This is a genomic window from Brevinematales bacterium, assembly GCA_026415355.1.
Taxonomy (GTDB): domain Bacteria; phylum Spirochaetota; class Brevinematia; order DTOW01; family DTOW01; genus SKYB106.
The window spans coordinates 1-115,343 of record JAOAHF010000004.1 but is presented as its reverse complement, the minus strand read 5'-3'; the positions used below and the strand labels follow the sequence as shown (position 1 = coordinate 115,343).

The window sequence follows — 115,343 nt, the reverse complement described above, 5'->3', positions numbered from 1 at the left end:
TTGGTTTTTTTTGAAAACTCAAAAATGCTCTTGTCAGTAGTTAAGTTAAACTATATAATAATTGCACTAAATGTAATATTAGGTGTGTATTACCTCGCCTCATTATCAAAGAAAACTGAAAACGTGATAGAGAAAGAACGGATAAGGATAGCGATATGGATATTAGTTTTACCAGTTTTAGTATTGGGTATTGTGTTTTTAATACAAGGTATAAGTATATATACTTTACCTGTATCAATATTCTTTATTGTCTTCTTTGTACTTTCACCAGTTATGGCAACTGTGATAAACGATCACAACGTAAAGTACTCAAAGGAAAGGACTTTTTTCTCAATAATAATTGGAGTAGTAATAATAGTAGGTGTTTTCCTAATATCAAATGTTGCAGTTAATTTACCTCAGGATTCTGTATACATATTCGGTATATATGGGATACCTTCAATTCTATTTTTATCTCTGGTTGTATGGTATAGCATTGATAATAAGCTTCATTCTAGTATGAATGTGTTTTATTTTGATTTTGATACTGTAGAAAAAGATATCAAGAATTACTTTCTGAGGAAGTTAAGAAAAAGATTTAGTTTTATAGATAATGTTAAGATAATATTCCAATATCCAATTATATACGCAGAAGAAGGGTTTGAAAGCTATATGCCATACAGTGAAATATGGGATAGTATAACAGATAAAACGATAATAACCTTAAACGATGTTTTTTTTGATAGTAGATATTCAAAATTTGAGAGAGTTTTCAGTAATTTTGGAGTAAACTATATATTGGGTTTCCAAATAAGTAACAACAAGTGTATTGTGGGAATATCATCTAGGAGGGTATTAAAGGAATCTGACATTGAGCAAATAAAAGTAATAGCTGATTCCTTTATGGTTGATATACAGAGCCTCTCTCTCATAAACTCTATGAAGTTTGTAAGGGTTTTGGATTTTGAGTTTAATCTTTTAAGGAACTCTCAGATGAATATATTAAGATCTGGTAGAAGCTATACTATTGATACATCTGTGGGGAAGGTTAACTTAATGAACTATTGGGAACCCATGATAGAACTAGCAGGTGATATATATGGTGTCTATAATTCAGAAAAGTATTTTACATATTGGTTATCTGACATATGTGGTAAGGGTTTGTCAGCAGCAGCAATATCTTTTACTTGTTATACTCTTATAAGTGAAATAGTCAAGAACAACCTAACCATAAGTAAGTCCGCGGAAATAGTGAATGAAATATTAATAAATGAACCTTTGTTTAGTGTTGAAAACTTCTTCTTAACACTATCAGGTATAACGATAGATAAAAAAACTGGTGATGCAGAAATAGTAAGGTGTGGTAGCCCCCCATTATTGATGTTTGATGGTAAAGAAGTAATTGAAATATCTCCAAAAGGTGGTCTTATAGGTATTTTTGATGATTTTAAGTATGAGACTTACAAGCTAAAAGTGAGTAAAGGTATGGTATTTTTAATATTTTCGGATGGTCTTACAGATATAATGAATCCGTCAATTGAAGAAGGTGTTGAACAAATAGAGTACTTGAAGTCTATAATGCTTTCAAACCGAGATCCAAATTCAATATGGGATAAATTAATGAAGGATATATTCAATAATTCACTCTCAAAATCAATAATTGACGATATAACGTTCTCACTGATATATGTAAGTGATTAAACAATTATTTCGTCCTCAGGAGACCTAGAAACGATAATCTCACCTTGCTCTTCGAGTTTTCTTATGACACCTACAATTTTTTGTTGAGCTTCTTCGACATCTTTTAGTCTGACAGGACCCATATATTCCATGTCTTCTTTTAACATTTGAGATGCTCTCTTACTCATATTTCTAAATATTTTCTCTTGAACCTCGGGGTCTGTATGTTTAAGTGCTTTTGCTAGATCTTGCTGATCTATATGCCTAAGAACTTTTTGTATTGATCTATCATCTAAAAGAACTATATCTTCAAATACAAACATTCTCTTTTTAATTTCTTCTGCTAAGTCTGGGTTATCTTCCTCAAGAGCTTCAATTATATTCTTTTCTGTAGTTCTATCTGAATTATTGAGTATTTGGACTATAGCATCTATACCACCTGCCTGGGTGTAGTCTTCACTTGCTAAGGTTGATAGTTTTCTTTCTAGTATTCTTTCTACTTCTCTTAAGACGTCTGGAGTTGTTCTATCCATGAGTGCTATTCTTTTTGCTATATCTGGTTGTATTTCCTCAGGTAGTGCTGAAAGTATGGTTGCTGCTTTTTTAGGATCAAGATATGAAAGTATAAGTGCTATAACTTGTGGATGTTCGCCTTGTATGAAATTTACAAGATGTTGAGGATCTGCTCTTCTTACAAAATCGAATGGTTTCACTTGTAAGGAAGAAGTAAGCCTATTGATGATATCGATAGCTCTTTGAGTACCAAGTGCTCTTTCTAAAACCTCTCTAGCATAATCAACTCCACCTAGTGCTATGAATTCTTGTGCCATCATAAGTTCTTGAAATTCTGCCAGTACTTTTTCCCTCTCTTCAGGTTCGACTTTGTCTGTTCTTGCTATTTCAAATGTTAGCTCTTCTATTTCATCTTCTTTGAGGTGCTTAAATATTTCTGCTGATACCTCAGGTCCAACAGTGATTAAGAATATTGCAGCTTTCCTCCTACCTGTTAAAGCTTTTGATTGCTTCTTGTCTTTTTTCTGCTGGGATATTGCTTGTTGAACCTCTGATTTTTTATCCTTAGTAGATTTCTCAGCATCACCCATAAACTTACCTCTAATTATAGTATACATATCGCTGAAGTTATTGTCAAGAAAATCCTGCTACTACCTAGTAATCATAAGTAAATTGTTTTTGTTTAAGATTCGTTTAGTTGAAAAGTTAATAAGGTATCTAAAATATTACTTTTTGGATTTATATGAGTTTAGTGAGGATAGTATTAGTTTTAGTGTGTTTGATGTATTGTTTTAATGGATTTTGTGAAGTAGTTGCTTTTTTTAACAGCCCAGAGTTTGGTGAGAATCTAAAGAATATGATAGTATTGTACATAAATTTATCTCAGAGTAATATTTCGATGAGTGCTTACTCGTTTGATGATATGGATATTGCAAATGCGCTGATAAACGCAAGCCGACGAGGAGTTAAAATAAGAATAATGGTTGATAGTGATTACTGGAATGATATTGTTGGGTTACTTGATAGCCAACCAAATATAAATGTTTTCAATGATTTGAAATCAAAAGGTTATAAACAAAATTCCAGACAGCATCATAGTAAATTCATAGTTATTGATTATGATGTATCTACCTCGCCTGTGAAAAACACGGTAATTACGGGATCTTTTAACTTTACATTGTCTGCTAGTAAGTTGCAATATAATAATGTTGTTATAGTTTCAAATAACATAGATATAGCTAATGTGTACATACAAGAATTTAACGAGGAATGGGGGGGAAATGATTTTGAATTTAATCCAATTGCTAGTAGAATAGGTAGACAGAAAACAGATCCCCCACCATATTTTCATCAGTCAGGTGATATTGAGGTTTATTTTTCCTATTCTGATAGAAACAAAATAAAGGATAGAATTAAAAACCTTCTTCTCGAATCAACAAACATATATATTTGTGCTTATTCATCTTCCACTAATTCAGAGCTTTTTAATGTAATTTATGAAATGTTGGATAGTAAGAGTATATACGGCGTTTTTGATGGGGGTCATGCATTTCATCCATATTCTGCTTTTCTGTTTTTGTATTCTAAAAAGCCCGATAATTTTACTATCGATTACGAGTATAAAGTATTACATAACAAGTATATTATACTGAACTATACTGAAGATGCTCCGGAGAACGCTATAATTGTAACGGGATCATACAATATATCAAAGAATGCTGAAGAAAATAATGAAGAAAATGTGATAGTTATTAGAAATAATCCAGTGATAGCAAGAAAGTACTTTAGAGACTTCTTGTATCATTTCACAAGAAGTGGTAAAAATATCCAAGATATCTTGCTACCTTCATTTTTCAAGACAAATTTGACTGTTCCATTAAATTCAACGAATACGATTTATGGTAGAAACTTACATAAAGTTTTATCCCTTGTAGTATCAAATGATACTGGAGTAGCAACTTTATCAATAATATCAAACTTCACAAACGGAATTACTTTTGCTGTTCCTAATATATCGGGATCTTTTAATCTAGTTTCTATAATGCAAGGTAACATGAGCGAGATAACACCTACAAAACTATCTTTGTTTTCTCAAGATGAGCCTTTGTTAATAATAAATGATGGTAGTAAAGTGATAAAGGCAGATGAGCCAGTAAATGTAAGGTTATATACTTTTTTAACGCTACCTTACAGTAGCATAGATATAAAACTTGAGGGTAAGAGTTTTTCTGTACCACTTGTTAGAAACAAAGATCATTACAGTACAACTTTTTATTTGGATACGTTAATAAACAGGTTTTCTAACGATATGCCAATAATGTTTTGTTATAGTAATCTCTGTTTAACGAATTATATAGTACTACCTGCATTCTCGTATAAGCTAAGGAAGCCTGATAAGGTTTATAAGAATTCTTTTCACTCTATAAAATTTGATATATTATCGTCATTTGGTAGGAATTTGAAAATATCGGTTGATGGTAATGTTTCTACTACTGTACACTCTGATGGTACTGTTTCGTTTTTCACTGGTAATAAAAGTGAAATAAGATTATTCTTTACCATAGAAGATGAGTTAGGCAATTCGTATTCTGATGTTGTTGAGTTTACCGTGTATGAAATCAGTGATATATTTGTCTATCCAACTATAGTGTCAAAAGATGAAAAAATATTCGTTGAAGGCAATTTTGAGAAAATTCAAGTTCTGGATAAACATTATAATCTAGTTCCTTTTAGCATTGGAGAAGATTTGGACGGTAGAAGATATATTATTTTAATGCCTTATAAGGTACCTTCCCTAGCGTTTATTATTTTTTACAACCAGGGAAATAAAGTAATTAGAAAAGTTGTAGTAAAATGAAGGTTAAATTAGGTAATAGTTTTTAAAGTATATTTTGTCTGAGGTATAGCTTACTTATAAAAATTATTTTTATTATATTTATTAACTATGTCTACAGTTTATGTTGGAATGAGTGGAGGTATAGATAGTAGTATTTCTGCTCTAATTCTAAAAGAGAGAGGATATGACGTTAGGGGTGTAACGTTAGTACTTTCAGGAGTTGAGGGTGAAAGGAAGTGTTGTTCTATTGATGAGGTTAAGTATGCACAATATGTGTGCAAGTATTTAGGTATACCGCACGAAGTTATAGATGTTAAAGCACTTTTCAATGCGAAAATAATAAATCCTTTTATAAAAGAATATCTATTAGGTAGGACACCAAATGCGTGTGTAAACTGTAATTTATATTTTAAATTTGGGTATCTACTAGAGTATAGCATTTCGAAGGGAGCTGATTTTATAGCTACAGGACATTACGCAAAAGTTGAGAAAGTTGGCGAAGATTATATACTAAAGGAAGCAAGAGACAAGGTTAAAGATCAATCTTATTTTTTAGCGAGGCTTACAAAGTTTCAGTTATCTAAAACTATATTCCCGCTGGCAGATATGACGAAAGATGAAGTTAGAGAGATAGCGAAATTGTCTGGATTGCCTCTTAAACCTAACCAGAGAGAAAGTCAAGATTTGTGTTTTGTTCCTGGAGATGACATAACCGGTTTTTTGATTGAAAATGGTGTTAAAAAAGTTAAAGGTAATGTACTTAACGAGGAAGGTAAGGTTGTAGGATATCACGATGGGATTTTTTTCTATACCATAGGTCAACGAAGAGGACTTAAGTTACAACTTGGTAAGAGGTACTATGTTATTGATAAGGATCTTAAGCAAAATACTTTAACTGTTTCGGAGAATCCTTACTTTTCTGGGTTCATAGGATCAAATCTTAACTGGATTTGGAATAAACCTGTACAAGGTGGCAGGTTTGTAGTTAAAATACGGTATAGAAACAGTGGTGATTTTGGTATGGTTGATATTGAAGATGGTAAAATAAGGGTTATTTTTGACAAAAAACAGTTTGGAATAACTCCAGGACAGCTTGCTGTATTATATGATAACGATACAGTTGTTGGTAGTGCATTTATTGATACAATTATAAGGTAGTTTTAATCTTTGTCTTAATTATCTGAGAAAACTTTTCTTCATTTCTTAGGTTTTACTGAGAATGTAAGGTTTTTTAGTACAAGGTTTTTGTTGATTGAAAAAATTTATATTAATGTGATTGTTGGAGTTGTAATTTTGTTTAGTAGATGATAATTCTTATTTTCTTTTGAATATTTATTTTTTATTTGCCAAATGTTGATTTTTTTAATATTACGATTGATATAGTTAAAAACTTTAAACAAGAAGACGTTTCATAAATAATATTTCAGTGTATGGAGATAGTGGTTATTGATAGTAGATTGATTTACAAAGGTAAATCTTTTTCTTTGTATTCTGATAGAATAGAGTATAATGGTAAAGAAATGACTAAAGATGTGGTTATGTATCCAGAGGCGGTAGCAATTCTACCTATGATTGAAAAGCATAAGTTTGTCTTAATAAAGCAATACAGGTATCCTGTAAAAGAAGAATTATTAGAGGTTCCTGCAGGCAAAATGGAAGTTAATGAAAGTGTTGTTGAAGCTGCTGTTAGAGAATTAGAAGAGGAGACAGGCTATAGAGCTAGAAAGGTTAGAAAGATATATGAGTATTATCCAGCAGTTGGATATAGTTCAGAAAGAATACATGTTGTAGTTGCTGAAGATTTAATTGAAACAAGAAAAAATTTAGATGAAGACGAGTTTACAGAGGTTGTGATACTTGACTATGAGCAAATTATGAATATGATAAGAGATAATACTATAAAAGATGCAAAGACTATTTTATCTTTCACAATACTTGATAAACTAGGAGAAATTTTATGAGATTTGAGATAATAAATCCGTTCATTGATGCTTTTGTATCGGTTTGTAAGAAGTTGAATATTGAGATACATAAAGACAAAGTTAATCTTAAAACAGGTAAAAAGATAGAAAAGGATATTTCTTTTTTCTTTAAGATAAAGGGTGATTTTAAAGGTAATGTTATATATGAAATGGACGAGAGGCTTGCGATTGAAGTGGTTAAAAGAATATATCAGATTGATGAGATACCTAAAGATAAGGAGCTTATGTTATCAGGAGTTGGAGAGTTTGGAAATATAGTGAATTCACAACTTCTTGAAATAACCTATAAAAGAAAGCTCGATTATTCTATATCACATCCTATGTTTTATAAGTATAAGGGTAAAGTTATATCTTATTCTTCACCATGTGTTGAAGTATTGTTTATAACGCATTATGGTGAGGTAATACTAAGTGTAGTTTTTGACAAAGTACTGTCAGTTTAGATATTTTTGTTCCGATTATTTTTAGTATATGCTGATGAGGGTTTTTTTTGTATTACTACTTGGTTTTTTGTTAGAGGGAAGAATATATTCAAATACTTTGTCTCAAGCCATAGAGTTTATTTCTAAAAAGGATTACTCCAATGCCATAGAAGTTCTGACCAAACTACAGAAGACAAAAGATAATGAAAGAACCATAAACTACTATTTGTGTGAGGTGTATTTTGTAATGAAAGATTTTGAAAATTCTATAAGGTATGGAGAGGAAGTTATTAACGGTAAGAAAGATTTTTTCTATGCCAAATCTCTGTATAATGTTGTCTTCTCTTCTTATATTCTAAACGTATTAGACAAAGTTTACTTCTACGGTATAGAATACCTTGATAATGTTGGTGATTCTCATAATGCTGAAGAGATAATACTCACTATGGTGTTGAACTCCCTTCAGCTAAGTGGCAATAAAAACAAGTTTGTGGAGATTCTAAACAAGTATAAGAAAAAATATCCTACACTTTATTCTGCATTTTACCAAAGTATGGAGATACAAGGGAGTGATCGTTTGTTTCAAATTAGTAAAGAACAAGAAGTAGGTACAAATTTGAGAGAAACTGAAGTAGAAGATGAGATGGTAAAGCAGGAAAAAGTTAAGGAATATATTGAAACATTGAAATACATTATCTCATCTCTTGAGAAAATATCTCAAAAAAAGGATATGGAACTTCAGAAACTGAATGATATTATTGAGCTTCTTGAACTCAAAGAAGAAGCTTTGAAAATCAAAAAATATAGAGTTATGTTGGGTGAGTAGATGGGTTATTCTATAACTTTTTTTAGTATTTCTGATATTTGAGAGGGAGTAAAGCCTCTATAAGAAAGAAATCTGATGATTTTGGATACCACCTTTTGATTGTATCCGCTGTGGAGTTCACTTGAGTATTTTCTTTTTACTATTTCTACTGCTTTGTTTATGTTTGGTTCTATTTCTAAGTTACTACTTAATCCGCGTGACAGTAATTTCATTTTTATATAGTTAGGTCCAAACCCCTTAGATATCTTTGATCTTATTATGCTATCCTTTATAAATTCGTCATCAATATAGCCGTTTTGTTTGAGGTATTCTAAGACTTCGTTTATAACTTCTTTGTTGAGATTGAGTTTTTTTTCAAGATAATCTTGGATTTCTTTACTAGTTCTGGGTTTTATTGAGACATATCTCAATGTTTTTAATAATATATCTTTGTTCATTTTATGAATATTTCTCGATTATTAGTTTAACAAAATCTTTTGTAACTCCAACTGCTCTAGAAATATTATCTATATTCCATCCTTCTCTATGCATTCTCATAATTGTTGATATTTGTTCATCAGATATATTATTCTCTTTGATCTTAACGCCAGTTTTGTTTTCTATGTTTGATATATACTTTTTAGCAATTTCGATGGCATTGTTTAGTTTGTCTTCAAGTTTAAGAAGATCTTCTTTGACTTTTACTGCTTTGCTAAGTTCTGAGTTTACATGAGCTATTATTCCTTCTAAGCTCTGTATTTTACTGACTGCTCCTTCTATGTTGTGATTTGTAGTTATGATGTGATCTATCCTTGAGTTTATTGATGATAGTATTCCTTCAATTTCTTCTTTCTTTTTCATAGCTTCGGATAGTACTCTCGAAAGTTGGTTATACTTTTTCTCGAAGTCTGTAATACTATTTCTGAGGTGATTTATTTGAGTTAGCATGTTTTCTACTATTCCCTTCTTGGCATCTAAGCTTGACAGTATTTCAGCTATATTTTGTATATCTTTTTCGAAGGTTGTAATTCTATTTGAAACATCAAGTATGAGTTTTTCTTTATCTTTTATGAATTCGATGTTTGAGGAAATTCTGTTGGCAATTTCATTCAAAACAAGCAATTTGCTTTCTATATCTTTTACTAATCTAGAATTCTTTTCATAGTATGATAGGAATTTCTCTAAGTTTATCTTTTCCTTTCTTATATCATCTATATCTCTCATTACAGATGAGACTACTTTCCTATTTTCCTCAATTACTGACATCATAGTCTTTATATCGTTTATTTTAGAGTTAATAAGATCTATTCTTTCGTCAAGTTTGTTAAACTTTTTTATGTTATCTTCTATTTCACTTATTTTTTTGTCTAAATTTTGTATAGTACTGTGATATTTTTTAAATTGGTCCTCAATAAAATCTCTGAATTCTTGAGATCTTTTTTCTGCTTCTTTTGAAATAGTATGCAGATTTGATTTAGCATTTTCTAGTAAACTGTCTATGAGTTCTTTCTCGTTTGTATATAAGGTGTTAACTTCTGATTGTATTCTGTTTATTTTATTCATCATGTCTTTTTCGAAAGAATCAGCCTGAAATCTAATGATACTTAAGGTGTTTGATATTTCTTTCTCTACTTGTGATTTATAACTATCTATTCTTTCATGTATTGACTGTTTTTCTTTTTCAAATGTTTCTTTCATCGTGTTTATCCATTTGACTATATTATCTTGAGACTTATCTTCAAGATCGGATATTTTGTCTTGAAGAGACCTTGTTATGCTATTTAAATAATCTTCTACTCTGTTTTCAACATTTTCAACTTTATTTGATATTTCTTTTAGATATTCTTCCATCTGGTTATTAAATTGCTCTTTAAGTGAGAATGTGAGATTTGTCATATTGGTTTTAAATTCACCCATCAATTTTTCGAAGTCTTCTATTTTTGAAGATAAACTATCGTCATATTTTTTCATTGATTCTGAAATTCTCAAATTTGCGTTTTCTACCAATTTATCTATTTTCTCATTTGTTTCTTTGACAGTGTTAGATACTTTGTTTTCTAGGTTGTTTAAGTTAACTAATATGCTAGTCTCACTTTCTCTGTACTTTGATTGAAGTGCGTTTAAAATATCGCTGACTTTAGTACTTGTGTCTTTTACTATTTCAGATATTTTGTTATCTAGGGCTTCAAAACTGTTATTTATGTATGTTTCAGTTTCTTTGTATTTATTACCTAACGATGCTATGATCTCGTTGATTTTTTCAATCTGGGATTTTACAGTATTAGTTAACTGATTAATATTGTTATCGAAATTCTTCTTTGAAGATTCTATGAACTGATTGATGTCTGAAGAATAGGTATTTTTCAATGCTTCTTTGAAGGATTTATGGTCTTCTTCTAGTTTTTTGACTGTATCTTCAAACTTCTCTTTCAAAGCACTTAACCTAGATGTATATAATTCAATAAATCTATTTTCCATTTCTTTGTATTTTGATTTAAGATCGTTTTCAAAATTTCCGTAATCTTGAAGTATTTGTTTCTTTGTCTCACCTAAACTGGATAAATAGTTCTTTACAGTTTCTTTCATTGATGCATATTCTGACTGTAATTCATTTAAGAAATTATCAAACCTGTTCTTGAGATTGTATATATTTACCTCATAATCCTTGGCAGATTTCTTAATTATCTTCTCAATCTCTTCTGATATGTAATTATTCTTGTTATTTATATAATCGTTTAGCATTTTTGAGTATTCATCTTTTATTTTATCAAATCCTTTGATTGTATCGTTCTCTAGCTTTGATAGTATTTCTAGGAATTTTCTATCATAGTTGTTGATAGTTTCCTGGAATCTGTCTGTTTCGCGTTTGTATAGTTCATCTAATTCTTTCTTTACGTTCTCAAACTTATTCTCAACTGAAGAAAATATTTCAAGGACTTTTTGGTTAAATCTTTCTACGGTTTTTCTAATATCATCTTTTTCTTCATTAATCCTTTTATCAAATCCTTCAACAAGGTTGTTTATCGTTTCGGAAATTTTGTTGAGTTTATCGTTAACTAAGGTTATTTCATTTTGTCTTTCTGATATTTCATTTGAAATTTGAGCGATATTGTTGTTTGTGTCAGCTATCTTTTTATCGATATTTTCTATTTCTGTTCTTACTCTATTTAGCATTATGTCAGACGTATTATTGAAAGATAGCTTCAAGTTGTCAACATGTTCTGCCACGTTTGTTCTCATATCTTCTACAAATTTTTCATATACGCTGTTTAGGTTCTGGTTAAACTTTTCTTTTGCCTGATTTATTTCTTTTTCAATTCTATCTATGACAACTTTGATTCTCATATCAACATCTTGGGATAACTCATTTATTCGGTTCATTAAGTCATTTGATAGATTAACATATAGTTCTCTAAGCTCTTTGTCTTTTTCTTGGCTTTCTTTTAGTAATAATGAGATGTTTTCATTGAATTTCTTTATGTTTCCTTCAATAATTGATATTTCATCCTTTAGTAGACTCATTTTACCTTCGAGTGAAGATATTGTTTCAAACTTTTCTGAAAACTGTCTGTCAAGTTTATTTATGTCGTTTATAAATTCGCTTTTTATTGAATCTATTTGCAAGTCGAAATTTTTTATGTAATCGTTTATTTCTCTACTCATGCTGTTTCTTATGGATTCGAAGTTATCTTTAAACCTATTAAAAAGTTCTTCTTGTTTTATAGTGAATAGGTTTTCAAGTATTCTTAATTTTTCTGATATGTTGGCGTCAACTCTATTATTCACTTCCTTTATAAGAGATTGAACCTTATCTTCTATTCCAGAAGTTAGTACAGATTTAACTTTGTTAAATTCAGATATTATCATTTCCATGTAATAATCTTTTGTATTTTCAATTTCTTGTTTGATTTTAGAAAAATCTATGTCTAGTGTTTTAAGTCTATCGTTGAACTCCTTGAGAGAGTTGTCTATAAGATTGAGTGAATTTTGTAAGTTTGAAATTTCAACGTTTTTAGTTTTTATTGTTTCATTTAGTAGTTCTGAGAATTCTTTTAGGCTGCTAGATATATTATTAAACTTATCAGCAGCATTGTTTATTAGTGAACCAATTTCACTTATAGACTTGTTGGTTGTATCTTCCAGTTGTTTTACCCTTTTTGCTAAGTTGTCGATGTCAGAAAAGTTTTTATTCAATTTTTCCTCGGCATACTCTTTTATCTCGATATATTTTTGTTCAAGGTCTTTTGATATCTGAGTTTGGTAGTTGTTTGATATTTCAAGAATCTTGTTATTTATTGATTGTTTGACTTTATTGAAGTTAGAATCTATTTCGGCAAGAATATTGTCTAAATCTCTATCAATTTTTGCTTCTAGCGTATTAGTAAAGTTACTAACTTCTCTTACTCTGTCATTTAATTTATTTTCTATTGTTTTAACTTTATTTTCAAAATCTCCGTAAAAGTTGTTTAAAGATGATTCCAAGGAATCTAATTTACTCATGACTTTATCAACGTTCTTTTCTGATTCTAGAACCTGTATCTCGAGATTTTTCATTTCTTTGTCGATCTGAGATTTTGTTTCGTTAACTTTTGATAAAACGTTTTTAAATTCTTGTATTACTTTTGAAGATTCTTTTGACTCGTTTTTGAACTTTTGAAAATCTTCTTTTATGCTCTCTACGGATAAGATTATTTCTTTTATCTCTTTTTTGGTTTCATTTATTCTTTTTAGTGCTTCAGATATTTCGCTATCTCCTCCTCTTATTTCATTAATTTTTTCGTTTATGGTAAACACAAGGTTCTTACCAATGGTTAAATTTGACTCTAATCTGACTACCAGATCTTCTAGTGATTTTTCTTTCTCTCTCAAAAAAGATTCAAACTCGTTGATTTGCTTTTCTGTAAATTTCTTGAGTTTTTCAAAGTTTGAGAGATTTTTATCTCTACTTCTTATAATAAAAGAAGTCACGATTGCGGTTATAGCAGATACTAAAACATAGATTATTGTTTCAAACATTTTCCCCTCCCAAACATAAAGTAATTTTCAAAAATGTATAATCTTTCTTGCAATTACTTAAGTATAGTCTTGATTTGGTGCTACTATATAGAAATGTTATATTGTCATTCTTTATAATGCCATTATGAACAGTAGATGTAATGTTTGGATTTTCAGGTTGCTTATTTTAATTTTTATTGTATCATCTGTTTTCAGTTTTGTTTTTGCTCAAGAAACAAACACTAATGGAGGATTTCTTGACAGATTTTACAAACAAGAAGAGGAAGGTGGTCGAAGCTTTTGGTGGGTTATAGTTGATATTCTGAATATTTTGCTTACGCTTGCTATAGTTATAGCAATAGTTTATGTTTCTCTGAGATTTTTAAAGAAAGCGACAGGAAGCCCAGTTGATGATTTTGGAGTAATTGAAATAATGGCTTCTAAAGGTATTTCGCAAGGTGTTGCGATATACATAATAAGGATAGGTAAAGATTATTACGTTATGTCATCTGGAGAAAGGGGATTGAATTTGATTACTAAAATAGAAGATAAAGAGCTTGTAAACATCCTAAATTTAGAAAAAAGTAAGCAAGCAAGTAGTGTAAAGGAGGATTTTTTAGATACTATTGTCTCTCTATTTAAGAAGAAGAAGGAAGATACTAAGACTACTGATGATAGGATAAGCTTCATCAAGAATCAGAAAGATAGAATAAAAAATTGGGAATAAGGTATATGAAACTATCTGTTGTCATGCCTGTTTATAACGGAGAAAAGTTTATCGTTGAGAATACTAAGAAAGTAGAAGAAGTTCTATTATCCTACGTGTCAAGAGGTTTAGTAGATGACTACGAGATAGTTGTTGTTGATGATGGATCTCTTGATAATACTTTTGATTTGCTTCAGAAAAACTTTTCTGGTAATGAAAAAATTGTAATAGTTCAAAATTCGTTTAATCAGGGTAAGGGATTTGCTTTAAAAAACGGTTTCTTTAATTCTACTGGTGATGTTGTAGTTCTAATTGACTCTGACCTTGATATACCTCCAGATCAAATAGAAAATCTTATAGATGAATACAATAATGGTTTTGATGTTGTTATAACATCGAAATTTGAAAAAGGATCTCAGATTGAATATCCTATTTTGAGAAAAATAGTTAGTTTATTGTTCTATGGAATATCTAAAGTCTTATTTGGATTACCTTTCAGAGATACTCAAACAGGGCTTAAGCTATTCAGTAGACAAGTTCTTGAAATTTGTTTGAGTAGGATGGTTATTAAGAGATTTGCTTTTGATTTAGAACTCTTACTTATAGCGCACAGGTATAACTTTGCTATTAAATCAATACCTGTCAAAATAAACTATCATGGTTCTGGTTTTATAAGTCCAAGAGTTTTAATATCTAGTTTTATTGATACTATTGCTATATTCTACAGGCTCAAAATACTTCAATACTATGATAGACCAGTATTCATAGCAAAATCACATTTATACAACTTCTATTTCATGAAGGACAGAAGTACACTAGAAGGTATAAACTGTCAAGATAAGAAGATTAATGATTTAGCAGATAATGATTTTGTGATACTTAGAAAATACAATATAGGTAAAAAAGTAGATATTAGTATCTTAACTTCCATTATAAGTTCTTACAGGATTGAAATAATAAATGGTACTTATGTTGTCAAATCCAAACGCTTTAAAGATCATTTGAAAAGTCATATACTTAATTCAGTAATATTACAACCTATTTTTAATCTCAAATACAAGGTAGTTACACCTAAGATTATTCCCATTCCGCTATCAAACTTTTTATGTGTTAGTGGTAAAGTTTTTAAGTATCTTCTGGATATTGGTGTGGATTTCAATGATGAAAGAAATATTATACTTGGCATAAGGAGAAAATACAACTCAATTTTGTTAGTTTCAGATTGGAGTTACGAAGTAGAAATGTCTGAAAGGAGTTTACTTAGAGATTTTGTGGATAGAATAATTATTCTAGTAAAAACGGGTAACTTTTCTGGTGTATTATATAGAGGAATATTTTTATTGGTTTTATGGTTAGGATTGCTTGGAATATTTTTTAATGTTTGGTGGACTGCGATTCCATTTTTTGTTTTTTTTGGTTTTTATTTGCTCTTTAAAGTCATTTTGTCAGGTTTTGGATATATTTTTGTTTTCCCTGTATTTTTATTTTTTTCTCTTGTTTTGGCTGTATTTGGATTAGTATGGGGATTTGCTGGTATGTTTTATTCGAAATAGTTTTTGAATTATATGGTTATTAGCACTTAAAATAAGTAATCTATGAATTTTGATCAAATAGTTTCTCTTGATAAACAGTATATATTACCTTTCTATAACAGGTTTAATATTGGATTTAAGAAGGGGTATGGAAGTTATCTTTGGTCTTACGATAACAAGAAATACTTAGACTTCACGTCTGGAATAGGGGTTTTAAATTTCGGGCATACCAAAAAAGAGATAGTCGAAACTATTATAAAGCAATCAAAAAAGTTAATGTCAACTTCAAACCTTTACTACTCTGAAGAGAGAGTTAGACTTGCTAAGTCTTTAGTTGAAATAAGTTTTGATGGAGGTGTGTTTTTCTCAAATAGTGGTGCCGAGGCGAATGAGACAGCTATAAAAATTTCTAGATTTTATGGTAAAAAGATATCAAAAAGTAAGTACATTATCTTGTCTCTAACTGGTTCATTTCATGGTAGGACTCTAGGTGCTATTACAGCAACAGGACAGAGAAAGTATCAGAAAAATCTAGAACCTTTGCCTAGTGGGTTTGAGTATGTAGAGTATAACGATGTGAAAGATTTAGAAAGGAAATTCAATGAAGATGTGTGTGCTATAATGCTGGAAGCGATACAGGGTGAAGGTGGAGTTAGACCTTTAAGCAATGAATTTGTTGAAAAAGTTAAAGAGCTAAGTCAAAAGTATAATGCACTTATTATTTTTGATGAAGTTCAAACTGGTATAGGTAGGACAGGCAAATATTTTGGATATCAAAATTATGATATAGAGCCTGATATGATAACTCTTTCAAAAGCTTTGGGGGGAGGGATTCCTATCGGAGCAACTATTCTCAAAAGGAAATATTTCGAGGTATGTGAGGCAGGTATGCATGCATCGACTATGGGTGGTAATCAACTTGCTACTTCAGTAGCATATACTGTTGTGAAACTTCTCAAAGAAACGGATATTCTGAAATGTGTAGAAAAGATTAGTTTTGCTTTATTCAAGGAATTGAATGAATTTAAACAGAGATATGAATTTATAAAAGATGTGAGAGGAAAGGGATTTATGGTGGGAATTGAATTTGATGATAGAGTAAAAGTTATGGATGTAATAGGCTCTCTTATGAATGAGGGAGTCTTAACATTAAAGTCAGGAGAAAACACGTTGAGACTTCTTCCACCTTTGATAGTGAAGGATAAAGAAATAGAAACCTTTTTAAAAGCATTCAAAAAGGTTATAAGTTCTTATTAGCTTTGGATGGTTTGTGGTATTGCATTGGATTTTTAATCCAATCAACAACGTTTATCTGTAACTCAATGCCTGAATTTTTGCTGAACCTGTTAGTTGCCAAAATATTTAGGTTTGAGTAGTAAAATTTAGTTTCTATTTAGTAATTTATAGTAAATAGCTACTTATCTGCATAATATCTGAAGTCAATTTCTGGGAATATGTTATCGAGGTATTCGATATACTTTAGCCATTCTATATCGATGTGTCCCGATTGAACCATATCGTAGATCTTGTAGAGTCTATTGATATGATCTTTAGTTCTTTTTACTGCATATTCAACTGTAGTTCCTGTTCTCATTATAAAAGCCCAATCTGAAGATTGAGCTAGTAGTAATTCTCTTGCCATTTGATTTAGTGCTCTTTCTATTAGTTTATCTTGAGTATTTTTGAATTTATTTGCTAATTCTATCATTTTTTCGTCTGCCTTGTGTAGATGTCTGTATATCCAATCGTTTGGCCCTGATAGCCAGAATTCATTATATCCTTTGTAACCCCAGCTACACATAGGAGGTGTTGCTACTTGGTTTTTAGGATACTTTTGTAAGTACTCAACTGGTGTTATCATCTCTACTTGAGTATCCCAGTTTCTTGATTCCCAACATTTTTTTGCGACGGCGTATATAAATTGAGGTCCTTCGAACCACCAATGTCCGAATAGTTCTGCATCATACATTGAAACTATAAGAGGTTCTCTATCCATTATTGATGACAAATATTCTATTTGTTTTTGTCTGTTGAATATGAAGTTACTGGCATGTTCCCATACTCTTTCCATGGCCTTACCATAATCATAAGGCTCTTTCCTATCAAGGGGTACATCTGATCCAGTTATTCGGTGATACTTAATGCCTGTCATTAATCTTATTCCACTTTCGTGTATATACGGTCTTATGTAGTCGTAGTCTGCATCATATCCTAGATCTCTATAAAATTCTCTATACCAAGGATCTCCAGGATATCCTTCTTTAGCACTCCATACGGATTTGGAGGTTTCTAGATCTCTTCCGAAATATGCTATACCGTTTCTAGTGTACATCGGAGCAAATACTCCGTATTTTGGTCTCTTATCAGCGTATAGAATTCCGTGAGTATCGACAAAGAAAAACCTTATACCTGCTTCTTTTAGAATTTCTTCGAGTCCAGGATAGTAAGCACATTCTGCGTTCCATATACCTCTTGGAGATTTTCCAAATACTCTTTCATAGTCTCTTTTTGCTACAAGGTATTGAGCTCTAACAGCGTTTGGATAAATCTCCATAAGGGGAGCATATCCGTGAGTAGCACTGCAAGTTATTATTTCTAGCTTACCAAGATCTTGAAACATCTTGAATCCATTTAGTAGATTACGATTGTACTTGTAAAAGATGTTTAGGCAATCTCTAAAGTGCTGTAAATACATTTTCGCAGTTTCGTGAAACTCGGGTAGCCATCTTGTTCTGTGTACTTCTTTCTCGGCTAGTTCAACAAGTTTTTGAATGTGTCTTTCGTATCTCTCTTGTAGTAGAGAGTCTCCTAGCATATTTGCAAGTGGTGGTGTTATAGACATCGTTATTCTAAAGTCAATCCCTTCATTTAAAAGCCTTTCATAAACTTGTAAGAGCGGTATATATGTTTCTGACATTGCTTCAAAAAGCCACCTCTCTTCCATCGAATCTGTGTATTCAGGATGTCTAACGAAAGGTAAATGAGCATGTAAAACTAATATCCAGTAACCCTTGGCCATCTTTACCTCCTTTTCTACGAGTTTATCCTAAATGAATAAGTGAGTGTTTTCAATAGTTTCTAATATTCAACGAGATTTGAATTTAATTGATTGAATTTTGAGTGTGCTAGTAGAATATGTTGACTTTAGTAAGTCAATCTACTTATGTGTAGGTTGAACTTTTATAAAGGTTTGTATTATTAAACTGGCTAATAGGTATTTTAATTTCAGTTTTTCTCATTAGGTTGTTTAGAATAGAGCTCTATGTCGAAATTTGGGGATGAGAGTAAGATTGCATCAATTAAGTTTGTAGTTTTGCTAGGACTTGTAAGTTTATTTGCAGATGTAGTTTATGAAACTGCTAGAGGGATAATGGGGCCTTACTTAGGGTATCTTGGAGCTAATGCTTTTGCTGTTGGGATTATATTTGGATTTGGTGAATTTTTGGGATATGTTTTGAGAATAGTGGCAGGAGTTCTTGTTGATAGAAGTAGAAAGTATTGGACATTTGTTTTTCTCGGTTACTTTACTATTGTATCTATACCTCTATTGGCGATAGCAGATTATTGGGTTTTAGCTGGTATTTTGATAGTACTTGAAAGAATAGGTAAAGCAGTAAGAACCCCTTCAAGGGATACTTTGATATCAATTTACTCTAGAGGGATAGGTAAAGGATTATCGTTTGGAATACACGAAATGACAGATCAAATAGGAGCAGTTTTAGGTCCATTACTTTTTTATCTATTACTTACATTAGGATTAGGGTATAAAATTGGTTTCTTATTACTTTTTGTACCTTTTGTGGTGGTAATGGTATTATTAGTTGTTGCTAAAAACTTTGCTAGTAAAATAGACTCTAAGATTTCTGAGGATAAAAATGATATATTGAATAATAAAAGTAGTAGTGTTTATTTGTATTTAGGGTTCATACTATTTACGAGTTTGGGTTTTGTAGGCTTTCCTATAGTAAGTTTTCATTCGGTTAAGGTTGGATTAATATCAGATAATTTTGTGCCTCTGATTTACTCTTTTGTTATGATATTAGATGCTTTGGTTGCTATGCCTATAGGATTGTTATACGATAAAGTTGGAATTAAAGTGATGATAGTTATTCCAGTTTTGGTAATACTCACAGTAGTATTTGGGTTTTCTAATCATATTGTTTTATTGTTTATAGGTCTTGGCATTTGGGGTGTGGTTATGTCTGCTTATGAAACAATCATAAGGGCATATATAGGCGATAGTGTATCGATTTCAGATAGAGGGAAGTTTTATGGTATATTCAATACATTACTTGGTGTAGGTTTTGGTATTGGAAACTCTTTAGTTGGTTACCTTTACGAAGTTAATAAGGTTTTCGTAATTTTGTTTGTAGTTATTGTGGAGATTTTGGCACTTATAGTTGTCACGATACACATAGTACTTTCCTCCAGAAAATCAGCGTAATGTGAATTTTTCGTTGAATTGGTAACGAATTATTTGCTAAAATTTAAGTTAGTTAGAGATAATTTATTGAGTTGTATGAAAGAAGATTTAGATAGGTTGTATGAAAATATAAGATCTTTGGTTGATGGGGAACCTTTTTATTCAAGATTAGTGGAGAGGTTTGAAAAGAGTATATACAAAGCTTTTAGAGATAAAGAATATTCTAATGTAGATTCTGAAGTGCCTGGAGACATTAAGGTTGAAAAGAGACTGAAAGATCATTTGAATGATGTTAGCGAAGAAATTACAAAGATGATGAAGGAATTAGAATTAGAAGTTACTAGATGTACTAGATGTCCCCTATATAAAGGTAGAACTAAAGCAGTTCCAGGAGATGGGAATTATAATGCTAAACTAATGATAATTGGAGAAGCTCCTGGGTATGAAGAGGATATTCAAGGTAAACCATTTGTTGGTAGAGCAGGACAACTTTTGACTAAGTTACTTGAGGAAATAGGTATAAAGAGGTCAAATGTATATATAACTAATGTTGTTAAATGTAGGCCCCCTAATAATAGAATTCCAGCACAGGATGAAGTTTTGGCTTGTAGAGGTTATTTACGAAGGCAGTTTGAAATTATAAAACCCAAAGTTGTTTTAATATTGGGTAGTACTTCACTCAAGGCAGTTCTAGGTGAAGAGAAAATAACCAAAGTTAGAGGTGAGATATTTGATATTGATGGTATTATATTTTTACCTACTTTTCATCCTGCTGCAGTGTTGAGAGATGAGATGAATAAATTGCCTCTCATAAGAGAAGATTTCCAAAAACTTAAATCTATTATCTCAAAGATATCGTAGGTAAGAATAAAAGTTTTGTATCAGAATTTAATTAATTTTGAATATTGAGAATGTGATAGAAGCTAGACTATATAGAAAAATATCTCGTTGTCAATAACGTTTAGTAGTTGAAAACCGTAGAATCGCCAAATGTATGATACTATTATTGTTCCATATGAAAGTTCTTTTGAGAGTTTTATTTCTAGTTTTCTATTTGCTTCTTCGGTTAGAAAGCAAAAAACTATTGTGGCCTCGTTAATAGGATATTTGAAAAAATCTGCCCAGACAACCTTTATTTTATCTTTAAGTCCTAGTTTTTTTACTCTGATTTTTGTTATTAGATACCTTATTGGATCAATTTCTATTCCTACTGCTTTACAGTTATATTTCTTCACAGCTTCTATTATGAACCTACCATCTCCACATCCTAGGTCATATATCACATCTGTAGGCTTAGGTTCAAGGTAATTTAATACTTTGTTTATTACTCTCATGGGTGTTGGATCCCAAGCAGCCCCAAGTTTCCAAGTCCACAAAAGAGATACATTCAGTATTACAAATATTATACCTACAAACCATAGATTGTAATAGAAACTTAAGAAGATTATTGTTAAAAAAAGAATTGTAAGAGTAAACCAAACCATAAATTAAAAATTTACCTCCCCTACATTTGATATCCCTATTACTTTGAATATTGTTTTGGCGTTTTGATCTTCTTCCTGGTATTTTGAAACATAGAATATGTATCCTGAAACATACTGATTCTCCTTACTTATGACAACTGTATTGACCTTCCAAGATATAGAACCATATTTCCTTCTTTCCTCAGGTGAGAATTCAGATGCTCTATAGACTCTAAGAAAAATCAATTCAATGTTTTGGGGGAATTTCTTTCTCATTTCTTCAAGATAGTAGTTTCTTAAACTTTCATCCCCTGAGAATATGTTTACAAATATACTCCCTCCAGATATCTCTTCGAGTAAAGTTAGATCTTTTGTTTGAATAGCCTTTATAAATCTTGATACGACGTCTTGTACGCTATTTATTTCGATTAGATAGGATAAGTAAGATACAGCGAGAAATAATGCTATGCCAGAAATCGATATTACAACGATGAGAATTACTTTTTTCATTCCTACTAAAATATTCTATCAATTTAAAACAAAAGGTATCAAGATTAAAACTAAGAAACAGTTAGGGAAGTTTGAGATAAATTTATTCTGGAGAGCTTTTATGTGTTTTACTATAGATAATTTTTACAGATATAGATAGATAGTTTATAATTTGTATTGTATGTACAAGTTTAGTTTTATAGAAAAGTTAGTTGGAGTTACTATAATTCTCGTTTTATTTTTGCTTTTTGTGTTAATACTCTTTCTAGGCAGAGCAAACGAATGGTTTAGACCTTATGTAAGGTACTATACTATACTAAATAATGTTCAAGATGTATCGCCAGGGAAAAAGATATACTATAAAGGTATAGTTATAGGTAAAGTAGCAGAAGTTTCAATTCAACCTGATGATACATTTAGAGTTGATTTCTATATCTATTCCGAATATACTAACAAGATTAAAACTGATACTCTTTTTATTATAAGATCTGAAATTTTAGGGAGTAAAAGATTTGAGATAATACCTGGTAGTGAAAGTACTGAAACCTTAAAAGATGGTGAGATGGTTTATTCTACCGATGTTTACGAAGGTAAAGTACTTGCAAAGCTTAAAGGTGTATATTCTGTGGATGAGGACATAAACAAGATAATCAACGATATATCGTTGATATCTTCTTTACTTCTCGATTATGTTGATAAGGATGGTGAAATTCCAAGAATATTAAACAGTATTAATAGAGTGCTTGATAATCTTAATATAGTGCTAGCAAGATTAAATAGTAGTACCTTACCTTCAGTTGATAGTGTACTTGCAAAAGAATTACCTTCACTTATGAAAGAAACAACTTCTCTTATGGATACTTTAAACGAAATTTTGAAAGATGAGAATGTAAAACAAACTTTATCAAATGTTAATAGGATAACATATGATATATCAAAAGTTACTGAAGATTTGAAAAACAACAGAGGAGATATTAGCAATCTTGTAAGGAATCTTGAAGCACTTAGCCGTAACCTAAATGATATCATATTAGTGTTGAAAGGAAATAAGTAATTTTATTACTTTTGTTCTTTTCTAATTGTTAAAAGTTTTATAGGAGTAAGGAATTTATGATGAGCAGGGTGTTGACTCTTCTCTATACTATAGTTGCTTTTCAAGTAGGTAGCAAGTTAGCTTAATCTGTATGAGGGGTATGTTGTTGATATATGTCCTAATATAAAGAGCCTTACGAGTAACTCAATTTTAAGCTCAAGTAACATAGTAATTGTAGGTGAATCTTATGATCTTAAGGTTGATTCAAGGAAGAAACTATCAAGTGGTGTAAAAGAAGTGTGTGTCAGAGTTGATAGTAAGAATGTTGATAGTAAGAATTTCACAGAAGCTGAAAGCACATTGTTAGAGGGATTTCAATTCGTTTTATTAGTAATACAAGTACTTTAAAAGTAGGTTTCACAGTGGATGGTAGTGCTCCTACTGTTAGTATTATAACATCTAATGAAAGTGAAAATATCACCTGAGATAACGTAATTATATCTGATTTCTTGTATGATAATGGGGGTATAAGAGATACTTGGATAAGAGTTATTACTAACTTAAATGCTTCAGTTCCATTTAGTATGTTAAGTGAGAATAAGCAATTGGAGTGCGAATGTATCAACTTCTGGTAATAGCACCTACTATGTCCGAGTTTATTATATTGTGGATAATTACAGTGTTGCAAACGCTATAGTGTTTTTTATTTATGCTCAGGGACCTACTATATCCATATTGTTTCCGAACCAATAATCACATTTTTACTAATGCTACAGTAAGTATACAGGGAGTGGCAAGTAATAATAGTAGTGGACTTAAGGAAGTTTGTTTTGGAGTTAGTATTAATGCTTTTGCAAAAATTCAGACAGAGATTGAGTTACTAATCTGAATTGTATTGATGATGGTAAATATATACTTGATACTTGAGGTTTAATCTGTTGGTGTTAGTGATAATCATAGTTTCACAGACTCGGACTATTTTGTAGTTGATAAAGCATTTCTTGGTACTGATTAATACTTTCTATCGTGAATATGATGTTGCTTGTACTTTCATAATACCATGACACTGTTATAAGTGCGATGACAAGCTCTGGTAATGTTTTGAATATATGCTGTTTCTATGGTAAGACGGGTGGTACTCCGGGAATGTCTTATGGTATGAAATCAGTATTTCTATAAGGAATTTAAGAGCATTTTTGTTGTGTAGTTTAGTTAGTAAGATGATTATTGTCTATATTTAGAGTATTGAGTTCATTTGGATAAGTGAATGGTTAAGAAGTTAGCAAGTATTTCTTGAGAAGTATTAAATGAATTTTTCTAGTTTGGTAGGCTAAAGCATTATTCCAAATTGATAGATTGAGATTTTTTCAAAGAAAATTAGTTTATGAAAAAGATAACGGTAGTTGGTGCTGGTAATGTTGGGGGTGTGGTTGCTAATACTTTAGTACAGAGAGGTTATGCAGATGTTGTATTAATTGACATTGATGGTGAGCTTGCTAAAGGTAAATCTATTGATATGAATCAGCAATGTGCTATATTAGGTTCTGATGCTACAGTAGTTGGTGGTAGTGATTATTCATTAACCTCGTGTAGTGACATTTGTGTGATTACGGCTGGTATTGCTAGGAAACCAGGAATGAGCAGAGAAGAGCTAATTGAGACAAATGCTAAAATAGTAAAAGAGGTAGTAGAGAATTTGATATCGTTTTCTCCTAACACTTACATAATAGTAGTTACAAATCCTGTTGATACACTTTCTTATCTGGCATATAAAGTTTCTGGTTTTGATAGAAGTAGAGTATTTGGAATGGGGGGTATTCTTGATACAGCTAGATTTAAGTATTACATAAAGGAGAAAACAGGTTATTCATATAACAGTATAAACTGTATAGTTTTGGGAGGACATGGTGATGAAATGGTGCCTGTAATATCGTCAACTACTATATCGGGTAAGCCAATAACAGATATTATTAGTAGTGAAGAGATTGATGAGATAGTGCAGAAAACTCAGCATGGAGGAGCAGAGATAGTTAGGTTGCTTAAAACTGGTTCTGCTTACTATGCACCAGGTATGGCTGTTGTAAGAATGATCGAGAGCATAATTTTTGATAAGAAAGAAGTTTTGCCTGTTTCGGTTTTTTGTAAAGGAGAGTATGGAATAGAAGGAATTTTTTTTGGTTTGCCCGCAAAGATAGGTTCGAATGGAATTGAAGAGATAATCGAAATACCTTTGTCTCAAAAGGAAAGAGAAATGCTCAGTAAATCGGTTGAAAGTGTTAAGAATACGCATGAATTGTTAGAAGTTATTGTTTAACATTAATCGTGTTTGAAGATACTTTATCTCTTTAGAAAAGTTATTTGAGATTCAACAATTTCAATTATCTTTCTAACTTTTTAGGATACTATTTTGTTGAATAATAGGTGTATATGTTTTAGAATAAGGGTATTAGAGAATTCGGAGGTGTTCCTATGAGTCAAGGTAAGAAAAAGAGATTTAAGTATTTTGTTGATAAGCCATTCCAGACAAAGTTTATCCTAAATTTTGTGATACTTGTTTTAATAAGTGCTCTGTTTTCTTTAGGTTTTTTCTTATACATAGATAGTCAGAAGTTTTCAAAAGGTGTTTTATTTGAAGAGCTGGTTAGAGATTTTTACAAAACAACTGATTTATCTGTAGAAAGCACAAAAATAAAGAATAATTTATCTAAGTTATCTATACCTCCTGAAACTATTAATGATATTGTAAGAAAAATTGATAAGTATGTTTATGACTTAAGGGAAGCTGAGAATAATATTCTCAAGGCGATTGAGATGAGAAAGCAGTTAATCAAAGAAGTTAGTTTATCATATGAAGGTGGATTTTTCTTTAAAATTAATGAGTCTATAAAGGATGGTAATGTTAATCCATCTGCCCTTGGGGTTGATATGGAAGGAGCTAAAATACAAGTAAGTAGGTATAGAATTGATATAGAAAGAGGTATTCAAGAGTGTGAATTTGATGTAGGTACTGAAGCAATTTCTAAATTATCATCTTTGCTTGTCAAGAGTGAGGATATTGAGAGTGCTAAAAAGTTTAAGATGATGTTTGATGATTATAAGAATTTGGTAATAAGGTCGTATGAGGTTGTTAGGTCTATTCCTGAGTTTATACCTAATGTTGAGGGGATTATATCAAGCTTATACTCTCAGGGAATGCAAGATGACACTATAGTATCTTCTTTGTCTTCTAGTGTTTCAAGGATAAAGAGTGTAGTATCAAGTGTAAAAAGCTATAGTGATACTTTATATTATGAGACTAGAACCTATGGCAAGAAAGCATATAATTTGTTGGATCTATATTGGAGACCTATACTTGCTTTGAGTTTACTTCAAGTTCTGCTTATCATTGTATTTGGATTATTTTTCTCTCATAGGATAGCGGGGCCTGTACATAGAATAAAGAGGGAACTGAGAGAGATAGCAGATGGTAAACTTCCAATAACTCACGAAATAAGACTAAGGAAAAATGACTTTCTCCTTGATATTGCTAAGGAAATAAACAATACTTTAAAATCTATATCAGAACGATATAATATAAAGTAGTTTATAAGGAGATACTATAATATGCCTCTACTTAGACCATTTAAAGCTACAGTATATAACACTAATCTCATAGGTGATCTAAATTTAGTAGTAGCACCACCTTACGATGTTATTTCACCAGAGCAGAGGGAGAAATATGCTTCCAAAAGTCCTTATAACATAGTTCATCTAACTCTTCCTGAGGGCGAAGGAGATGAAAAGTATTCAAACGCAAAGAAAAAATTGCTTAGCTGGCTTCTTAAAGATATACTAATAACGGATAAAGATTCTGGAATATTCATATACGAACAGAAATTCACGATTAGAGCTGTTAACTATAAGAGAAGAGGTATTGTTGCGCTGTTGAAAGTTGAGGATTATGGTAATGGGGTATTCAGACACGAGAAAACTTTTGGTGGACCGAAGGAAGATAGAAAGAAACTTATGGAAGCAGTAGAAGGTCAGCTTGAATCTTTATTTTTCCTTTATGCAGATAAGGAAAACCTTGTTAATAGCAAGATATACGATATGGAATTCGATTATACTGCTAAAAGTGTAGTTGATGAAAATGGGGTCAAGCATACACTTTGGAAGTTGTCTAATAAGCAACTCGAAAGCTTTATACTTGATACTATATCTAAATCTCGCATATACATAGCCGATGGGCATCATAGATATGAAACTACTCTTAATTACTCCAAAGAAAGAAATGGTACTGATGACGATCCTTTTTCTTATGTTTTGGGTACCTTTTTTAATATGTACTCTAAAGATTTAGTAATACTTCCAACTCATAGACTTGTTAAAGTAGAATCATTTTCACAGGAAACTTTTTTGACTAAACTTAGTAATTATTTTAAGATAGGTGTTATGAATTATTCAGATCAATCTATTGATGCAGACGTGAATAAGCTTAACATAGTTATGAATGATAGAAAACAAAAAGGATTAACTTGTTTTGGTATTTATTCTATGTATGAACCGAGTAAGATATATCTAATAACACTAAAGGAAGAACTGAAAAACGGTATTATTCAAAACCTATCTAAGACTCTCGGAAAAGAAGTTGCTTCACTTGATGTATCTATCCTTACTGAAATAGTTTTAAAGGAAGTTTTAGGACTTAGCGAAGAACAAATACTTTCAAGAGCTTATGTTGACTATATACGAAGTGAGAAAGAAGGAATACAGTTAGTTAAGAAGGGGATAAGAGATATTATATTTGTATTGAATCCTGTTAGTATAGATGAGGTTATAAAAGTATCTGAAGGAGGGCTTGTTATGCCTCAAAAATCAACGGATTTCTATCCTAAAATAGAAAGCGGATTATCATTGTTCTTGTTCCGAGAGCAGTAGTTTTAGTTTTTGTTCTATAAACATAAATAGGAGATACTTATGTGGTATGAAATGATTTTGGTGGCATTACTATCTGCTGCCCTAACTTCAGGAATATTTTTGACACTAGATAGATTGAGAATAATTAGGGCTAAAGAAAAAGCAGAGTCTATATTGAGTAATGCTATAGAAGAGAAAGAAAATCTTATAAAGCTTGCATACAAAGAAGCAGAAGAGCTAAAGAACAAGTTTCTTGCATCAGCTAAGGAAGAGATAAATACATATAGGAATGATGTTGAGAAAGATCTGAAGAATATAAGAAAAGATCTTCAAATGTTCGAAAGACGTCTCGCTAGCAAAGAGGAAATTTTGGAAAGAAAAGAAGTTTATCTTCAAAGGAAGGAAAAAGAAATATCAATAAAGGAAAAAGAAATAAGAGATTTGGAAAACGAACTTCTTTCTATCAAAGAATCTATAAAGAGAGATTTAGAAAAAATAGCAAGTATGACTCAAGAAGAAGCAAGAAATCTTTTGTTGGACAACATACGAAGAGATGTAGAGATATCATCAATGGAGCTTGTTAAGAAGATAGAGGAAGAGCATAAGCAGATAGCCCTAGAGAAAGCAAGGAAAATAATAATAGATTCAATACAGAAAGTGGCTTTAGATGTTGTAAATGAAACTGTAGTTTCGACAGTTCAACTTCCGAGTGATGATATGAAAGGTAGAATAATAGGTAGAGAGGGTAGAAATATTAGGGCTTTTGAGATGATAACAGGTGTAGATGTGATAATAGATGATACTCCTAATGTAATAGCATTATCTAGTTTTGATCCTATAAGGAGAGAAATAGCACGAAGAACAATGGTAAAACTAGTTGATGATGGTAGAATACATCCAACTATGATAGAAGAAGTGTTTGATAGGGTTAGTAAGGAGTTTGAAGAGGAAATATACAAGATTGGAGAACAAACTTATATTGAGCTAGGTATTCAACCTATGTCTAATGAAGAGTATAAGTATATAGGTAAGATGAAGTTTAAACATAGTTACTCTCAAAACATTTTGTCTCACTCTGTAGAAGTTGCTCTTATTGCTGCTCGGTTAGCTGAGGAAATGGGGCTTGATAGTTTTTCTGTAAGTACTGTTAAGAAGGCAGGGTTGTTACATGATATCGGTAAGGTTTGTAATGGTATGGAAGGTAGCCATTCTGCGGTTGGTGCTAGTTTAGCAAAGTCATGGGGGTATTCTGATAAAGTGGTGAATGCAATAGCATCTCATCATGGTGAAGTTGAACCTCTCTATATTGAATCGAGTATAGTAACAGTAGCAGATGCAATATCTGCAGCTAGGCCTGGTGCAAGGAAAGAAAGTATTGAAAATTACATAAAAAGATTAGAAAATTTGGAAAGAATAGCTATTTCCTTTCCTAATGTCGAAAAGGCTTATGCTATACAAGCAGGTAGGGAACTAAGAGTATTTGTTGATAGCCAAAAGGTTTCAGATGAAGAAGCAAAGTTAATGGCTAAGGAAATAGCTAAAAAAATATACGAAGAAATATCATTCCCAGGTCAGATAAAAGTTACTCTCATAAGAGAGACTAGAATAGTAGAAACCGTTAGATAGTAAACTTGTAAAATCTTAATCTTGAAATGATCAAAAGTTTGTGCTGGTAACTAGTGTAGTTGTATTTACATAATTTGTTATAGGAATGAAATATATTTTTGCTTTGATTATAGTAATTTTATCAAGTCAAGTGTTTGCTTTGGTGAATGATGTAAGAAAATATATCTTTGATTACAAAAACAGTGTGTACACTTTTTCTTACTCAAGTGGATTTCTTGGTGATGAGATATTTGAGACATCTATATTCTATGATAGGTTTGGGTTTAATTTTTCTTACAGACAGTTAGGTGAATTTTTGATAGTTAATGACCAAAAGTCTGTAGATGCTAGTTTTTATATAAATGGTTGGGATTTTGAAGCTTGCTACCTTAATGAAATTACTAAGAATTTTAGGTATTATATATCAATTTTCAGTGAATATGAGTACTATTACTATTTTTCTGAGTTGTACGTAGGTGGAAGTTTGGGTATTATATTTGACAATTCTTTGATTCGTTTGTTTAATAAGGTGGAAATTAGAAGTTTTGTTATTGAACTTGATGGTATTATTTCTTGTAGATACGGATTTACTGATGTTGGGATAGGTTACAAATTGAATTATGTTTGTCAAGATTTATTCTTCTTTATTTTTACAAGAGTTTTTGAGCATAGTGGTTTTAGCTTGAGTATAACTAGTGGGTTGTATTATGGAACTCTTAAGAGTATAAATCCTTTTTTTGATGTTTCTGCTATGTACCAAGTAGTTAATATAGGTTATGGAGTATCTTTTAGAGATGGATTGGGTATTTTTCAGTCTCTATTTCTTGAGTTGAAAATATGAGATAAAATACTCATTCTTACTGCTACGCCGCTTGTAACTTGGTTGAGTATTAGTGAATTTTCGCAATATATTACGTCAGATGATAATTCTACTTCTCTATTTACTGGGCCAGGGTGCATTATTAGTATTTCTTTCTTGAAATTGTTAAGTTTATCTTCTGTGAGTCCCCAAAACTTTTTGTACTCTCTAGTTGATGGCACATAAGCTGAATTTTGTCTTTCGGTTTGTATTCGTAGTAACATAACTACGTCTGCGAATTCTACCGCTTCCTTAAAGTTTCTTGCTACTCTTACTCCTAGAGATTCTATTTCTTTAGGTATGAGTGTTGTGGGACCGTATACCATTATATTTGGATTTCCTATTTTTTTCATGAGTATGATATTCGATCTAGCAACCCTGCTGAAGAGAATATCACCTATTATTGACATTTTTACTTTTCTTATATCCTTAAATCTTAGTTTTAGCGTCAATGCGTCTAGAAGTGCTTGAGAAGGGTGTTCATGGGAACCATCGCCTGCGTTTATTATACTAACATCCTTTATGTCTCTGGCTAGAAGATAAGGTAATCCTGATATGTTTGATCTGACAACTACAGCATCAACTTTCATGGCTTCTATGGTTTTTAGGGTGTCTAGCCTGCTTTCTCCTTTCTGTATAGAGCTTATGTTTTCAGAAAAATTTATAACTTTTGCTCCTAATAAACTAGATGCTATTTCAAAACTCATTCTGGTTCTTGTTGAAGGCTCAAAAAATAAGTTCACTATGACTTTTTCTATGAGTTTTTGCTCTATGCTATCTCTGTCATTTATGAGTTTATCTCTATAGAACTCCCCAAGCTCAAGTATTGACATTATTTCTTTTTCGGACAAATCTTTTATACCTAATAAGTGTTTCATTGTTTTGAATTTTATAATTCTTAATTGCTTCTTATCAAACTCTATCTGGGTAGTTAGAAAAATCTAAAGTGTTACTGTTTTAGATAAAGTATGGTGTTATGAGAAATATGACTTGCAGTTTAGATTGCTAGACGAATTTAATTCCGAAGCTTGCTTCCATTGTTAGTATCTTTATTCTCAACAAAGTAATAACATTATGTTATCTTTAGTTGTAAACACTTGATTTATTTAAAGGTATGTGTTATTTTTTAACTAAAAGCTTTTGGAGGATTTGTATGAAATTTAAGGTTAACGAAGGTCCTGCTGATAGGATAGTGAGAGCTGTTATTGCAGTTGGTTTAGTAATAGGTGGTATATTTTCAACAGGTGTGTTGCAAGTAGTACTTATAGCTGCTGGTGCTGTTTTGGGAGTGACTGCTATAACCGGTTTTTGTGGGTTGTATGCTCTTTTGGGTATAAATACTTGCAGTACTAAGAGTTAAATCTGTATAAGATTATTTTCCTTTATTACATGTTTTTCATGAAAATAGAATAAAGGTCTTTTAATTTGCTAAATTCGTAATAGTTTGATTTTTGGATATACCAATTTTTCAAGACTTCAAAGGTGGTTTTTCTAGCATGACCTATTGCAATGCAAAATCCCTTCTCGTTTGCAATTTTTTCTACTGTTTTTAGTTGTTCAAGGATGTAGTACTTTGAATCTGTATTATCCAAGAATACATCTCTTTTTAATGGTGCCATGTTATATTCTTTTGCTTTTTTGTAACCTACACTTTTGGGAGATGTTAGAGAGTCTAAGAAAAGTAAGTTTTTACTGCTAGCAAAAGATAATATGGTATCCATTATTTCACTATCTTCTGTTGCTTTTGATCCCATGTGGTTATTCAGTCCAACACCTGGTATATTTTCAAATGAATCTTCTAGTATGTTGTATATTTCGTTTTTTGACATACCGACTTTAACATAATTAGTTTCATTTCTTTTGTTTCCATAAGCTTCCATTGGCAAATGAACTATAATTTCTCTTTTGTATTCCTTTGCTATGTTATAGATATGTTTTGAATGAGCAAGAAATGGAATTATTGCGACAGTAATTGGTAAGTCTTTTATCGCTGATATAATATATTCTTCGATTGAATAGCCAAAATCATCTATAACTAAGACTATTATAGGTTTTTCTAAATTTGGCAAGTAGATATCATCTTTTTTTTCAAACTCCTCAAAAATAGGGTATTCACTTATGTCTGGTTCCGGGTTTGTTTGTGTTTCATGATGTATTTCGTAGATGTTTTTCTTTGAGCCAAATGTGTTGTATGTTATTTGGGAAAATAGGGGTATGATTATTACTACGAGCATAATAATAAAGATATAGAGTAGAATTGAGAAAATAATACCTTTTTGCATAGCAGCAATTATAATCGGAATACTTTGCTAACTACTAGAAAATGCATAAGGTTGTGCTAAAAGTATATATTATATCTTAACTCACTTTTTATGAATTCTAAGAATTTTGTGATTTATTACATGAATGTATTTGAAAAGAAGTTTGTACCATATATATAATCAGTAGAAGGTGATGTAATGCCAAGAGTAGTTCCTACCAAACTTAATCTCATAAATACAAAAGAATTTCTTAAACTTGCGAAAGATGGTAGGAATCTTCTTGATGAGAAGAAGGAAGTTTTGATAACTAATATCTTGTCTGTCATAAAGGAAGTGAAGAAGATAAGAGAAGAGTTTGATAATTTGACTAAAGAGATTTACAACGAATTTATTCACATAAAATCTATAATGGGGGATGAGTTTATTTACAATGAGTTGAAATGTGCTAATGTTAGAGAAGTTGAATTTGATATACTTCCTAAGAATATAATAGGTGTTGTTGTGCCTGTTGTTAAATCTATGAATATACAAATGAACAATGCTATAAATAATTCTGTTTTTCTATCTTCTTACAGGCTTGAATCACTCAAAAACAAGTTTGAAGTGTTTCTCAGGAAGATGGTAGAATTATCTGAGAAAGAGACGGTCTTGTGGAACTTAATAAAAGATCTGAAGAAAACTCAAAGAAGAGTAAATGCTCTTGATAATGTAATAATACCTGAACTGCAGGAAGATATAAAGTTTATTATTGATTCTCTTGAAGATAGGGACAGAGAGGTTATATTCCAGTTACAACGAATGAAAGGTAAGAAGTCAAAAGAGGAATTTGGAAATGAAAAATATTAGAATACTTGCTTTTGGTGATGTTGTTGGCACAAAAGCTGTTGAGATACTTTCTAAGTTCATTAAGATATTTAGTGATACTTTACATCCAGATATTATTATTGTTAATGGTGAAAATGCGAGTCAAAATGGAGTTGGAATGACAGAAAAAGAGTATAAAATACTATTAGATGCTGGGGTTGATGTTATTACAACTGGTAACCATGTATGGAATAGAAAGGAAATCTTCTCTTTCATAGACAAGACAGATAGAGTGCTTAGGCCTTTGAATTATCATCCATCTCTACCAGGGAAGGGTAGTACTTTGATTCAGAAGAATGGTTTTAAGGTAGGAATTATTAATCTGATAGGGAGTGTGTTGATGGATTCTCCTTTTGTCTCTCCATTTTATTCTGTTGAGGAAGAGTTGAAAAATCTGAAACAATTAACCTCAATAGTAGTTGTTGATTTTCATGCTGAGGCTACGGCTGAAAAAATACTTATGGGATGGTTTTTGGATGGTAAAGTGTCTTTGGTATTTGGAACGCATACTCACGTCCAGACTGCTGATGAAAAAATACTACCTAACGGTACTGGATATATAACAGACATCGGAATGTGTGGTTTTATGAAGTCCGTGATTGGAAGCAAAATAGAAGAGTCGACGAAAAGAATTGTAGTGGGGGTACCAGAGAGATTGAATCCTTCTACTGAAGGAGAGTTTCAAATAAACGGTATAGTTTCTGATATTGATTTAGTTACATCAAAGACTATAAGCATAAAGAGAGTTAATTTAACTTTTGATATAAATTCTCTTTAGATTTACGGCTATGGATATAAAAGAGTTTGATTTTTATTTACCAGAAGACCTAATTGCTCATGAACCTATATCCCAAAGGGATAAATGTAGATTACTTGTGGTTGATAGGAAAACTTCCACTTTTCATGAGAGAGTATTTTCGGATATTGTTGAGTATCTGAATAAAGGAGATGTTTTGGTATTGAATAATTCAAGGGTAATTAAAGCGAAAGTGTTCGCAAAATCTAGAAAGACGGGTAAACTGTATGAAATGCTAATTACAAACTTTATTGGAAACAATGAATTTATAGCACTCGTTAAAAATCTAAAAAGACTTAAGATTGATGAGCAGTTAGAGGTTCAAGATTTTATTTTTACTTTCAAAGGTATCAAGGATGGATTAGGAGTTTTTGTAGCTAATAGAAACTTCAGTATTAATGATCTGGAAGAAATAGGGCAAATACCCTTGCCACCTTATATTGAGAAAAAAAGGCAAAAGTTGAAGCTTCCTGTTGCTACAAAAGAAGATGAGTTATTTTATCAAACTGTTTATTCATCTATTTATGGATCAATAGCTTCTCCTACTGCAGGGTTACATTTTACTGAAGAATTACTAAGCAAGATAGAGCAGAAAGGAGTATTAATAAGATATATAACTTTACATGTTGGTCTTGGAACTTTTGAACCTATTAGAACTGAGAAAGTGGAAGAGTTTAGGCTTAGAGGTGAATACATGGAAGCAAGTAAGGAAGTGATCCAAGATATCATAAAGGCAAAAGAGAGAGGAAACAGGGTATTTGCTGTTGGAACTACAGTTGTTAGAACTCTTGAAACAGTATTCAGAGATATCAAAGAGAATATGGAAGGATATAAAGGTATAACTAATATATTTATATATCCAGGATTTGAGTTTAGAGCTGTTGATGCATTAGTGACTAACTTCCACTTACCTAAGTCTTCTCTGATACTTTTAGTATCTGCTTTTGCCGGGAAAGATTTAATTTTAAAATCTTATAATTATGCTGTTCAAAACAAGTTTAGGTTTTATAGTTATGGTGATGCTATGCTTATACTTTAACTTGGAATTCTTAGGTTGTTGTAATTGTACAACTTTTAATGGGCAAAGTTAAATTGTATAGATTGAATTCAAATGAGTTTATGTAGAGTTAGATTTGAGATATGTAACTGCCTTTGTGTTATTAAGTTCTTTCGATAATGTTTAGAATGATGTGTGCTTGTTATTGCTTATTTGATGTTTGTAGTTCAATTTTTTTGATTTCATCTCTCACGATACTTGCTTTTTCAAATTCAAGTTTTTCTGCTAGTTCAAGCATATAATTTGTCAATATTTTTATTATCTCTTTAGTGTTATTTGTGTACTGTGATTTTATTCCATCTATGTAGTCGAAAACATCAACAACGTCTATAATATCGACTACTTTCTTCTTTGATAGAGGTTTAGTTTTTTCGTGTTTTCTTTCTATTATGTCAACTACTTCCTTTTTTATGCTTCTAGGGATGATATTGTATTTTTGGTTGTATTCAATCTGTATTTTTCTTCTTCTTTCTGTTTCTTTTATGGCTTCTTCCATTGCTTGTGAAATTTTATCGGCATACATTATAACTCTTCCGTTTACATTTCTTGCTGCTCTACCCATTATCTGTATCAAAGATTTGGTTGATCTTAAAAATCCTGTTTTATCTGCGTCGAGAATACATACTAGTGATACTTCAGGTAAGTCTATACCTTCTCTTAACAGATTTATACCTACAATGCAATCATACTCTCCTTTTCTCAAGTCTCTTAATATTTCGACTCTCTCGATTACTTCAACTTCATCGTGAATGTATATAGTTTTTACACCCCTTTCAGTTAAATATTTTGTTAGGTCTTCTGCCATTTTTTTTGTTAGTGTTACAATCATGGTTCTTTCGTTTCTTTTTGTGTTTTCCATTACTTCTTTTATTATATCTTCTATTTGATTTTCAGTTGGTCTTACGTAGATTACAGGATCAAGAAGACCAGTAGGTCTTACTATTTGTTCTACTATTTTTTGTGATATGCTTATTTCATACTCATCGGGTGTTGCTGATACATATAGTACTTTGTCAAGTAAGTTATCAAATTCTTCAAACCTTAACGGCCTATTGTCTAATGCGGAAGGTAGTCTAAAACCAAATTCTACAAGTGTTTCTTTTCTAGATCTATCACCGTTGTACATACCTCTTATCTGAGGTATAGTGACGTGAGATTCATCAATAATAGTCAGGAATTTTTCAGGGAAATAGTCCAAAAGTACATATGGTCGTTCTCCGGGTTTTCTTCCAGAAAGATATCTTGAGTAGTTTTCTATTCCAGGGCAATAACCAGTTTCTAGTAATAAGTCCATATCATACTTTGTTCTTATTTGGAGTCTTCTTGCCTCTATTTCCTTGCCTTGCTTTTTTAGTTCTTTTACCCTTTCTTCTAATTCTTTGTATACTTCTTCAACTGTTCTCTCGATTGTACTTCTTGAAGATACAAATAATTTTGCGGGATATATTACTACGGCGTCGTGCTTTTCTACAAATGAGTTATTAAGAGAGTCATATCTTTTTATTGATACTATTTCGTCATCAAAAAACTCAATTCTCAAGTAGTCTCTTGAATATGCAGGGTGTATATCTACTCTATCACCTGTGATTCTAAATGTAGACCTTGTGAAGCTATAGTCACTTCTTTCGTATTGCATCTCTGCTAGTTTGTAAGATAGTTCTCTGATATCTATTACATCACCTACTTTTAAAAGAAGGACAAATTCTCTAAATTCTGTAGGAGCACCTATTCCGTATATGCAGGAAACACTTGCTACTACTATAACGTCCTTTCTACTTAAAAGGCTTGCTGTTGCTGATATCCTTAATCTATCTATTTCATCGTTTATAGTTGCTTGTTTTTCTATGTACGTATCATTTTGTGGTATATATGCTTCAGGTTGATAATAGTCATAGTATGAAACGAAGTATTCAACTGCGTTGTTTGGGAAAAACTGTTTGAATTCTCTGTAAAGTTGTGCTGATAGTGTTTTATTATGTGATATAACAAGAGTAGGTAATCCAAGTTTTTCAATAACATGTGCCATAGTAAAAGTTTTACCACTTCCAGTAACACCTAGTAATGTTATTCTACTATATCCTTCTTCAGTAAATCCTTTGACAATTTCTTGAATTGCTTTTGGCTGGTCTCCTGCAGGCTCAAATTCAGATACAACTTTAAAATTTTTTTCTCCTATATACATAAACTTTAAAAAAATTATAAGAATTTTAGAACAATGGGTCAAATTAGGAGACTTCTAGTTGTATAATAGGTGTGTATACAATATAGTTTTTCTTCATTTCCTAGTATAGTCATTTATAGGTAAGTAACAGTTGTTTCTTCAAGTTTTTTATTTTTTAATATATTATCTAACTCTAGTATTCTCAAGGGACAAATATAAGGGTAAAATGTTTTTCTGATGCTGTTACATATCCTTTGGAGTAAATTAAACTACTATGTTGACAAGTTTTTTAGGTACGACTATAATTTTTTTAGGTTCTGTTTTTAGTGAATTTTTGATAGCTTCGTTTTCTAGAGCAATTCTTTTTAGTTCTTCGTCAGTTATGTTGGTTGAAACTTCTGCTTTGGCTTTTACTTTTCCGTTTATCTGGAATACTACTTCGATGGTATCGTAAGACAGGAATCTACTATCGTACTCGGGCCATTCCTTAGAGCATAGCATTTCTTCATGTCCTATTATACTCCATAGTTCTTCTGCTATGTGAGGAGTGAATATGTTAAGTAGAATAAGTAACTTTTCAATTCCTTCTCTAAAAATCATTTTTTCAATCTCATTTTCGGCGGAGAATGAATACAAAGCATTTGTAAGCTCCATGAGTGACGATATTGCAGTATTAAAACTGAAATCTCTTTCTAAATCATCTCCTACTTTTTTAATAGTTCTGTTTATTTTGGTTATTAAATCCTTTGATTTTTTTGTAAGAGATGAAAGGTTTATATTTTGGTAGTCCATTGATTTTGAGGTTTTAATAGAATCTAAGTTGTTTATAACGAGTCTCCAAACTCTGTTTAGGAATCTATATGCTCCTTCTATACCTTCATCACTCCAATCCATATCTTTCTCTGGTGGTGCGGCGAAAAGTATAAACAGTCTAACTGCATCTGCTCCATATTTTTCTATCATTTCATCCGGATCAACAGTATTGTGTTTTGATTTTGACATTTTTGCAGATTCTCCAATTGTTTCTTCTAACTTTCTGATAACCTCATTCCATTCACCACCGATTGCGTTGAAAAATAGTGATATGTTACTAGCAAGTGTAAGATGGTTTTCTTCCATGACTTTGCTAATTGTTTTGTTGTCATTTAGTGAAGGAGAATTTATTTGCAGTTTTAAACTTAAAAAAGATAATAGATCTTTTACTGTACTTTGCTCGGAAATTCCTAAGTAATCCAGTAGCATTGATATGCTTACCCATTTTTTGTTTACCATACCTTGGGTGAGTAGGTTGGTAAATGGTTCATCACTTTGAACTAGCCCTAAATCTTTCATAAACTTATGGAAAAATCTAGCATATAACAAGTGTAGTATAGCGTGTTCTACTCCGCCTATGTATTGATCAACATCTAGCCAATAATTGCTTTCTTCTTTGCCAAATGGTTCTTTGTCATTCTTTGGTGAAGTATATCTTGCATAATACCAACTTGAGTCGAAGAAGGTATCCATGGTATCTGTTTCTCTTATTGCTTCTGATTTACATTTTGGGCACGTTGTATGTAGAAATTTTTCGTTTGTTTCGAGAGGATTACCTCTACCAGTAAATTCAACATCTCTTGGTAGTATTACTGGTAATTCTTCATAAGGTACTGGTACATAGCCACATTTTTTACATTTTACGAAAGGTATAGGAGTTCCCCAATATCTTTGTCTAGATATGAGCCAATCTTTTATTTTGTAGTTGTATTTTCTATTGCCTAGTGATTTAGCCTCAATATATTCTATGATTTTCATTATAGCTTTACTGCTTTTCATCCCTGAAAACTCTCCAGAATTTACCATTATACCTTCTTCTGTGTATGCTGATTCCATTGTTGTAGGATCTAATGTTTTGTTTTCGGGTTGGATTACTACTTTTATAGGTAAGTTGTATTTCTTTGCGAATTTAAAGTCTCTTTCATCATGTGCTGGTACACACATTATTGCACCTGTTCCATATTCCATGAGCACAAAATTTGCAATCCAAAGGGGTACTTTATCTTGAGTTAGAGGATTGATAATATATCTTCCTGTGAAAACACCTTCTTTTTCATACTCTTCTGATGTCCTTAGTTTGTAATCTTCTTTTCTCATTCGCTTTACTTCACTTTCAATACTAGGATTTTCTTTTATGATTTCGTCGACTAGGGGGTGTTCTGGTGAGATAGCCATGTATGTAACACCGTATATTGTATCAGGTCTTGTTGTGAAAATTGGAAAGTCTCTTCCATCGTCAAGTTTGAAGTTAACTACCACTCCAAAACTTTTACCAATCCAATTTTTTTGCATTAGTATTACTTTCTCAGGCCATTTGCCGAGTTTTTTGTGGTCTTCGAGTAGTCTGTCAGCATATTCAGTAATCTTTATAAACCACTGTTCAATATTTCTTATTTCAACTTCAGTTCCACATCTCCAACATTTGCCTTCTATAACTTGTTCATTTGCTAGTACCGTATTACAATTTGGACACCAATTGACAGGAGCAGATTTTCTGTATACAAGCCCTTTTTCATACATTTTTAGGAAGAACCATTGATTCCATTTATAGTATTCAGGATCGCAAGTTGTTATTTCTCTATCCCAATCGTAAGCAAAACCTAATTTTTTTAGCTGTGATTTCATTGTCTCTATGTTTGAATACGTCCATTCAGCTGGATGGACTCCTTTACTTATAGCAGCATTTTCTGCAGGTAATCCAAAAGCATCCCATCCCATAGGATGTAGTATATTGTATCCTTTCATTTTTTTGTACCTAGCGACAACGTCTCCTATCGTATAATTTCTTACGTGTCCCATATGTATTTTACCTGAAGGGTATGGAAACATCACAAGAACGTAGTATTTTTTTCTGTTTTTGTCTATGATAGATTTAAAAACACCTGATTTGTGCCACTTTTCTTGCCACTTCTTTTCTATTGTTGAAAAATCGTAATTCATAGTAGTTCCTCACTTGGATTACAAATTTTAAAAAATAATATTTGAGAAATTCATCTAGTTAGTATTCTAATAATTAAAACAATTTTACAAAATTTGTTTTACTTATTTATACTTAACATAAAAATACTGTAAGGGAGTATATTTATGATTTTAGGTGTAGTGAAGGAGACATTTCCAGGTGAGAGGAGGGTTTCTGTTATACCATCTGTTATTCCTTCTTTGAAGAAATTAGGATTAGAAGTTTGGGTTGAGAGGGGAGCAGGGGAAGGTGCGTATTACTTAGACCAAGAGTATGAAAATGCTGGAACTAAGTTAGTTAGTAGAGAAGATATACTAAACAACGCGAATATTATTACATATGTTAGAGCTCCTGGTTCGGATACCAATAATATTCAGGATATAAAAAAAATGAAGAAAGATACTATTGTTATTGGCATGACGGAGCCTCTTGCTAATCCTGAAGTTGCTAAGATGTTTGCTGAACAAGGAGTTATTTCTTTTTCTTTGGAGCTTATACCTAGGATAACCAGAGCTCAAAGTATGGATGTATTGAGTTCTATGGCTACTATTGCAGGGTATAAAGCTGTTTTGATTGCATCTGAGCTTTTACCTAAAGTTTTCCCTATGTTTATGACGGCAGCTGGTAATCTAATGGCAGCGAAAGTTTTTGTAATAGGTGCTGGAGTTGCGGGACTTCAGGCTATTGCTACTGCGAAAAGACTTGGAGCAGTTGTTGAAGCATATGATGTTAGACCTGAGGTTAAAGAACAAGTACAAAGCGTTGGAGGTAAATTTATTGAGCTTGGACTTGAGACTAAAGAAGCTAGCGATAAATCAGGATATGCTAAAGCGTTATCCGAAGAATTTTATCAAAAACAAAGAGAAATGATGATGAAAGTACTAGAGTACAGTGATGTTGTTATTTCAACTGCTTCAGTACCAGGTAAAAAAGCACCTATACTTATTACTAAAGAAATGGTTGAAAGAATGAAGAAAGGTAGCGTGATAATAGATCTAGCAGCAGAGAAAGGAGGTAATTGCGAATTGACTAAGCCTGGAGAGATATATGATTATAATGGTGTAAAAATAGCGGGCCTTGTTAATTTACCTAGTACTGTTCCAGTTCATGCTAGTCAGATGTATTCAAACAATATAAAAAATTTCTTGTCTCTTTTGATAAAGGATGGTAACCTTAGTATAGACACCAGTGATGAGATAATTTCAGGTACTCTTGTTACTAAAGATGGTGAGATTGTCAATCCTCTTGTTAAAAAAGCATTAGGATAAGGAGGTAATTTATGGATCCTATTATTGCTGCGGTGATTTTGTTTGTTTTGGCTTTGATTATTGGTTTTGAAGTTATTACAAAAGTTCCCCCTATTCTACACACACCTTTAGTTGTTGCTTCTCATGCGATGGCTTCTATAATGGTTGTTAGTGCTATAGAGGTAACAGGTACTGCTACAACGCTTCTTACAACAGTACTTTCTGTTATAGCGCTAGTTATGGGTACTGTTAATGTTGTTGGTGGATACTTTATAGCAGATAGAATGCTTGCTATGTTTAGGGGTGATAAAAAGAAGAAGTAGGAGGTAATGTATGGATTTCATAAGAAACATCGCTACTGAATATCAAACGGTTTTTTATCTATTTACAGTTTTATTCTTTATTTTTGGTTTAAAGTTATTGACATCAGCTAGAACTGCTAGAAAAGGTAATTGGCTAAGTGCTTTTGGAATGACAGTTGCTGTTGTTGCTACCCTTTTATACAAAGGAATAGTTTCATATGAACTTATAATAATTGCGGGTATATTAGCTTCTATTGTTGGAGTTTTGTCTGCTTATCTTGTTGATATGAGAGCAATACCACAGTTTGTTGCTATTCTTAATGGTTTTGGAGGAGGAGTTTCTGCTTTAGTTGCTATAGTTGAGTTTCTTAAAGGCAAATTACCACCAAACGTAGAAAAGTTACCTTTTGATCAAGCTACCAAATCAATGTATTTTCATGGAGCTGTTGCTCTTGATATGTTTGTTGGAACTATAACATTCTGGGGTAGTATGGTTGCGTTTGCGAAACTACAAAAACTTATAACTGAAAGACCTATAGTTTTGCCTGCTAAGAATTTTGTAAATCTTACGTTACTTATTGGCATAATAGTTTTTGGGGTTCTTTTAACTTTGTATCCTGATAATCTGACGTATATGTTTGGTATTTTAATACTTGCTTCGCTTTTAGGTTTGTCTCTAACTCTTGCAGTTGGTGGAGCAGATATGCCTGTTGTTATATCTTTGTTCATATCCTATGCTGGTTTATCTGCAGGTACGCTTGGATTTGTGTTCTTGAATCATGGACTTATAATGGTAGGTGCATTAGTAGGTGCTTCTGGGCTTATACTTACAAGAATTATGGCAAAATCTATGAATAGAGATTTCTATGGAATACTTCTGGGTAATATAACTCCGCCAGAAATGTCCAAAGTTCAAGATGATAAATCTTTTTATCAAGGAAAAGTAAAATCCACTACACCAGAAGAAGTTGCTATGATTTTAGAAAGCGCTAATACTATTGCAATTGTACCGGGATATGGACTTGCTGTAGCACAAGCGCAAAGTGTTGTAAGAGATTTGTACAATGAGCTTACAAAGGATGGTAAAGAAGTTTACTTTGCTATACATCCTGTTGCTGGTAGAATGCCTGGTCATATGAATGTATTACTTGCTGAAGTTGATATACCTTATGATAAGCTCAAAACCATGGAAGAATCAAACGAAATGTTACCTGATACAGATGTTGCCATAGTTGTTGGTGCGAATGATGTTGTTAATCCTATGGCTAGAGACGCTAAAGATACACCTATATATGGTATGCCTATACTGGACGTTGACAAAGCAAAAACAGTTATTGTAGTAAAAAGAAGTTTGGCACCAGGTTTTGCTGGAATACCTAATCCTCTATTTATAAATGATAACACACTTATGTTGTTTGCGGATGCAAAGCCTGGGCTTTCAGAAATTGTCAGAGAATATAAAGAACTAAAGTCTTAAGAAATCTTGATTAAACAATAAAAGGAGGTTACATCCTCCTTATTTGTACAACTTTTTGCTAATTTGTATTTTTGAGGTTGTTATCTGCTGGTCTTTACTACTAGTTTTGTTTGAAATTTTTGAGGTTTTTTTTTACATTTAACTAGTATAAAAGTACTTGTGGAGAGTGAGTATGTATAAAGTACTCGAGAATATTAACTATCCGTCTGATCTTAAGAAATGTAGTAAATCTGATCTTCCGTTACTCTGTGAAGAGATTAGGCAATTTCTTATAGAAAATGTTTCGAAGACAGGTGGTCATTTTGCACCTAGTTTGGGAGTAGTTGAACTTTCGGTTGCTTTACACTATGTATTTGATATGCCAAGGGATAAGATTGTATGGGATGTTGGGCATCAAGCTTATGTGCACAAGATATTGACAGGTAGGAAAAATCGTTTTGGTGAGCTTAGAAAATATAGAGGACTTTACGGATATCTAAAACCTTCAGAAAGTGAATATGATATAGTTCATGCGGGACATAGTAGTACTTCACTTTCGATAGCTCAAGGTATAGCTGAGGGGAATAAAGTGTTGAACAAAAGTAATGAGAATGTTATTGCTGTAATAGGTGATGGAGCAATGACTGCAGGTATGGCCTATGAGGCACTTAATAATATAGGTTACTATAGGAGTAATGTTATTATAGTTTTTAATGACAATGGAATGAGTATATCACCTAATGTAGGTGCTGTAACTCATTTGTTCAATAAACTTATAATGACTAAAACTTCTGATATTATAAGAAAGCATATATCTTTGAATGGAAGTTTTATAAAAAACATTTCTTATAGATTTTTTGAATCAGTTAAATCTTTTTTCTTACCTAAGAGTATGATGTTTGACATATTAGGTGTTAGGTATCTTGGGCCGTTTGATGGACATGATGTAGTAGAACTTGTTGATGTTTTTGAATATATAAGGGATAAAACGGATAAACCTGTTCTACTTCATGTGTTGACTCAAAAGGGTAGGGGATATAAATTTGCTGAAGAAGATCCTGTCAAATATCATTCAGTACCTGTATTTGATCCAAAAGTTGGTGTTTCTGATGAAGTGCAGAAACAAGTAGGAACTTACACAGAGGTTTTTTCAAGAAAAATAGTTGAATTAGGAGAAAAGTACAGTAGTTTGGTTTGTATCACACCTGCTATGAGAGAAGGGTCAGGATTAATTGAATTTGCCAAAAGATTCCCTAACAGATTCTATGATGTAGCAATAGCGGAACAACACGGATGTACATTTTCTTTGGGTATTAGTATTGCTAATGCTATACCTGTTTATGCTATATATTCAACGTTTTTACAGAGGGCATACGATCAAGTTATACATGATGTGTCAATATTTGGAAAGCAAGTTATATTTGCGGTTGATAGAGCAGGTGTGGTTGGTAATGATGGAGAAACACATCAAGGTGTGTTTGATATATCTTTCCTAAAGCAGTTACCCAATTTTGTGATAATGGCACCTTCAACAGGTAAAGATTTGGAGAGAATGTTAGAATTCAGTATATCTATAAAATCTCCGGTTGTAATAAGATATCCAAAAGATAAGTATAATTCGGATGATATTTTGATGGGTAATACGAAGTTGGAGTTTGGGAAAAGCAGGTTAATTTATGATTCTGATGGTATATTTATAATTTCGGTGGGACATATGCTAAAGTATGCTATTGAAGCAAGAAATATCTTAATTCAGAAAGGATTTGATGTAGGAGTAGTTGACTTAGTTTTTATAAAACCACTTGATAAGGAAATGATAAAGTATATTTCCTCTAAGGCAAAAGTGGTTGTAACAGTTGAAGATGGTATTAAGTCTGGTGGTATAGGTGAAACGATAGGTTTAGAGCTTTACAAGAGTGGGTTTAAAGGTAAGTTTGAAAATATAGGAGTACCTGATGTTTTTCCAGGTCTTGGATCTAGAGATGAACTTTTCAAGGATTATGAAATGGATGCAGAGGGTATATCAAAAAATGTACTAAGGCTGGCAGAAAAAGAATTACTTGTTAACAGATGATTTGATAGATTCAATATCTGGTAAATCATTAAGACTTTTTAGCCCAAAGTAATTTAGGAACTTGTCAGTTGTTATGTAACTAATTTTATCTGATATATTAGAATTTTTAATAGGTTTTACAAAACCTTTTTCAATCAAGATAGATATCGCTCTACCTGATGCTACGCCTCTTATTTTATCGATTTCTGTTTTTTCGATGGGCTGTTTATATGCTATTATTGTTAGAGTTTCTAGAAGAGGTTCTGTAAGATCGTCTTCTTCTTGTTGTGGGAAGATATCTTTCAGGATTTCATAGTATTCCTCAGATGTTACCATTTCTACGTGCTCATCTGTTGAGAAAACTCTTAACCCAGAGTTTGAAGAAGCGTATCTTTGGTTAAGTGAGTTTATTGTTACTTCAATATCTGCTAGCCCAAAAGTTTTTTTGAGAAGATCATCTAAAAAAGACTTCTTTATTTTTTTACCTGATACGAATAGTATTGCTTCAATAAATCCTTCAGGTGTCATAGTATTGATAGGGGCTTGAAGCCCCCGTTTTAGATATTATAGATTACTTTGTGTGAGATTTGATATATTCTACTGCGTCTCCTACTGTTCTGATTTTCTGAGCATCCTCATCTGAAATGGTTATACCGAACTCTTCCTCAAGAGACATGATAAGTTCGACTATGTCAATTGAGTCAGCACCTAAATCTTCGACAAACGATGCTTCTAGTGTGACTTTAGATGCATCGACACCCAATTGGTCAACTATAAGGTCCTTTACCTTTTCAAAAATGTCAGCCATAGATATCCTCCTTTGTTTTGCCGTTATTATAAATATGGTTTGATTTGTCAGTCAATTAGAGTTTTCTTAAAATTGCTCTTTTTTGGAATGGATTGGTGTATATGAGTTTGGAGTTTCTATATATTTATACATTAAGGGTTTTGTTTGAAACTTTGTTTTTTAAATTTATATTATTTTTGTGAGGTTAGATTATATGAAAAATTGGATGTTTGTTGTAGGTGTTTCTACAATATTAGTTTTCAGTGGGTGTTCTTTAGCTGAAATTCCATTTGAAATAGAGTTAGGCCCATACTCAAACGAAATACGACTAACAGGTGTTTATGGTACGGAGTTTTGGGCTGAAAGTTCGTTTGGGATTGGAGATAATCTTGAAGGAGTGTCTATAAATGAAGTTCGTTTTAACTTTAAGATAACTAACCAAACTGAATATGACACAAAATTAACATTAGTTTGGTCTCTTAGCGGTGTTTCTAATGAAAGTAAGGTTGTAATATATACTTCTACTCCTAGTTATATAAATCAAGACAATGAAAATAGAGTTTTTGTTTATATATTCAAAGATCTTTTAGTAAAGAGTAATGCTAGCACAAATCTTTCTGTAACTGTGAGTAAGGTTAAATTTTTAGAGGACTTTACAAAATCAAATATGTACTGGATTACGTTAAAAAATACCATACAAGGTTTATTTATTGGTTACTCAAGTGATGATAGACAAGAATTAGAATTTACAATGAATGTAAAAGGTACTAAAAGGATATTAAATAGATGAGAATACTCTTGGATGCTTATTGTGTAAACTGTGGTGATGAGTTATCATACAAGGAGTTATCTTTTGGTATATGTACGGAGTGCTTATCTAATATAACGCTGATAGATTCAAATCTTTCATGTAGAGTGTGTGGATTACCAGATTCTAGCAGAAAGTGTAGTTTTTGTGAAAGTAACAGGATTTTTGTTGATAGAAATATATCATTATTTGTTTACAAAGGACTATTAAAAGATATAGTGCATCAGATAAAGTTTAGTGGCCAAAAGCATTTGGTACAGGTATTAAATTACAAGATAGGTCGTATTAATGTTGATGAATTATTCATGGTTAATATTGATATAATTATTCCTGTTCCGACATCTATTAAGTCTGTTGTTGAAAGAGGTTTTGATTTTGTTAAGATGATATTTTTACCTATAGCTAAAGCTAATGGAAAGAGGTACATTAGTTTGTTGGGTAGGAAACTTTTTCAAAAGGAGCAAAAAAAACTTTCAAAAGATGAGAGAGCTAGTTTAGTTAAGAAAAGATTTTATTTGAGGAATTTAGTTGATTTATCAGGCAAAAATGTATTGATTGTTGATGATGTTTTTACTACGGGTAGTACTATAAATGCATCTGCCGAGTTGATAAGGGAATTAAATCCAAAGTCAGTTTTTTCACTTACTTTAGTTAGAGTTTTGAGAGAATTGTAGAATGGTTACAGATGAAAGATTTGTTTGTATTTGTATATAATTTACATTAGATGAATGATACATTAGTTTATAGTTTAATAAAGTCTGGTAAAATAACTGAAGCTCTCAAGGCATTTGAGAATATGTTGAGAAATAATTTTGATGAAGAATCTGAGTGTGGAATTAAAGTTATAAAACATATTTTATCTAAAGTTAATAGAATTAAAAATTCTGGTGATTATCACACAATAGCGGATAATTTAGTAACAGAATGGAAGAACACTGTTAACTGGATAAATTCAAATAACTGTGGCAAGTTTACTGAAATAGTCGAGTCTGTAAGATATTACATATTTTCACTTGCGTTGAAATATTATGAAACGATTATTGATAATATTAGCGCAACATCTAATAATGTTATAGATGTTGATTTAATGATAAAGATCAGTAGATGTTATAGAGAGATAGGAGAGACTGATAAGTGCATTGAGCTTCTTGAAAATGTAAGGAATTACGATATGTATGATTCGTCAGTCTTGGCAAACCTTGCCGACGCTTATTTTGAAATAAGAGATATTGAAGCTGCTAAATTGTTTTTTAGGGAGGCGTTTTTTTGGGATCCTCAAAGGATTGATTTATCTGATATGAAATCGATGATAGTTAAGAAACTATCAAAAATAGTTATGGATAATGGTTATAGGGGAGAGGAAGTAAATGAGTGGATACCTATATATGGAGTCATAGAAAATATATTTGACATAAGGAGGGAACTTTCGGAAGAAGAAGTTAATATGATACTTAATAGGGTTCAAGTTATGGAGAAGGGATATAATGAAAATAGGAAATGGAAGAATGTGATTGAACCTAGGCTTATAAATAGTTATATCTGGCTTATTGATTACTATTTATTGCAAGTAGGAGATTATGAATTAGCAAAAAGTGTTGGTAAAATACTTCAGAAATTTTCTCCAAACATTTACAATAAACTTAAATTGGGGGTATATAAATGGCTGTAGCAAAAACTGATTACAAAGAAGAAATGACTAAACTTTTTAATGAAGAGAAGATATCAAAGCACTCTCTTGATGATTACTCTAGAAAGGATTTTGTAAGGATTGAGAATATAGTTGATAGTGCAATATCTGCTGGTGAAGAACTTGAATTGCAGAAAATCTGTGAAGAATACTATCTAGAGAATACTAATAGTATTTTTGCGATTTACACCATAGGTTTGATTTTACTGAAAAAGGGATCGATTGATACCTACTATATGCCGGAAGTTTTGTTGAAGTTTAGTGAGCATAGAAAATTGTCTATTTCTGTTTTTATAGCTGAAAAAATATTGTCCTACAGAGAGGAGAAATATGCTCTTAAACTTCTTGAGGAGTATTATAGAAACGAGAATAGAAATGATGAGCTTGTAGACATAAAGGAAAGGCTTGTAAGAGTTGATCCTAAAGATGCTTATACTCCTAAATCTTTAGCAGAGTATTATGAAGAAGAAGGCAATGTTCAGAAAGCACTTTATTACTATAAGATAGCATTAGAGAGGTTTATACAGTCTAAAAATTCATCATCTGTTGCTTCTGTATTTGAAAAGATTTTGTCTTTTCACTCACTCCTTGATCATAAGTATGTTTTGAATATTTCCTTGCGGCTTCTTGACCTTGTATCTCATGAGAAAATAGGTAAATTGTTACACAAGTTTGCTATACATTTCAAGAAGAAGGAATCTTATGACAAAGCTCTTGAAGTTCTTAAGTTTGTTATTTCGAGATGTACTCCAAATGATGCGGGTGTCAGAAATGATTTAAGGGAAGTTTATGAATCCTTATATCCCAATCACTCATTACTTCCAAAGTACTTTAATGAGTTTTCCGAATTTATGCGAAGAAGATTACATTCAAATATAAGGGTTAATTACAGTGAAATAATTGATAAGCTAAATGAGTTGGAAAAGAAACTTAGGTTTGATATAGGTGTCTATGTCTATCACAAAACTTTTGGAGTTGGAGTAATCTCGGATGTTCAAGATGAGTGGCTTGTAATTGACTTTGTTAAGAAACAAGGACATAGGATGTTTAGTAACATAGCATTTTACTCTCTTGATGTTTTATCTCAAGATGATGTGAGGGTGTGGAAAGAATACAAAAAAGAGGAGCTTGACAAGTTGATAAAGTCTAAATCACCTGAAGTTATAAAGATGGTTTTAGTGTCTTTAGGTGGTAAAGGGAATGTAAAAGATATAAAGGAAGTTTTAGCAGGATTGATGCCAGAATCTGATGTTAATCAGTTTTGGAATTCTGTAAAACACTCTTTGAGTGAAGTTAACGTAGTTGTGTCTCCTGAAAGTAGGAATACTTATGTTTACCTTGGCGAAGGTAAAGTTGAAGAAGATATAAAGGAAACCTTAAACACTCTAAAAACATTTAGTGAGCAAATGAAGTTTATTTATAACTTCCTTCAACAATCGGATACTCTTGATGTCCCGCAAGCTCAGCCCATAGTTGAGTTTCTTCTGAATGTTGTAAACAATTCTTCAAACAAGTTTGAGATAGTTGAAGCTGGTATATTGCTTTCGTTGAAGTATTCAGGAACACCTCAAGAGGTGAAGGAGAAGGTTTTACATACAATGAGAAGTATGGATGAGAATAGTGTGGTAGAGTTTTTAAAAGTAGCTGAAATAAACGAAGTTAAGAAGAGCTTTTTAAGCACCATTAGGACTATATTAGAAAATTGGGACGATGTATTCGTGAAGGTTGTATTGTCAGTTGAGGCTGTTAGATTGAATAACTACATTATGTCTGAACTTGTAAGTTATGATAAGATAGATGCGATTAAAAAAATAGTTTCGACGATACTAGAGAGTGCTAATAATCCATCTTCCAACAGATTTGTAGTTTACTCTAAGTTTATGTGGTTTGCTAAAATAGTGTTTCAAAAAGAGTATGAAGATGTTTTTAAATTACTGCAAGTGGATAAAGTTAATATATTGCTAACTGTTGCAAACATACTTTCGTCTATACAATATAGTTTTGAAGAAAGAGGAGAAAAGGGTATATCAAAAAGAATATATATGATGGCAAAAGAGGTTTTTAGTAACTATAATGATGTTGGAAAGGTTATAATTGAATCAGGAAAAGACACTGCTTTCTTAATACTATCATACATTCAAGAGTTTGAGCTTCTTGAGCCTAGGGAGCTTTCAAATCTAAGACAAAAGCTCTATTATAAGTATCCAGATCTTAAATATATGGAAGATACGAGAGATAGAAGAAGTCCGTTTATGATCACTAGATCAACATACGAAAAGATAAGAGAAGAGTACAATAGAATACTCAATGAAGAGTTACCTAAAGTTTCCAAGATGTTATCTGCGTCTCATTCTGCTGAATTAGTTGAGAAAGAAGAAGAGCTCAAAGCATTAGCAGAACAGTTAGCTAAGGAACTTTCTGAATACAAGATTATAAATCCTGATGCTGTTTCTAAAAATTATGTTGATGTTGGGACAAAAGTTGTGCTTAAATCCAAAAAGACAGGAGAAGAAATTGTTTATCATATACTCGGTGACAAGGATGCAAATATTGAGAAGAATATAATATCCTATAGATCTCCTCTAGGTGTAAAACTCATGGATAAGGAAGTTGGTGATGTTGTCCAGATAAGTATAAAAGGAGCAGAAGAAGAATTTCAGATAAAATCTATATCTTTATCTGAGTATGTTTAATGAAAGACGAACTATCGCAGATTCTTAAGAATACAATAGAAAGAATAGAAAGGGTACCTGTATCGACTATATCCAAGTTGCTTGAGACTCTTTATTACGAAAGAGTAAGGATATTGGAACTTTTAAACTATGGTGTTAAGTGGTCTATATTAATAGTTAGCAGAAACAAAAAAGTTTTATTTTATAATGAATTTACTCTAAAATGGGGTATATTGTCCAAGGAGGGTAATGAAGTTTATTTAAATGATGCTTTTGGTGAGGTTTTAGATGGTCTTATTAGTAAGCTTCTAAAGGAGAATGTTGAATGCACTAGTATTGATATACCTCTAAACTTAAGAGATGATGTGATAGGTGGAGTTTTGAAAGAACGGTTTTTTAGGATAGAATGTTCAACTTTGGATTTTCAGGAATTTTTCGTAATGGTTTTTGATAAGACTTATGAGTTTGTAGATAATATTGATAAATTTCAAGATGAAGTTGTTAAATCTTTGTCAAATATAGTTTCAGGGGTTGCGCACGAGATAAAAAATCCTCTTTCTTCAATATATCTACATACAAAGATAATAAAAAAGTTGATTGAAAAAAGAGATTTAAAAGTCGATTACATAATTAACGAAATTGATATTATACTTTCTGAAATAGAGAGGTTGAATGAAATAGTCAATAATGTTATGTTTTCATTAAGACCATATAAGTATAAAGAAAAGTATGAAAACGTAAACAAGATAGTGGAAGGTATAGTTGAACTTTTACTTCCTGAAATTAGAAGTAAAAAGATATCTATTGAAATGAGTTTGGATGAAGGGATTCCGATGATTTTGTGTGATAAAGACTTGATAAAACAGGTTTTTATTAATCTGATAAAAAATTCGATAGAATCAATTGACAATCCTAATGGTTTGATTTCGATCAAAACATACTTTGTGAGTAGAATTGAGGGAGATTTTGTTGTAGTTGAGGTTAAAGATAATGGTAAAGGTATACCTGATGAAGTTAAGCATAGAATTTTTGAACCATTTTTTACTACAAAAGACAATGGAACTGGACTTGGTTTGAGTATAGTTTATAGAATAATAAAACTTCACAAGGGTTTTATTGACTTTTCTTCTAGAGAAGGAGAAACGATTTTCAAAGTTTTTCTACCAGTTTCTTCAAGTACTAGAGAACTTGGGTACTATAAAAATCAATAATTTCATCTACACGATATTATTTCTAATGTAAATACTACAAGTAGTTGAGTAGAATTGAGTTTTTTGCTTTTTGAGTTAAAATGAGATTTTTGTATGTTTAGTAAACCCATTTTATTGAGCATCCCATAGATGGGTACTGTTCGGATGGGGGCTCTTTGCCTTCTATTAGTAAATAGCAAGCTTCTTTGAGATCTTCTTTCTTTACGCTATTTATATCTTTCCAATTGTCATCAAATCTACCATGATAAAACAGTCTCATATTTGTATCTATAAGATATATGTCAGGAGTACATTCAGCGCCGTATGATTTTGCTACACTTTGATCTGTGTCGACTAGGTAGGGAAAGGGTATTTGCCAATCTTTAATTCTTTTTATCATTTCATCAACTGAATCATCAGGATATTCTTTGTTGGCGGAGTTTGGATTTATTGCTACTACATTTATACCTTTAGTTGTGATATCGTATGATAGCTTTATTAGCCGAGGCCATATTGCTTGTGCGTAAGGACAATGATTACAAGTGAAAACTACTAAGAGTCCTTTACTTCCGATAAGACTTTCAGAAGAGTATTCCTTTCCAAAAGGATCTTTTAGAGTAAATCGTGGCATTACAGAACCAATTTCTATTTTCCTAGATTCAACTGCCATAAAAACCTCCAAATAAACTTATTATTAGAAATTTAACAAAAAAGATAGGTTAGTCAAGAAAGCCGGTTTGTAAAGTTTTGACTTTACGTGGTATGGTTATTAAGTGTTTATGATGTGTATTTACGGTTATGGTTAGATGTTTTTGTAACCTAACTCTTTGAGAGTGTTGACTATTTGGTTTTTGAGGTGTATTGGTATATTTTCTCTGTCCTTGATTTCGAGTAGATAGGGTATTACTGATTTCTTTTTCCTCTGTTTTATTACTTTCAGTGCGGCTATTTTCATGAGTTCGTTGTCTGAAAAGTATAGCCTTTGTAAAAGTTCTTCGTTTGACAACTTTTCTAAGAATTTGTCTGATGATATATCGTCGAAAACTTTTTGGATACTTTTTACTACTATATTTATATTCTCCTTTATCTTGTCTATAACCTTTATGAGGGGTGATAAATCATACTGATTTGTGTCTATGCTTTTGGAGAGTTTTTTGTCATACTTTTCTCTCAATTGGGGGTTTGATAATATGGAGTAAGCTTCATTTATCAATCTAAACATATTTTCGGTTTCTTTTGTTCTTGATACGTCAGGATGGTATTTTAAAACAAGTTTTCTATAGTTTTTCTTTATTTCATCTATTGTTGCGTTTTTCTTAAGGCCTAGAATTTCGTAGTAATTTTTGGTGAGATCCATAAAATTATTATCGTAATGTATCTTGAAATTTATACTGTTTTATGAGATTAAGAATCCTAAGAAGTTTTAGAGTAAAGAATGTTTCAAGTGGTGGAAAGTTTTATACTTTGATTGTTGACAATGGGTGTTTATTTTACGATAATTTTAATATGAGCTATACTCCTTTGGATGTTAAGACTGTAATATTTGCTGATAATTTACTTATGAAAAATTCGGTAAACAATCCTGCATATGCTTCGGCGTTGCAAAGTCAAGCAAAAATCCAGATGAAAGAAAAATCAGAAATTGAACAGAATAGGACTGCTGATGTCGTTGAAATCTCACGAGAGGGTGAAAAGATAAGGAGAAGAAATTTAGGAGAGGATAATGCCAAGAATAAGGAGTATCAGTTTCAAAATAGTAAAAATGGATCTCGTAAGGAAAAAACTGAAATTATAGTTGAAAATGGGGAGGGTAATAACATAGATATTATTGTATGAATTTCGTTCTTTTTGTTCTTTTTCTTATTTTATTGTTTCTTGTGGTTTTCTTTTATGCGAGATTAAGAGATGAGATTAAAAATCTCAAGGGTAAAGGTATTGCCGAAGAGGTTAAGAGGGAAATAGAAGGGTTGATAGTTGAGTTTAATAAGATATCAAACAGAAAGATAGTAGTGATGGATGAAAAAATAAAAGAGCTGGAAAATTTACTGAAACTTGCTGATGAGAAAATAATCAAACTTGACACTATAACCAGGAATTATGCGGAGGTTATCAAAAAATATGAAATACTAAAAAAGGAGCTTCAAAATGAGCTATTGATCTCAAAAGGAGATACTGGAAAAGTAAGTTTAAGTTCTCAAAAGATAACAGCTCCGAAACAGAAAGAATTACGAAAATACACTGTTAGAGAGCAGAATGAAAATACGCCTGTGTTTAGAGAAACTTTGCTTATTAGTGAAGCAAACACTATAAAGGATGAGAAACAACTTTTGGAGAAAGAAATTGAAAAAATAAAGTTAGAGGATTTAGACTTGGATAAAAGAGCAGAACTATTGAGAAAACTTTTAACACTTGAGTTTGATGAAGACAAACTTATAGATATGGGTTTTTCTCCATCTGAGATAAAGCTTGCTAAAATAGTTGTTTCGTCAAAAAAGGTGTGAGTGGAATGTTGGTACTTTGATGTGATGATGTATACTTTGAATTGAGATATTATTTTCGTTAAGAATTTATGTTGGTTTGAGGATTTTATATGGTTAGGTTAAGATTTGCTCCTAGTCCAACAGGCTTACTACATCTTGGTAATGTTAGAACTGCAATATTTAATTATCTTTATGCTAAGAAAAATAATGGTAGTTTTATCTTGAGAATAGAAGATACTGATCTTCAAAGATCCAAAAAAGAATACGTAGATGCTATAAAGAGGGATTTAGAGTGGCTTGGGCTAGATTGGGATGAGTTGTATTTTCAGAGTGAGAGGTTTGATATATATCTTGAGTATGCACAAAAATTGGTTGATATGGGAAGAGCGTATTACTGTACTTGTACCCGAGAGCAGATAGAAGAAAGACAAAAGAATAATCCTAATGCAAAATTTGGAATAAAATACGATAGGCATTGTAGGAATAGGAAATTAAAGCCACAAAGTAATTATGTAATAAGATTTGATATAGGAAATTTTGATTATGTTGAATTTGAGGATGTTGTCAAAGGGAGAGTAAAGGTTCCTTTCTCGGATTTAGATGACTTTGTTATAATAAAGGGAGATGGTACACCAACTTATAATTTTGCTGTTGTGATTGATGATTACCTTATGAGAATAACACATGTTGTTAGAGGTGAAGATCATATTACAAATACAGCAAAGCAAATACTTGTTTATCAGGCTCTTGGATTTGGTATACCTATGTTTGTTCATCTACCGCTTATACTAAACAAAGATAAATCACCGCTTTCAAAGAGAGAAGGTTCTATTAACATTGAATACTATCGTAAGGAGGGATTTATTCCTGAAGGTATTATTAATTATCTAGCCAGACTTGGGTGGTCTTATGGAGATAAGGAGATTTTCACTATGGATGAACTTGTATCTCTATTTGATATTAGTAGTCTTAACAAATCAAATGCTGTTTTTGATGATCAAAAGATGTTATGGGTTAATAGTGAGCAGATAAGAATGTTATCGTATGATAAGTTTTTAAAGTATTACAAAATATTCTTGTTGGAAAACGGCTTAGAAGAACCTTTGTCAGATGAATTCCTAATCAAAGCTTTTGAAGTATATAAAACAAGGGTAAATACGTTGAGGGATTTTTATAATGAGACTAGGATATACGCAACAGATGATATTGATATTGATCAAGAGTTTAATATACAGTCTATGATAAATGAGAATGTTAGAAAATCACTTGCAGATTTTCTTGAAAATTTAGATGATATAATTTCAAAGCCTGATGAAGAAGGAGAAATGATAATAAGGAGTATTCCAGAAAAGTATGGTATAAAACTCAAACAGTTTGGTCCTCCTTTAAGAATAGCATTAACTAACAAAAAAGTAAGTCCAGGTTTAATTCAGGTTGTGAAACTTTTGGGAAGGGATAAAACTGTTAAACGAATAAGTAAATTTTTATGACTTTATAAATGGGAATGTTTTCTTTGATTAAACGATTACTACTAACAAAGGAAAATAAGTAAATTTTCTAATCAACTGTTAGAATAAGTAAGGTTTTTGGTCTGTATTTAATTTGATAATCTATAATATTTTTATTTACAAATTATTTTAGTTTGGAGGAATAAATGACGAGATACTTATTATTTGTTGGTATCCTTGTAATTATTTTTTCTTTTCTATCACTTGTTATGAATATATTAGCGTTTTTTGATGTGATTACCAAGGGTAATCTTATCTTCGATATTGTGTATCTTATAACTACAGGGATACTATTTTTGTTAGTAGCTGGTGGTGTAATTTATTTTATTTATCTTTTCAAATCTATTACTACTTCTATTGATGTAATTTCAAGCTCTTTGAAAAACGATAAAGAGGTAAGCATATCGGATTCTTTTCTGTCGGAATTATCTGGTTTAATTTCTGGGTATGTAAATAAAACAAAAAGACTAGAGAGTTATGTGAATGAACTAGAAAAAACAATTAGTGTTTTGAAAGATTATTTGTATCATCTTAGTAATGGAGAAGTGAATTATAAAGCTCAGTCGAGTATATCTGAAGTAAATACTTTATTGGATAAAACTGGGAAAGAAATTCAAAAGATTGTCAGTTACTTGTTGTCTGTGATTGTGAGGATGTCGTATAGTGTTTATAACAGTGGTAAGGATATTTATTATCTTGATATAGATACTAAAGAAATAAATACCAAGATCAAGGAATTGTTAGATTTGATAAGTGATATTTCAAATTCATTTGTATTTTTATCACAGAAATTGTCAGAATTTTTATCTTTTTCTATAAAGTCGCACGATAGTTTTGAAAAATTTTACGAGATTTCAACCAACCTTGAAGCATCTTGGGAAAGATTTTATTCAATCTCGGGTGAGGTGGTTAAAATTAACAAGGATATGTTTAATGAAGTAAATGATGTGATAAATCTTTCGAAGTCTATTTCAGAGATATCAGAACAAACACTTCTATTGTCTATGAATGCACTTATAGAATCTTCAAAGGTAGGTGATGTTGGTAAAGGATTTAGTGTTATAGCAGATGAAATAAGAAAACTATCTGAAAATGTTAGTAGGTTTTCTAAGTCTGTGAATGAGAAACTTCAAAGTATAAAAGGTAAATCAAATTCAATAACCATATCTATTGAAAGTGTATTAGAAGAAGGTAAAGTTATACAATCATATTCTAAAGAAATTGAGGGTATTTCAAACAAATCTAGAGATAATTTTAGAAATATAATTGATAGTACTGAGGTTATATCGTCGAGTATAAATTCCTTTTCTTACAAAATAAATGATGCTATGGGGAGACTTGAAGAATTCGTTGTAAGGATTAACGGTGTTATTAATAACAATTTAGTGTCTTTGAAAAATAATCATTCGGATATTTCTGAGTTTCTTGATGATATAAGAGTACATATTTCAAATAATATAAATATTAAAAACGATAAAATTATCGTTTCTTTATCCCTGGCTGATCATGTTATATGGGTTAGTCGCTTGAAAGGGTTTATAGATGGTAGAGCTACTATTGATGAATCTGTTATTTTTGATCATACTAAGTGCAGGTTAGGTAAATGGTATTATACAGAAGGTATGTCGAAGTTTTCTAATTTACCTGAGTTTAAACATCTGGAGAAACCTCATGAAATGTTACATAGGATAGGTGGAGAAATAGTTGAGCTAATGCAAACAAGACCAGAGAAAGCAAAAGATTTATTCAAAGAAATTATTAACCAATCTCAAATGATAGTTAATGATCTTATGAAGATTGTAGACAATTTACCCTCCAAAGAGGACTCTGAATAATCTATTTAAACCTTTGTCTTCGTCTTTAACTTTCATATTCTCGAGTCTTTGGGCTACATGTTTTAGGTGGATAGTTGCTTGAGAGTTGGGAAATGCCAAAACGAATGGTTGTTGCCTTCTTACAGCAAATTCTACCACAGTATCTTCAGGTATGAAACCTAGGCTTTCTATCTTTACTCCAAGGAATTGCCCTGCTACTGTTGATATCCTGTCAGATATTTTTATTCCCTCAGATGGATTTTTCACTCTGTTTACTATTAGTTTTATGTTTGACGATAGTTTTAAAGATTCTGTTGATATTGCTTTTATTATACCGTAAGCATCAGTTATTGCTGTAGGTTCTGGAGTTGTTACTATTATAGCTTCATGTGATGCTAAGACAAAAGATATTACATTTCTACCTATACCTGCTGCTGTGTCTATTATAAGTATGTCGTATTCTGATAGATTTTTTAGTTCTTCAATGAACTTTTTTCTTTCTGCATCGTCGAGTTCTGCTAGCTGTGTAAAACCAGAACCTGTTGCTACTATATCTATGCCGATTTCGTTGTTTTTTATTATGACATCTTTTAAAGGCATTCCACCTTTCATGACATGATAAAGTGTATATTTAGGTATTATTCCGAGTACTACGTTTACGTTACCTAATCCTAAATCTCCGTCAAGAACAAGGACTTTCTTGCCCATTTTTGAGTATAATATGCCTAGATTTATCGATATATTTGTTTTACCTACACCACCTTTACCACTAGCTACTGATATTATTTTAGGTTTTTCAAGTGGAGTAGTATCACCGAGAGCTTTTTGTAAACCTTTTAGTTGTTCTTCTATAATCATACGCTCCTCCTTTCATCGAGAGACATATATACTAAGTCTAAGGGTCTAAATGTTGTTATATCTGCTTCAACTCTTTGTCCATTAGTTACAAAAGACAGAGGTACTTGTGATTCGTATAGTGCTGCGATAGATGATCCTAGAGTGTTGGTTTCATCTATTTTTGAAAGTATTATATTGTTATACCCAACCAAAGAGTACCTGTTTATTATGTCTATCATATCCTTGTATTTTGTTACTGCACTTATTACCAAAGATACCCAAAGATCGTACTTTTTCATAACTTTTATATGTTCTTTTAGGTCGTTTATCGTAAGGGTATCTTTTTGGCTAGTGCCTGCTGTATCAACAAATATAATATCTACATCATTTGCAAAAATGTCAAGAGATTCTTTAAGTTCTTCTTCATTTCTTATGGACTTCATAGCTACTTTGAATATTTCAGCAAAGGATTTTAATTGGAATGAAGCTCCTGCTTTGTACTTGTCGAGAGAAAAGAATACAAACTTTTTACCTTTTGAAGCACCCCACTGAAGTGCAAGTTTAACTATTGTCGTAGTTTTCCCTACTCCTGTTGGCCCTACTAGTACCACTATTTTGGGTTTTTTAGCTATAACAAGTTCGGTTGAAGCGACTTTTATGTTTGATGCTATTATTGATTTTACTTTATCGTATATTGTGTAGAAATTTTGCTTTTCTTCTTCTGTAAGTTCATTGTCTACTCTTTCTATTATTTTTTCAATAAAACCTATGGGAAAATCTCTCTCAGACATCTGTTTTCTTATCATTTCGAAGTTTGTTTCTTTAGCCTTAAGATATGAGGATGTTATTTCTTTTATTTTTTTATTTTCGACCATTACTTCTTGTATCATTTTCTTTATATTCTCTATTTCTTTGTGCAGTAAAGAGCTAGTATCATTTGGTTGTATTTGTAGTGTAGGTTGTATATTTTGTTTTTGTAGTGTGTCAAAATTTTTTTGGATATTATTATCTTGGTCTAAAACTTGTATCCATACCTGGTATACGGTTTTACTTCCTATTCCTAGAAAACCCTTTTTCCTTATAGGTCTTTTAGTTAGTATAACTACTCTATCTGGTGATATATTTCTTTTTGTCATTTCCTCATATAACTTGGACCTCAAGTCTGCTATGTTTTCTACTTCTATACTGAAATAGTTCATGTTTCAGCCCCTGCTGGTGTAAGATTTAATGATATGTAGTCAAATTGTTCTACACTGTAAGGGGGAACTATCTCGTTATATGATAATACTACGAGGTTTCTATATGTTCTTACTGTTATTTCTTTTATCAATCTTCTTATCCTAGTTGAACATAGAACCACAGGCGTTAATCCTTTATCAATCATATTTTTAATCTTTTCAGATAGAACATTCAAGAAATCCCTAAGAAGATTTGGGGGGACAGAGTATATAAATCCAGTATCTGTTTCTCTTGTATAACTTGCTAGAGTATCTTCAAGTTCTGGATCAAGTATTATTACACTTATGGTATTTGTGTTATCAGCGTACTTTGGTAAAAATTGTCTTGAGATTGATTGTCTTACATTTTCTGTTATAACTTCTGGGTTTTTGGTATATTCAAGTGAGTCTGCTAACGATTCAAGTATAGGTATTATATTTCTTATAGATACCCCTTCTCTAAGTAAGTTTTGAAGTACTTTTTGTATTATACTTAAGTTCTTTGAAGGTTCAAGAGAATCAATTACAGCAGGGTAAGTGTTTTTGAGAGTATCTAGTATAGATTTAACTTCTTGTCTTCCTATAAACTCACTAGCGTTTTCTTTGACTATTTCTGTCAAATGTGTTGAGACTACAGATATAGAGTCAAAAACATCGAGTCCAAGACTTTCTGCTTGTTTTTTGTTTTCTGGTGATATCCACCTGGCGGGTAGTCCAAAAGCGGGTTCTTTAACATCTACACCAGGGATGTTAAAATCTTTAGGTGGGTTTATTACAAGGAGTTTGTCAGGGTATACCTTATACCTTTTTATTTCAGTACCTTTTATCTTGACAAGGTATTCGTTGGGATCAAGAGATACGTTATCTTTTATTCTTATTGGTGGTATTAGTACACCTAGTTCTTGTCCTATTCTCTTCCTTATAAGTTTTATTCTGTCGACTAGGTCTCCTCCCTGCTCCTTATCTACAAGTGGTATCAAGTTATATCCTATCTCTATTTCCATAGGTTCAACTGATAATACTTCTTCAATTGTTTCAATTTGTTTTTCTTTTTTCTCTTTTTCCTTTTCTATTTTTTCTTTCTCTTCTTTTTCTTTCATCTTTCTTTCCATAAGTATTCCAAGCCATATAAGGCTTCCACCAATGGCAAAAAGTTGTATTGTAGGGAATCCTGGTAAAAGACCTAAGACTACGAGAAATCCTCCGGTTATGTATAGTATTCTGGGTTGTACAGTTAGTTGCTTGACAACATCTTTACCGAAATCTTCACCTGCGGCTGATCTTGTTACTATTATACCTGTTGCTGTTGACATAAGAAGAGCAGGTATTTGTGTAGATATACCGTCACCAACTGCAAACAAAATATAGTTTCTTATTGCCGTATTTATGTCTTCTCCCCTGAATGCAAGACCTACAACAAGTCCACCTATTATGTTTACAAAAACTATTATTATCGATACAATAGCATCGCCTTGTACAAATCTTGATGCACCATCCATAGATCCGTAGAAATCAGCTTCCATTCTCAGTTCTTGTCTACGTTTTTTGGCTTCTTCTTCGGTTATGAGTCCAGCGTTTAAATCTTCGTTTATGCTTAGTTGTTTGCCTGGTAATGCATCTAGTGTAAACCTTGCTGCAACTTCGGATACTCTTGTAGCTCCCCTTGTTATAACTATTAACTGTACTATAACCAAGATTATGAATATAACGAGGCCTATAACTACATTATTACCAACAACAAAATTACCAAAAGCCTTTATTATTTCAACATCTAATCCAGCACCTTTTGATAGTATTGCCCTAGTTGTTGATATATTAAGACCTATTCTGAATATAGTTACAATAAGGAGTATTGATGGAAACACAAAGAAATCAGCAGGTTTTCTGACATAGAATGTAGTTAAAAATATACCCAATGTTATGGTAATATTCAAAGCAATAAGAGCATCTAGTAGAAAGGAAGGTAAAGGTATAACCATCATTACAACGGCAAAAACTGAAGCAACGGCAACTGCTATGTCAGTAGGAAATTTGCTAGTTGGCAAATTCAAATAGAACTCCCCCCCCAATTCTCGTTAGTAATTTTAAAATTACTTACTTTCTCTTTCAATATTGGTATTGCCGTATAGTTAATTCTTTAAATGGTAGCACGTTGGTTTAAATCTACCTAAGATTTATAGGTTATTGTTTTAGGTTCTCGTTTTGTGTTTTTCGAATGCGGACGATTGGATTTTATCCAAAAAGCTTACAAGTCTTTTGGTATGTTTATTGGTGATTGATCATAGTAATTTAGGTTTTTTGTAGTTATTTTACTCTAATTCTAGAGTGATAGTTTTGTTTAGTTAGCTAAAATTTAGAGATTAGGTTATGTAACGATTTTAGTTGAGGAATGATTTTTGTTAGAGTTAGTTTTTGGTGAATATCGTTCTTGGAGTTATTAGTGGTAATTTTATGTGACTTTTTTATTATACTTTAATTAACTTGAAACAACTGGTTGAATTACTTAAATTTTAATCCTTGAAGAGGTGTGAAGAATGGAAAAGCGAAGAATATATATCTTTGACACTACATTAAGAGATGGTGAGCAATCTCCAGGTGCTAGTATGTCATCGGAGGATAAGTTAATTTTTGCGAAGCAATTGGCGAGTTTGGGTGTAGATATTATAGAGGCAGGTTTTCCAGTATCATCTCCTATACAATTTGAAGGAGTTAAGATGATAGCAGAGGAAGTTGAAGGTCCTGTTATTGCAGCTTTAGCTAGAGCAGTTGAAAAGGATATAAAGTCGGCATATGAAGCCCTAAAAAGTGCACCTAAGAAAAGAATTCATACCTTCATAGCAACTTCTCCTATACATATGGAGTATAAACTAAAGAAGTCTCCAGATGAAGTTATGAAGATGGCAGTTCAAGCAGTAGAGTATGCTAAGAGTTTAGTTGATGATGTTGAATTTTCTGCTGAAGATGCTACTAGAAGTAATATTAGCTTCCTTAAGGAAATATTCCTAGCTGTTATAGAAGCAGGAGCAACAACATTAAACATACCTGACACTGTAGGATATACAACACCATTTGAGTTTTATAACATAGTGAAATCAATAAAGGAGACTATAGGAGACAGAGCTAAAATAAGTGTTCATTGTCATAATGACCTAGGATTGGCAGTTTCAAATTCATTATCTGCTTTGTTAGCTGGTGCTGATCAGGTTGAGGTTAGTGTTAATGGTATCGGCGAAAGAGCAGGTAATGCATCACTGGAAGAAATAGTTATGACTATAAATGTTAGAAATGATATATACCCATTCTATACAAATATAAACACTAAGGAAATATACAAAACTAGTAAACTTCTTGTTTCTATAACAGGATTACCTTTGGCTTATAATAAGCCTATAGTAGGTAGGAATGTATTTGCACATGAGTCAGGAATTCACCAAGATGGGGTTTTGAAGTACAGGCAGACTTATGAAATAATGAAACCAGAAGATGTTGGTAGACATTCATCCGAAATAATATTGGGTAGGCATTCAGGTAGACATGCGCTGAAAGTCAAGTTCAAGGAGCTTGGTATAACATATTCTTCGGAAGAAGAGTTTGAAGAAATGTATAAAAGGTTCCTTGAAATAGCAGATAAGAAGAAAAATGTTTATGAAGAAGATTTAGTAGTGACGTTTTCTCAAAATATTGATGAAACTAAATCTGTTTATAGTCTTGTGAGTGTTCAAATAATGTCAGGTGATAAAACAATTCCAACGTCAACTGTTGTTTTAAGGAAGGGTAATAAAGATTATATAGAGTCAGCAACTGGTAATGGACCTGTTGATGCTACATTCAGAGCAATTGATAGAATTGTAGGTATAAAAGATGTTAAACTTGAAGACTTTAGTATACACGCTGTTACGTCTGGTAAAGATGCTATTGGAGAGGTTAATCTTTCTATACTTAGTGAAAAGCAATCGTTTTCAGGACATGGAACTGATACAGACATTATAGTTGCGAGTGCAAAAGCATACTTAAATGCCATAAATAAAGCTATTTATTACTCGGAGCAATCAAAAAGTAGCAAATATCCGTCGGAAACACACAAATAAAATCATAACTTTTGGACATAATTCGAAATTGAGTTTAAAGTGTTTTCAGCAGATGTAAATTTGTTTGGAAGTCTTGAGCTTTCTGGGTGCCTAGAAATAGTTGTAAGTTTTTGCAGAAGTTTGTATAATGTTAATTGAGGAAAGTTATGAAGAATTTAAGTCAATACTACATTTTGGTATTTTTGTTAACTTCTATAATGGTAACAGTATCCAATTGTACTCGTCTTACCGATTTGATTCCTATAAGAATAAGTGATAATACTGTATCACTACTTCCTACTGTTTCTGTGCTTTCCCCAACTAATATGCAGATATTTCATACTAATTCAATAGTGGTTTCTGGTACAGCATCAGATGATAGTGGTATAAAGGAGGTTAGGTTAAGGGTTGGTGATAGTGGTGAGTTTGGGGTAGTTGATGGGAGTGATTCTTGGAGGACGAATTTGGTTGGTTTGAATGAGGGTACGAATGAGATATACTTTTTTGCTGTTAGTGTTAGTGGTGAGCATTCTATGACGAATGTAGTTTACTTTGTGATTGATGTTACACCTCCTGTAGTTTTGGTTACGAATTTGACGAATGGTCAGGTATTTGCTGTTAGTTCGGTATTGGTTTTAGGTACTGCTAGTGACAATTTAGGTATAAAGGAGGTTAGGTTAAGGGTTGGTGATAGTGGTGAGTTTGGGGTAGTTGATGGGAGTAATTCTTGGAGGACGAATTTGTCAAATCTTGAGGAAGGTACAAATACTATGTATGTATTTGTTGTTGACAAAGCAGGACTTACAAACTGGACTACAAATAATTTTGTGATTATTCCTAATGTTTATGTTTCAACTACTGGTAATGATGCTAATTTAGGTGTTTTTAGAACGTTACCTGTAAGAACGATTCGAAGAGCAATAGAAATTGCAAATCAATACTCTATTAGTAACATTCTCATTGCTACTGGTACATATACACCTGGGAATGGTCTTAATTCCAGTGGTTTTGGTGTTGTAATAACAAACAATAATTTGAGATTAATAGGTGGTTGGAATGTTGGATTTAGTAGTAGGAGTGGGTATTCCATTTTAAATGGTCAGAATAGTCTTAACCATATTATATTCTCAACAAATGTATCTGGTATATTGATAGATGGATTTATTATAACTGGGGGATTTGCTAATGGGACTCTGGATCAAGATAAAGTAGGTGCCGGAATATATTTTAGCAATGTTTCTTATTCTACTGTTTCGAATTCGATCATAGGTACTAATGGTGCTTTGTCGAAAGGTGGTGGAATATATATAGAGTCTTCTTATAGCAATGTTATTAGGAGTAGAATTGTTTCAAATACTGCTTCTTATGGAGGTGGAATTTATCTTACTAATTCTTATGGTAATGTTATTGATAGCTTGGTAAGTTTTAATTACTCTAGTTTTAACGGAGGAGGAGTCTATTTTGATGGTTCAATGAGTAACTTGATTTCAAACTTGATATTGTCGAATGTTGCTGCTGGAGGTAATTTAGAAGATGGCGGTGGGGGATTGTATTTTAGCTCTTCTCATCATAATGTTGTGGTAGCTGAGATTATCAGCAATAGGGTGATTGGTAGTAATGGTAGAGGTGGTGGAATGAGACTTCAAACTTCTCATTCAAATATCATAAATTCTTCGTTCAAGTACAATAGTGCGGTTAACAATAGTGGTGGATTGTACTTGAAAAGTTCTACCTTAAATCTTATATCAGGAGAGTTCGTAAGTAATACAGGTCAAAATGGATCGGCTGTGTACCTTGATAATAGTTTGAGCAATTTGGTTTCTTCAGTATTCTTAGGTAATGCAGCTAATAATTTTGGTACCGTATACTTTTTTTTAAGTCATTATAATGTGGTGTCGAATTCTATAATTTTACAAAACACTGCAAACAATACATCTGGGGTGTATTTGATCAATTCTGTTAGTAATATTTTCTACTCGAGTTCTTTTGGTAATGCTAGTGGAGATACAGGGGGTATATTTGCAAGAAACGTGACAAATCTTTTAATAGTTAATTCAGTATTCACAAATTGCGGTCAGAATAAAGTAATAAATTTGGAGAATGTTTCAGGATTATTCATCTCTAACAATCTAATAGGTGGTAGTAGTTCAGGTACTACTATAGGTATCTATGAAACATCTGATATATCTGGACATACTCTTTATGGAAATGTATTTGTAACGAATACTCTTAAGGCAATCTACAGAGAGGCAAGTTCTGGAATGGAAATTAACAATATAAATTGGGTGAATGATCCAGTTGTTATAGGTGCTAGTATTTCTACTAATAATAGAGTTACGAATATATAGACTATTGTAGATTTACTATAAACTATCTTTGAATATTAAGTATATATAGGTTTGTGTTTTGGAATGAGTTTTCTTTTTTGATACTTAGCTGAAAAGATTGGAATTTTTTATTGTTTGTCTTAAGATAAAGTTCAATTGAAACTTAAGTGATGTTGGATTAAAATTCTATTGCGTTGGAGGATTTATGGATGTAAAAAGAGTTAAAGAAATTAGTATGAATATAATAGGAAACGTAAGCAAGGTTATTGTAGGTAAACAAAAACAGATAAAGCTAATACTTTCTGCTATGTATTCCAAAGGACATGTGCTGATAGAAGATATACCAGGCGTAGGTAAAACTATGTTAGCTAGGGCTATAGCTAAAAGTATTAGTGGTATTTTTAGAAGGGTTCAAGCAACTCCTGATTTATTACCGTCGGATATATTGGGGGTATCTATTTATAACCCAGAAACTAAAAAGTTTGAGTTTAGAAAGGGACCTATAATATCGAATATATTATTAGTTGACGAAATTAACAGAGCAACTCCTAAAACTCAATCTGCATTGCTTGAAGCAATGGGAGAAACTCAAATATCGATTGAGGGTGTAAGTTTTAGTTTACCTAGTCCTTTTATTGTTTTAGCAACTCAAAATCCTATTGAATTTGAAGGAACGTTTCCACTACCCGAGGCTCAGATGGATAGATTTATGATCAATATATCTCTAGGGTATCCCTCATTAGATGAGGAAATCCAGATTCTAACCTCTCAGAAGGAAGTGCATCCGATTGAAACAATATCTTCGGTTAGTACTACACAAGAAATTGTTGAAATACAGGAAGAGATTAAGAAAGTATACATTGAAGAAAGTCTGAAAAAATACATAGTTCAGATTGTTGAAAAAACTCGTACCAATCCAAATCTACTACTAGGAGCATCTCCCAGAGGTTCTTTAGCTATATTCAAGATGTCGCAAGCGCTTGCAGCAATAAATGGTAGAGATTTTGTTATACCAGAGGATGTTAAAAATGTTGTATTTCCATGCTTAAGACATAGACTAATACTAAAACCCGAAGCCAAACTCAAAGGAATTAAACCAGATGATATCCTTAATTCTATCATTGAATCTACTGAAGTTCCAGTAGAAGATGTTAAATCAAATTAATATGGCGAAGTATGTACTTCTAGGAATAATTTTTGTAACAATGATGATAGTTTTCCCTGTTTATGAAACTATCCTAGCAATTATTAGTTTTGTTTTACTTTTGGTTTTTAACGTAATTTACAGAAATTCAGTAAGTGCTAGTGTAGTAGTGTCAAGGTTTATAGAAAATACCAAGATATTCAACGGAGATAGTACTTATGCTGGTGTGATAATAGAAAACAGAAGTATATTCCCGTTAATTGGTTATGTATATGACTATACTAGTATGACGTTGTCTTACAAACAAAAAGAAACGTTTTTTATATTTCTTCCACCAAAATCGAGTAAAAAACTCTCGTATCGTATTATTGGTTCCAAACGAGGTGACCATCATTTAGGGCCTACTATGGTTGAATTGAAGGATATCTTTATGCAGACTTTTTCTTCCAAAGACTATGATACTGTAGATTTTGTTACAGTTTTTCCGTCTATTCTTCCGCATAATGAATTTGACAAGAGCATATTACAACCTTATGGCGAAATAAGAAATCCGTTGCCTATATTTGAAGATTTGACTAAAATTCAAGGTATTAGAGAATACCAAAGTGGTGATGAAATAAGAAAAATAAACTGGAAAATATCAGCTAAGCATAATAAACTGTATGTTAATTACTACACTCCTTCAGTATCTTCAGGCACTATCATTTTTTTGAATTTATACCGGCCAGACTATGATGTTAGGTATCCTGATTTCTACGAAGAATTTGCTATTGAAGTTGCTACTACTGTGATTTTTGAACTTTACAACTACAATCAAGAGATTGGATTGGTTGCAAATGGACAAATCCAAAGAAAATCTTCAATGAAAGATAAGTTGGTTATTGAAAATCCAAATGGTTTCTTTGAGATACCGATATCTTCTGGTAATACTCACATATCAACTATTTTTGAACTTCTTGCTAGAATATACTCTCAAAGTAACATAACACTTTTAGAAACACTTAAGAGTTTGTCTATCCAGATTCCTTGGGGTACTGCAGTTATGCTTATAACTCCTAAACTTGATAATGAGTTGGCACTTTTTATGTATGAAATTTCAAGAAAAGGACATGAAATATTCATATACAATGTTCATCCTAATAGACCAATATCAAGTTTCATAGGTAGAAGTATCAAATCCTACAATACAATCAAAGTTGAAAGTACAATTAAAGTAGAAAGAGTGCTGTGAAAGGAGGATTTTGAAAACTGGCATAATTCTGTTTAGAATAATATAAGGATGAAACTAAAAGGTAATATGATAGGAAAGCTTTTCAGATGGATAGTACTAAGTTTTAAAAAATTGCTCAGATTGAGAGATTCTACACACCAAATATCATTAGGGTTTGCTATTGGAGTTTTTGTTGGTATATTGCCAACACTGGGGTTTGGAGCTCTAATATTAGCAGGGCTTGCTCTGGTAATAAGGTTTAACTTCTTTTCTGCTTTGGTTGGTACTCTTGTAAATAACCCACTTTTTGTTCCGTTTTGGGTAGCAAGTAGTTACAAAGTTGGAGAACTTATTACAAAAATTGGTATTAACTTTTCGGAAAAAAGTGTGTTACAAAATATGTTTGGTTTTGGGCTTTCTTTTGCTGTGGGTAATATTGTTTTGGCTGTTTTGAGTGGCTTTCTAAGTTATTTTGTAATGTTCCTTGTAATTGAAATATATAGGGCATCAAGAAACAACTCCAGTAAAAGTGAATCAAAAACACAAGAATGAATTTCAATACCTTTTGTTTATTTCTTAGTTTTTAAGTGTAGCTGAAAATATGTTTTTTATGTATAAATTTTTGCATTGCTCTGAGTTTTTGTGAGTAGTTGGTGTGTTTTGTTACCAGAAAGTAGAGGATACAATTTGAAAAGGAAGTTCTTCTATAAATATTATTTTGTTGAATGAAGACAAATCAAAAAGTTTTTTCTCAGGCAGTTGTTGTTGAAATAGATATGAAAGTAAAGACGGAAGAGTTTGAAGGACCTCTTGGTGTGTTACTTAATCTCATAATAAAAAATAAACTCGATATAACTAGGATATCTCTTGTTAAGATAGTTGATCAGTTTATAGAATATTCAAATACTAGAAGACCTGATATCAAAATTTCAGCAGAATTTGTTAGAATTGCTTCAATATTATTGTACCTAAAAACTCTTGCGTTATCAAACATTAAAGTTCTAGATGAAGATATGGAGGTAGAAACAGAAAAGCTTATACAGCAACTTGAGATAATGAAGCAGTATAGACAACTTAAAGATATGCTAAAGCAAAAAAGAGATTTGAGGAAGAAGATGTTTTCAAAGCTTATTAAGAAAAATATATCAAGGTATGTACAATATTCAACGGAAGATTTGTTGAGATGTGCTGTTAAGTATTTCATAAACATACAAAGGGACAGAAAGTTTCAGTTAAAAAGAGATGAAGCATCAATATCATTAAAAATTGATGAAATAAAGAGGATACTCCAAGTTAGAAATTTTTTCAATTTTTCTGAAATTGTATTTTCTGAGCCCATTTTACAGCAGATAACTTCATTCATGGCAATACTTGAAACAACAAAATCTGAAATTACTAAGTTGGAACAACACAAGAACTTTGATGATATTTTGGTTATAAAAAGGTGATGTAGTATGAATATTCTTGAAGAAACATTTTTAATTCCTGTTGGAAGTACTTTAGGGTTTGATGTGTTTAACTTTTCAAACAATTATACTACTGTTATTAGAAGAGATGGTAGAGTACTGAAAAATTTTGAAAACTTCTATTGTAGAAACGTTTTTGAAGAAGAAGGTAAGGCTATACTTGTTGGATTTAGAGTTGATAAGTATTTTTTTAGATCTGCTACTATGATTGTTATTGATGAGAATGCTAAGAAGATTTCGGAGGTTGTGTTTAAGGATACTTTTTCTGAATTTTATTGGAGTGATGGTATAGTCGTTTCTGGAAATTTTTATAGGCCAGACGAAGATGTTATGAATGGTGGATTGATGTTTGTTGATGATATGAAGTTTATCAAATTACCTGATATGTTAATTGGAGAATACGAACTGAGAGATGGAGTTAGTTTGAATAATGAATATTTTTTCTATGGTATTGATAAAGATAATTACAGAGGTATTGTTGTTAAATTAGCTGGTGAAAAATCTGAGTTTTTAGATATAGAAGTAAACAACGATCTATGGGAGTTTTCGGGTATTAGTAGTTTTAATGATAAAGTAGTTCTCTCTGGAAATAAATGGGGGATGGTTGGTCTTAATGGATTTATTATGTTTTTAGATAGTGACAGTACTTTTGAAATGTATGATGTACCTATTAAATCATTTTGGTTTGAAACGATGGGATTGGGAGTAATTGATGGGAAATTATTCATCTCAGTATTTGATTTTGATAGCAATGAAGGTTTGCTGATGTATTTTGATGGTAACTTTGAAATTGTTAATGAGTTGTATAATCACCAGTTTGTGATTTCAAGGAATAAAATTTTTGCTAGGAAGATTTAATATAGTTTTTAACAATTTTGTTTTGGTAAATACTATATGATAGTAAGTTATGGCTTGAATGCATATACTTCTATCTCTACAAGTGCTCCTTTGGGTAACTCCTTGACACCTATGGTTGTTCTTACAGGTTTGTGATCTTCAAAAAATTCTCTGTATGCATCGTTAAAGTCTGAAAATTTTGAAATGTCCGTTATATAAACGACTACCTTGAATATATTTTTCTTCGAGTATCCTAGTTCAGATAGAATAGTGTTTATGTTTTTTAGTATGTTTCTTGTTTGCCCAGATACTGTGTTTTCTTGGATGTCAATTTGTCCTGATAGAAACAGCATTCCGTTTTCGAGTATTACTGCTGTTGAGTAATGTCCCAAAGGTTTTAAACCACCAACTTCTTCGAAAAACTTCATAACTTCTATTTTTTAGAAGTTTAGGGTGTTAATTCAAATTTTGGTGTCTTGTATAAAGATGAGTAGACTTTGAGAGGTAAATGATTTGTGTGGAGAAGAGATCTTGAATTGGTAAGTTATGGGTTAGGTAAATTAATTTAAGTGAAACTATATTTTGAGTATTAGTTTTTGTTACTAGTGGCAATATAATGTGAAAAGTTAATTGGAAATGCGATTATTATGTTGAGTAAAATTATACCTAACTGTAAGGAGGATTTTATGAAAGTTTATTATGATGTTGATATAGACTTGGGTATCATAAAAAGCAAAAAGGTTGCTGTTATTGGTTACGGTAGTCAAGGTGCGGCTCATTCCCAAAACCTGAAGGATAGCGGTATTGATGTTGTAGTTGGTTTAAGAAAGGGGTCAAAAACTGAAGAAGAGGTTAAGAATGCTGGTCTTCAGGTTATGGATATAGAGAGTGCTGCTAAGTGGGCTGATGTTATAATGGTATTAACTCCTGATGAGACTCAACCAGAGATATACGAGAGATACATAAAAGATAATTTGACGAGAGGTAAAATGTTGATGTTTGCTCATGGTTTTAATATACACTATGGCCAGATAGTTCCGCCTAGTGATGTAGATGTTGCTATGGTTGCACCTAAGGGGCCTGGTATTCTTGTTAGACAACAATATGTTGATGGTAAAGGGGTTCCTTGCTTGATTGCAGTTTACCAAGATGCTACAGGTAAAGCAAAAGATATCGCTTTGTCTTATGCTAAGGCAATAGGTGGATCAAGAGCTGGGGTTATTGAAACAACTTTCAAGGATGAAACTGAAACAGATCTTTTTGGGGAACAGGCTGTTTTGTGTGGTGGTGTTGTTCATTTGATGGTGGCAGGATTTGAAACATTAGTAGAAGCAGGATATCCACCAGAAATGGCTTACTTTGAATGTATACATGAAATGAAGCTTATAGTTGATCTTATCTATCAGGGTGGAATATCAACTATGAATAGTTTTATAAGTAATACTGCTGAGTATGGAGAGTATGTATCTGGACCTAGAGTTATTACTGAGGAGAGTAAGAAAAATATGAAAAAGATTCTTGAGGATATACAAACAGGTAGGTTTGCAAAGGATTGGATACTAGAAAATAAAGCAGGAAGGCCACACTTTACCAAAATGAGAGAAATATGGTCTAAACACCCTGTTGAGGAAGTTGGTAAAAAACTTAGAGCAATGATGCCTTGGATTACTCCTCCTTCAAGAAAACCAAAAGTATAAAAGCTTATAAGGGGATATATTTATCCCCACTTTGCTTAGTATTAGATCTTTCTTCTTTCAACAGATAGTTTATGTATTTCAAGTCCTTCGTAATCTGCCAAAGATGATACAATTGGTATATCTTTTTGCAAGTTTGAACTATTCCACTGTGCTATGTTATAGAACTTAACAAAGTTATAAACTCCTAATGGAGACGAAAACCTAGCAGTTGCTCCTGTTGGAAGTACATGATTGACACCTGCTATGTAATCTGTTATTACGACAGGGGTTGTTTCTCCTATTATTACTGTTCCAGCATTGTTTACGTAATTATGTATGTTATTTATATCTACACCTTTTACTACAACCTCTAAGTGTTCTGGAGCAATTCTGTTACTTACTTCAAAAGCTTCTTCTATCGATGAAACGAGAATAAAGAAAAAGTTGTTAAGAGAGTTAGACAGTATTTCTTTTCTTTCTGCTTCTTTTGATATCAAAATTATGTTGTTTTTGACTTCTTCCATGAGATTTTGGTCTGTTGATATAAAATAACCATTTGAATCAGGATCATGTTCAAGTTGAGACAATAAATCAAGTGCTATATGGTGAGGTGATCCGTGATCCGCTATTACAACTATTTCGCTTGGGCCTGGTAGCATATCTATACCGATAATACCATTTAGTAGTTTCTTAGCAGTTATAAAATATTTGTTGCCGGGGCCTACAATCATATCTGCTCTAGGAACTGTTTGAGTTCCGAATGCAAAACTAGCTACTGCTACTGCTCCACCTAACTTGTATATGCTATCTATACCTAGTTTTTGGCTTAGTGCTAGGATTATTGGTGAAATTTTACCACTTTTAGATGGAGTTGAAACGTATATTTTTTTTACTCCTGCAACTTTAGCAGGTATTGTATTCATAATCAGTGTTGAAGGATATATTGCTCTACCCCCAGGCACATATACACAAACACTTTCGATGGGTTTTATAACTTGTCCAACAGTACCATTTGTTGTAGTAGTCCATTTTCCTTTCAGATTAAAATGTTCCATTTGAGCTTCATGGAATTTCTTAACTCTATCTGCCATTAACAGGAAGTTTTCAAAAATAATTTTTAGATTCTGATCACTATTTACAGTTTTGATTGCTTCTTCTATTTCATTTTCTGAGACAATAAAAGAGTTTTTATCAAAATCAACCTCAAAATCGTCAAATTTTTTCAGATACTCTACTATTGCTTTATCCTTTTCTTCGTATATTGATTGTATTATTTTTTCTACGCTTCTTATGAGGTCAGTGTCTATGAATATACTACTTCTTTTAAAAGGTATATCTTTAAGTTTGTTACCTTTCAAATCCATCACTATCATAGAACTTATGGATTATAAGTTATATGTGTTCTTTAAGACAAATTGAGGTAGATAGACAGGATTTTGGAGTTTGTGAGGGTATTATGAGTTTACTATTATCTTTCAAAGATTAAATGTTTTGAAAAAGTCTATTTTTACGATAATCATAAAGATATGAAGCTAAAGAATCTGTTTATTCTTTTGGTTTTTGCGCTTATACTTGTTAAGTATGGATTTAGTGATAGAATAACATTGAATAGAGAAGATTTCTTGGAAATTACAGGTATTCAGGAGAATACAATTATACCATCAGGTAGTATAGTGATATCTCCATCAAAACAACAAGACAGTAGTGTAAGGTATACAAAGTTTTCTTTTGATAAAGAACAGTTAGGAGATAAAGTTGTAGGTAAGTTATATGCAAAGTATCATGGTATATCTTTTATATCGCTTGAAAACATATTAGGTGTTAAGACTGTGAGTAGTATATTTTCTGTTTTTCTTTCATTTTATCCTGTTAGGCTTGATGAAGGTAGTGTTTTGGCCAGGTTTTATTCTGTTGATAGTGTTAACAAAAATATAGAAGTAGTTATCAAGAAATCTAGGATATATGTTTTTATAAAAGGTATTGTAATATCAAAAGATGGAGATAGTGTTGATGTCGAGCTTGTTTCGGATGAAACAATAGAACCAAGAAATTGGTATTCTTTATCACTTGTTTTTGACGTAGTAAATTCTAGAGTATCTATGTATATAAATGGTATTGAGACTGATAGAGAAGTTGTAAAACCTTTGAGTATAGATTTGTTCACTAAGGAAGGTATAGTTGAGTTTTTTCCTGAGTTTTTTGGATATTTCGACAACGTAGCGGTTGCTCCTACGTTCATTAGGACTATAAATGAAAAGCGTGAGGATGTTAAGGAATTTGTTTCAAGAATAGTTGATACAAAGTTACTTTCAACTACGCTTAGAAATGTTTCCTTAAGGGGTAGAGGGGAATTTATGATAAAAGGTAGAGCCTCAAGTGATATATTCTCTTTAACTAGAAATCAGAAAGATTGGCAGGATGTAGGAGATGGTAATGTAAAGGGCAGATATTTGCAATTTAAAGTCATACCTATAAGGAATGGGATTAGTGAATTTTTAGGATTAGATATTGATATATCTTATGATATACCGCCACAAAAACCTTCAATACTATCGGTAGATTCTGTTAGTGATGGAGTCATAGCTGTTAATTGGAGGAATGAACTTGATGATGATGTTGAGTATTATGAGATATTCTACGGAGATTATGAAAAGAAATACTTTGGAACAGATGCTTTAAATGGTGTATCTCCTATAAGAGTTAAGAAACCTTCGAAGTTCTATCCAGTATTTAGATATACTATTAAAGGATTATCTCCTACAAAAGTGTATTACATAGCGATTAGAAGCGTTAGAAAAGATGGAACAAAAAGTGAATATTCTGATGAAGTTTCTGTTGTACCTTCAAAGAGTGTATATAAACTTCAGTAGATTTGGATAACCTTTAGACAAAAAGTTTTATGAGTTGTTGTGTAGCTTTTTTACTTATATTCGATGATTGTTTTGTACTTTTCTGATTATGATCATATTAACTTTGTTGATGTAATAGTTTGTTGACTAGGTGGATTATAAGAATCCTTAAAGATCTTTTATTAGGTTATGGTTTATTTGGTAATTTGGTTGTATTTGATTGGAGATATATGTCTTTTTGATAATTACTCTGTATGAGTGAAAGGATTAGTGATTTGAAACATAGGTATAAGGATCTTATTGATTTTTATAAAACAAAAAACATAGCAGTTTTAATGGGAGGCATATCTTCGGAAAGAGAAGTATCGATAAGATCTGGAGAGAATGTATATAATGCTCTAGTTAATCTAGGTTTTAGGGTTGTTAAGATGGACGTTGATGCAAATATAGCAAGAAGACTTGTTAAAGATAATGTAGATGTTGCGGTTATAATGTTACACGGGAGGTATGGCGAGGATGGAGTTATTCAAGGTGTGCTTGAAATGCTAGGAATACCTTACACAGGGTGTGATGTTTTAACGAGTGCTATAGGAATGAATAAGATATTTACGAAAGAAATCCTAAAAGCAAATAGTATTCCAACTTCTCCTTATATTAGGTTAACTCCAGGTAGTCCAGACAAATCTTTTGAGGACATTATGAAGTTAGGATTACCTGTTGTTTTGAAGCCTATTAATGAAGGATCAAGTGTTGGTGTTGAAATAATAAAAGACGAAGATCAACTAGTTGGTAAGTTAAGGAGCTATTTAAGAAGATATCCTAACTCATTTGCTGAAAAGGCAATATTTGGTACAGAAATAACAATAGGTGCTATAGGTAAAGGAGATAATATTACGATATTACCGATCATGGAACTTAGACCTAGAAAAGAATTCTATGACTATGAAGCTAAATATACTAAAGGTATGACTGATTTCATAATACCTGCAGAGATTTCAAAAGAACAAGAAGAAAAAGTTATCGAGTATACTAAAAAAGCTTTTAGTGTCTTAAATTGTAAAGGAGTAGTTAGGTTTGATGCTATTATATCTAAGGAAGATGGTATTCCATATTTTCTTGAAGTAAATACAATTCCAGGTATGACGGAAACTAGCGATATACCTGCTATGGCTAAGGCTGCAGGTATGTCTTTTGAAGAGGTTGTACTTAAGATACTTGAGTATATTGAGTGGTGATTAGGGTTTCAAAAACCAAAGTATACCTAGTATTACAGTTATACTAGCCAAAATTACCACTGATACTTTTGAAATTATACTTATTTTCTTCAATATAAAGGATAATACAATTGTGATTAATCCTATAGCTATTCCTATTATTGTTAAGAGTAAATTGTTCAGCAATACTACTATGAAACCTATTGTGGAGAGTACTATTAATAGTGTGTCTTCCATAGGTTTTACACTACTGTGGTTACTTTTCTACCTACTATTTCTGCTATAGGTTTGAGTTTTTCCATTATCTTTGCGAATTGTTGAGGAGTTATTGATTGATCACCGTCAGACCAAGCGTTTTCTGGATCATTGTGTACTTCTATCATGACACCATCTGCCCCTGCTGCTATTGCTGCTAAGGCCATATCTGGTACGTACTTTGATTTACCAGTTGCGTGGCTTGGATCTATTATAATGGGTAAGTGTGTTCTTTCTTTCATTACGGGTATTATGTTAATATCTAATGTATTTCGGGTTGCTGTTTCAAATGTCCTTATTCCTCTTTCACAAAGAATTACATTATAATTCCCACCAGACATTATATACTCGGCTGACATAACCCATTCATCTGCTTTCATTGAGAGTCCTCTCTTGAGAAGAACAGGTTTTCTGATTTTACCTAATTCTTTGAGTAGAGCAAAATTTTGAGCGTTTCTAGTACCTACTTGGAGTATATCTGCGTATTCACATACAAGTTCGACATCTCTAGTATCAAGGACTTCTGTAACTATAGGTAAACCTGTTGCTTCTTTAGCCATTTTGAGGAGTTCTAATCCTTCTTTTCCTAATCCTTGGAATGAATAAGGAGAAGTTCTAGGTTTAAATGCTCCACCTCTCAATAAGTTAGCGCCGTATTTTTTCACTTCCTTGGCTATATAAATAATTTGCTCGGGAGTTTCAACACTACAAGGTCCAGCAATAATAGCAAGTTCGTCCCCACCTATTCTAACAGTACCCATATCTATGACTGTGTTATGTGGATGAAAATCTCTGCTTGCTAGTTTATAAGGTTTTGTAACTCTTATGACTTGCTCTACATTTCTAAAGCTCTCTATGGGGACGTTTATGAGCTTATTGTCATCACCTACTACACCAATTACTATTTTTTCAATGCCTCTGGATATATGTGCATCTAGTCCTTGTGTCTTGATTTTTTCTATTATATGCTCTATATCACTCTCTGTTGCTTCTTTACTTAAAACTATTATCATTCTATCCTCCCTACAACAGAATTTGATTTTCAAAGAATTGTAAGATATTTTGCAAATATGGTAGTTTGAAATTAGTTTTCCTTTTTTAGATAATTTATCTATGAAGGATGAGAATAGGGACATATTAATGAGTTTTTTAAATTATCTTGCTTATGATAGAGGATTGTCAGATAATACTGTTAACTCTTATAGGTTTGATGTTACCGAGTTTCTTGAGTATTTAGAAAACGAAGGTATTGAACTTAATTCTGTTAAACCTTCAGACATTGATAGTTATGTTAGTTATTCATCAAAGAGAGGGGTTAGTACTGCAACCATTGCTAGATATATTTCTTCAATAAAGACATTTTTCAGATTTCTAGTTATGAATGATATTATTGATGAAAATCCTTCAGAGTTTGTTGAGAGACCTAAAATTTCAAGAGATATACCACTTTTTTTATCTGAAGATGAGGTTGAGAAGATAAAGTTATCTATTCTAAATGATGAAATTAATGATGCACAGAAGGTTAGAGATATAACGATTATAGAATTGCTTTTTTCATGTGGGCTTAGAGTTTCTGAACTTGTTAACTTAAGAATTGGTGATGTTAATTTAGTAAATGATTATTTAACGGTTAGAGGAAAGGGAGGTAAACAGAGAATGGTTCCTATAGGCAGTGTAGCAAAAAGGTATTTGAAAGAATATATACTTGTTAGAGAGAAAACCTTGAGCAAATTTTCAAGAAATGATGATTTTCTTTTTATCTCAAGGTTGGGTAAGAAAATAAGTAGGATAAGTATATGGAAGATAGTAAAAAAGTATGTTAAGATAGCTGGGCTTGATGGTAGTGTTTCGGTTCATACATTTAGGCATAGTTTTGCTACTGAGTTATTGAGAAATGGTGCAGATCTTAGATCAGTTCAAGAACTTCTTGGACATAAAAGTATTCTTGCAACACAAATATATACTCACATAACGGATGATAAGAAATTCAAAGCAATACTAAATCTAAAAACAGTCAAGGAGATGGGTAAAAAAAATGACAAGAGGATATTTTAATCGTAAAACTTTTATCTTGATAAATGGTGTTAAAATTTTTGGTGTTGATATTGATGATAACTCTAGATGTATTCACTATCATTCTGATAGAGATATAGTAGCAATAAAGTTCAAATGCTGTAGGAAATATTATTCCTGCTACAAGTGTCATAATGAAATGGAAGATCATAATATCATTATTTGGAATGTTAAGGATTTTGGTAGTAAAGTAGTTATGTGTGGATTATGTGGTTTTGAAATGAGTGTTTGGGAGTATATGAATTCTAATTTTAGATGCCCTAATTGTTGTGCTTGTTTTAACGATGGGTGTAAAAAGCATTTTCATTTTTACTTTGATGTGAGTTAAATCTTTTGATCTCTAGTGTTTGATATTTTTGAGTTTAGGAGTTATTCTTAAATGTTCACATAGTACTATAACGGTATCTTTTTTTCATGCTTTATCTGCTTAGAGGATTTTTGTAATGATATGGTAAGTAGATTAGGATCCTTTTGATTAAAGGAAGAAGAATTGCTTGGATAAGTTATGAACACGAATTATTCAGAATACTCTTAATCAAAAAATACCAAACTCTTGACTACAACTTAAGTTTAAAATTGTATTGAAAGATATTTGTTCTATTTTTAAAATTATCTTTGGAGTTAGAAGCGGTATAGGAGGAGATTATGATTAATAGAGCTATATTATCAGCTGTGATATTTGGAATTGTTGGGTTGTTTATTGTTGTAGGATGTGGTGGTAATGTTAGAAAGATAGAACAGTTGGGATTAGAGGCGAGTTTGCAACAGAATGGAAATATTGTAATTACTACTCCTTATATAAAGTACGTTGTATCACCTAGTATGGGTGGTAGAGTTATGTCAGTTGTTGATTTAAGGACTGGAAGTGAGATCGTTGAGACTTATAACGAGACTGATTCGAAGATGGGTGGAGCATTCTATGATATACTTGACTTTATCTGGCCTGGTACTGCTGAAAGAAAATATGTTCTTGAGGATTGGGGAGTTTCTAGTGATAAGAAAATAGCATTTGTTAAATTATCGTATACTGTGGGTCAAGAATCTGATAAGGCTAGAGGGTTAAAGGTTACGAAGTATTTGTATTCTGATAATATAGATCCAGTAATAAAAGGTGTTATAACTGTAGAAAATGTTAGTGGGCAGGATAAGAAATTTACTTATTGGCATCAAACAAGACCTATACTTGGAGATCCAAATAATACTGATAAGACAATATACCTGGATATTCAAGGTGAAGCTAGTGATATTAGATTTGAACCTGGTTCTGGTGGTAGAGGAGATATAATGACAGAAGGTAATTACTTTGCTTTTGTGTCTCCTAAGGCTTCAAATACTCTACTTATAGTAGTTGATAAAGGTAGAGTTAGCAAGTTTTGGAGTTGGCATGATGTTAAATTACCTACATTTGATATTTTGTTTAAAGAAGTTTCTCTAAAACCTGGAGAGAAGGTAACGTATAATATAGATTGGGCTGTTATTCCTACCATGCAAAATGTTAGTTATGCGGATAGAGATAGTGGTGTTGTTATTGGTTATGATCTACCTAAATCTGCTAATCCAGGTTCTGATATAAAGTTGCCAGTGTATGTTGCTTCATATAAAAGTGATAATTTTAAGAGTGTAAGTAGAGTACTCGTTATATTTAGACTGGAGGATAGTGTAGGTAGAGAGATATCTAGACTTACAAGTACTAATCTTTTCAATGCTACACCTAGAGTCGTTGAAACTAAGGTTTTATCAGTTCAACTACCAGATGTTAAGGGTGGCTACTACTATGTAGTAGCAGATGTTTTTAGTACTACTGGTGAGAAATTGTTTTCAACGAAAAAAGCTATTAAGATAGGTGAGATAAGTATTCCAAAATTCGATAAGAAGTTAAGATTAGTGTTTATATGGACGTTGCACCAGCCTCTTTATAACGACCCTAAGCTAATTAAACAAAACTTATCGAGTTTCTTGCCGGTTTATTCGTCTATTGTGAAGTTATACTTACAAAGAGAAACTCCTGTGTGTATAAGTATAACTGGTAGTTTACTTTATCAACTTGCTTACTATTATCCTAAACAACTTGAGGAGTTTAGAAAACTATTCTCTAAGAATAATGTAGAATTGATGATAACTTCCTTTTCTTATTCGCTTTTGCCTTTTGTGGATGAAGCTGAGATGTATAGATCTCTTCTACTTGATAGAGATTTTAAAGATAATTATCTTGGTTCTGTTAATATAAAGGGTGTGTGGCTTCCTGAGATGGCTTTTTCTGAAAAAGTTATTTTACCTATAATTCAAGTAGGTGGAACTTGGGTTCCTATCTCTGATCTTGCGGTTGATACGGGGTTTGCTGGATGGGGCCTTAATTATCATATACCTTACAGACTTACTTCTAAGGCGTCTGCTATTAACACTATAATAGTTGACACTAGAGCTTCAAGAATACTGTACAAAAAAACGGATAGATCCATAGATGAATTTATACAATACCTAATTCAACTTAATGAAAAAAATAAGGATGGAAATATGGTTTTAGCTGTTGCTGATAATGGAGAATCTATAGGAGATGGTATTTTCTTCAGCAAGTTGTTTGATAGACTTGAAAAAATACCTTGGGTTAGAATTGTTAAAGGAGAAGATGTATTCAGAGAAACACCACCTATAAAGGATTTGATTGCTGAAAAGATAATTGGAGGTTGGTACTACGACCCTGAAGAGAAGAGAACATCATTTAGGTTGTGGTTTGATACTAAGATAAAGAGAGATATATGGGAGTTATGTAACAGTACATCCAAAGATATAATCAAGGTAATGGATAATTTTAAACAAGCTGAAGAAGTAGGGGTTGATATTTCTTATCCTAATTATCTTTATAACAATGCTTGGAAACATCTTATAATAGCAAGAGATTCGGGTTGGTTGTGGATGGGATCTGAATTAGGTGTTAGTATAGTTAAGTCTCAATTGGATAAGTCGAGATACTTTTTGAAAGATATATATACTTCGCTTCTAGATGCAATAAGGGGTGAGATTGTGTCTAGCGCCGAGACGCTGGAACAAAACGCTCAAAAAATTTCATTGGTAGAATTTGATCAGATATCTTCTGAAGCAAAAGATAAAGTTTTAGATGTAAGCTCTTTTGTAATAAGACCACAATCTCCAACAACTTCGTCTTACGTATCTGTGAAGGTTATTGTTGGAAACGTATTCGAATTTATAGATTTTGGCAAAACGAAAGCAATCTACAGAATAAACAATGGTACTGAGTATTACCAGAAACCGGTTCTTCTTGATTATAACGGTGAAATAGTAGTTTACCTAGGTAGGGCTACTGTCGAAAGTGTTGTTGATGTCTATTTCTTGTTTGAAAGTTTCAGTAGGAAAAAACAGCTTGTTGGTCCGGTGTCTGTTAAAATCGGTCTATAGAGTTAAGAAAAATAAAACCTTGAGATTTAAGATAAGACTAGAATAGATTCTCTCTTTAGAGCATAGTTTGTTAATGCATTTATAGGATTTTTTTACTTTGGTGTTTAACTTTAGTAAGCGTTGTGAATAATTCATTATGATACCGTAGGTATTCTTGGTTTTTTGTGATAGATTAAATAGAGGAATTTCAATATTCTTCTATTTGTGTTAACTAAATGGGTACACTATTCTGCCTTTGTATATAGTATATTTTACTTCTCCAGCTATCTTCATACCTATAAAACATGAATTTTTGCTTTTTGATACAAAGAATTCTTCAGTTATGATGGTTTCATTATTTGGATTGTATATTGTTATGTCAGCATCACTTCCAACGGATATATGTCCTTTGTTTTCGAGTTTTAGTATCCTGGATGGGTTATATGAGAATAATCTTACTAGATCAAGCAGTGATATATGGTTTTCTTTTATGAGATATGTGTAAAGTATTGGTAAAGCGGTTTCGAGTCCTATAGTTCCGAAAGGTGCTTCTTGTAAAGTTAGAGATTTTTCAAACTTTGTATGTGGTGCATGATCTGTTGCTATTATGTCAATTGTTCCATCTTTTAGTGCTTCGATGAGTGCTAGTCTGTCTTCTTCTGTTCTCAGAGGGGGATTCATTTTTTTATTTGTGTCTAGGTGGGATAGTATGTTATCCTCTGTGAGTACTAAATGGTGTGGTGTGACTTCGCATGTTATTTTTATACCTTTTTTCTTTGCCCACCTTACGAGTTCTATTGATTCTTTGGTTGATATGTGTTGTAAGTGGATATTTGCTTCTGTATCCTGAGCGAGAAGTATATTTCTTGCTACTGCTATACTTTCACTACTCCTAGGTATTCCTTGGAGTCCTAATTCAAAAGACTTTTTCCCTTGGTTTATAACTCCATTTTCTGAAAGCGAGGGTTCTTCTGGATGTTCGAATATAAGTACGTCAAAGTTTTTGGCATATGTTAAAACTCTATGCATTACTTTTGGGTCACTAACTGGTTTACCATCGTCGGTGAAGATATAACATCCAAGATTTTTGAGAAGTCCCATCTCGCTTATTTCTTTGCCTTCCATTCCTTTGGTTGCATTTGCAGACTGTATTACATTTATTATAGCCTTTCTGGATATCCTATTTATAACATCGAAATAAACTTCTGGAGTATCAATTTTAGGATTTGTGTTTGCCATTGCAACGATAGTAGTAATCCCACCTTTTGCTGAAGCCATACTACCGGTTGTTATGGTTTCCTTGTTTTCGTACCCTGGTTCTCTTAAATGAACATGTAAGTCAATGAAGCCTGGAAAAACAAGCATACCTCTAGCATCTATTACGTTATTGCCAGGTAAGTTTTTACCTATTTTTTCTATTTTCTTTTCTCTTATTAGAATATCCAGTTCTTCACCGTTTATTTGGTTTTTAAAGCAGAAAACTCTTCCACCCTTTATCAAGATTTCGTCCATATAAAGCTTATTTTAAATAAGTAATCTTACCAATTGCTAAAAATACCAGATTTTATCCTATCTTGAATACACCTAATTTTGTGTATATTGGATTGATATTTGATAAGTCACTTTTGTAGAGTATAAAGTTTTCTACGGTAAAAGATCCAAAAGTTGTATTTTTGTACTTTTCAATTAGTTTCTCCAACTTTTTTATTTCAGGTTGTATCTTAAATCTTGCTAGAGTTATATGGGGTGAAAATTCTCTATCATCTCTAGATATACCTAATCCTAGTAGTTTATTTTCAATGTTTTGATGTAATGATTTTAGTTCATCAGATCTTTCGACTCCTACCCAAAAGACTCTAGGGTTGTACAAATTTCCGAATATTCCGACACTACTGATGAAAATTATGAAGTTTGGTTGTTTTACTAATTTTAGGCATTCTATGATTTCGTTTGTTTTGTTTGTTTCTCCTATGAACTTGATTGTTAAATGTATATTTTCAATTGGAACTGTTTTGGCTTTTAGTGTATTGAGGTTTTGAGTTATCTCTGAAAATAGTTTTTTTATGTTATCTGGTATGTCAATAGCTATAAATAATCTGTCCATATTTTAAAATGGTTTGAAAATATCTCTTATTGTTCTTGTATCTTCTACATCTTCAATTATTTTGTACTTTTTTAGTATTACGACAAACATCGCGATGAGTAGTGAATTTATAAGTCCTTGGTAAAATAGTATCATTCCTACGGCACTTATGAATGAGAATATGAAGATTGGCACGATAGTTAGGAGGGTTAGGAATACTATAAATACATTATCCATCATCATTATCCATGATCTGGAGATTGCTGTCTTTATACTATCTTTTGGGAAGAAGGTTATGTAGAGAGATAAAACAACGAAAAACATTGTAAATACGACCAAATACCAAAAAGTTATTACTGTTAGTATTATTCCTATTATGTTGGTTATTCCAAAGAAGTTTGTATAAAATACAATTGCAAATATGCCAAAGAAGTAAAAAACAGCACCTATTATAGTTCCTAATATGGATTTAGCTAATCTTTCTTTCATTCCTGAAAAGAATTCTGCAAAGAACTTTTTATGCTCACCTGTTGAGAAGTTTTTTGCTACAGTTAATAATCCTATCTGGACCGGGAAGAATATACTGCTACCGAAAAGTACTCCAACTGCTATCCAGAAAAGATTTATTTCTCCTTGGGAAGGTGTGGTTTCGAATGGTACTCTCATGAATAAAAATAAGCCCATAGTGAAAAAAAGCGTAGGTATATTTGCTAGAAAACCTAATATGCTAACAAGTATGTTTTTTGAAAAATTATCCCACCATAGCCAGAAGAATTCCTTGAGAACTTTTACCCACATATACTCGTCTTTCCTAGAAATTCTAACTTAAAAGTAGTTTGAGTTTCTACTCTGCTTGTTGGTAACGAGTTTGGAATTTTTAGTTTTTAACTTTATTAAGAAAGAGAGAGTTTTATTTTTTTATAATCTTTACATGCTTTTAAAGGTAGATGATTTAGTTTCTGGATATGGTAAAATAGAAGTTTTGAAAGGAGTTTCATTGGAAGTGGGGTTTAATGAGATTGTTTGCATTCTAGGGGCTAATGGTGCTGGTAAGACAACACTTGTGAACACAATTTCAGGTTTGATCCCTGCTAGGAAAGGTAGAATAAATTTTGGAGATGAGGATATTACAAATTTAGACGCGCATATTAGAGTTAGGTTAGGACTTATACAGGTTCCTGAAGGCAGAAAAGTTTTTCCTAGACTTACAGTTTTAGAAAATCTTGAAATGGGAGCTTTTGTAGTTAATGATATTAAGTTTAAGAAAGATATGATGGATTATGTATTTTCGATATTTCCTATTTTGTATGAGAGAAGGTTTCAGAAAGCTGGTACGCTGAGTGGTGGAGAACAGCAAATGCTAGCAATAGGTAGGGGAATGATGTCAAAACCTCGCCTTATGATGTTAGACGAACCTTCTATGGGGTTAGCAGTGAAAGTAATAGATTTGATATTTAAAGTTATATATGATCTTAAGAAAAGCATGTCTATTTTACTTATAGAGCAAAACGCTAATAAAGCACTTGAGATATCAGATAGAGGATATGTTTTAGAGACTGGTAAGATTGTACTTTCTGGTAATAAAGGAGATCTCAAGACTTCGGATGAGGTCAAGAAGGCTTATCTTGGTTAATCTCCTAGTTCTTTTGATAGTTGTTCTACTAGAAACTTTTGTCTCAGGTTGAGTACTCTAGGTAATTTTATGTTTACCTTGCAGTATATATCTCCTCTTCTACCTTTATCGTCTTCAAGTCCAGATCCTCTAACTCTTAGTACATCGTTGGGTTGGGTACCTTCGGGTATTTTTACCTTTATTGATTTACCATCTAGTGATGGTATTTCTATTTCACCGCCTAATATTGCTTTTGTAAAAGGTATTGATATTTCACACTTGAGATCTATTCCTTCTCTTGTATAGAAATGGTGTGGTTTTTGCTTTACTACTATGTACAGATCTCCAGGAGTTCCTCCGTTTTTTCCAGCATTACCTTCACCTTTTACTCTTATCATCATGCCATCTTCTATACCTTTGGGTATTTTGAATTCTATTGTTTTTTTCTTGTTAACGGTACCGATTCCATTACATATGTTACAATATTCTCTTATTATATATCCTGTCCCTTTACAGGTAGGGCAGGTAGTTGTTAATGAAAAGAACCCTTCTCGTACAGTTACTGTTCCTGCACCTCTACAGGTTGGGCATGTGTCAGGCTTTCTACCGTTTTTAGTTCCTATTCCATTGCAAGCAGAGCATGTTTCTTTTTTGTCTATTACAACGGATTTAGAAGCGCCAAAGTATATTTCTTCCAAGGATACTTCGATTTGAATGTATATATCATCTCCTCTTTTAGGAGCTGTTTCTTTTGTAGAATATGAAGATCTAGAAGTTCTTCTTGTGGTAGTTCCAAAAAATGAATCAAATATATCCTCAAATATATCTTCGAAACCTACTCCTGTACCAAAACCACCAAAGTCACTCCACCTATATCTTGTATCAGTTGATCCTGTATTTCTATATCCTGTTGATCCTCTAAGTCCTTCTATTCCATAAAGATCATATATTTTCCTTTTTTCATCATCGCTTAAGACTTCGTATGCTTCGTTTATCTCCTTGAATTTCTCTTCGGCTTCTTTATTACCTGGGTTCCTATCAGGGTGATATTTTAATGCTAATTTGCGATATGCTCTTTTTATTTCTTCTTTTGATGCATTTCTAGGAACACCAAGTATTTCGTAATAATCTTTTGCCATTTTACTCATACTCCTAATTTAAGTGTATTGTATAATACATTACTTATTTTATATTTTTATAATATCAAAATTCCAATCAAAAATCTAGTAAAATTTTGCACTTTTATTTGTTGACTGTTAGTTTGACAAGTTGATTTTTTGGTGGTTGTTTATATATTTTTTAGTAAATAGGAGAATTTTATGAAGTTATCTGGTTCTAAGATTCTTTTGGAATCTCTAAAGAAAGAAGGAGCTACAAAAGTATTTGGATATCCAGGAGGAGCAATATTGCCAACGTTTGACGAACTTTATAGAGAGAAAGATATAAGTGTTTATCTTGTTAGACATGAGCAGAATGCTGCTTTTGCTGCGGATGGATATGCTAGAGTTAGTGGTAGACCTGGTACTGCGATTGTTACAAGTGGGCCTGGTGCTACTAATACTGTTACTGGTATAGCAAGTGCTTACATGGATTCGATACCTATAGTCGTTTTTACTGGACAGGTATCTACATCTTTGATAGGTAGTGATGCATTTCAAGAAGTTGATACTACTGGGATTACTAGACCTATTACAAAGTGGAATAGAATAGTTAAAAGAGTTGAAGAATTAGCATGGACGGTAAAAGCAGCTTATCATATAGCTAGTACTGGTAGACCTGGCCCTGTTGTAGTTGATTTGCCTAAAGATGTTCAAGTGATGGAAGCTGATTTTAAGTATCCAGAGCAAATAGATATAAAGAGTTATAAGCCTCAATACAAGGGGCACCCAATACAGATAAAGAAAGCTGTTGAGGTTATAAAAAAAGCAAAGAGACCTATAATATATTGTGGTGGGGGAGTCATATTATCAAATGCTTCTAAAGAACTTGTTGAGTTAGCTGAAAAACTAAATGCACCTGTTACTACTACACTAATGGCATTGGGGGCTATTGATTCTAATCATCCTCTTAACCTAGGTATGTTAGGTATGCATGGTAGTGTTGCCACTAATTATGCTGTTAGTAACTGTGATGTTCTTATAGCTGTAGGTGCTAGGTTTGATGACAGAGTTACAGGTAAAGTTGAAACTTTTGCTCCTAATGCTGTTAAGATACACATAGATATAGATCCTTCTTCAATAAGTAAGAATGTTGTTGTTGATGTACCTATAGTAGGCGATGTAAGAGAAGTTTTAAAGGATTTGATACCTTTAGTTGACAGACTTGACACCGAAGAATGGATAAACCAAATAAGGGAGTGGCAGAAAGAGCATCCTTTGAGATATAAATACAGTGATACCGTTATTAAACCCCAGTATTTAATGGAGGTTTTATCTGATGTAACATACGGTAAAGCTATAATAACGGCTGATGTAGGGCAACATCTTATGTGGGCTGCTCAATATTGCAAGTTTAAATATCCTAGAACATGGTTATGTTCTGGTGGTCTCGGTGCTATGGGATATGCATTCCCGGCTGGTATAGGTGCAAAAGTTGCTAAGCCTGATGTAGAAGTAATAGCAATTGTTGGTGATGGAGCGTTTCAGATGAGTCTTCAGGATCTTGCCTCTGTGTCTGAATATAACCTTGCTGTTAAGATAGTTATAGTCAATAACTTCTACTTGGGTATGGTTAGACAGTGGCAAGAGCTATTCTATGGTAGAAGATATTCGTCTGTATTTTTGGGAGTTTCTGAAAATAAGTATATTCCTGATTTTGTTAAACTTGCTGATGCTTATGGTATTAAAGCACTAAGAGTTGAAAAGCCTAGTGAATTAAAGGTTGCTATAAACGAAATGTTAAGTCATAATGGGCCTTTCATTTTGGATGTTTGGGTTGAAAAAGAAGAAAATGTTTTACCTATGGTTCCTGCTGGAAGAGGACTTATGGAAATGATAGAAGCTATGGCTTAGGTAGGGGTTAAGTAGGTCGCTTCCTAAAGTAGGAAGAGGAACTTCCAGATAGATGTAGTGCCTCTACTGGTGAAAAGCCAGATGGTTTTGAGATTAAAGCTGTAGTTGTTTTTAAAATTAACAGCTTATTAATCTCAAAACTAATGGGGTTAACCACAGAAACTAGACCGCCAAACACGTAAGTGTTTGGTAAGGGTGAAAGGGTAGGGTAAGAGCCTACCGGCTTGGTTGTGAAACCAAGTGTCTGGTTGCCCCTAGAGATACAACTTTAAGTAGTGACAATAGGTTGCACTACACTTATGTCACGGGTGAAAGGCAAAAATACCCAGGTAACTGGGTATTTAGACAGATGACCTACCTCGACAGAATCTGGGGTACCCCTACCTAGATTTTATTTAACTTAAACTGAAAGATATGTTTCTTATTATTTAACATTATTAGAGCTATGAAGAAAGTAGGAGTTGTAGTTTTTCCAGGAGTGAATTGTGACATTGATACCTATAATGTACTCAAGAATGTTATAGGAGTAAATGTTAGGTATGTGTGGCATACTGAGACTGATTTATCTGATCTAACGGCAATTGTTTTACCTGGAGGGTTTTCATATGGAGATTATCTACGAGCAGGTGGACTTGCTAGGTTTTCTCCTGTAATGTCGGAGATTAAGAAAATGGCTGATAAAGGATACCCAGTTCTTGGTATATGTAATGGGTTTCAAATACTAGTTGAGGCAGGATTGTTACCAGGTGCTTTTTTGAGAAACAAAACATTAAGGTTTATTTGTAAGTATCAAACTATAAAGGTTTTTAATAATCAGACAATATTTACTCATAAGTACAAACTCAATCAGATTCTAACGATACCTATAGCGCACGGTGAAGGAAACTATTACTTAACAGAAGATGACATAAAATCTGTACTGGATAATGAACAAATAGCATTTCAATATTCAGATAAGTTTGGTGTTGTTAATGAAAATACAAATCCAAATGGCTCTGTGTATAACATAGCAGGTATTTTCAACAAAACTAAAAATGTACTTGGTATGATGCCACATCCAGAAAGAGCTTCTGAAAGTATTCTAGGTTCAATAGATGGTAAATACATTCTAGAAGGACTGTGTTAAATATTTAGTTGGTTTAGACAACTTTTGAATGTATCGTAGGTTTCTCTCATGAGTTTATGGTTTTTAATGCCAGGAGATTCTTCTATTCCGCTTGATAGATCAATGCCGTAGAGGTATCTACCAAAGAGTTTGATAATTCTACTTATGTTATCTTTGTTTATGCCACCTGATAGAAATATTTTCTTTGTTTTTATTTTTGTGAAAAGATAATCTAGTAGATCAAGGTTAATCTGTTTCCCTGTTCCACCATAATTCCCTTCAACATAAGCGTCAACTAGTACGTATTCACTTGGATAGCTATTTATGATATCTACAGAGTCTTTGTCTTTTAACCTAAATGCTTTTATTATTTTAATATCTTGGCTTGAAAGTTTTTTTACATAATCTTCATCTTCATTTCCGTGTAGTTGTACTGCGTAAAGATCGTAAGTCTTATAAGTGTTGTATACCTTTTCAATATCTTCATCAACAAAAACGCCAACAAAGTTACCTTTTACTTCTCTAGAAATATTCACAAATTCTTCAGGGCTGATAAACCTCTTGCTACCTTTGAAGAATATAAACCCTATTAGGTCAACTCCAAGACTTAGTGCAAATTTTACATCTTCTATCCTTCTGAAACCACAGAACTTTATCTTCATATTGTATGAAAGTTTATAAAATTTGTATTTCAAGAGTCTATTTACTCATTGTACTCATGAGTAGTGTTACAAGTTTAATTCTACTAAGTATCAGTGTTGCTTGACATTTTTACTCGATACTTTTAACCTTTTTAACACGCTTTCTATTTCTTGTAGGATTTTTGCATTTGATAAAGATGATAGTTTTCTTTTGGATATTCTACCTACAACTATGTTGTCCTTTATTTCAAAGGAAGATGATACGTAGTAAACCATAAGTAGATCAAATATATTTATTTTTTGTAAAGGTATTAAATATGAATTTGAATGTATTACCTTAATATTTCTTTGGGTTTTTTGGTTTGGTATTATTGTGTTTATGATTGTGTCACCAACTAGGTTGTTGCTAATTATTACTATTTCTTTCTTCATAAGCACTTTGAACAGATTTAGAATCTCCCTATTTATTTGTTTGTAGTTTGCTAGGTAGTGTTGGATTTTGTTGTATTCTTGGTATTCTTTAAAGTTGAAAAGAGAAAAAAATGATACTGTGAAGCAGTCGGAAAAATTTAGTGTTACTTTTTCAATAACCTTTTTTACGAGGTTTAAGGGTGATGACTTAGACATTAAATTTGTCAGTTCGCTACAGTTTAGCAGGTATTCAGAAACTTCTACAGGTAGGTAAGATTTTGATGCTATAAACTTTGGATTTTGGTTTTTGGAGTTCTGATAATTTAAAAAGAAATCGAATAATTTCGTTAAAAACTTTAATTGTTTTAGTGTTATTCTCTTTTGAACTGAACTCAAGTTGTTGTTGTAAATCCATATGTTTGTATCTTCGTTTATACTTATTTGTATTGTATTTTTTGAAGGTTGTTTGAGTATAGATTGAAAAGGTAATATTTCAATTTTATCTATCACGATTTTGTTGTTTGTACATATATGGCTATCATTACTCATACGGTTGTCCTTTGGGTATTTTTTTTGCATTTTTCTAATTTGTTTGAGAAGTTTGGTACTACTTTAGTAATTTTATTTTTTTCGTAATACGAGTTTAAAGTTTTTACGTTGCAGCCGAATAGAATTTAAAGCTAACAGATGATCAAATTCCTGATAGGAAGTTAAAGTTTTGTTGTTGTACTTGGTAAAGTAATGTTTTTATTGATGTTAGGTTTTATTGCTATCATTAATAATTTTCTCATGAGAATTTTTGTGATTTTGTTATCTTTCTTTTTTGTTTTTGGATGTGTTGATTTTACTAGTAGACAAAATATCTCTAAAGGAGTAGCAAGATTTAGAAGTAAAGTATTTTTCAAAGGAGCTGATGTTTCTTGGCTTCCACAGATGGAACAAAGTGGGTTTGTGTTTTACAATTTTAGTGGTAGTAAAATGGATTTACTCGACATACTCAAGGAAAATGGAATGAATACAATACGGTTGCGTACGTGGGTTAATCCGAGTAATGATCCTATCAATGGACATTGTAGTGTTGATGAAACTGTTGATATGGCAGTTAGAGTTAAGAAAAAGGGTTTATATTTGATGATAAACTTTCATTATAGTGATAGTTGGGCTGATCCATCAAAGCAGTATAAACCCAAAAATTGGCAAGATCTTACTTTTGATCAATTAAAAACTAAAGTTTATGAATACACAAAGGATGTTATGATTAAACTTGCTAGTAGGGGTATTTATCCAGAGTTTGTGCAAATTGGTAATGAGATAAATTCTGGTATGTTGTGGCCTGATGGTAGTTATACAAACTTTTCAAATTTAGCAGAACTTATAAAATTTGGAGTGAGAGCAGTCAGAGAGGTAAGTCCTAAAACATTAGTAGTTATACATCTTGCGAAAGGGCATGATGTAGAGCTATTTAAGTGGTTTTTCGGTAATCTTAATAGATATTTTACAGACTACGATGTGATAGGTATGTCTTATTATCCTTATTGGGCTGGAGATTGGAGAAAAACTTTGCCTATGCTTATATCTAATATGAATGAAATGGTTAGATTGTACAGAAAATATGTTATGGTTGTAGAGACAGGACACTTTTATTACAGAGAAGATGAAACTTATGATATTTTAGTATCTTTGATAAATGGTGTTAGAAGTGTGATTGGTAAGAAAGGAATAGGGGTTTTGTATTGGGAACCTCAAGGAGCAGAAATATGGAGTGGATATTCTATGAGTATTTGGAAAAATGATGGTAAACCTACTAAGGCTTTAAAGGCGTTTAGAGATTAGGATTTCTAATCTCTCGGGTGACTTTTGGGTTTGATTGATAGTATGGAGTAGGTGTTTTTTATAATTTCTATCGACCAGAGGTTAATAGGACGTGATTTAGTTTTATGTTTTTTTAATCATTGGTATAGGAGGATATGATGAGTCAGCAGTTGGATATAAAGAGTAAAATATCAAGTAATCTCTCGAAGCTTCCTAAATATCTTTTTGCTGAGATAGATGAAATCAAGAGAGAAATGGTAGAAAAAGGTGTTGATGTTATAGATTTGAGTATAGGAGATCCTGATATTCCTACTCCGGATCCAATAGTTGAGGCGCTTTATGAATCTGCTAAGAATCCATCTAATCAGAAGTATCCTTCTTACGCAGGTATGATTGAGTTTAGGAAAGCAGTTTCTGAATGGGTTTACAGAAGATTTGGTGTTGAGTTTGATCCAAAAACGGAAATTATAGCACTCATAGGATCAAAGGAAGGCATAGCGCACATACACTGGGCTTTTCTTGAGCCAGGAGATATTTCACTAGTTCCTGATCCTGGATATCCTGTTTATAATTCTGCTACCATACTAGCAGGGGCAACTCCTTACAAGATGCCGTTAAAAGAAGAGAATAACTTCTTCCCAAATTTTGACGAGATATCTTGCGAGGTTTTGAGAAAAGCTAAACTCATGTTTATAAACTACCCAAATAATCCAACATCAGCAGTAGCAACTTACGAGCAACTTGAAAAAGCAGTGTGGTTTGCTAAGAAAAACAATATAATACTTTGTTCTGATCTGGCGTATTCAGAGATATATGATGGAAATCATAAACCTGTAAGTATATTCAACGTACCTGGTGCGAAGGATGTTGCTATTGAGTTTCATTCACTTTCAAAGACTTTTAATATGACAGGTTGGAGAATAGGTTTTGCTATCGGAAATCCTGAGATAGTAAAAGGCCTTTTGAGTGTAAAATCAAATGTTGATTCTGGAGTATTTAATGCTATTCAGATAGCAGGTATAAGAGCATTACAACCAGATATGGATAAGTATATTCAAAGCAATAGAGACATAATATCAAGAAGGAAGAGAAAAGTTGTGGATATGCTAAAAAATGTTGGATTTGAAGTTTATTCATCCAGTGCCACTTTTTATGTATGGGTTAAGAATCCTAAAGGTTTTTCTTCAAAACAGATCTCTACAGTATTCTTGAAAGAAGCTGGCATTGTTGTCACACCAGGTAATGGTTTTGGGGATTATGGTGAGGGGTACTTTAGAATATCTCTGACTGCACCAGACGATAGAATAGAAGAAGCGGTTAGCAGGATAAAAAAACTCAGTATAGCATGAGATGGTTTATTTTTGTTATTGTTTTCATTACACAGATTTTTGTGTCTTCTTGTGTAAGATTTGCTGTTATAAGTCCAACTACAGATGCTAGTTCAATATCCGGCAGAGAATTGTCAGTAGGGATAGCAAACTATACGAGATACTTTTCTTCGCATGTTAGGAAAGGGGTGGTTAAGGGAAATTTCTTTGGCATTGAGGTAGGCAATTTTATATCGTATGGAATTCCAGATGATAATTTCTTTTCTATAAGTTCTCTTTTTGATATAAAGATTTCAGCTTTTGAATCGAGCAAGAATAGATTTGCAACAGGGCTTGGGGTGAGTTATCTATATCTTTCAGAAAAATCAAACAATTTATGGTTCTACATAAATGCTTTTCATTTAGTTGTTCCAGTTTATATGGAATCATCTATGACAGAGTGGTTTAAGTTTATAGTTAATTTTAGGTTTTTTGCTAACGTCTTTTCTTCTGGTGATTTGGAATATAAAGTTCTCTCGAATTATTCAAAAAATTTAGTATCTGCAAATGTGGGAGTTGAATTTTTTGATGTTTTTAGGGTAGAAGGGTATATCATAGGTGGTGAAAATTTAAATGTCTTTCCAATACCTGGTTTTAGTTTTTATTATACTTTACAATTTTGAGGACTTTTTGTAAAAGATTTGAAAATTTTCGATGTTAATTACTTACTTTGAGTTTTTGTTATCTCCGTGAATGTATCTTATAACTTTTACTTCCTCTAATGTTATCAATCCACCTTTACCTTCGACTAATTCGTCTATCAGAGGTAAAAGTGAGTTTATTTTATCTTCAGTATCAACTATTTCTACTACTATTGGTAAATCTGTTGAAAGTTCGAGTATTTTAGCTGAATGTATTCTACTAGTAGGACCGAATCCCATAATTCCTCTTATTACTGTTGCACCTGCTATACCTAATTCTTTTGCTTTGATTACGATCTCTTCGTAAACAGGTTTACCTTTTATCTTATCGCTTTCTCCTATGAATATTCTGAGTAATAGTGCTTTACCAGATAGCTTCATACCTTCCTCCTAAATATGATTTCACCTAGACTATGTCCTACTATTACAAACATCACTCCTAGTAATACTGATAAAGATACATTAATTAGGAAAAGTTTTATTTCACCGTCCCTTAGTAGGTTGAAGTTTTCGAGTGAGAATGTTGAGAACGTTGTGAAGCCACCCATCACTCCAATCGTTAGAAATACTCTTATTTCTGATGAAATTATTGCGATTTCGAATAAGTATCCCAAAAAACCTATCAAAAATGAGCCTATAGAATTAACTACTAGTGTTCCTATCGGGAAGACTATATTGAATGTTAAGTTTGTGTAGTATGATAGTATGTATCTAAAAACTGATCCTAGTCCACCTCCTAAAAATACAGCTAACACATATTCTAGTTTCATAGTATATCCCTTAGTCTTGGTAGATTAGAGTCTTTTGTTGATATTATGGGGTTTATTATTCCAAATTCTTCTAGTGGCCATTTTATGTTTATATCCTTGTCATTCCATACTATACCTTTATCGTACTCTGGGTAGTAAAATTCTGTTGTTTTATATAGTACATCTGCAATATCTGATACTACCAAAAATCCGTGAGCAAATCCTTCTGGTATATAAAGCATTTTTAGATTTTCATCGGACAGGTACACTGAAACCCATTTGCCAAATGTTGGAGAACCTTTCCTAATATCTACTGCTACATCAAATATCATTCCCCTTACGACTCTTACAAGTTTTCCTTGGGGAAATGGGTCTTGAAAGTGTAATCCCCTTATCACACCTTTCAAAGACCTGGAATGGTTATCCTGGACAAATTTAAAGTTTAGTCCTATTTCTTGGAAAACTTTCTCATTCCAACTCTCCAAGAAAAAACCTCTTTCATCTTTGAAAACCTTTGGCTCTATTATCACAACCCCTTCCAAATTTGTCTCTTTGACATCAAATTTCTTCATACAAAGAATTCTTGAAATTAGTTTTAATCAAATTCAACTTATTGTTTCTTCGATAGTTGTAATAATATCTTTAGTATAGATATACTTAGTACTATGAGAAGTAAATTTGTGATTTTTAGCCTTTTATTCTTTTCGATAAGTTATGTTTGTTCTCACTCTCAAGGACAATCATTTTTTGTAAATAGTTTTAGAATAATTAATTACACAAACAGTATTCCACAAAATCCTGTCTTCTTGATAGAGTTAGACTATAAAGTTGGAGATGCAAATCATTCACATAAACATGACTTAAAATTGACAGTGAATTTAAGAAATAAAAAGCAAGAATTTACCATAGGTGAAAATGTAATTTTTAGGAAGATATCTGATAGCAAGATAGTTTTATTTGTTCCCATAGTGTTAAGTTTATCGAAAAATCAAGATAGTATTAGTTTCTTAATACTTGAAGACAGAAGGGTGATCTTTAAAACGAATATAGTCTTTCTGATAGAAAATATCATGCAACAGCCTATACTGTTGTTTGAAGATATGAAAGGTATAGAGATACCTAGGTATTCTAAGGCAAATCCTTTTAAGTTCTTTTTCATTCATAAATTACCTTATGAAGGAATGGTTATAAATTTAGACAAGAATATAACAAATATAGTCAAATCGTATCCTTCAAAAAAATTTGTAGGTTTGAATATTTTTGAGTATACTTTCACAAGCGAAGGTGACTATGTCATAAGGGTAGGGAATAGTGAGTTGAAAACTAGAGTAAGGTTTGATGATACTCCACCTTATTTTAGAATTCTAAATCCAACAAATAATTCAGTTTTTTATAGAACAAACAGGATACGGATAAAGTGGACTGATCCGGTAGATGTTAATGGTGTAAACAAAGATAACTCTTATCTTACTGTTAGTAGAGATGGGAATTTGATGACTAATATTTTACCGTTAGTGTCGATGAATAAAGAATCTCTTATTTCACCTTACGAGACAGTTTATTTGGATTTACCTGAGGGGGATTATAGTTGTAGTGTAGTATATTTTGATCTAGAGAGAAACTATACGAATGCTGATGTTTTTTTTAGAGTTTTGCCTTCTATCATGGATAGAGAAAAACCTACTTTTATAAGAATTGATGTAGAGGGTGCTAGTATAATAGGTAAAAATTCTTTTAAGGCAAATTCGAAAGACGTTAGAATTTTTGTTGAAGTTTCGGATGGAGAGTATGGTAGTGGTGTAAAGAGTATATACTACTCATTTGATGGTAGGACATTTGTTGAGAATGTTTTTGATAATTTTAAACATATTTTCCTTAGCCTAGAATCATACAAAACTGACGTAAAACTCTGGCTTGAAGATTTTGGAGGGAATATCAGTCAAACTAACGAAGTGATTATATTTTATAATTACCGTTAGATGAATCTTTTTTGCTTTTTTTGTTCTCATAATTCACGAGGATTTCAAGTCTTAGGTGTTAGTTTTTGAATTGGATAGTGGATGTTTGAATAATGCTATTTTATAGTTTGCAAAAACTTCTAGTTGTCTCTAGGCTTTAATTAATGGGTAATGGAGTTTTTGGAAAATTTGGTAGTATAAGCTTAATACTTTTTAAGCTTTTAGGAGTCGAATTATGTTTAAGGATATGGTAAGAATAAAGGTTATTGCTGGTAAAGGAGGTGATGGATGTGTATCGTTTAGAAGGGAAAAGTACGTTCCTAAGGGTGGACCTGATGGTGGGGATGGTGGAAAGGGAGGTGATTGTATAATAGTTGTAAATCCTAATTTGTCTACGCTATCTCATATTTACGATAATCAAGTTTTTAGAGCTCAAAACGGCGAAAATGGTAGTGGTAGAAAGTGTCATGGTGCAAATGGTAAAGATGTTATAATAGAAGTTCCTAAAGGTACACAGGTTATTGATGCTAACACAAATAAACTGATAGTTGATATGACTAATGTTGATAGGTTTGTTGTAGCAAGAGGTGGAAAGGGAGGACTTGGTAACTGGCATTTTAGAAGCTCTACTAATCAAGCGCCTACTCAATATACAAAAGGTGAAAAAGGAGAAGAAAGGGAGTTAATACTAGACCTTAAGCTCATAGCAGATATAGGTTTGGTTGGATATCCAAATGCTGGTAAGTCGTCAATAATAAGAAAACTAACTAGTGCTACTCCAAAAGTAGCTGACTACCCTTTCACAACTGTAGAACCAGTGTTAGGAGTATTATCATATCAACACATGAGGGTAATTATAGCAGATATACCGGGAATAGTAGAAGATGCTCACCTTGGTGTGGGGCTTGGTATTGAATTCCTTAAACATGTTGAAAGAACTAGGACAATAATACTGGTTCTTGATATCGTTGACAAACCACAAGAAAAGGCAAAGGTACTCGTAAATGAGCTTAAGAACTACAATAGGGAGTTGATAAAAAAAATAAAACTTGTAGTCTTGAATAAGATAGATTTAATGGACGAAGAGGAAATAAGGAAGATACCTGATATGATTGAAGAAATAAAAAAATCGCTACCTAGGAAGGGTTATGATTTTAAAACTGTTTCTGCATTAACAGGTGAGGGAATAGAAGAATTAAAATCTGCAATAATATCGTTATGACGTTGTAAGGTTGCTTTTATTTACTATGTTAGGGATGCAACTATGATATTCTTACTTTGTGTGGAGTGGAAAAGTGAATATATAATAGTTAAAAATGGAGGGTATAATTAATTATGGATACTATCCAAAAATTTCAAAGCTTGTTGGAAAATATTTTCCAATTTGATTCATCTGACTTAGATTTCGGGATATACCGAATTTTGAATTACAAAAGAGAACAAATTGAGAAATTTATTGATGAAGACCTTAAAAATATAGTTGAGGAGGCTTTTAAAAAACACAAAAGTGAAGGACTGGAAACAATAAATAAGAAGATTGAAAAAGCAAAAGAAGAAGTCATTAAAAATCTTGGTGAAAACGCTTTTACCCCTACAGGTGAAATCAAAGATGAGTTCAAAAATAAGTCCTTTGCCAAAGAATATATGAAAGTTAAGGTACAGAAAGAAGAGATAGAACAAATCGACCAAATAAAATCACAAGTTTTCAACAACCTTTATAACTTCTTCTCTCGCTATTACGAAGAAGGAGATTTTATTCCGCAGTATCGCTATTCCATAAAGGGGCACAAATACGCAATTCCTTACAACGGTGAAGAAGTAAAACTCTACTGGGTAAATCAAGACCAGTTGTTAATGTTTTGCGTTCATCCTTTGGAAAAATTGAAATTCCAGAAGATACACTCTTGAGATACGATACAAATATCCAATCCTATGTTAAAAAGATCAGTGAAAAAAGAGGACAGATAAACCTGAAATATTTTCAATACCTCGCAGTTCTTTTTACAGAAATTGTTCTGGATAATTTAAAAAATAGAAGGGATGAGTTTTTGAATAATCTCAACGAGTTCCTTGGAAGCTACAAAAAAAACAAAAACATAGATATAGATAACTTCACGAAAAATGACTTTAAGTTCACAAAAAATGACCTTAAAAAGCTTGCCTTCTGGATGGCAACTGGCTCGGGTAAGACACTGATAATGCACATAAATTATTATCAATTTCTTGAATACAAACTGTTTTCTCCTGATAACATTATTCTTATCACTCCGAACGAGGGTTTATCAAGACAGCACTTTGAGGAATTACAAAAAAGCGGGATTCAATGCAGACTTTATGGAGGAAGTTTAAATGGTGGTATAAAATGGGATAATGAGGTTTTGGTGATAGAGATAACCAAGATCGTTGAGGAGAAAAAAGGTGGAGGACTAACGATTCAGGTTGATGCTTTTGAGGGTAAGAATTTAGTTTTTGTTGATGAAGGTCATAAAGGGAGAAAATCAGAAGATCAAAAATGGGCAAAACTTAGAAACCAACTTGCAAAAGACGGCTTCGTTTTTGAATACAGTGCTACTTTTGGTCAGATCTTAAGTGAAGATGATAAGAAAACGCTCCAAGAATACGCAAAATCAATAATCTTTGATTATTCTTACAAATATTTTTATCTTGATGGATATGGTAAAGACTTTTCGGTGTTAAACGTAGCAAAATCAAACAACATAGATAACTTTCAGGAAGTGATGTTTGTAGCAAATCTTTTATCTTTTTATGAGCAAGTTCTTGTTTATGAAGAAAACAAACACCTAGCAAAAGAATACAATCTTGAAAAACCTCTCTGGATTTTTGTAGGCACGACTGTAACAGGAAAAGAAGAGGAATCCGATGTTATTCAAATTGTGGAATTCATAAATAGAGTTATCAAAGAAAAAGAATTAGTAAAGAAATGGATAGATAACATAATAGATGGTGGAACCGGTTTAAAAGATGAAGAAGGTGAAGATGTATTTAGAGACAAATTCCGGTATCTAAGAAAAAGAGAAATTAATCTAGATGATATCTATAAAAAGGTTTTTGGTGGAACTGGAGTATTGGGTTTATATGAGTTAAAAAATGCTGAAGGGGAGATTGGCTTAAAGGTCGGAGAGAATGATTATTTTGGGGTTATAAACATTGGCAACGTCTCAGCCTTTAAAAGGCAATTAGAAGTAAGGGGGATTACTGTTTCTCAGGATGTAATTTCAGGCTCTCTTTTTGACAAGATAAAAGAAGAAGACTCAAAAATTAACATACTCATAGGTTCAAAGAAGTTTATTGAAGGATGGGATACTTGGCGTGTTTCTTCAATGGGACTTTTAAATATTGGGACAGGTCAGGGACCACAAATTATACAGTTATTCGGTAGAGGGGTAAGGCTTAAAGGTAAAAATATGTCTCTTAAAAGAAGTGGTGCATCTCCAGAGATTCAAATTTTAGAAACCCTAAACATTTACGGAATTAAAGCAGATTATCTCAATAAATTCTTGGATGCTATAAGAAAAGAAGATGTAGAATTTGAAACAATTAAGATACCCATATATCCTCAGTACAAATGTAAATGGTGTAGTCTTTACATACTTTCCAAACCTGAAAAGGATTTTGCTGAAGAAAAAGTCTTGAGACTGGAAATTAGCAAAGAGATTCACTGCACTGTTGACCTTCTTCCAAAAGTTTCTTTACATCAATCAGGAAGAGAAGAAAAACCAAACATAGAAGCTGGGAGTGTAGAAGTAGAAGCTCAAGATATGAGACCTAAACTCCAAAGCCTTATTGACCTATTAGACTGGGAACATATTTGGCAGGAAATAATTGAATTCAAAAACCAGAGAAATTACTGGAATTTAATCTTCACAGAAGAAGATATAAAAAACCTTCTTTCATCAGACAAGTATAAAATTTTTGCTACACCAGAAGCTTTTAACATTAAAAACTACGAAGATATAAGGCGTGTTGAAGATATAGCATTAATAGTTATCAAAAAATACATTGATTTATTCTATCAGAAGAATGCAAAGATGTTTGAGACAGAGAATCTACGATGTGAAAATATGAAAGAACTACCATTTCCTAATAAATCCAGAAGTTATATTGTGCAAGTAGATAGAAAAAAAGATGAATTAATTCAAGAGTTAAAGAATCTTGCGAAAAATTTAAACAAATTGCTTCAAGAAAGTGAAACAGGAAATTTACCGCGTATCTATTTTGATAAATCTCTGTATGTGCCATTGTTGATTCAAAACAAGAGTATAGACAAGATTTCGCCTCAAGGTTTAGTAGAAAGTGAGAAAAATTTTATAAAAGGATTAAGAGATTACATAAAAAACCACAAGGATGAATTCAAAAATATTGAAATTTACCTCCTAAGAAACTATCCGTTTTCTGGAGTTGGTTTCCAACTCCGATGGGCAAAGTTTTATCCAGACTTTATTATGTGGATAAAAGAAGGCAAAAAACAGACAATTGTATTTGTGGACCCGAAAGGTTTAGAGCATACAAAGGATCTAAATAACGAAAAGATACAGTTTAGCAAAGATATTAAAGAATTGGAAAAGAAACTTAACCAAAATGTAATACTGGAATCCTTTATCCTTTCCCAAACTCCACACAATAAACTAGAATATGGAACGAAATTTCTTCCTTCAAAAGATAAGTATATAGAAAACCATGTTTTGTTTTTAGAAGATGAGGATTGGGTAGAAAAATTCTTCGAACTTCTTGACTTAGATAAAACAAATACGTATAACACAAAAGTATGATCCCTTTCAAGCTTTTACGAACAGTTACTTTTGGATGTCTTAGGAAGATTGAGTTTCTGGAATATGGGTTTTCTAACCTTTGAGTAGATTTTTTCATTCTTTATTTTCTGAACAATGGTAGGAGTTTAAGGGAGTGTCGAAAAAGGAGTAAGAGAGGATAGACAAAGCCATAGTTTGCTGATCGTAGATTTTAGGTTTTCTACCTACTTTAGGTTTTGTTTAAGCTATACGGTGGAATATTAAACTTCGGGTGGTAAGATTTTAATATATTTGTTTTCTGTACTTACTTGTTTGGAGTGATTATTGATACGATACTCATCATGTAATGGCTTTTTAAGGTAGATTTTTTCAAACTTATTTAATTTATCGCTAACAAACATTATATTATAATATACCCTATGATTAGCAAAAGTTTTTTGAAGAATATACCAGAAACACCAGGCGTGTATATAATGTATAGTGAAACAGGAGAGGTTATATATGTAGGAAAATCAAAAAATTTAAGAAACCGAATATCTTCCTATTTTACCTCAAAAAATCATTCTAAAAGGATTCAAAATCTAGTTAATAGAATTCACAAAATAGACTACATAGTTGTGAATAATGAAACTGAAGCACTTATACTTGAAGCAAATCTAATCAAAAAACATAAACCAAGGTACAATGTATTAATGAAAGATAGTAAGTTTTATCCTTTTATTAAGATGTCAAAAGATGAGTTTCCTTACATAATAGCTACTAGAAAGTACGAGCCTAGCAGTAACTATGAATATTTTGGTCCTTACACTGACAATAATTTACCTTACAAGTTAGTAGATATAATTCAGAGGGTTTTTAAAATAAGAACCTGTAAAATGATGCCAAAGAAAGCTTGTTTGAATTACTATATAGATAGATGTTCAGCTCCTTGTATAGGTAAGATATCCTTAGAGGATTACTCTAGGGATGCTAGTAATGCAAAAAGATTACTCAAGGGTGAAGTAGAAGTAGTAATAAAAGATCTTGAAAATCGTATGAAAGAAGCTGCTAAAGAATTGAATTTCGAGAAAGCATCTCACCTGAGAGATAGTATTTTTGTGCTAAAGGAGTTAGAAAATCAAAAACAGTTTGTGTTTAATACTTGTGAAGATATCAATACAGATTATTTGTCATTTTCGGAGATGGGTGAACTTATAAACTTTTATGTTGCGCATGTAGTTAATGGTAGGTTTTTAGGTAAGCAAAGTATAACTTTGAGAAAAGATGAGGAAGAAGATCCTTTGGAAAAGTTTTTGCTAAATATGTATTTTGAAGATGATAATGTAGTTTTACCTAAAAGGATATGTGCTGATGTAGAGATAGTTGGTAAAGTAGAGGAATTTTTTAACAAGATAAGTAAATCAGTTTATCTCGAAACTGTAGTGGAGAGTCCTATTGATGAAGCGGATACGAGAATGATTGAGATATCAAAGAAAAACTCTATCATAATACTGAATGAACATTTCTCAAGATTTGAAATGGAAGATAAAGAGATTGAAGAGTTATGTAGAGTTTTGGAGTTAGAGAATGTCTCGATTATAGATGGATTCGATATAGCAAACTATGGTGATGAGATTGCTGTTGGAGCTAGTGTTAGGTTTGTAGATGGTATGCCTTTCAAGAAAGGATATAGACTTTTCAACATAGAGACTGTTAAAGGGCAAGATGATTTTGGAATGATGAAAGAAATTGTTTTTAGGAGATATAAGAGAGAGAAGGAAAATGGAGTATTGCCAGATCTGATACTCATAGATGGTGGGAAAGGACAACTTAACTCTGCTGTATCATCTCTTGAGAAACTTCAGTTAGAGATACCGATAGTTGCTTTAGCAAAGGAAGAAGAAAAAATAGTAACAAAAGATGGCAGAGAGATTCTTCTACCTAGAAACTCATATGCCTTGAGATTACTTCAGAGAGTTAGAGATGAAGCTCATAGGTTTGGTAATACATTTGTCAGAAATTTGAAGTCAAAAAGAGTTAAAAAGTTATAATGGATTGATTTTATGTAACCCAATTTCCTATGGGAGTGTGGATTTCTGAAAATAAAACATATTTTGTTATTTATAGAGAACTTTAGGTAGCTATCTTTCGTTTACTGTTCTGTCATATTTTATTTTGAGAAGTAGTATAGTGGATGCGATTACTAACGTGATACTATTTGCAAATATTATAGCAAGTGATGCTGTTAGTATGCCGTATATAAGCCAGAGTAATATTCCTATAGTGAATACTACAAACATAACAAGTGAAAGATCTCTTGCTGATTTGGTTTTTAGTATCTTTACAAGTTGAGGTATGAAAGATGTAGTTGTAAAAGTTCCTGCTGTAATTCCCAAAAGTTCGATTAATATTCTCTCCATAAACCCTCTCATACATTAAATCTGAAAAACATTATATCTCCATCTTGTACTATATAATCCTTACCTTCGAGTCGTATTTTACCTTCTTCTTTTGCTTTATTCCAAGATCCTATTTTTACAAACTCTTCGTAATTTATAACTTCGGCTCTTATAAATCCTTTTTCCATGTCAGAATGTATCTTACCTGCTGATGATTGAGCGTTAGTCCCTCTTTTTATAGTCCAAGCTCTAGTTTCTTTTTCACCAGTTGTAAAGAATGTTATAAGGTCAAGTATTTTATACCCTTCAATAGCGAGTCTCTGTAACCCACTTAACTTAAGTCCTAAGTCATTTAAGAATGCTTTTGCTTCTTCTTCTGGTAATTCTACAATTTCGCTTTCTATCTTAGCTGAGAGTGCTATAACATCCGTTTTTAAAGTGTTTTCAACATATTCCTTCAGTTTTACAAAGTTGTTATCATCGTTTTCTTTACCTATGAATTTTTCATCAATGTTAGCAACAATTAGCATAGGTTTGAGTGTTAATAATTGGTACTTTGAGACTGTTTCTTTTTCATCTTTGCTTACTACGTTTGTAGCCAACTTTCCATCAGACATTTCTCTGTACAATTTTTGCAAAACATCGAGTTCTTTTTGAGCGTCTTTGTTACCACTTTTTGCAACTTTTGAGAGTTTTTCGATAATTTTTTCAAGTGTTTCGATGTCTTTTAGGATAAGTTCAGTGTTTATTATTTCGATATCTCTTATTGGATCTATGTCTCCTATGTGTACTACATCTGATGCATGAAATAATCTAACGACTTGTACTATTGCGTCAACGTCTCTTATGTTTGCCAAAAATTGGTTGCCTAGACCTTCACCTTTACTTGCTCCTTTGACGAGACCTGCTATATCAACAAACCTTATAGTTGCATAAGTTTTCTTTTGAGAGTTTGATAGCTTTGATAATGTATCAATTCTTTCATCATAAACTTCAACAACACCAACATTAGGCTCTATTGTACAAAACGGATAATTTGAACTTGGTACACTTGCTTTAGTTAGAGCGTTAAATAAAGTTGATTTTCCTACGTTAGGAAGGCCTACTATTCCACAAGAAAATCCCATTTCTATCTCCCTAATCGTTGTAATATCTTTTTATAAGTTCGACTCTATTTTCTACGAGTTTTGATATGGAGAAAGGAGAATAAATCCTAGGGTTTGGTAATACAGCAACTAATCTAACTGCTTCTTCAAAAGATAGATTTCCTACATCTTTTTTGAAGAAGTGTTTACTTGCTGAAGCAATACCGAATATTCCTTTTCCCCATTCAGCGTAGTTTAGGTATAGTTCTATTATTCTGTCTTTACCGAGTATTAGTTCCATTTCCATGGTTATTATCAGCTCTAAGTACTTTCTAAAAAAGCTCTTTTTTGGTAATAAAAACATAGTCCTAGCAGTCTGCTGAGATATAGTACTGCCACCGTAATATTTCATGTTACCTACTTTTAAGTTTTTGTTTATTGCCAAAAATATACCTTCGATGTCAATACCTTTATGTCTGTAAAAATTATAGTCTTCTGCTATTAGAACCATTCTTAAAATTCTTGTTGGAATTCTCTTTAGTGGTACATAGGTGTGTTTTATGTCCTTGATTCCTAGTTCTCTCTTTCTATACTCCATAAGGGGTGTTGTTTTAGGATTGTTATATTTGAGGTATAATACATATACTGAAGAAATTAATACGAAAAGAATGTGAAAAACAAGAATAATTCCAAGAAATCCAATGACTAACTTCTTAAGCATAGATATATAATATAACACAAGTTTGCAAATAAATTCAAACTGAAAAACCCCACCCTAATAGAAGTTAGAATCTACAAGAATTACTGTTTGCTGAGAAAAACAGTTTATCATTACACCTTAATATCTAAAAACATTCAAAGGTTAGTACTCGTAGCATGATTTGTGTACCTTGGTGTGTTGAGAAAACATGGACTTGTAGTTGATCTAGAGATATTAAAAGTTTTTCTTTCAAATTGTATTTAATTTACTTGTGTGAATATAATAAATGTGTGTTAAGCGATTACAGAGTGATTTTGGGTAGTGCTTCGGAAGGTAGAAGAGAAATATTCAGTAAGTTTTTTAAGAAATTTGATGTGATTGTATCTAATGTAGATGAAGATGTTGTTTCTGAGAAGCTGAAAGCATATAAGAACGATCCTATAATGTTATCAATGTATCTTTCGTATGTTAAGAATGTTGATATAAGATCAAAAATAATTGATGTGGATAAATTTGTTTTGTTTACCTTTGATACTATTGTGGTTCATCAAGGAGAGATAAAACAAAAACCCAAAGATAAAAAGGTAGCCAGAGAATGGTTTTATTCCTATAGAGGTGACTTTCAAGAGATAATAACATCTTATTCTATATATATTTCTGATGTTAACGTTACGATAAATGACTATGATCTCTCAACTGTTTATTTTAAAAATGTACCTGACGATGAGATAGAGAGATATATTCAAGAAAATCCTGTTACTACATGGGCTGGGGGTATAGCAATAGAAAGAGCTAGAAATTTCTTTGAAATAATAGATGGAGATGTATACAGTATAATAGGTGCTCCTATGAGTAAGATGAAAGAAGTACTCTCTTTGCTAGTTAGTTAAAACGACGTTTGTTATATTACTCAGTGGACTAAATATTTTCTTAGATGATGAATAAGATGCGACTGCTATATAATATTCAAGATTTCTTATGAAAACTATTTCATTTTTTTCGTTTCTTGTTGTGAGTGGTAATTCAAATGTGTATAATTTTGGTTCTGAAGTTGGTTGGATGGAGAATGTTGGTAGTACTCCAGTTTGATTATCTGGTATTTTAGGTTTATCTGACAATGGTTTTGAAATATCTGCGATATCATTATAGTATCCTGAAACAAAAACTACATATCCAGAAAAGTAATCTTCATCATTAAATCCCCAAAACTGTATTTTTACGGTATCGTTTTCAGTGAAAGATGCAACTAATCCCATAGGGGGTCTTAATTTAACTTCCAATTCTGGAACATCTATACCGCAAGAGTAAAGTAGTATTATGGATAATAAGATAACTAAGATCCTAAACATACAACCATTAACATACAATCATTCTGAATATAAGATGTTTTTGAAGTCAAAGAAATAACACTAGATTCTTTGATAGTTTGCTTAGATATAGTTTTCTTACTTTTTTGCTAGTTTTAGGTTATTTGATTGGGCGTCGTAGAAAAAGATTAAAGGTTTATTATCAAGTACTAAAATTGAAGAATATCCTCCTGCTTTACCACTAGAGACTACTTGTATGTTCCATTTTTCACCGTCATAGTATGCGTATCTTATTTCTCTCTTCGATTGTACGAAATAAGATATGTGAGGTTTACCTTCGTTGTCAACGAATATAGATGTAAATCTTCCTGGATCATCTTTAGCATCAACTAAGTATGTCGTCCATTTGCCTTTTGATCTTATGGCGTACTTTAATGCCTTTGTGGTTGAATCGTAATAAGCAACGTGTAGGTTTCCTTGATTGTCTACTTTCATACTGGCGTAATAACCAACCTTCCCTTCGGAATCAACGGTTTCAAACCTCCATCCAGCGTCAGTTTCGTAGATACCTTTTCTACAGTATCTAAGATCTCCATTTCCGTTATCTAGATAAACTATATGAATAGTATCGTCAAAGATACCTATACTTGTGTCACTTCCCACATTTTCATAACTATCTGGAACTGATACTTCCCATCTATTCATCTGTATGTTGTACGTTATGTATCTGAGGCTACCAACAGTGTAGTTGTAATATGAGATATGAGGAATTCCTCTACTATCTACTACTATGCTTGTATACCTACCTGATTTATCTTGCTGATCAAGTGTTGATATTCTCCAGTTTTTACTTTCTTTAATAGCATATCGTAGATCCTCGTCATCCCATCTTTCATTTATGTACGTATAGGATATGTGTATTCTATTAAATCTGTCAACAAATATTGAAGGATATTTACCAGTGTCTACTTCCTTATCAACTATTTCCAGGACCCAATTTTTACTACCTTTTTTCAGAAAACCATAGTATAGGTTTTTGGAGGTTATGTTGTAGTATGCTATGTGTATATTGTCTTCACTATCTAAAAACGACGAAATGTTAAACCCTGATCCTATATTCCTATCGACGATTTCTTCAAACCAATTGTCTATGATAACAGAGTAATTTGTTTTGAAGGTATTACCTAGTTTGTCTGTTGCCACTATTGATATTTCATATTTGCCGTTTTTAAATTTTGTGGTATCGAAGCTGAAGATAATGTTATCCTTTTCCTTTTTGAAGTTTATTCTCTCGTTGCTTATACTGGCATAGTAGTTGTCTAGTCCAACTCCTTCATCCCTAAACTTTGACAGAAATTCAAAGTTGCCTCGAAGTATAATGTTATTTGTAATTCCCTGAATTTCTGCTATTGGTGCAGTTTTGTCAACTTTAATCCATTTAGAAGATTCATAAACTTTACCTTTTATATCCTCTGCTCTGACTGTGAATACATAAATGCCTGTTGGTAATGAAGATATGTCTATTTCTATTGTGGCACCTGGTTCTTTTGTTGTATCTGACATTAGTTTCTGACCTACTTCATTTTGAATCTCGAGATATATTGCTTTTAAATATTCCAAGGCCTTTGGTTGATATTCTTTATGTAGTTCGACATTGTAAGTTATTGTTATGTTGTCTTTGAAGTAGTCAAGATTTTTTTCATCGATTACCTCTAGATTAACCGAGTATATATATTCGCTTTCTCTTACTTCTTCTATTTCAGGTAATACTATTTCAGGTTTTATCTCTTCATATTTCTTGATGTACTTTGCTTTGATCGTTTTGTATGATATTTTCTTCTCTGTTTTTACGAGAGTAGTAGGTTTGATGAAAGTAAATCTTATTGAATTTGTTTTTATTATGCTACCATCTCTTTCTACTACACATATGAGAGTGTTGGTTTTGCTTACTATCAGAGTATCAACAACTATGCTTTTTTTATTCGCTTTTGATAGATGTATTATTGAATCATTGAGTAACACTTTTATTGTATCTGAAGTTTTTGCACCTATTATGGTTAGGTTAATCTGTATATTTTGGTTTGTTATAACTTCAAGATTTCTGGGATAATTGAATGTTATCTTGATTTCCTCAGTGTTGATTCCACAACCATAAACTATTAGGATCATGGATATAACAATTAGTATTGCTAACCATCTCATAAACTTCATGACTTGAGCACCCCCGACTTAAATTATGGTAAATAAACAAAAGTTTGCTTTCAACAAGTGCGTTTGATTTTGGTACATATTAGTGAAGGAACTTTTTTTTATTGACAAAGATTTTTGTTTGATTTATACTCACTATTGAATATGAGGGGGCATGTTATGAGGTTGATTAGGTTTGCGATAGCGTTAATAACAATTTTTAGTTTATTCCTTCCATTTTTGCATGCTCAGGAAGATGAAGAGGCAGTTGGTACTGCTTTTCAGAGACCGACACCATCAATGGAGGGGGTTAGAGAAAATCCTGAGGGTGCTGGGTTTAAGAACAACGTAGTAGAAAAAGGCCAGAGGCCTGATCAAGCGAAAATAGTTTTCTTAGATCCAGTAGGAGATGATAAAGGACCAGGTTACTATACTTATCCTACTCATCCGGTGTATGTTATCGGTGGATTTGACATAATTAAGGTTGAGATAGATGCGATGGATGATAAGAATGTTACATTCAAGATAACTGTTAACGCTGATCTTAAGCAGGACTGGGGAATGGCAGCGGATTTTGACATTCAGCATTTCCAAATTTATATTGATCAGGATAGGTTGCCGGGATCTGGGTACTTGAGATCAATACCAGGACTTAACATATATTTCCCACCGGATCAAGGATGGGAGAAAGCTATCATAGTTTCACCTCAACCTAGAGCAAGAGTTGAGATAGAAGTTAATTCTAAAGCAAAGGATATGGCTCAAGATGTCGTGATACCTAGAGTTATAAAAGGTGTTGGTAGAACAATAATTGCTGTTGTTTCGAAGAAGGATCTTGACTTGACACCCGATAAAGATATAACCAAGTGGGGATTCCAGATTTTCTCGCAGTCTAATGAAGGTTTCCCTGATCCTGAAGATGTTTTGACAAGAAATGTCAATGAATACAGAGGATTACATAGGTGGGGTGGTGGTAGTGATTACTGGGGGGATCCAGAGTTTGTTGATATGATTGTATGGCCTGCTAAAGGAACACTTCAAGAAGCAAAAGATCAATTTGAAATACTGAATGTTTGGGAATCTTATCCTAATCCAATACAAGATGTAAAAGCAGTTGTACCGATGGTATTTATTGATCAAACGGAACAATGGAAACCCCCAATAGGATATTATAAATTTGCTAAGGCAATATCTGAGAGGCTTAAGCCACCAGCTCCTAAAGATAAGTATGTATCAGATAATTTTACTTTTGCTGGAAGTGTTAATGCTCAATGGTATCCCAATTTATATGATTCCAATCCACCTATGGCTAAACAAGCATCAGGGTTTGGTGGTGGAGGTTTAAATACAACTTTTGTTCCTGAAGCTCATTACGATAATGCTATATATTCTAGATTTACTTTGGAATTTTACGGTAAGGTATTTACAGAAATACTTAATTTTTACGCTAGACTAGAAACATGGTGGGGATCTGATTCTAGATGGGATATATGGACTGGCAACTTTAATAGAGACAATAGAGGACCTCAGTATGTTCCTTTGGACTTCCAGTCTTTCAGATTCCAATTCGTTAAACCTATACCAACAGTTGATTATGTATCCATAGGTAACTATGATGTTAGTGTGGACGCTTGGACTGTTGGAGCTGCTTCTTATCCTGACAGAGATAAGTTCAAGGGAATTTTTGTGGATGGTTCAACAGAATTTTTGAGTATTTCCTATCATTTAGGTGTTTTTTACCCATTCCCGTGGTTGGGATTAAACTGGTCTTTAGGTAATTTTACTGTCAAAGATCATGTTATAGCCGGTAAAGTATTTCTTAAACCACTACAATGGATAGGTATTAATGATTTTGATCTTTTTGCTTCGGGATATGTGTATACAGATTATGAGCTTAGTTCTCAGAATGATAACAACGCTTACGATGCAGTTGTTAGGTTTGCTAACAGTGCTTTTAGTTCTCAAATAAGATATGTATTGAAACTTTCAGGTTTATTTGATCTTGATTTATCACTGAAAGGAGGTGTATCTAGGTTTGAAAAGGGTGTTGATCCTTTAACTGGAAAGAAACTTTCGGATGGTGGTGCAGGTATTCCTTCGGGTACAAATGATGTTTCAGGTATGTTTTTGGTTCCTACTGTAAAGTTTAACAATATAATTGGTTTGGGTATAAATCTAACGCTACAAGGATTCTTTGTATCTAATTACTATTCAATAATGGCTGCTAGAGGAGATTATGCAAATGCTAAGATACAAGATGTTCTAGAAATGTACGGTAATCAGAGTGCTCATCCTTATCCACAAGATGCTGCTCCATTCCAAAAGTATGGTTTTGCTGAAGGTGGTAATCCGGTATGGGAGAGTGTATCAAGTGGTGGTTGGATAGGAGGCACAGGAATCGTAGAGTGGGCTTTGGATGTGCTAACCATACACGGCGAGTTTTCATACTGGGGCTTTACTCATTCTAACTACAATATTTTGCCGTTGGGGTATACTAATGGACAGTGGATTGTTATTTCTGGTCAAAGTAATAGAATATACACTATCCCATATGCTATTAGAGGCTATGCTTTTGTTAAGTATAACCTTGATATAGGTAATGGGCTAGAAATTAAACTGGACTATCTTTACAATCAGTCCAAAAACTGGTGGCCATTTGCTCCTGAACATCTTGTAAGGGCAGGTATGGGTGGAACTGGTGAGTTTGTATATGGTTTCATCTATACGAGTCATTTGCCCAGGTTGTCATTCTACTATCAGTTAACTAAACTAGTTAGAGCGGGTATAGGTTTTGTATACAGAAACGATAACATACAGGATTTGTATCCAGTAATGGGTGATTTGTCGCCAGATTGGCCTGTCAAAGGATATCACAGCTTTGTTGATCTGCAGTTTAGTAATCCTTTAGGTCACTTGAGAATATACCTTGATGGGTTTATTGCTGATAATCCTAGAGAGATAGGGTATGCTGTACAAGGTAAGAGAGACTTTAGAACTCCTCTGGAGTATTTTGGATACAAGTACAATATTGTGGGATTAGTTGAACTAGATGTTCATTTTTAGGGGATTTTTATCCCCTCATTATAATATTATTAGTGGGAGGATTGTATGAAGAAATTTTTATACATTTTGATTGCTTTCGTTGCTATTTATTTATCAGGGTGTCAGATGGTTGCTGATTTTCTTGTTACTAAACCTGAAAGTAATCAGCCAGTTTATGGCACTTTTTTGAGGCCTGGAGAAGATCCAGGATTTATATCTTTCTCTAATTCGGTGAATATTCATCCGAGTATACCTATTATTGGTACAGTACTAGCAAGTGGAGTTGACCCTGCTTTTGATGATAATGGGTACGGTAATATTGCCTATGGAACTGCGTATAGGCCAGGTATATATGATGTAAATGAATGGAAGATAACTGCTGACGCTAACTACATATATGTCTATCTCGCAATGAGGAGTAAGCAGTATGGTTCAGAAGAAGTGGCAAAAAACAATGGTGGTTGGTTGTTTGCAAATGTTGCAATATTCTTTGGAAAAACAAATAGTAATCCTACTGTAACAAATGTTGGTTTTCATTCACCTAATGATGGTGCTGGTACTTCAGGGGGTGCTACTGGCAAGTTGTCTGCTAGATTATTTACGACAAATATTCAGTTATACTATGGTGCTGCGGTTATAGGTCCTACCAAACCTAATTCAGGTGGGGTATGGATAGTGAACAATTTCTGGACAACTTCTCCTACTAATAGATTAGCATCTATAACGACTAACGATATATTTAAAGGTAGTATAGGATTTCTCTCAAGCAATACTACTATTGCTTTTAGGATACCTAGAGTAGGTGATCTTACTAACTCTGGAGAGAAGTGGTGGGTTTTCATAGGTGTTCAAGGATGGGAAGATTATGGACTTGACTCACCTTGTCCGACGGTGAACGGACATTTAAGAGACATTATACCTTTGTATCCAGATTTATATAACTTTGCTGCAAGTGATGGGAATAACACAAATACTTCTAGATTTGTTGACATAGTAGTTAATAACCCCGTTAGACAGTCTAACATCATATACAACAGAATAATAGATGCATCTGATATGATTGTTATAACTTTACCATAGATTTTATGGTTTTTTTTAAACTGAGGTATATTATTTATGGTAGAAAGTTGAAAGATAAAAATTTTTGTTTTATAATCGCAATCATGGAGGTATATATGAAGTACGCTAAGATACTTTTATCGCTGCTTTTAGTTGCAGCTGTGGCTCTAAGTATGAGCCTAGTTTCTTGTAGTCCAGCTCCTCAGCAAGATGGAGGAACTGGTGATGGTGGTGGTCAAAGTTATGTATGGACAGGACCAAAGATAGAGATAGTTGTCAAACTCTTGCCAGGTGCTACTAACCTAATAGACTCTATCAATAATTTCACGAATGATATCAGAATAGTTGGAAGTATTGGTGGTCTGAAATTAGCTTCAGACACTAGGGTTGTCCTTTCTGACTGGAAACCTGAAGATAGTAGAGCCAAACTTTCATTTGTTTCAAATGATAGTGATGGATTACCATTATACAAGATAGTTCTTGCTAACGATTTGACTAACAATATAAC

The 115,343-nt window shown here is 32.3% G+C and carries 97 protein-coding genes and 1 other RNA gene (1 of these 98 running past the window's edge); 63 read left to right on the top strand and 35 right to left on the bottom strand.

The window, feature by feature from the left end; all coding sequences use genetic code 11:
• Positions 1-1,680: the 3' portion of a serine/threonine-protein phosphatase gene (locus N2712_02530; GenBank protein MCX8028851.1), read on the top strand. Its footprint begins 723 nt before the window's first position; only the last 1,680 of its 2,403 coding nucleotides appear in the window; its start codon lies off the left edge, out of view; it ends in the stop codon at positions 1,678-1,680.
• On the opposite strand, the gene fliG is transcribed toward N2712_02530, so the two are convergent.
• Positions 1,677-2,789, bottom strand: a complete 1,113-nt coding sequence (gene fliG, locus N2712_02525) for a flagellar motor switch protein FliG (GenBank protein ID MCX8028850.1) — start codon at positions 2,787-2,789, stop codon at positions 1,677-1,679. The two genes, N2712_02530 and fliG, sit on opposite strands and share 4 nt — an antisense overlap.
• Positions 2,790-2,914: 125 nt before the next feature.
• Between fliG and N2712_02520 the strand changes: the two genes are divergently transcribed.
• From N2712_02520 to N2712_02500, 5 genes are all read left to right on the top strand, one after another.
• Positions 2,915-5,029: a phospholipase D-like domain-containing protein gene (locus tag N2712_02520; protein ID MCX8028849.1), complete on the top strand. Its 2,115-nt coding sequence runs from the start codon at positions 2,915-2,917 to the stop codon at positions 5,027-5,029.
• Positions 5,030-5,116: 87 nt separating this feature from the next.
• A complete protein-coding gene (gene mnmA, locus N2712_02515; GenBank protein MCX8028848.1) occupies positions 5,117-6,166 on the top strand; it encodes a tRNA 2-thiouridine(34) synthase MnmA in 1,050 nt (349 codons plus the stop codon).
• A 272-nt stretch (positions 6,167-6,438) separates the two neighbouring features.
• Positions 6,439-6,969 carry an NUDIX hydrolase gene (locus tag N2712_02510; GenBank protein MCX8028847.1) on the top strand — a complete coding sequence of 177 codons (531 nt, stop codon included), beginning with the start codon at positions 6,439-6,441 and terminating at the stop codon, positions 6,967-6,969.
• The gene (locus N2712_02505) at positions 6,966-7,433 is read left to right on the top strand and encodes a chemotaxis protein CheX (GenBank protein ID MCX8028846.1); all 468 of its coding nucleotides are present in this window, start codon (positions 6,966-6,968) and stop codon (positions 7,431-7,433) included. The genes N2712_02510 and N2712_02505 overlap by 4 nt, the downstream gene beginning before the upstream one ends.
• A gap of 34 nt (positions 7,434-7,467) precedes the next feature.
• Complete coding sequence (locus N2712_02500) at positions 7,468-8,238, top strand: hypothetical protein (GenBank protein ID MCX8028845.1); 771 nt, start codon at positions 7,468-7,470, stop codon at positions 8,236-8,238.
• A 5-nt stretch (positions 8,239-8,243) separates the two neighbouring features.
• Here the strand turns inward: N2712_02500 and N2712_02495 are convergent, their stop codons facing one another.
• Together N2712_02495 and N2712_02490 are read right to left on the bottom strand one after the other, a co-directional pair.
• Positions 8,244-8,675 (bottom strand): RecX family transcriptional regulator, encoded by a 432-nt coding sequence (locus N2712_02495; protein MCX8028844.1) that lies wholly within the window; start codon positions 8,673-8,675, stop codon positions 8,244-8,246.
• Position 8,676: 1 nt separating this feature from the next.
• On the bottom strand, positions 8,677-13,233 hold the full coding sequence (locus N2712_02490; protein MCX8028843.1) for a hypothetical protein: 4,557 nt from the start codon (positions 13,231-13,233) through the stop codon (positions 8,677-8,679).
• Between the two features lie 124 nt (positions 13,234-13,357).
• Between N2712_02490 and N2712_02485 the strand changes: the two genes are divergently transcribed.
• From N2712_02485 to N2712_02475, 3 genes are read left to right on the top strand one after another with little or no spacing between them, the layout of a single operon-like run.
• Entirely contained in the window at positions 13,358-13,939 is a 582-nt protein-coding gene (locus tag N2712_02485) for a hypothetical protein (protein MCX8028842.1), read from the top strand.
• A 5-nt stretch (positions 13,940-13,944) separates the two neighbouring features.
• Positions 13,945-15,471, top strand: a complete 1,527-nt coding sequence (locus N2712_02480; GenBank protein ID MCX8028841.1) for a glycosyltransferase family 2 protein — start codon at positions 13,945-13,947, stop codon at positions 15,469-15,471.
• 42 nt (positions 15,472-15,513) lie between these two features.
• The gene (locus N2712_02475) at positions 15,514-16,707 is read left to right on the top strand and encodes an aspartate aminotransferase family protein (protein MCX8028840.1); all 1,194 of its coding nucleotides are present in this window, start codon (positions 15,514-15,516) and stop codon (positions 16,705-16,707) included.
• A 157-nt stretch (positions 16,708-16,864) separates the two neighbouring features.
• On the opposite strand, the gene N2712_02470 is transcribed toward N2712_02475, so the two are convergent.
• Positions 16,865-18,469 carry a DUF1957 domain-containing protein gene (locus tag N2712_02470; protein MCX8028839.1) on the bottom strand — a complete coding sequence of 535 codons (1,605 nt, stop codon included), beginning with the start codon at positions 18,467-18,469 and terminating at the stop codon, positions 16,865-16,867.
• Between the two features lie 243 nt (positions 18,470-18,712).
• Here N2712_02470 and N2712_02465 point away from each other — a divergent pair, with 243 nt between their 5' ends.
• Both N2712_02465 and N2712_02460 read left to right on the top strand, forming a co-directional pair.
• Positions 18,713-19,894, top strand: coding sequence for an MFS transporter (locus N2712_02465; GenBank protein ID MCX8028838.1), 1,182 nt, complete (start codon positions 18,713-18,715; stop codon positions 19,892-19,894).
• A gap of 75 nt (positions 19,895-19,969) precedes the next feature.
• Positions 19,970-20,734 carry a uracil-DNA glycosylase gene (locus N2712_02460; protein ID MCX8028837.1) on the top strand — a complete coding sequence of 255 codons (765 nt, stop codon included), beginning with the start codon at positions 19,970-19,972 and terminating at the stop codon, positions 20,732-20,734.
• Between the two features lie 62 nt (positions 20,735-20,796).
• Here N2712_02460 and N2712_02455 read toward each other — a convergent pair whose 3' ends face one another.
• Both N2712_02455 and N2712_02450 read right to left on the bottom strand, forming a co-directional pair.
• On the bottom strand, positions 20,797-21,357 hold the full coding sequence (locus N2712_02455; protein MCX8028836.1) for a class I SAM-dependent methyltransferase: 561 nt from the start codon (positions 21,355-21,357) through the stop codon (positions 20,797-20,799).
• A 3-nt stretch (positions 21,358-21,360) separates the two neighbouring features.
• The gene (locus tag N2712_02450; GenBank protein ID MCX8028835.1) at positions 21,361-21,846 is read right to left on the bottom strand and encodes a hypothetical protein; all 486 of its coding nucleotides are present in this window, start codon (positions 21,844-21,846) and stop codon (positions 21,361-21,363) included.
• Between the two features lie 160 nt (positions 21,847-22,006).
• On the opposite strand from N2712_02450, the gene N2712_02445 reads away from it, so the two are divergent.
• The 6 genes from N2712_02445 (at position 22,007) to N2712_02420 (ending at position 30,200) form a co-directional block, all read left to right on the top strand.
• Positions 22,007-22,879, top strand: a complete 873-nt coding sequence (locus N2712_02445; GenBank protein MCX8028834.1) for an MlaD family protein — start codon at positions 22,007-22,009, stop codon at positions 22,877-22,879.
• A 1,363-nt stretch (positions 22,880-24,242) separates the two neighbouring features.
• Positions 24,243-25,172: a malate dehydrogenase gene (gene mdh / locus N2712_02440; GenBank protein MCX8028833.1), complete on the top strand. Its 930-nt coding sequence runs from the start codon at positions 24,243-24,245 to the stop codon at positions 25,170-25,172.
• 155 nt (positions 25,173-25,327) lie between these two features.
• Positions 25,328-26,440, top strand: a complete 1,113-nt coding sequence (locus N2712_02435) for a hypothetical protein (protein MCX8028832.1) — start codon at positions 25,328-25,330, stop codon at positions 26,438-26,440.
• 21 nt (positions 26,441-26,461) lie between these two features.
• Positions 26,462-27,775, top strand: coding sequence for a DUF1015 domain-containing protein (locus N2712_02430; protein MCX8028831.1), 1,314 nt, complete (start codon positions 26,462-26,464; stop codon positions 27,773-27,775).
• A gap of 39 nt (positions 27,776-27,814) precedes the next feature.
• Complete coding sequence (gene rny, locus N2712_02425) at positions 27,815-29,380, top strand: ribonuclease Y (GenBank protein ID MCX8028830.1); 1,566 nt, start codon at positions 27,815-27,817, stop codon at positions 29,378-29,380.
• 85 nt (positions 29,381-29,465) lie between these two features.
• Complete coding sequence (locus tag N2712_02420) at positions 29,466-30,200, top strand: hypothetical protein (GenBank protein ID MCX8028829.1); 735 nt, start codon at positions 29,466-29,468, stop codon at positions 30,198-30,200.
• On the opposite strand, the gene N2712_02415 is transcribed toward N2712_02420, so the two are convergent.
• Positions 30,170-31,096, bottom strand: a complete 927-nt coding sequence (locus tag N2712_02415; GenBank protein MCX8028828.1) for an aspartate carbamoyltransferase catalytic subunit — start codon at positions 31,094-31,096, stop codon at positions 30,170-30,172. The genes N2712_02420 and N2712_02415 overlap by 31 nt on opposite strands.
• A gap of 275 nt (positions 31,097-31,371) precedes the next feature.
• Between N2712_02415 and N2712_02410 the strand changes: the two genes are divergently transcribed.
• The gene (locus N2712_02410) at positions 31,372-31,578 is read left to right on the top strand and encodes a DUF2892 domain-containing protein (GenBank protein ID MCX8028827.1); all 207 of its coding nucleotides are present in this window, start codon (positions 31,372-31,374) and stop codon (positions 31,576-31,578) included.
• A 25-nt stretch (positions 31,579-31,603) separates the two neighbouring features.
• Here N2712_02410 and N2712_02405 read toward each other — a convergent pair whose 3' ends face one another.
• Positions 31,604-32,500 (bottom strand): divergent polysaccharide deacetylase family protein, encoded by an 897-nt coding sequence (locus tag N2712_02405; protein MCX8028826.1) that lies wholly within the window; start codon positions 32,498-32,500, stop codon positions 31,604-31,606.
• Positions 32,501-32,677: 177 nt separating this feature from the next.
• On the opposite strand from N2712_02405, the gene N2712_02400 reads away from it, so the two are divergent.
• Genes N2712_02400 through queA form a run of 3 tightly spaced genes read left to right on the top strand, consistent with a single transcriptional unit; the run spans position 32,678 to position 35,178 of the window.
• Positions 32,678-33,325, top strand: a complete 648-nt coding sequence (locus N2712_02400) for a V-type ATP synthase subunit D (protein MCX8028825.1) — start codon at positions 32,678-32,680, stop codon at positions 33,323-33,325.
• Positions 33,312-34,121, top strand: coding sequence for a TIGR00282 family metallophosphoesterase (locus tag N2712_02395; protein MCX8028824.1), 810 nt, complete (start codon positions 33,312-33,314; stop codon positions 34,119-34,121). The genes N2712_02400 and N2712_02395 overlap by 14 nt, the downstream gene beginning before the upstream one ends.
• 10 nt (positions 34,122-34,131) lie before the next feature.
• Complete coding sequence (queA, locus tag N2712_02390; protein MCX8028823.1) at positions 34,132-35,178, top strand: tRNA preQ1(34) S-adenosylmethionine ribosyltransferase-isomerase QueA; 1,047 nt, start codon at positions 34,132-34,134, stop codon at positions 35,176-35,178.
• Positions 35,179-35,338: 160 nt separating this feature from the next.
• On the opposite strand, the gene uvrB is transcribed toward queA, so the two are convergent.
• Both uvrB and leuS read right to left on the bottom strand, forming a co-directional pair.
• Positions 35,339-37,378 carry an excinuclease ABC subunit UvrB gene (gene uvrB / locus N2712_02385; protein ID MCX8028822.1) on the bottom strand — a complete coding sequence of 680 codons (2,040 nt, stop codon included), beginning with the start codon at positions 37,376-37,378 and terminating at the stop codon, positions 35,339-35,341.
• Positions 37,379-37,621: 243 nt separating this feature from the next.
• Entirely contained in the window at positions 37,622-40,330 is a 2,709-nt protein-coding gene (gene leuS, locus N2712_02380) for a leucine--tRNA ligase (GenBank protein ID MCX8028821.1), read from the bottom strand.
• Positions 40,331-40,474: 144 nt separating this feature from the next.
• Here leuS and N2712_02375 point away from each other — a divergent pair, with 144 nt between their 5' ends.
• The 4 genes from N2712_02375 to dxs all read left to right on the top strand — a co-directional run bounded on the left by N2712_02375 (position 40,475) and on the right by dxs (position 45,428).
• The gene (locus N2712_02375) at positions 40,475-41,617 is read left to right on the top strand and encodes a Re/Si-specific NAD(P)(+) transhydrogenase subunit alpha (GenBank protein MCX8028820.1); all 1,143 of its coding nucleotides are present in this window, start codon (positions 40,475-40,477) and stop codon (positions 41,615-41,617) included.
• 11 nt (positions 41,618-41,628) lie between these two features.
• Positions 41,629-41,919, top strand: a complete 291-nt coding sequence (locus N2712_02370) for an NAD(P) transhydrogenase subunit alpha (GenBank protein MCX8028819.1) — start codon at positions 41,629-41,631, stop codon at positions 41,917-41,919.
• Positions 41,920-41,929: 10 nt separating this feature from the next.
• On the top strand, positions 41,930-43,375 hold the full coding sequence (locus tag N2712_02365; protein ID MCX8028818.1) for an NAD(P)(+) transhydrogenase (Re/Si-specific) subunit beta: 1,446 nt from the start codon (positions 41,930-41,932) through the stop codon (positions 43,373-43,375).
• Positions 43,376-43,547: 172 nt separating this feature from the next.
• Positions 43,548-45,428, top strand: a complete 1,881-nt coding sequence (dxs, locus tag N2712_02360; GenBank protein MCX8028817.1) for a 1-deoxy-D-xylulose-5-phosphate synthase — start codon at positions 43,548-43,550, stop codon at positions 45,426-45,428.
• Here the strand turns inward: dxs and scpB are convergent.
• A complete protein-coding gene (gene scpB / locus N2712_02355) occupies positions 45,411-45,935 on the bottom strand; it encodes an SMC-Scp complex subunit ScpB (GenBank protein ID MCX8028816.1) in 525 nt (174 codons plus the stop codon). The two genes, dxs and scpB, sit on opposite strands and share 18 nt — an antisense overlap.
• 43 nt (positions 45,936-45,978) lie before the next feature.
• Positions 45,979-46,215 (bottom strand): acyl carrier protein, encoded by a 237-nt coding sequence (gene acpP, locus N2712_02350; protein ID MCX8028815.1) that lies wholly within the window; start codon positions 46,213-46,215, stop codon positions 45,979-45,981.
• Between the two features lie 193 nt (positions 46,216-46,408).
• On the opposite strand from acpP, the gene N2712_02345 reads away from it, so the two are divergent.
• From N2712_02345 to N2712_02325, 5 genes are read left to right on the top strand one after another with little or no spacing between them, the layout of a single operon-like run.
• Positions 46,409-46,984 carry a hypothetical protein gene (locus N2712_02345; GenBank protein ID MCX8028814.1) on the top strand — a complete coding sequence of 192 codons (576 nt, stop codon included), beginning with the start codon at positions 46,409-46,411 and terminating at the stop codon, positions 46,982-46,984.
• Positions 46,981-47,676 (top strand): phosphoribosyltransferase family protein, encoded by a 696-nt coding sequence (locus N2712_02340; protein ID MCX8028813.1) that lies wholly within the window; start codon positions 46,981-46,983, stop codon positions 47,674-47,676. The genes N2712_02345 and N2712_02340 overlap by 4 nt, the downstream gene beginning before the upstream one ends.
• Positions 47,677-47,726: 50 nt before the next feature.
• The gene (locus N2712_02335) at positions 47,727-48,671 is read left to right on the top strand and encodes a tetratricopeptide repeat protein (protein MCX8028812.1); all 945 of its coding nucleotides are present in this window, start codon (positions 47,727-47,729) and stop codon (positions 48,669-48,671) included.
• Complete coding sequence (locus N2712_02330) at positions 48,662-51,382, top strand: GreA/GreB family elongation factor (GenBank protein ID MCX8028811.1); 2,721 nt, start codon at positions 48,662-48,664, stop codon at positions 51,380-51,382. Before N2712_02335 ends, N2712_02330 begins: the two co-directional genes overlap by 10 nt.
• Positions 51,382-52,572 carry an ATP-binding protein gene (locus tag N2712_02325; protein ID MCX8028810.1) on the top strand — a complete coding sequence of 397 codons (1,191 nt, stop codon included), beginning with the start codon at positions 51,382-51,384 and terminating at the stop codon, positions 52,570-52,572. The genes N2712_02330 and N2712_02325 overlap by 1 nt, the downstream gene beginning before the upstream one ends.
• A 97-nt stretch (positions 52,573-52,669) precedes the next feature.
• Here the strand turns inward: N2712_02325 and N2712_02320 are convergent, their stop codons facing one another.
• Together N2712_02320 and N2712_02315 are read right to left on the bottom strand one after the other, a co-directional pair.
• Positions 52,670-53,221 (bottom strand): thioredoxin family protein, encoded by a 552-nt coding sequence (locus N2712_02320; protein MCX8028809.1) that lies wholly within the window; start codon positions 53,219-53,221, stop codon positions 52,670-52,672.
• 132 nt (positions 53,222-53,353) lie between these two features.
• Complete coding sequence (locus tag N2712_02315; protein MCX8028808.1) at positions 53,354-53,908, bottom strand: DnaJ domain-containing protein; 555 nt, start codon at positions 53,906-53,908, stop codon at positions 53,354-53,356.
• Between the two features lie 41 nt (positions 53,909-53,949).
• On the opposite strand from N2712_02315, the gene N2712_02310 reads away from it, so the two are divergent.
• From N2712_02310 to N2712_02295, 4 genes are all read left to right on the top strand, one after another.
• Positions 53,950-54,387: a hypothetical protein gene (locus tag N2712_02310; GenBank protein MCX8028807.1), complete on the top strand. Its 438-nt coding sequence runs from the start codon at positions 53,950-53,952 to the stop codon at positions 54,385-54,387.
• The gene (locus N2712_02305; GenBank protein ID MCX8028806.1) at positions 54,384-55,052 is read left to right on the top strand and encodes a hypothetical protein; all 669 of its coding nucleotides are present in this window, start codon (positions 54,384-54,386) and stop codon (positions 55,050-55,052) included. The genes N2712_02310 and N2712_02305 overlap by 4 nt, the downstream gene beginning before the upstream one ends.
• An 89-nt stretch (positions 55,053-55,141) precedes the next feature.
• Entirely contained in the window at positions 55,142-56,521 is a 1,380-nt protein-coding gene (gene gltX / locus N2712_02300; protein MCX8028805.1) for a glutamate--tRNA ligase, read from the top strand.
• Positions 56,522-56,685: 164 nt separating this feature from the next.
• Complete coding sequence (locus N2712_02295; protein ID MCX8028804.1) at positions 56,686-58,374, top strand: methyl-accepting chemotaxis protein; 1,689 nt, start codon at positions 56,686-56,688, stop codon at positions 58,372-58,374.
• Here the strand turns inward: N2712_02295 and N2712_02290 are convergent.
• From N2712_02290 to flhA, 3 genes are read right to left on the bottom strand one after another with little or no spacing between them, the layout of a single operon-like run.
• Positions 58,348-59,211 (bottom strand): MinD/ParA family protein, encoded by an 864-nt coding sequence (locus tag N2712_02290; GenBank protein MCX8028803.1) that lies wholly within the window; start codon positions 59,209-59,211, stop codon positions 58,348-58,350. The genes N2712_02295 and N2712_02290 overlap by 27 nt on opposite strands.
• Positions 59,208-60,389, bottom strand: a complete 1,182-nt coding sequence (locus tag N2712_02285) for an AAA family ATPase (GenBank protein MCX8028802.1) — start codon at positions 60,387-60,389, stop codon at positions 59,208-59,210. Before N2712_02285 ends, N2712_02290 begins: the two co-directional genes overlap by 4 nt.
• On the bottom strand, positions 60,386-62,458 hold the full coding sequence (flhA, locus tag N2712_02280) for a flagellar biosynthesis protein FlhA (protein ID MCX8028801.1): 2,073 nt from the start codon (positions 62,456-62,458) through the stop codon (positions 60,386-60,388). The genes N2712_02285 and flhA overlap by 4 nt, the downstream gene beginning before the upstream one ends.
• Before the next feature lie 483 nt (positions 62,459-62,941).
• Between flhA and N2712_02275 the strand changes: the two genes are divergently transcribed.
• The 7 genes from N2712_02275 to N2712_02245 all read left to right on the top strand — a co-directional run bounded on the left by N2712_02275 (position 62,942) and on the right by N2712_02245 (position 71,479).
• Positions 62,942-64,495 carry a 2-isopropylmalate synthase gene (locus N2712_02275; GenBank protein MCX8028800.1) on the top strand — a complete coding sequence of 518 codons (1,554 nt, stop codon included), beginning with the start codon at positions 62,942-62,944 and terminating at the stop codon, positions 64,493-64,495.
• A gap of 146 nt (positions 64,496-64,641) precedes the next feature.
• A complete protein-coding gene (locus N2712_02270) occupies positions 64,642-66,822 on the top strand; it encodes an Ig-like domain-containing protein (GenBank protein ID MCX8028799.1) in 2,181 nt (726 codons plus the stop codon).
• Between the two features lie 184 nt (positions 66,823-67,006).
• Positions 67,007-67,966, top strand: coding sequence for a MoxR family ATPase (locus N2712_02265; protein MCX8028798.1), 960 nt, complete (start codon positions 67,007-67,009; stop codon positions 67,964-67,966).
• 1 nt (position 67,967) lies between these two features.
• The gene (locus tag N2712_02260; GenBank protein ID MCX8028797.1) at positions 67,968-69,176 is read left to right on the top strand and encodes a DUF58 domain-containing protein; all 1,209 of its coding nucleotides are present in this window, start codon (positions 67,968-67,970) and stop codon (positions 69,174-69,176) included.
• A 48-nt stretch (positions 69,177-69,224) separates the two neighbouring features.
• Positions 69,225-69,707, top strand: coding sequence for a DUF2062 domain-containing protein (locus N2712_02255; protein MCX8028796.1), 483 nt, complete (start codon positions 69,225-69,227; stop codon positions 69,705-69,707).
• Between the two features lie 173 nt (positions 69,708-69,880).
• Positions 69,881-70,603, top strand: coding sequence for a segregation/condensation protein A (locus tag N2712_02250; protein ID MCX8028795.1), 723 nt, complete (start codon positions 69,881-69,883; stop codon positions 70,601-70,603).
• A 6-nt stretch (positions 70,604-70,609) separates the two neighbouring features.
• Entirely contained in the window at positions 70,610-71,479 is an 870-nt protein-coding gene (locus N2712_02245) for a hypothetical protein (GenBank protein ID MCX8028794.1), read from the top strand.
• Between the two features lie 47 nt (positions 71,480-71,526).
• On the opposite strand, the gene N2712_02240 is transcribed toward N2712_02245, so the two are convergent.
• Positions 71,527-71,886: a RidA family protein gene (locus N2712_02240; GenBank protein MCX8028793.1), complete on the bottom strand. Its 360-nt coding sequence runs from the start codon at positions 71,884-71,886 to the stop codon at positions 71,527-71,529.
• 258 nt (positions 71,887-72,144) lie between these two features.
• Between N2712_02240 and ilvC the strand changes: the two genes are divergently transcribed.
• On the top strand, positions 72,145-73,155 hold the full coding sequence (gene ilvC, locus N2712_02235; GenBank protein ID MCX8028792.1) for a ketol-acid reductoisomerase: 1,011 nt from the start codon (positions 72,145-72,147) through the stop codon (positions 73,153-73,155).
• A 41-nt stretch (positions 73,156-73,196) separates the two neighbouring features.
• Here ilvC and hisD read toward each other — a convergent pair whose 3' ends face one another.
• Positions 73,197-74,507, bottom strand: a complete 1,311-nt coding sequence (hisD, locus tag N2712_02230; protein ID MCX8028791.1) for a histidinol dehydrogenase — start codon at positions 74,505-74,507, stop codon at positions 73,197-73,199.
• Between the two features lie 153 nt (positions 74,508-74,660).
• On the opposite strand from hisD, the gene N2712_02225 reads away from it, so the two are divergent.
• Together N2712_02225 and N2712_02220 are read left to right on the top strand one after the other, a co-directional pair.
• Positions 74,661-76,004, top strand: a complete 1,344-nt coding sequence (locus N2712_02225) for a fibronectin type III domain-containing protein (protein ID MCX8028790.1) — start codon at positions 74,661-74,663, stop codon at positions 76,002-76,004.
• A gap of 233 nt (positions 76,005-76,237) precedes the next feature.
• Complete coding sequence (locus N2712_02220; protein MCX8028789.1) at positions 76,238-77,218, top strand: D-alanine--D-alanine ligase; 981 nt, start codon at positions 76,238-76,240, stop codon at positions 77,216-77,218.
• On the opposite strand, the gene N2712_02215 is transcribed toward N2712_02220, so the two are convergent.
• Positions 77,219-77,434, bottom strand: a complete 216-nt coding sequence (locus N2712_02215; protein MCX8028788.1) for a hypothetical protein — start codon at positions 77,432-77,434, stop codon at positions 77,219-77,221.
• A gap of 5 nt (positions 77,435-77,439) precedes the next feature.
• Positions 77,440-78,465 carry a 3-deoxy-7-phosphoheptulonate synthase gene (gene aroF / locus N2712_02210; GenBank protein ID MCX8028787.1) on the bottom strand — a complete coding sequence of 342 codons (1,026 nt, stop codon included), beginning with the start codon at positions 78,463-78,465 and terminating at the stop codon, positions 77,440-77,442.
• Positions 78,466-78,565: 100 nt separating this feature from the next.
• Between aroF and N2712_02205 the strand changes: the two genes are divergently transcribed.
• From N2712_02205 to N2712_02195, 3 genes are all read left to right on the top strand, one after another.
• On the top strand, positions 78,566-79,507 hold the full coding sequence (locus N2712_02205) for a tyrosine recombinase XerD (GenBank protein ID MCX8028786.1): 942 nt from the start codon (positions 78,566-78,568) through the stop codon (positions 79,505-79,507).
• The gene (locus N2712_02200; protein MCX8028785.1) at positions 79,488-79,853 is read left to right on the top strand and encodes a CHY zinc finger protein; all 366 of its coding nucleotides are present in this window, start codon (positions 79,488-79,490) and stop codon (positions 79,851-79,853) included. The genes N2712_02205 and N2712_02200 overlap by 20 nt, the downstream gene beginning before the upstream one ends.
• A 317-nt stretch (positions 79,854-80,170) precedes the next feature.
• A complete protein-coding gene (locus N2712_02195; GenBank protein ID MCX8028784.1) occupies positions 80,171-82,939 on the top strand; it encodes a hypothetical protein in 2,769 nt (922 codons plus the stop codon).
• A gap of 207 nt (positions 82,940-83,146) precedes the next feature.
• Here the strand turns inward: N2712_02195 and N2712_02190 are convergent, their stop codons facing one another.
• From N2712_02190 to N2712_02180, 3 genes are read right to left on the bottom strand one after another with little or no spacing between them, the layout of a single operon-like run.
• Complete coding sequence (locus tag N2712_02190; protein ID MCX8028783.1) at positions 83,147-84,430, bottom strand: dihydroorotase; 1,284 nt, start codon at positions 84,428-84,430, stop codon at positions 83,147-83,149.
• A 52-nt stretch (positions 84,431-84,482) separates the two neighbouring features.
• Positions 84,483-85,022, bottom strand: coding sequence for an RNA 2',3'-cyclic phosphodiesterase (gene thpR, locus N2712_02185; protein MCX8028782.1), 540 nt, complete (start codon positions 85,020-85,022; stop codon positions 84,483-84,485).
• A 3-nt stretch (positions 85,023-85,025) separates the two neighbouring features.
• On the bottom strand, positions 85,026-85,799 hold the full coding sequence (locus N2712_02180; protein MCX8028781.1) for a hypothetical protein: 774 nt from the start codon (positions 85,797-85,799) through the stop codon (positions 85,026-85,028).
• Positions 85,800-85,932: 133 nt separating this feature from the next.
• Between N2712_02180 and N2712_02175 the strand changes: the two genes are divergently transcribed.
• Positions 85,933-86,634 (top strand): ABC transporter ATP-binding protein, encoded by a 702-nt coding sequence (locus N2712_02175; GenBank protein MCX8028780.1) that lies wholly within the window; start codon positions 85,933-85,935, stop codon positions 86,632-86,634.
• Here N2712_02175 and dnaJ read toward each other — a convergent pair.
• Positions 86,631-87,761 (bottom strand): molecular chaperone DnaJ, encoded by a 1,131-nt coding sequence (gene dnaJ / locus N2712_02170; GenBank protein MCX8028779.1) that lies wholly within the window; start codon positions 87,759-87,761, stop codon positions 86,631-86,633. The two genes, N2712_02175 and dnaJ, sit on opposite strands and share 4 nt — an antisense overlap.
• Before the next feature lie 171 nt (positions 87,762-87,932).
• On the opposite strand from dnaJ, the gene ilvB reads away from it, so the two are divergent.
• From ilvB to purQ, 3 genes are all read left to right on the top strand, one after another.
• On the top strand, positions 87,933-89,624 hold the full coding sequence (gene ilvB, locus N2712_02165; protein MCX8028778.1) for a biosynthetic-type acetolactate synthase large subunit: 1,692 nt from the start codon (positions 87,933-87,935) through the stop codon (positions 89,622-89,624).
• An RNA gene (gene rnpB / locus N2712_02160) (RNase P RNA component class A) lies at positions 89,622-90,015 on the top strand. The genes ilvB and rnpB overlap by 3 nt, the downstream gene beginning before the upstream one ends.
• 54 nt (positions 90,016-90,069) lie before the next feature.
• Positions 90,070-90,750 carry a phosphoribosylformylglycinamidine synthase subunit PurQ gene (gene purQ / locus N2712_02155; protein ID MCX8028777.1) on the top strand — a complete coding sequence of 227 codons (681 nt, stop codon included), beginning with the start codon at positions 90,070-90,072 and terminating at the stop codon, positions 90,748-90,750.
• Here the strand turns inward: purQ and N2712_02150 are convergent.
• Both N2712_02150 and N2712_02145 read right to left on the bottom strand, forming a co-directional pair.
• A complete protein-coding gene (locus N2712_02150) occupies positions 90,747-91,391 on the bottom strand; it encodes a phosphoribosylanthranilate isomerase (GenBank protein MCX8028776.1) in 645 nt (214 codons plus the stop codon). The two genes, purQ and N2712_02150, sit on opposite strands and share 4 nt — an antisense overlap.
• A 90-nt stretch (positions 91,392-91,481) precedes the next feature.
• A complete protein-coding gene (locus tag N2712_02145) occupies positions 91,482-92,330 on the bottom strand; it encodes a hypothetical protein (GenBank protein MCX8028775.1) in 849 nt (282 codons plus the stop codon).
• Between the two features lie 240 nt (positions 92,331-92,570).
• Between N2712_02145 and N2712_02140 the strand changes: the two genes are divergently transcribed.
• From N2712_02140 to N2712_02130, 3 genes are all read left to right on the top strand, one after another.
• The gene (locus N2712_02140; protein MCX8028774.1) at positions 92,571-93,614 is read left to right on the top strand and encodes an arabinogalactan endo-1,4-beta-galactosidase; all 1,044 of its coding nucleotides are present in this window, start codon (positions 92,571-92,573) and stop codon (positions 93,612-93,614) included.
• 137 nt (positions 93,615-93,751) lie between these two features.
• Positions 93,752-94,942: an LL-diaminopimelate aminotransferase gene (locus tag N2712_02135; protein ID MCX8028773.1), complete on the top strand. Its 1,191-nt coding sequence runs from the start codon at positions 93,752-93,754 to the stop codon at positions 94,940-94,942.
• Entirely contained in the window at positions 94,939-95,583 is a 645-nt protein-coding gene (locus N2712_02130; GenBank protein ID MCX8028772.1) for a hypothetical protein, read from the top strand. Before N2712_02135 ends, N2712_02130 begins: the two co-directional genes overlap by 4 nt.
• A 42-nt stretch (positions 95,584-95,625) precedes the next feature.
• Here the strand turns inward: N2712_02130 and N2712_02125 are convergent, their stop codons facing one another.
• From N2712_02125 to rfbC, 3 genes are read right to left on the bottom strand one after another with little or no spacing between them, the layout of a single operon-like run.
• Positions 95,626-95,982, bottom strand: a complete 357-nt coding sequence (locus tag N2712_02125) for a DUF190 domain-containing protein (GenBank protein ID MCX8028771.1) — start codon at positions 95,980-95,982, stop codon at positions 95,626-95,628.
• The gene (crcB, locus tag N2712_02120; protein MCX8028770.1) at positions 95,979-96,371 is read right to left on the bottom strand and encodes a fluoride efflux transporter CrcB; all 393 of its coding nucleotides are present in this window, start codon (positions 96,369-96,371) and stop codon (positions 95,979-95,981) included. Before crcB ends, N2712_02125 begins: the two co-directional genes overlap by 4 nt.
• Positions 96,368-96,922: a dTDP-4-dehydrorhamnose 3,5-epimerase gene (gene rfbC, locus N2712_02115; protein ID MCX8028769.1), complete on the bottom strand. Its 555-nt coding sequence runs from the start codon at positions 96,920-96,922 to the stop codon at positions 96,368-96,370. The genes crcB and rfbC overlap by 4 nt, the downstream gene beginning before the upstream one ends.
• A gap of 93 nt (positions 96,923-97,015) precedes the next feature.
• Between rfbC and N2712_02110 the strand changes: the two genes are divergently transcribed.
• From N2712_02110 to uvrC, 5 genes are all read left to right on the top strand, one after another.
• The gene (locus tag N2712_02110) at positions 97,016-98,329 is read left to right on the top strand and encodes a hypothetical protein (GenBank protein ID MCX8028768.1); all 1,314 of its coding nucleotides are present in this window, start codon (positions 97,016-97,018) and stop codon (positions 98,327-98,329) included.
• A gap of 214 nt (positions 98,330-98,543) precedes the next feature.
• Entirely contained in the window at positions 98,544-99,530 is a 987-nt protein-coding gene (obgE, locus tag N2712_02105) for a GTPase ObgE (protein ID MCX8028767.1), read from the top strand.
• A 113-nt stretch (positions 99,531-99,643) separates the two neighbouring features.
• Positions 99,644-100,216 carry a hypothetical protein gene (locus N2712_02100; protein ID MCX8028766.1) on the top strand — a complete coding sequence of 191 codons (573 nt, stop codon included), beginning with the start codon at positions 99,644-99,646 and terminating at the stop codon, positions 100,214-100,216.
• 140 nt (positions 100,217-100,356) lie between these two features.
• Entirely contained in the window at positions 100,357-103,098 is a 2,742-nt protein-coding gene (locus N2712_02095) for a DEAD/DEAH box helicase family protein (GenBank protein MCX8028765.1), read from the top strand.
• 398 nt (positions 103,099-103,496) lie between these two features.
• On the top strand, positions 103,497-105,107 hold the full coding sequence (gene uvrC, locus N2712_02090; protein ID MCX8028764.1) for an excinuclease ABC subunit UvrC: 1,611 nt from the start codon (positions 103,497-103,499) through the stop codon (positions 105,105-105,107).
• A gap of 90 nt (positions 105,108-105,197) precedes the next feature.
• Here the strand turns inward: uvrC and N2712_02085 are convergent, their stop codons facing one another.
• The 3 genes from N2712_02085 to mtgA are packed head-to-tail and all read right to left on the bottom strand — an operon-like array spanning position 105,198 to position 107,261.
• Positions 105,198-105,476, bottom strand: a complete 279-nt coding sequence (locus tag N2712_02085) for a SemiSWEET transporter (protein ID MCX8028763.1) — start codon at positions 105,474-105,476, stop codon at positions 105,198-105,200.
• 8 nt (positions 105,477-105,484) lie between these two features.
• The gene (gene ychF, locus N2712_02080; GenBank protein MCX8028762.1) at positions 105,485-106,582 is read right to left on the bottom strand and encodes a redox-regulated ATPase YchF; all 1,098 of its coding nucleotides are present in this window, start codon (positions 106,580-106,582) and stop codon (positions 105,485-105,487) included.
• Between the two features lie 10 nt (positions 106,583-106,592).
• Positions 106,593-107,261 carry a monofunctional biosynthetic peptidoglycan transglycosylase gene (mtgA, locus tag N2712_02075; GenBank protein ID MCX8028761.1) on the bottom strand — a complete coding sequence of 223 codons (669 nt, stop codon included), beginning with the start codon at positions 107,259-107,261 and terminating at the stop codon, positions 106,593-106,595.
• A gap of 269 nt (positions 107,262-107,530) precedes the next feature.
• Here mtgA and N2712_02070 point away from each other — a divergent pair, with 269 nt between their 5' ends.
• Positions 107,531-108,130 (top strand): Maf family protein, encoded by a 600-nt coding sequence (locus N2712_02070; protein ID MCX8028760.1) that lies wholly within the window; start codon positions 107,531-107,533, stop codon positions 108,128-108,130.
• Here N2712_02070 and N2712_02065 read toward each other — a convergent pair.
• Together N2712_02065 and N2712_02060 are read right to left on the bottom strand one after the other, a co-directional pair.
• Positions 108,119-108,589: a hypothetical protein gene (locus N2712_02065; GenBank protein ID MCX8028759.1), complete on the bottom strand. Its 471-nt coding sequence runs from the start codon at positions 108,587-108,589 to the stop codon at positions 108,119-108,121. The genes N2712_02070 and N2712_02065 overlap by 12 nt on opposite strands.
• A gap of 96 nt (positions 108,590-108,685) precedes the next feature.
• On the bottom strand, positions 108,686-110,758 hold the full coding sequence (locus N2712_02060; protein MCX8028758.1) for a hypothetical protein: 2,073 nt from the start codon (positions 110,756-110,758) through the stop codon (positions 108,686-108,688).
• A 156-nt stretch (positions 110,759-110,914) separates the two neighbouring features.
• Here N2712_02060 and N2712_02055 point away from each other — a divergent pair, with 156 nt between their 5' ends.
• From N2712_02055 to N2712_02045, 3 genes are all read left to right on the top strand, one after another.
• Entirely contained in the window at positions 110,915-113,797 is a 2,883-nt protein-coding gene (locus N2712_02055; protein ID MCX8028757.1) for a hypothetical protein, read from the top strand.
• 45 nt (positions 113,798-113,842) lie between these two features.
• A complete protein-coding gene (locus N2712_02050) occupies positions 113,843-114,856 on the top strand; it encodes a hypothetical protein (protein MCX8028756.1) in 1,014 nt (337 codons plus the stop codon).
• A gap of 95 nt (positions 114,857-114,951) precedes the next feature.
• A partial coding sequence (locus tag N2712_02045) for a hypothetical protein (GenBank protein ID MCX8028755.1) occupies positions 114,952-115,343 on the top strand: 392 nt, incomplete at its 3' end.

Coding starts and splice junctions, on each gene's coding strand:
- fliG (MCX8028850.1), bottom strand. CDS start 2,789: ATGTATACTATAATTAGAGGTAAGTTTATGGGTGATGCTGAGAAATCT.
- N2712_02520 (MCX8028849.1), top strand. CDS start 2,915: ATGAGTTTAGTGAGGATAGTATTAGTTTTAGTGTGTTTGATGTATTGT.
- mnmA (MCX8028848.1), top strand. CDS start 5,117: ATGTCTACAGTTTATGTTGGAATGAGTGGAGGTATAGATAGTAGTATT.
- N2712_02510 (MCX8028847.1), top strand. CDS start 6,439: ATGGAGATAGTGGTTATTGATAGTAGATTGATTTACAAAGGTAAATCT.
- N2712_02505 (MCX8028846.1), top strand. CDS start 6,966: ATGAGATTTGAGATAATAAATCCGTTCATTGATGCTTTTGTATCGGTT.
- N2712_02500 (MCX8028845.1), top strand. CDS start 7,468: ATGAGGGTTTTTTTTGTATTACTACTTGGTTTTTTGTTAGAGGGAAGA.
- N2712_02495 (MCX8028844.1), bottom strand. CDS start 8,675: ATGAACAAAGATATATTATTAAAAACATTGAGATATGTCTCAATAAAA.
- N2712_02490 (MCX8028843.1), bottom strand. CDS start 13,233: ATGTTTGAAACAATAATCTATGTTTTAGTATCTGCTATAACCGCAATC.
- N2712_02485 (MCX8028842.1), top strand. CDS start 13,358: ATGAACAGTAGATGTAATGTTTGGATTTTCAGGTTGCTTATTTTAATT.
- N2712_02480 (MCX8028841.1), top strand. CDS start 13,945: ATGAAACTATCTGTTGTCATGCCTGTTTATAACGGAGAAAAGTTTATC.
- N2712_02475 (MCX8028840.1), top strand. CDS start 15,514: ATGAATTTTGATCAAATAGTTTCTCTTGATAAACAGTATATATTACCT.
- N2712_02470 (MCX8028839.1), bottom strand. CDS start 18,469: ATGGCCAAGGGTTACTGGATATTAGTTTTACATGCTCATTTACCTTTC.
- N2712_02465 (MCX8028838.1), top strand. CDS start 18,713: ATGTCGAAATTTGGGGATGAGAGTAAGATTGCATCAATTAAGTTTGTA.
- N2712_02460 (MCX8028837.1), top strand. CDS start 19,970: ATGAAAGAAGATTTAGATAGGTTGTATGAAAATATAAGATCTTTGGTT.
- N2712_02455 (MCX8028836.1), bottom strand. CDS start 21,357: ATGGTTTGGTTTACTCTTACAATTCTTTTTTTAACAATAATCTTCTTA.
- N2712_02450 (MCX8028835.1), bottom strand. CDS start 21,846: ATGAAAAAAGTAATTCTCATCGTTGTAATATCGATTTCTGGCATAGCA.
- N2712_02445 (MCX8028834.1), top strand. CDS start 22,007: ATGTACAAGTTTAGTTTTATAGAAAAGTTAGTTGGAGTTACTATAATT.
- mdh (MCX8028833.1), top strand. CDS start 24,243: ATGAAAAAGATAACGGTAGTTGGTGCTGGTAATGTTGGGGGTGTGGTT.
- N2712_02435 (MCX8028832.1), top strand. CDS start 25,328: ATGAGTCAAGGTAAGAAAAAGAGATTTAAGTATTTTGTTGATAAGCCA.
- N2712_02430 (MCX8028831.1), top strand. CDS start 26,462: ATGCCTCTACTTAGACCATTTAAAGCTACAGTATATAACACTAATCTC.
- rny (MCX8028830.1), top strand. CDS start 27,815: ATGTGGTATGAAATGATTTTGGTGGCATTACTATCTGCTGCCCTAACT.
- N2712_02420 (MCX8028829.1), top strand. CDS start 29,466: ATGAAATATATTTTTGCTTTGATTATAGTAATTTTATCAAGTCAAGTG.
- N2712_02415 (MCX8028828.1), bottom strand. CDS start 31,096: ATGAAACACTTATTAGGTATAAAAGATTTGTCCGAAAAAGAAATAATG.
- N2712_02410 (MCX8028827.1), top strand. CDS start 31,372: ATGAAATTTAAGGTTAACGAAGGTCCTGCTGATAGGATAGTGAGAGCT.
- N2712_02405 (MCX8028826.1), bottom strand. CDS start 32,500: ATGCAAAAAGGTATTATTTTCTCAATTCTACTCTATATCTTTATTATT.
- N2712_02400 (MCX8028825.1), top strand. CDS start 32,678: ATGCCAAGAGTAGTTCCTACCAAACTTAATCTCATAAATACAAAAGAA.
- N2712_02395 (MCX8028824.1), top strand. CDS start 33,312: ATGAAAAATATTAGAATACTTGCTTTTGGTGATGTTGTTGGCACAAAA.
- queA (MCX8028823.1), top strand. CDS start 34,132: ATGGATATAAAAGAGTTTGATTTTTATTTACCAGAAGACCTAATTGCT.
- uvrB (MCX8028822.1), bottom strand. CDS start 37,378: ATGTATATAGGAGAAAAAAATTTTAAAGTTGTATCTGAATTTGAGCCT.
- leuS (MCX8028821.1), bottom strand. CDS start 40,330: ATGAATTACGATTTTTCAACAATAGAAAAGAAGTGGCAAGAAAAGTGG.
- N2712_02375 (MCX8028820.1), top strand. CDS start 40,475: ATGATTTTAGGTGTAGTGAAGGAGACATTTCCAGGTGAGAGGAGGGTT.
- N2712_02370 (MCX8028819.1), top strand. CDS start 41,629: ATGGATCCTATTATTGCTGCGGTGATTTTGTTTGTTTTGGCTTTGATT.
- N2712_02365 (MCX8028818.1), top strand. CDS start 41,930: ATGGATTTCATAAGAAACATCGCTACTGAATATCAAACGGTTTTTTAT.
- dxs (MCX8028817.1), top strand. CDS start 43,548: ATGTATAAAGTACTCGAGAATATTAACTATCCGTCTGATCTTAAGAAA.
- scpB (MCX8028816.1), bottom strand. CDS start 45,935: ATGACACCTGAAGGATTTATTGAAGCAATACTATTCGTATCAGGTAAA.
- acpP (MCX8028815.1), bottom strand. CDS start 46,215: ATGGCTGACATTTTTGAAAAGGTAAAGGACCTTATAGTTGACCAATTG.
- N2712_02345 (MCX8028814.1), top strand. CDS start 46,409: ATGAAAAATTGGATGTTTGTTGTAGGTGTTTCTACAATATTAGTTTTC.
- N2712_02340 (MCX8028813.1), top strand. CDS start 46,981: ATGAGAATACTCTTGGATGCTTATTGTGTAAACTGTGGTGATGAGTTA.
- N2712_02335 (MCX8028812.1), top strand. CDS start 47,727: ATGAATGATACATTAGTTTATAGTTTAATAAAGTCTGGTAAAATAACT.
- N2712_02330 (MCX8028811.1), top strand. CDS start 48,662: ATGGCTGTAGCAAAAACTGATTACAAAGAAGAAATGACTAAACTTTTT.
- N2712_02325 (MCX8028810.1), top strand. CDS start 51,382: ATGAAAGACGAACTATCGCAGATTCTTAAGAATACAATAGAAAGAATA.
- N2712_02320 (MCX8028809.1), bottom strand. CDS start 53,221: ATGGCAGTTGAATCTAGGAAAATAGAAATTGGTTCTGTAATGCCACGA.
- N2712_02315 (MCX8028808.1), bottom strand. CDS start 53,908: ATGGATCTCACCAAAAATTACTACGAAATTCTAGGCCTTAAGAAAAAC.
- N2712_02310 (MCX8028807.1), top strand. CDS start 53,950: ATGAGATTAAGAATCCTAAGAAGTTTTAGAGTAAAGAATGTTTCAAGT.
- N2712_02305 (MCX8028806.1), top strand. CDS start 54,384: ATGAATTTCGTTCTTTTTGTTCTTTTTCTTATTTTATTGTTTCTTGTG.
- gltX (MCX8028805.1), top strand. CDS start 55,142: ATGGTTAGGTTAAGATTTGCTCCTAGTCCAACAGGCTTACTACATCTT.
- N2712_02295 (MCX8028804.1), top strand. CDS start 56,686: ATGACGAGATACTTATTATTTGTTGGTATCCTTGTAATTATTTTTTCT.
- N2712_02290 (MCX8028803.1), bottom strand. CDS start 59,211: ATGATTATAGAAGAACAACTAAAAGGTTTACAAAAAGCTCTCGGTGAT.
- N2712_02285 (MCX8028802.1), bottom strand. CDS start 60,389: ATGAACTATTTCAGTATAGAAGTAGAAAACATAGCAGACTTGAGGTCC.
- N2712_02275 (MCX8028800.1), top strand. CDS start 62,942: ATGGAAAAGCGAAGAATATATATCTTTGACACTACATTAAGAGATGGT.
- N2712_02270 (MCX8028799.1), top strand. CDS start 64,642: ATGAAGAATTTAAGTCAATACTACATTTTGGTATTTTTGTTAACTTCT.
- N2712_02265 (MCX8028798.1), top strand. CDS start 67,007: ATGGATGTAAAAAGAGTTAAAGAAATTAGTATGAATATAATAGGAAAC.
- N2712_02260 (MCX8028797.1), top strand. CDS start 67,968: ATGGCGAAGTATGTACTTCTAGGAATAATTTTTGTAACAATGATGATA.
- N2712_02255 (MCX8028796.1), top strand. CDS start 69,225: ATGAAACTAAAAGGTAATATGATAGGAAAGCTTTTCAGATGGATAGTA.
- N2712_02250 (MCX8028795.1), top strand. CDS start 69,881: ATGAAGACAAATCAAAAAGTTTTTTCTCAGGCAGTTGTTGTTGAAATA.
- N2712_02245 (MCX8028794.1), top strand. CDS start 70,610: ATGAATATTCTTGAAGAAACATTTTTAATTCCTGTTGGAAGTACTTTA.
- N2712_02240 (MCX8028793.1), bottom strand. CDS start 71,886: ATGAAGTTTTTCGAAGAAGTTGGTGGTTTAAAACCTTTGGGACATTAC.
- ilvC (MCX8028792.1), top strand. CDS start 72,145: ATGAAAGTTTATTATGATGTTGATATAGACTTGGGTATCATAAAAAGC.
- hisD (MCX8028791.1), bottom strand. CDS start 74,507: ATGATAGTGATGGATTTGAAAGGTAACAAACTTAAAGATATACCTTTT.
- N2712_02225 (MCX8028790.1), top strand. CDS start 74,661: ATGAAGCTAAAGAATCTGTTTATTCTTTTGGTTTTTGCGCTTATACTT.
- N2712_02220 (MCX8028789.1), top strand. CDS start 76,238: ATGAGTGAAAGGATTAGTGATTTGAAACATAGGTATAAGGATCTTATT.
- N2712_02215 (MCX8028788.1), bottom strand. CDS start 77,434: ATGGAAGACACACTATTAATAGTACTCTCCACAATAGGTTTCATAGTA.
- aroF (MCX8028787.1), bottom strand. CDS start 78,465: ATGATAATAGTTTTAAGTAAAGAAGCAACAGAGAGTGATATAGAGCAT.
- N2712_02205 (MCX8028786.1), top strand. CDS start 78,566: ATGAAGGATGAGAATAGGGACATATTAATGAGTTTTTTAAATTATCTT.
- N2712_02200 (MCX8028785.1), top strand. CDS start 79,488: ATGACAAGAGGATATTTTAATCGTAAAACTTTTATCTTGATAAATGGT.
- N2712_02195 (MCX8028784.1), top strand. CDS start 80,171: ATGATTAATAGAGCTATATTATCAGCTGTGATATTTGGAATTGTTGGG.
- N2712_02190 (MCX8028783.1), bottom strand. CDS start 84,430: ATGGACGAAATCTTGATAAAGGGTGGAAGAGTTTTCTGCTTTAAAAAC.
- thpR (MCX8028782.1), bottom strand. CDS start 85,022: ATGGACAGATTATTTATAGCTATTGACATACCAGATAACATAAAAAAA.
- N2712_02180 (MCX8028781.1), bottom strand. CDS start 85,799: ATGTGGGTAAAAGTTCTCAAGGAATTCTTCTGGCTATGGTGGGATAAT.
- N2712_02175 (MCX8028780.1), top strand. CDS start 85,933: ATGCTTTTAAAGGTAGATGATTTAGTTTCTGGATATGGTAAAATAGAA.
- dnaJ (MCX8028779.1), bottom strand. CDS start 87,761: ATGAGTAAAATGGCAAAAGATTATTACGAAATACTTGGTGTTCCTAGA.
- ilvB (MCX8028778.1), top strand. CDS start 87,933: ATGAAGTTATCTGGTTCTAAGATTCTTTTGGAATCTCTAAAGAAAGAA.
- purQ (MCX8028777.1), top strand. CDS start 90,070: ATGAAGAAAGTAGGAGTTGTAGTTTTTCCAGGAGTGAATTGTGACATT.
- N2712_02150 (MCX8028776.1), bottom strand. CDS start 91,391: ATGAAGATAAAGTTCTGTGGTTTCAGAAGGATAGAAGATGTAAAATTT.
- N2712_02145 (MCX8028775.1), bottom strand. CDS start 92,330: ATGAGTAATGATAGCCATATATGTACAAACAACAAAATCGTGATAGAT.
- N2712_02140 (MCX8028774.1), top strand. CDS start 92,571: ATGAGAATTTTTGTGATTTTGTTATCTTTCTTTTTTGTTTTTGGATGT.
- N2712_02135 (MCX8028773.1), top strand. CDS start 93,752: ATGAGTCAGCAGTTGGATATAAAGAGTAAAATATCAAGTAATCTCTCG.
- N2712_02130 (MCX8028772.1), top strand. CDS start 94,939: ATGAGATGGTTTATTTTTGTTATTGTTTTCATTACACAGATTTTTGTG.
- N2712_02125 (MCX8028771.1), bottom strand. CDS start 95,982: ATGAAGCTATCTGGTAAAGCACTATTACTCAGAATATTCATAGGAGAA.
- crcB (MCX8028770.1), bottom strand. CDS start 96,371: ATGAAACTAGAATATGTGTTAGCTGTATTTTTAGGAGGTGGACTAGGA.
- rfbC (MCX8028769.1), bottom strand. CDS start 96,922: ATGAAGAAATTTGATGTCAAAGAGACAAATTTGGAAGGGGTTGTGATA.
- N2712_02110 (MCX8028768.1), top strand. CDS start 97,016: ATGAGAAGTAAATTTGTGATTTTTAGCCTTTTATTCTTTTCGATAAGT.
- obgE (MCX8028767.1), top strand. CDS start 98,544: ATGTTTAAGGATATGGTAAGAATAAAGGTTATTGCTGGTAAAGGAGGT.
- N2712_02100 (MCX8028766.1), top strand. CDS start 99,644: ATGGATACTATCCAAAAATTTCAAAGCTTGTTGGAAAATATTTTCCAA.
- uvrC (MCX8028764.1), top strand. CDS start 103,497: ATGATTAGCAAAAGTTTTTTGAAGAATATACCAGAAACACCAGGCGTG.
- N2712_02085 (MCX8028763.1), bottom strand. CDS start 105,476: ATGGAGAGAATATTAATCGAACTTTTGGGAATTACAGCAGGAACTTTT.
- ychF (MCX8028762.1), bottom strand. CDS start 106,582: ATGGGATTTTCTTGTGGAATAGTAGGCCTTCCTAACGTAGGAAAATCA.
- mtgA (MCX8028761.1), bottom strand. CDS start 107,261: ATGCTTAAGAAGTTAGTCATTGGATTTCTTGGAATTATTCTTGTTTTT.
- N2712_02065 (MCX8028759.1), bottom strand. CDS start 108,589: ATGTTTAGGATCTTAGTTATCTTATTATCCATAATACTACTTTACTCT.
- N2712_02060 (MCX8028758.1), bottom strand. CDS start 110,758: ATGAAGTTTATGAGATGGTTAGCAATACTAATTGTTATATCCATGATC.
- N2712_02055 (MCX8028757.1), top strand. CDS start 110,915: ATGAGGTTGATTAGGTTTGCGATAGCGTTAATAACAATTTTTAGTTTA.
- N2712_02050 (MCX8028756.1), top strand. CDS start 113,843: ATGAAGAAATTTTTATACATTTTGATTGCTTTCGTTGCTATTTATTTA.